Source organism: Bordetella genomosp. 5 (assembly GCF_002261315.1).
Taxonomy (GTDB): domain Bacteria; phylum Pseudomonadota; class Gammaproteobacteria; order Burkholderiales; family Burkholderiaceae_B; genus Bordetella.
Genome location: NZ_NEVP01000004.1, coordinates 1 through 114,453 on the forward strand (window position 1 = coordinate 1; position 114,453 = coordinate 114,453).

General features: G+C 65.3%; 100 protein-coding genes and 2 tRNA genes (1 of these 102 only partly in view). 66 read left to right on the plus strand and 36 right to left on the minus strand.

What is annotated here, in order from left to right; translation table 11 throughout:
* From CAL25_RS05555 to CAL25_RS05580, 6 genes are all read right to left on the minus strand, one after another.
* Positions 1-12,535, minus strand: a 12,535-nt coding sequence (locus CAL25_RS05555) for a VCBS domain-containing protein (RefSeq protein ID WP_094798968.1), incomplete at its 3' end; no start/stop codon positions are given.
* A gap of 91 nt (positions 12,536-12,626) precedes the next feature.
* Positions 12,627-13,271, minus strand: a complete 645-nt coding sequence (locus CAL25_RS05560) for a response regulator transcription factor (protein WP_094798969.1) — start codon at positions 13,269-13,271, stop codon at positions 12,627-12,629.
* A gap of 22 nt (positions 13,272-13,293) precedes the next feature.
* Positions 13,294-14,715 carry an HlyD family type I secretion periplasmic adaptor subunit gene (locus CAL25_RS05565; protein WP_094798970.1) on the minus strand — a complete coding sequence of 474 codons (1,422 nt, stop codon included), beginning with the start codon at positions 14,713-14,715 and terminating at the stop codon, positions 13,294-13,296.
* 7 nt (positions 14,716-14,722) lie between these two features.
* Positions 14,723-16,888, minus strand: coding sequence for a type I secretion system permease/ATPase (locus CAL25_RS05570; protein ID WP_094798971.1), 2,166 nt, complete (start codon positions 16,886-16,888; stop codon positions 14,723-14,725).
* Positions 16,872-17,084: a hypothetical protein gene (locus tag CAL25_RS05575; protein WP_094798972.1), complete on the minus strand. Its 213-nt coding sequence runs from the start codon at positions 17,082-17,084 to the stop codon at positions 16,872-16,874. The genes CAL25_RS05570 and CAL25_RS05575 overlap by 17 nt, the downstream gene beginning before the upstream one ends.
* A gap of 22 nt (positions 17,085-17,106) precedes the next feature.
* Complete coding sequence (locus CAL25_RS05580; RefSeq protein ID WP_094798973.1) at positions 17,107-18,699, minus strand: TolC family outer membrane protein; 1,593 nt, start codon at positions 18,697-18,699, stop codon at positions 17,107-17,109.
* 487 nt (positions 18,700-19,186) lie between these two features.
* Between CAL25_RS05580 and leuC the strand changes: the two genes are divergently transcribed.
* From leuC to CAL25_RS05640, 12 genes are all read left to right on the plus strand, one after another.
* On the plus strand, positions 19,187-20,590 hold the full coding sequence (gene leuC / locus CAL25_RS05585; RefSeq protein WP_094798974.1) for a 3-isopropylmalate dehydratase large subunit: 1,404 nt from the start codon (positions 19,187-19,189) through the stop codon (positions 20,588-20,590).
* Positions 20,591-20,603: 13 nt separating this feature from the next.
* Positions 20,604-21,254: a 3-isopropylmalate dehydratase small subunit gene (leuD, locus tag CAL25_RS05590; protein WP_094798975.1), complete on the plus strand. Its 651-nt coding sequence runs from the start codon at positions 20,604-20,606 to the stop codon at positions 21,252-21,254.
* A 75-nt stretch (positions 21,255-21,329) separates the two neighbouring features.
* A complete protein-coding gene (leuB, locus tag CAL25_RS05595; protein ID WP_094798976.1) occupies positions 21,330-22,406 on the plus strand; it encodes a 3-isopropylmalate dehydrogenase in 1,077 nt (358 codons plus the stop codon).
* Between the two features lie 166 nt (positions 22,407-22,572).
* The gene (gene asd / locus CAL25_RS05600) at positions 22,573-23,703 is read left to right on the plus strand and encodes an aspartate-semialdehyde dehydrogenase (protein ID WP_094798977.1); all 1,131 of its coding nucleotides are present in this window, start codon (positions 22,573-22,575) and stop codon (positions 23,701-23,703) included.
* Between the two features lie 215 nt (positions 23,704-23,918).
* Positions 23,919-25,784, plus strand: a complete 1,866-nt coding sequence (locus CAL25_RS05605) for a type IV pilus assembly protein FimV (protein WP_094798978.1) — start codon at positions 23,919-23,921, stop codon at positions 25,782-25,784.
* A gap of 3 nt (positions 25,785-25,787) precedes the next feature.
* Positions 25,788-26,594: a tRNA pseudouridine(38-40) synthase TruA gene (truA, locus tag CAL25_RS05610; RefSeq protein WP_094798979.1), complete on the plus strand. Its 807-nt coding sequence runs from the start codon at positions 25,788-25,790 to the stop codon at positions 26,592-26,594.
* Positions 26,595-26,747: 153 nt separating this feature from the next.
* Positions 26,748-27,839 carry a TRAP transporter substrate-binding protein gene (locus tag CAL25_RS05615; RefSeq protein WP_094798980.1) on the plus strand — a complete coding sequence of 364 codons (1,092 nt, stop codon included), beginning with the start codon at positions 26,748-26,750 and terminating at the stop codon, positions 27,837-27,839.
* Positions 27,840-28,043: 204 nt separating this feature from the next.
* Positions 28,044-28,667: a TRAP transporter small permease subunit gene (locus CAL25_RS05620; RefSeq protein ID WP_094798981.1), complete on the plus strand. Its 624-nt coding sequence runs from the start codon at positions 28,044-28,046 to the stop codon at positions 28,665-28,667.
* A gap of 2 nt (positions 28,668-28,669) precedes the next feature.
* Complete coding sequence (locus CAL25_RS05625) at positions 28,670-30,337, plus strand: TRAP transporter large permease (protein ID WP_094798982.1); 1,668 nt, start codon at positions 28,670-28,672, stop codon at positions 30,335-30,337.
* 26 nt (positions 30,338-30,363) lie between these two features.
* Positions 30,364-31,014, plus strand: a complete 651-nt coding sequence (locus CAL25_RS05630) for a phosphoribosylanthranilate isomerase (RefSeq protein WP_094798983.1) — start codon at positions 30,364-30,366, stop codon at positions 31,012-31,014.
* Between the two features lie 182 nt (positions 31,015-31,196).
* A tRNA-Val gene (locus CAL25_RS05635) sits at positions 31,197-31,273 on the plus strand.
* A gap of 309 nt (positions 31,274-31,582) precedes the next feature.
* Positions 31,583-32,062, plus strand: a complete 480-nt coding sequence (locus tag CAL25_RS05640; RefSeq protein ID WP_094798984.1) for a carboxymuconolactone decarboxylase family protein — start codon at positions 31,583-31,585, stop codon at positions 32,060-32,062.
* A gap of 57 nt (positions 32,063-32,119) precedes the next feature.
* On the opposite strand, the gene CAL25_RS05645 is transcribed toward CAL25_RS05640, so the two are convergent.
* Positions 32,120-32,413 carry a hypothetical protein gene (locus tag CAL25_RS05645; RefSeq protein ID WP_094798985.1) on the minus strand — a complete coding sequence of 98 codons (294 nt, stop codon included), beginning with the start codon at positions 32,411-32,413 and terminating at the stop codon, positions 32,120-32,122.
* 44 nt (positions 32,414-32,457) lie between these two features.
* The gene (locus CAL25_RS05650) at positions 32,458-33,135 is read right to left on the minus strand and encodes an SOS response-associated peptidase (RefSeq protein WP_094798986.1); all 678 of its coding nucleotides are present in this window, start codon (positions 33,133-33,135) and stop codon (positions 32,458-32,460) included.
* Between the two features lie 175 nt (positions 33,136-33,310).
* Here CAL25_RS05650 and CAL25_RS05655 point away from each other — a divergent pair, with 175 nt between their 5' ends.
* Entirely contained in the window at positions 33,311-33,691 is a 381-nt protein-coding gene (locus CAL25_RS05655) for a YkvA family protein (RefSeq protein WP_094798987.1), read from the plus strand.
* Positions 33,692-33,839: 148 nt separating this feature from the next.
* Positions 33,840-34,931, plus strand: a complete 1,092-nt coding sequence (locus tag CAL25_RS05660) for an L-dopachrome tautomerase-related protein (protein WP_094798988.1) — start codon at positions 33,840-33,842, stop codon at positions 34,929-34,931.
* Positions 34,932-35,093: 162 nt separating this feature from the next.
* Here CAL25_RS05660 and CAL25_RS05665 read toward each other — a convergent pair whose 3' ends face one another.
* Positions 35,094-35,309 (minus strand): hypothetical protein, encoded by a 216-nt coding sequence (locus CAL25_RS05665; protein ID WP_094798989.1) that lies wholly within the window; start codon positions 35,307-35,309, stop codon positions 35,094-35,096.
* Positions 35,310-35,537: 228 nt separating this feature from the next.
* On the opposite strand from CAL25_RS05665, the gene CAL25_RS05670 reads away from it, so the two are divergent.
* A complete protein-coding gene (locus tag CAL25_RS05670; RefSeq protein ID WP_094799443.1) occupies positions 35,538-36,185 on the plus strand; it encodes a DapH/DapD/GlmU-related protein in 648 nt (215 codons plus the stop codon).
* Positions 36,186-36,189: 4 nt separating this feature from the next.
* Here CAL25_RS05670 and CAL25_RS05675 read toward each other — a convergent pair whose 3' ends face one another.
* Entirely contained in the window at positions 36,190-37,668 is a 1,479-nt protein-coding gene (locus tag CAL25_RS05675) for a SulP family inorganic anion transporter (RefSeq protein WP_094798990.1), read from the minus strand.
* Positions 37,669-38,010: 342 nt separating this feature from the next.
* Between CAL25_RS05675 and CAL25_RS05680 the strand changes: the two genes are divergently transcribed.
* From CAL25_RS05680 to CAL25_RS05690, 4 genes are all read left to right on the plus strand, one after another.
* Positions 38,011-38,244 carry a ParD-like family protein gene (locus CAL25_RS05680; RefSeq protein ID WP_094798991.1) on the plus strand — a complete coding sequence of 78 codons (234 nt, stop codon included), beginning with the start codon at positions 38,011-38,013 and terminating at the stop codon, positions 38,242-38,244.
* On the plus strand, positions 38,244-39,035 hold the full coding sequence (map, locus tag CAL25_RS05685) for a type I methionyl aminopeptidase (protein WP_094798992.1): 792 nt from the start codon (positions 38,244-38,246) through the stop codon (positions 39,033-39,035). Before CAL25_RS05680 ends, map begins: the two co-directional genes overlap by 1 nt.
* A 108-nt stretch (positions 39,036-39,143) precedes the next feature.
* Positions 39,144-39,320 carry a hypothetical protein gene (locus CAL25_RS24175; RefSeq protein ID WP_170948398.1) on the plus strand — a complete coding sequence of 59 codons (177 nt, stop codon included), beginning with the start codon at positions 39,144-39,146 and terminating at the stop codon, positions 39,318-39,320.
* 189 nt (positions 39,321-39,509) lie between these two features.
* A complete protein-coding gene (locus CAL25_RS05690) occupies positions 39,510-39,944 on the plus strand; it encodes a M23 family metallopeptidase (RefSeq protein ID WP_212590880.1) in 435 nt (144 codons plus the stop codon).
* Positions 39,945-39,991: 47 nt separating this feature from the next.
* On the opposite strand, the gene CAL25_RS05695 is transcribed toward CAL25_RS05690, so the two are convergent.
* The gene (locus CAL25_RS05695; RefSeq protein ID WP_094798994.1) at positions 39,992-40,711 is read right to left on the minus strand and encodes a GntR family transcriptional regulator; all 720 of its coding nucleotides are present in this window, start codon (positions 40,709-40,711) and stop codon (positions 39,992-39,994) included.
* 203 nt (positions 40,712-40,914) lie between these two features.
* On the opposite strand from CAL25_RS05695, the gene CAL25_RS05700 reads away from it, so the two are divergent.
* The 4 genes from CAL25_RS05700 (at position 40,915) to CAL25_RS05715 (ending at position 44,376) form a co-directional block, all read left to right on the plus strand.
* Positions 40,915-41,718: a maleate cis-trans isomerase family protein gene (locus CAL25_RS05700; protein WP_094798995.1), complete on the plus strand. Its 804-nt coding sequence runs from the start codon at positions 40,915-40,917 to the stop codon at positions 41,716-41,718.
* Between the two features lie 25 nt (positions 41,719-41,743).
* Positions 41,744-42,760 carry a Bug family tripartite tricarboxylate transporter substrate binding protein gene (locus CAL25_RS05705; protein WP_094798996.1) on the plus strand — a complete coding sequence of 339 codons (1,017 nt, stop codon included), beginning with the start codon at positions 41,744-41,746 and terminating at the stop codon, positions 42,758-42,760.
* 9 nt (positions 42,761-42,769) lie between these two features.
* Positions 42,770-43,858, plus strand: coding sequence for a TRAP transporter substrate-binding protein (locus CAL25_RS05710; protein WP_094798997.1), 1,089 nt, complete (start codon positions 42,770-42,772; stop codon positions 43,856-43,858).
* 65 nt (positions 43,859-43,923) lie between these two features.
* Positions 43,924-44,376, plus strand: coding sequence for a DoxX family protein (locus tag CAL25_RS05715; protein WP_094798998.1), 453 nt, complete (start codon positions 43,924-43,926; stop codon positions 44,374-44,376).
* Positions 44,377-44,443: 67 nt separating this feature from the next.
* Here CAL25_RS05715 and CAL25_RS05720 read toward each other — a convergent pair whose 3' ends face one another.
* Positions 44,444-44,710, minus strand: coding sequence for a hypothetical protein (locus CAL25_RS05720; RefSeq protein ID WP_094798999.1), 267 nt, complete (start codon positions 44,708-44,710; stop codon positions 44,444-44,446).
* Between the two features lie 320 nt (positions 44,711-45,030).
* On the opposite strand from CAL25_RS05720, the gene hemN reads away from it, so the two are divergent.
* Positions 45,031-46,407, plus strand: coding sequence for an oxygen-independent coproporphyrinogen III oxidase (hemN, locus tag CAL25_RS05725; RefSeq protein WP_249278989.1), 1,377 nt, complete (start codon positions 45,031-45,033; stop codon positions 46,405-46,407).
* 95 nt (positions 46,408-46,502) lie between these two features.
* Here the strand turns inward: hemN and CAL25_RS05730 are convergent, their stop codons facing one another.
* A complete protein-coding gene (locus CAL25_RS05730; RefSeq protein ID WP_094799001.1) occupies positions 46,503-47,222 on the minus strand; it encodes a response regulator transcription factor in 720 nt (239 codons plus the stop codon).
* A gap of 543 nt (positions 47,223-47,765) precedes the next feature.
* Between CAL25_RS05730 and thrS the strand changes: the two genes are divergently transcribed.
* The 7 genes from thrS (at position 47,766) to CAL25_RS23990 (ending at position 54,510) form a co-directional block, all read left to right on the plus strand.
* The gene (thrS, locus tag CAL25_RS05735) at positions 47,766-49,721 is read left to right on the plus strand and encodes a threonine--tRNA ligase (protein ID WP_094799002.1); all 1,956 of its coding nucleotides are present in this window, start codon (positions 47,766-47,768) and stop codon (positions 49,719-49,721) included.
* Positions 49,722-49,739: 18 nt separating this feature from the next.
* Positions 49,740-50,288 (plus strand): translation initiation factor IF-3, encoded by a 549-nt coding sequence (gene infC, locus CAL25_RS05740; protein ID WP_094799003.1) that lies wholly within the window; start codon positions 49,740-49,742, stop codon positions 50,286-50,288.
* A 286-nt stretch (positions 50,289-50,574) separates the two neighbouring features.
* On the plus strand, positions 50,575-51,531 hold the full coding sequence (gene gshB, locus CAL25_RS05745; RefSeq protein WP_094799004.1) for a glutathione synthase: 957 nt from the start codon (positions 50,575-50,577) through the stop codon (positions 51,529-51,531).
* Between the two features lie 8 nt (positions 51,532-51,539).
* Complete coding sequence (locus tag CAL25_RS05750) at positions 51,540-51,938, plus strand: PTS sugar transporter subunit IIA (protein ID WP_094799005.1); 399 nt, start codon at positions 51,540-51,542, stop codon at positions 51,936-51,938.
* A 93-nt stretch (positions 51,939-52,031) separates the two neighbouring features.
* Positions 52,032-52,301, plus strand: coding sequence for an HPr family phosphocarrier protein (locus tag CAL25_RS05755; RefSeq protein ID WP_094799006.1), 270 nt, complete (start codon positions 52,032-52,034; stop codon positions 52,299-52,301).
* A gap of 118 nt (positions 52,302-52,419) precedes the next feature.
* Positions 52,420-54,114, plus strand: coding sequence for a phosphoenolpyruvate--protein phosphotransferase (gene ptsP / locus CAL25_RS05760; RefSeq protein WP_094799444.1), 1,695 nt, complete (start codon positions 52,420-52,422; stop codon positions 54,112-54,114).
* A 216-nt stretch (positions 54,115-54,330) separates the two neighbouring features.
* Entirely contained in the window at positions 54,331-54,510 is a 180-nt protein-coding gene (locus tag CAL25_RS23990; RefSeq protein WP_141217892.1) for a hypothetical protein, read from the plus strand.
* Positions 54,511-54,629: 119 nt separating this feature from the next.
* Here the strand turns inward: CAL25_RS23990 and CAL25_RS05765 are convergent, their stop codons facing one another.
* Positions 54,630-55,055 carry an OsmC family protein gene (locus CAL25_RS05765; protein WP_094799007.1) on the minus strand — a complete coding sequence of 142 codons (426 nt, stop codon included), beginning with the start codon at positions 55,053-55,055 and terminating at the stop codon, positions 54,630-54,632.
* Positions 55,056-55,287: 232 nt separating this feature from the next.
* Between CAL25_RS05765 and CAL25_RS05770 the strand changes: the two genes are divergently transcribed.
* The 7 genes from CAL25_RS05770 to CAL25_RS05800 all read left to right on the plus strand — a co-directional run bounded on the left by CAL25_RS05770 (position 55,288) and on the right by CAL25_RS05800 (position 61,839).
* Positions 55,288-56,223: an ornithine cyclodeaminase family protein gene (locus tag CAL25_RS05770; protein WP_094799008.1), complete on the plus strand. Its 936-nt coding sequence runs from the start codon at positions 55,288-55,290 to the stop codon at positions 56,221-56,223.
* A gap of 83 nt (positions 56,224-56,306) precedes the next feature.
* A complete protein-coding gene (locus tag CAL25_RS05775; protein ID WP_094799009.1) occupies positions 56,307-57,467 on the plus strand; it encodes an ABC transporter substrate-binding protein in 1,161 nt (386 codons plus the stop codon).
* A gap of 151 nt (positions 57,468-57,618) precedes the next feature.
* The gene (gene ehuB, locus CAL25_RS05780; RefSeq protein WP_432759227.1) at positions 57,619-58,548 is read left to right on the plus strand and encodes an ectoine/hydroxyectoine ABC transporter substrate-binding protein EhuB; all 930 of its coding nucleotides are present in this window, start codon (positions 57,619-57,621) and stop codon (positions 58,546-58,548) included.
* A gap of 13 nt (positions 58,549-58,561) precedes the next feature.
* Entirely contained in the window at positions 58,562-59,200 is a 639-nt protein-coding gene (gene ehuC, locus CAL25_RS05785; RefSeq protein WP_094799010.1) for an ectoine/hydroxyectoine ABC transporter permease subunit EhuC, read from the plus strand.
* The gene (gene ehuD / locus CAL25_RS05790; protein ID WP_094799011.1) at positions 59,197-59,874 is read left to right on the plus strand and encodes an ectoine/hydroxyectoine ABC transporter permease subunit EhuD; all 678 of its coding nucleotides are present in this window, start codon (positions 59,197-59,199) and stop codon (positions 59,872-59,874) included. Before ehuC ends, ehuD begins: the two co-directional genes overlap by 4 nt.
* Complete coding sequence (locus CAL25_RS05795) at positions 59,871-60,641, plus strand: amino acid ABC transporter ATP-binding protein (protein WP_094799012.1); 771 nt, start codon at positions 59,871-59,873, stop codon at positions 60,639-60,641. The genes ehuD and CAL25_RS05795 overlap by 4 nt, the downstream gene beginning before the upstream one ends.
* 88 nt (positions 60,642-60,729) lie before the next feature.
* A complete protein-coding gene (locus CAL25_RS05800; protein ID WP_094799013.1) occupies positions 60,730-61,839 on the plus strand; it encodes an NADH:flavin oxidoreductase/NADH oxidase in 1,110 nt (369 codons plus the stop codon).
* Positions 61,840-61,861: 22 nt separating this feature from the next.
* Here CAL25_RS05800 and CAL25_RS05805 read toward each other — a convergent pair whose 3' ends face one another.
* The 3 genes from CAL25_RS05805 to CAL25_RS05815 all read right to left on the minus strand — a co-directional run bounded on the left by CAL25_RS05805 (position 61,862) and on the right by CAL25_RS05815 (position 63,779).
* Positions 61,862-62,494, minus strand: coding sequence for a dUTPase (locus CAL25_RS05805; protein ID WP_170948432.1), 633 nt, complete (start codon positions 62,492-62,494; stop codon positions 61,862-61,864).
* 127 nt (positions 62,495-62,621) lie between these two features.
* Positions 62,622-63,116 (minus strand): hypothetical protein, encoded by a 495-nt coding sequence (locus CAL25_RS05810; protein WP_094799015.1) that lies wholly within the window; start codon positions 63,114-63,116, stop codon positions 62,622-62,624.
* 12 nt (positions 63,117-63,128) lie between these two features.
* Complete coding sequence (locus CAL25_RS05815; protein WP_094799016.1) at positions 63,129-63,779, minus strand: DedA family protein; 651 nt, start codon at positions 63,777-63,779, stop codon at positions 63,129-63,131.
* A gap of 89 nt (positions 63,780-63,868) precedes the next feature.
* Here CAL25_RS05815 and CAL25_RS05820 point away from each other — a divergent pair, with 89 nt between their 5' ends.
* On the plus strand, positions 63,869-64,906 hold the full coding sequence (locus CAL25_RS05820; RefSeq protein ID WP_094799017.1) for a metal-dependent hydrolase: 1,038 nt from the start codon (positions 63,869-63,871) through the stop codon (positions 64,904-64,906).
* 67 nt (positions 64,907-64,973) lie between these two features.
* Here the strand turns inward: CAL25_RS05820 and CAL25_RS05825 are convergent, their stop codons facing one another.
* On the minus strand, positions 64,974-65,444 hold the full coding sequence (locus tag CAL25_RS05825; RefSeq protein ID WP_094799018.1) for an Lrp/AsnC family transcriptional regulator: 471 nt from the start codon (positions 65,442-65,444) through the stop codon (positions 64,974-64,976).
* A 176-nt stretch (positions 65,445-65,620) separates the two neighbouring features.
* On the opposite strand from CAL25_RS05825, the gene CAL25_RS05830 reads away from it, so the two are divergent.
* On the plus strand, positions 65,621-66,541 hold the full coding sequence (locus CAL25_RS05830; protein ID WP_094799019.1) for a hypothetical protein: 921 nt from the start codon (positions 65,621-65,623) through the stop codon (positions 66,539-66,541).
* Between the two features lie 8 nt (positions 66,542-66,549).
* Here CAL25_RS05830 and coaBC read toward each other — a convergent pair whose 3' ends face one another.
* The 4 genes from coaBC to CAL25_RS05850 all read right to left on the minus strand — a co-directional run bounded on the left by coaBC (position 66,550) and on the right by CAL25_RS05850 (position 72,199).
* Positions 66,550-67,758: a bifunctional phosphopantothenoylcysteine decarboxylase/phosphopantothenate--cysteine ligase CoaBC gene (coaBC, locus tag CAL25_RS05835; protein WP_094799020.1), complete on the minus strand. Its 1,209-nt coding sequence runs from the start codon at positions 67,756-67,758 to the stop codon at positions 66,550-66,552.
* Between the two features lie 82 nt (positions 67,759-67,840).
* The gene (gene lspA / locus CAL25_RS05840) at positions 67,841-68,380 is read right to left on the minus strand and encodes a signal peptidase II (protein ID WP_094799021.1); all 540 of its coding nucleotides are present in this window, start codon (positions 68,378-68,380) and stop codon (positions 67,841-67,843) included.
* A 2-nt stretch (positions 68,381-68,382) separates the two neighbouring features.
* Entirely contained in the window at positions 68,383-71,244 is a 2,862-nt protein-coding gene (gene ileS, locus CAL25_RS05845) for an isoleucine--tRNA ligase (RefSeq protein WP_094799022.1), read from the minus strand.
* A complete protein-coding gene (locus CAL25_RS05850; RefSeq protein ID WP_094799446.1) occupies positions 71,234-72,199 on the minus strand; it encodes a bifunctional riboflavin kinase/FAD synthetase in 966 nt (321 codons plus the stop codon). Before CAL25_RS05850 ends, ileS begins: the two co-directional genes overlap by 11 nt.
* Positions 72,200-72,337: 138 nt before the next feature.
* On the opposite strand from CAL25_RS05850, the gene purN reads away from it, so the two are divergent.
* Positions 72,338-72,967: a phosphoribosylglycinamide formyltransferase gene (gene purN / locus CAL25_RS05855; protein WP_094799023.1), complete on the plus strand. Its 630-nt coding sequence runs from the start codon at positions 72,338-72,340 to the stop codon at positions 72,965-72,967.
* A gap of 835 nt (positions 72,968-73,802) precedes the next feature.
* Positions 73,803-75,233 (plus strand): RsmB/NOP family class I SAM-dependent RNA methyltransferase, encoded by a 1,431-nt coding sequence (locus tag CAL25_RS24540; protein ID WP_094799447.1) that lies wholly within the window; start codon positions 73,803-73,805, stop codon positions 75,231-75,233.
* 129 nt (positions 75,234-75,362) lie between these two features.
* Here the strand turns inward: CAL25_RS24540 and CAL25_RS24305 are convergent, their stop codons facing one another.
* The gene (locus CAL25_RS24305) at positions 75,363-75,767 is read right to left on the minus strand and encodes a hypothetical protein (RefSeq protein WP_212590874.1); all 405 of its coding nucleotides are present in this window, start codon (positions 75,765-75,767) and stop codon (positions 75,363-75,365) included.
* A gap of 274 nt (positions 75,768-76,041) precedes the next feature.
* On the opposite strand from CAL25_RS24305, the gene CAL25_RS05870 reads away from it, so the two are divergent.
* Both CAL25_RS05870 and CAL25_RS05875 read left to right on the plus strand, forming a co-directional pair.
* Complete coding sequence (locus CAL25_RS05870) at positions 76,042-77,253, plus strand: DesA family fatty acid desaturase (RefSeq protein WP_094799024.1); 1,212 nt, start codon at positions 76,042-76,044, stop codon at positions 77,251-77,253.
* Positions 77,250-79,568 carry a UvrD-helicase domain-containing protein gene (locus CAL25_RS05875; protein ID WP_094799025.1) on the plus strand — a complete coding sequence of 773 codons (2,319 nt, stop codon included), beginning with the start codon at positions 77,250-77,252 and terminating at the stop codon, positions 79,566-79,568. The genes CAL25_RS05870 and CAL25_RS05875 overlap by 4 nt, the downstream gene beginning before the upstream one ends.
* A 52-nt stretch (positions 79,569-79,620) precedes the next feature.
* Here the strand turns inward: CAL25_RS05875 and CAL25_RS05880 are convergent, their stop codons facing one another.
* The 9 genes from CAL25_RS05880 to dapC form a co-directional block, all read right to left on the minus strand.
* Positions 79,621-80,763 carry a cytochrome-c peroxidase gene (locus CAL25_RS05880; RefSeq protein WP_249278965.1) on the minus strand — a complete coding sequence of 381 codons (1,143 nt, stop codon included), beginning with the start codon at positions 80,761-80,763 and terminating at the stop codon, positions 79,621-79,623.
* Positions 80,764-80,808: 45 nt separating this feature from the next.
* Positions 80,809-83,436, minus strand: a complete 2,628-nt coding sequence (locus CAL25_RS05885; protein ID WP_094799027.1) for a TonB-dependent receptor — start codon at positions 83,434-83,436, stop codon at positions 80,809-80,811.
* A gap of 117 nt (positions 83,437-83,553) precedes the next feature.
* The gene (locus CAL25_RS05890; RefSeq protein ID WP_094799028.1) at positions 83,554-84,492 is read right to left on the minus strand and encodes a FecR family protein; all 939 of its coding nucleotides are present in this window, start codon (positions 84,490-84,492) and stop codon (positions 83,554-83,556) included.
* The gene (locus CAL25_RS05895) at positions 84,489-84,977 is read right to left on the minus strand and encodes an RNA polymerase sigma factor (protein ID WP_094799029.1); all 489 of its coding nucleotides are present in this window, start codon (positions 84,975-84,977) and stop codon (positions 84,489-84,491) included. Before CAL25_RS05895 ends, CAL25_RS05890 begins: the two co-directional genes overlap by 4 nt.
* Before the next feature lie 175 nt (positions 84,978-85,152).
* On the minus strand, positions 85,153-87,087 hold the full coding sequence (locus tag CAL25_RS05900; protein WP_094799030.1) for an ABC-F family ATP-binding cassette domain-containing protein: 1,935 nt from the start codon (positions 87,085-87,087) through the stop codon (positions 85,153-85,155).
* The gene (gene prmB / locus CAL25_RS05905; RefSeq protein ID WP_094799031.1) at positions 87,084-87,980 is read right to left on the minus strand and encodes a 50S ribosomal protein L3 N(5)-glutamine methyltransferase; all 897 of its coding nucleotides are present in this window, start codon (positions 87,978-87,980) and stop codon (positions 87,084-87,086) included. Before prmB ends, CAL25_RS05900 begins: the two co-directional genes overlap by 4 nt.
* A gap of 7 nt (positions 87,981-87,987) precedes the next feature.
* A complete protein-coding gene (gene dapE, locus CAL25_RS05910; RefSeq protein ID WP_094799032.1) occupies positions 87,988-89,127 on the minus strand; it encodes a succinyl-diaminopimelate desuccinylase in 1,140 nt (379 codons plus the stop codon).
* Positions 89,124-89,945 carry a 2,3,4,5-tetrahydropyridine-2,6-dicarboxylate N-succinyltransferase gene (dapD, locus tag CAL25_RS05915; protein WP_094799033.1) on the minus strand — a complete coding sequence of 274 codons (822 nt, stop codon included), beginning with the start codon at positions 89,943-89,945 and terminating at the stop codon, positions 89,124-89,126. The genes dapE and dapD overlap by 4 nt, the downstream gene beginning before the upstream one ends.
* Positions 89,946-89,978: 33 nt before the next feature.
* The gene (gene dapC / locus CAL25_RS05920; RefSeq protein WP_170948399.1) at positions 89,979-91,175 is read right to left on the minus strand and encodes a succinyldiaminopimelate transaminase; all 1,197 of its coding nucleotides are present in this window, start codon (positions 91,173-91,175) and stop codon (positions 89,979-89,981) included.
* A gap of 47 nt (positions 91,176-91,222) precedes the next feature.
* On the opposite strand from dapC, the gene CAL25_RS05925 reads away from it, so the two are divergent.
* The 3 genes from CAL25_RS05925 (at position 91,223) to CAL25_RS05930 (ending at position 92,031) form a co-directional block, all read left to right on the plus strand.
* Positions 91,223-91,309 (plus strand) — tRNA-Leu (locus CAL25_RS05925).
* 299 nt (positions 91,310-91,608) lie between these two features.
* Positions 91,609-91,776, plus strand: coding sequence for a hypothetical protein (locus tag CAL25_RS24180; RefSeq protein WP_170948400.1), 168 nt, complete (start codon positions 91,609-91,611; stop codon positions 91,774-91,776).
* Between the two features lie 36 nt (positions 91,777-91,812).
* Positions 91,813-92,031: a hypothetical protein gene (locus tag CAL25_RS05930; protein ID WP_094799035.1), complete on the plus strand. Its 219-nt coding sequence runs from the start codon at positions 91,813-91,815 to the stop codon at positions 92,029-92,031.
* Positions 92,032-92,154: 123 nt separating this feature from the next.
* Here the strand turns inward: CAL25_RS05930 and CAL25_RS05935 are convergent, their stop codons facing one another.
* The gene (locus CAL25_RS05935) at positions 92,155-92,820 is read right to left on the minus strand and encodes a hypothetical protein (protein ID WP_094799036.1); all 666 of its coding nucleotides are present in this window, start codon (positions 92,818-92,820) and stop codon (positions 92,155-92,157) included.
* A gap of 421 nt (positions 92,821-93,241) precedes the next feature.
* Here CAL25_RS05935 and CAL25_RS05940 point away from each other — a divergent pair, with 421 nt between their 5' ends.
* The 6 genes from CAL25_RS05940 to CAL25_RS05965 all read left to right on the plus strand — a co-directional run bounded on the left by CAL25_RS05940 (position 93,242) and on the right by CAL25_RS05965 (position 96,738).
* Positions 93,242-94,231 carry an autotransporter outer membrane beta-barrel domain-containing protein gene (locus CAL25_RS05940; protein ID WP_249278966.1) on the plus strand — a complete coding sequence of 330 codons (990 nt, stop codon included), beginning with the start codon at positions 93,242-93,244 and terminating at the stop codon, positions 94,229-94,231.
* A gap of 144 nt (positions 94,232-94,375) precedes the next feature.
* The gene (locus tag CAL25_RS05945) at positions 94,376-94,693 is read left to right on the plus strand and encodes a hypothetical protein (RefSeq protein WP_249278967.1); all 318 of its coding nucleotides are present in this window, start codon (positions 94,376-94,378) and stop codon (positions 94,691-94,693) included.
* Positions 94,694-94,733: 40 nt separating this feature from the next.
* The gene (locus CAL25_RS05950) at positions 94,734-95,051 is read left to right on the plus strand and encodes a hypothetical protein (protein ID WP_094799038.1); all 318 of its coding nucleotides are present in this window, start codon (positions 94,734-94,736) and stop codon (positions 95,049-95,051) included.
* Between the two features lie 318 nt (positions 95,052-95,369).
* The gene (locus CAL25_RS05955; protein ID WP_094799039.1) at positions 95,370-95,573 is read left to right on the plus strand and encodes a cold-shock protein; all 204 of its coding nucleotides are present in this window, start codon (positions 95,370-95,372) and stop codon (positions 95,571-95,573) included.
* 100 nt (positions 95,574-95,673) lie between these two features.
* Positions 95,674-96,240 (plus strand): DUF924 family protein, encoded by a 567-nt coding sequence (locus CAL25_RS05960; protein WP_094799040.1) that lies wholly within the window; start codon positions 95,674-95,676, stop codon positions 96,238-96,240.
* A gap of 291 nt (positions 96,241-96,531) precedes the next feature.
* A complete protein-coding gene (locus CAL25_RS05965; RefSeq protein ID WP_094799041.1) occupies positions 96,532-96,738 on the plus strand; it encodes a cold-shock protein in 207 nt (68 codons plus the stop codon).
* 123 nt (positions 96,739-96,861) lie between these two features.
* Here the strand turns inward: CAL25_RS05965 and CAL25_RS05970 are convergent, their stop codons facing one another.
* On the minus strand, positions 96,862-97,434 hold the full coding sequence (locus CAL25_RS05970) for a TIGR00645 family protein (protein WP_094799042.1): 573 nt from the start codon (positions 97,432-97,434) through the stop codon (positions 96,862-96,864).
* A gap of 244 nt (positions 97,435-97,678) precedes the next feature.
* Here CAL25_RS05970 and tig point away from each other — a divergent pair, with 244 nt between their 5' ends.
* From tig to CAL25_RS06000, 6 genes are all read left to right on the plus strand, one after another.
* Entirely contained in the window at positions 97,679-98,989 is a 1,311-nt protein-coding gene (gene tig, locus CAL25_RS05975) for a trigger factor (protein WP_094799043.1), read from the plus strand.
* Between the two features lie 2 nt (positions 98,990-98,991).
* Positions 98,992-99,645 (plus strand): ATP-dependent Clp endopeptidase proteolytic subunit ClpP, encoded by a 654-nt coding sequence (clpP, locus tag CAL25_RS05980; protein ID WP_094799044.1) that lies wholly within the window; start codon positions 98,992-98,994, stop codon positions 99,643-99,645.
* A 113-nt stretch (positions 99,646-99,758) separates the two neighbouring features.
* A complete protein-coding gene (clpX, locus tag CAL25_RS05985; protein ID WP_094799045.1) occupies positions 99,759-101,060 on the plus strand; it encodes an ATP-dependent Clp protease ATP-binding subunit ClpX in 1,302 nt (433 codons plus the stop codon).
* Between the two features lie 355 nt (positions 101,061-101,415).
* Positions 101,416-103,854 (plus strand): endopeptidase La, encoded by a 2,439-nt coding sequence (gene lon / locus CAL25_RS05990; protein ID WP_094799046.1) that lies wholly within the window; start codon positions 101,416-101,418, stop codon positions 103,852-103,854.
* Between the two features lie 473 nt (positions 103,855-104,327).
* Positions 104,328-105,254, plus strand: a complete 927-nt coding sequence (locus tag CAL25_RS05995; protein ID WP_094799449.1) for a Bug family tripartite tricarboxylate transporter substrate binding protein — start codon at positions 104,328-104,330, stop codon at positions 105,252-105,254.
* A complete protein-coding gene (locus tag CAL25_RS06000; protein WP_094799047.1) occupies positions 105,251-106,252 on the plus strand; it encodes an NAD(P)-dependent oxidoreductase in 1,002 nt (333 codons plus the stop codon). Before CAL25_RS05995 ends, CAL25_RS06000 begins: the two co-directional genes overlap by 4 nt.
* Before the next feature lie 207 nt (positions 106,253-106,459).
* Here the strand turns inward: CAL25_RS06000 and lexA are convergent, their stop codons facing one another.
* Together lexA and CAL25_RS06010 are read right to left on the minus strand one after the other, a co-directional pair.
* Complete coding sequence (gene lexA / locus CAL25_RS06005; protein ID WP_094799048.1) at positions 106,460-107,116, minus strand: transcriptional repressor LexA; 657 nt, start codon at positions 107,114-107,116, stop codon at positions 106,460-106,462.
* A 161-nt stretch (positions 107,117-107,277) separates the two neighbouring features.
* Positions 107,278-108,480, minus strand: coding sequence for an amino acid aminotransferase (locus CAL25_RS06010; RefSeq protein ID WP_094799049.1), 1,203 nt, complete (start codon positions 108,478-108,480; stop codon positions 107,278-107,280).
* A 77-nt stretch (positions 108,481-108,557) separates the two neighbouring features.
* Between CAL25_RS06010 and uvrB the strand changes: the two genes are divergently transcribed.
* The 7 genes from uvrB to hscB all read left to right on the plus strand — a co-directional run.
* Positions 108,558-110,582: an excinuclease ABC subunit UvrB gene (uvrB, locus tag CAL25_RS06015; RefSeq protein ID WP_094799050.1), complete on the plus strand. Its 2,025-nt coding sequence runs from the start codon at positions 108,558-108,560 to the stop codon at positions 110,580-110,582.
* 363 nt (positions 110,583-110,945) lie between these two features.
* Positions 110,946-111,437 (plus strand): low molecular weight protein-tyrosine-phosphatase, encoded by a 492-nt coding sequence (locus CAL25_RS06020; protein ID WP_094799051.1) that lies wholly within the window; start codon positions 110,946-110,948, stop codon positions 111,435-111,437.
* Between the two features lie 336 nt (positions 111,438-111,773).
* Positions 111,774-112,316 (plus strand): Fe-S cluster assembly transcriptional regulator IscR, encoded by a 543-nt coding sequence (gene iscR, locus CAL25_RS06025; protein ID WP_094799052.1) that lies wholly within the window; start codon positions 111,774-111,776, stop codon positions 112,314-112,316.
* A gap of 16 nt (positions 112,317-112,332) precedes the next feature.
* Positions 112,333-113,544: an IscS subfamily cysteine desulfurase gene (locus tag CAL25_RS06030; protein WP_094799053.1), complete on the plus strand. Its 1,212-nt coding sequence runs from the start codon at positions 112,333-112,335 to the stop codon at positions 113,542-113,544.
* Between the two features lie 50 nt (positions 113,545-113,594).
* Positions 113,595-113,999, plus strand: a complete 405-nt coding sequence (gene iscU / locus CAL25_RS06035) for a Fe-S cluster assembly scaffold IscU (RefSeq protein WP_094799054.1) — start codon at positions 113,595-113,597, stop codon at positions 113,997-113,999.
* Between the two features lies 1 nt (position 114,000).
* On the plus strand, positions 114,001-114,324 hold the full coding sequence (gene iscA, locus CAL25_RS06040) for an iron-sulfur cluster assembly protein IscA (protein WP_094799055.1): 324 nt from the start codon (positions 114,001-114,003) through the stop codon (positions 114,322-114,324).
* On the plus strand, positions 114,324-114,453 hold the 5' portion of the coding sequence (hscB, locus tag CAL25_RS06045) for a Fe-S protein assembly co-chaperone HscB (protein ID WP_094799056.1). 383 nt of this gene lie beyond the right edge of the window; only the first 130 of its 513 coding nucleotides appear in the window; its start codon is at positions 114,324-114,326; its stop codon lies off the right edge, out of view. Before iscA ends, hscB begins: the two co-directional genes overlap by 1 nt.

The following is a 114,453-nucleotide window of genomic DNA, read 5'->3' on the forward strand; positions in this document are numbered from 1 at the left end:
TGCCGACGACGGAGTATGTGTGCGTGTCAGTGGTGTCAATGTCGCTGGTCGTCAACTGACCGGTAGCCGTCTTGGTTCCATCCTCGGTCACCGAACCCGTGACTTCACCACTCAGCTTGGGCGCGTCGTTGGTCCCTTGGATCGTGACCGTGATGTCGTGCATGGAACCGTCGGCCGACGTGACCGTGAAGATCTCGGACAGCGACTTATTGGCACCAAGTGCCTGTACAGCCTTGTTCGAATTGTCGAGGTTGTAAGTCCAATTACCGTTCGCATCGACCGTGAAGGTGCCGAACGCACCCTGCGTCGAGGGTTGCGCCTGGAACACAGCTTGGCCGGAATCCGGATCGACGATATCGAGCTTGCCGGTGGCGGCGAGCTGTCCATCCTCTTGCACCCGGCCCTGATCGGCGCCAGGGGCGTGCGGGGTAATGACGGCAGTGTCATCGGTGCCGTTGATCGTGACCGAGATCACCTTCGTGTCGATACCGCCGTGACCGTCGCTGACCTGGACCGTGTAGGTCTCGGTGATTGCCTGGCCCGACTTCAACGTTTGGGCGGCAGCGTTGTCGAGCGTGTAGGTCCACTTGCCATTGGCATCGACGCCGAAGGAACCGTAGGTTCCCTTCGCGTTGCCGACGACGGAGTAGGTGTGCGTGTCGGTCGTGTCGACATCAGTCGTGGTGAGCTGACCGCTGGCGGTCTTGACGCCATCTTCCGTGACGGAGCCGGTGGCCTCACCACTCAGCTTCGGCGCGTCATTGGTCCCTTGGATCGTGACCGTGATGTCGTGAGTAGAACCGTCGGCCGACGTGACCGTGAAAGTCTCCGTCAGCGACTTATCTGCGCCGAGACCCTGGACCGCCTTGTTGGCGTTGTCCAAGTTGTAGGTCCAGTTGCCGTTCGCGTCGACCGTGAAGGTGCCGAACGCACCTTGAGTCGAGGGTTGCGCTTGGAACACAGCTTGGCCGGCATCCGGATCGACGATGTCCAGCTTGCCGTTGGTGACGAGCTGACCGTCTTCTTGAACACGACCTTGATCGGCCCCGGGCGTGTGCGGGGTGATGACGGCAGCGTCATCCGTGCCGTTGATCGTGACCGAGATGACCTTCGTGTCGGTACCGCCGTGACCGTCGCTGACTTGGACCGTGTAGGTCTCGGTAATTGCCTGACCCGATTTCAGCGTCTGAGCGGCAGCATTGTCGAGCGTGTAGGTCCACTTGCCCGTGGCATCGACAGCGAACGATCCATAGGTGCCGGTGGTCTTGCCAACTACGGAGTAGGTGTGCGTGTCAGTTGTGTCAACGTCGCTCGTCGTCAACTGACCGCTGGCGGTCTTGACGCCATCTTCGGTCAAGGAGCCGGTAACCTCGCCACTCAGCTTCGGCGCGTCGTTCGTACCTTGGATCGTGACTGTGATGTCATGCGTGGAGCCATCGGCCGACGTGACCGTGAAGGTCTCCGTCAGACTCTTGTCCGCGCCGAGTGCCTGTACAGCCTTGTTGGCGTTGTCGACGTTGTAGGTCCAGTTGCCGTTCGCGTCGACCGTGAAGGTGCCGAACGCACCCTGCGTCGAAGGCTGCGCTTGGAATACAGCTTGGCCGGCATCCGGATCGACGACATCCAGCTTGCCATTGGCGACGAGTTGGCCGTCCTCCTGGACGCGACCTCGGTCGGCACCCGGGGTGTGCGGGGTGATGACGGCAGCGTCATCCGTGCCGTTGATGGTGACCGAGATAACCTTCGTGTCGGTGCCACCCTGGCCATCGCTGACTTGGACAGTGTACGTTTCGGTGATTGCTTGGCCGGACTTCAGCGTCTGGGCGGCAGCATTGTCGAGCGTGTAGGTCCACTTGCCCGTGGGATCAATGGCGAACGAACCGTAGGTGCCGCTGGCCTTGCCAACCACGGAGTACGTGTGCGTGTCGGTCGTGTCTACATCAGTCGTGGTGAGCTGACCACTAGCCGTCTTGGTGCCGTCCTCGGTCACCGAACCCGTGACTTCACCCGAGAGCTTGGGCGCGTCATTGGTGCCTTGAATCGTGACCGTGATGTCGTGCTTCGACCCGTCGGCCGACGTGACCGTGAAGGTCTCCGTCAGCGATTTGTCGGCACCGAGACCCTGGACAGCCTTGTTGGTATTGTCGAGGTTGTAAGTCCAGGTGCCGTTGGCGTCGACCGCGAACGTGCCGTAGGCGCCTTGCGTCGAGGGTTGCGCTTGGAACACAGCTTGGCCGGCATCCGGATCGACGACATCCAGCTTGCCATTGGCGACGAGTTGGCCGTCCTCCTGGACGCGACCTTGATCGGCGCCCGGCGTGTGCGGGGTGATCACGGCTGCGTCGTCGGTACCGTTGATGGTGACAGAAATGATCTTCGTGTCGGTGCCGCCGTGGCCGTCGCTCACCTGGACCGTGTACGTTTCGGTGATCGCTTGGCCCGACTTCAAAGTTTGGGCGGCAGCGTTGTCGAGTGTATAGGTCCACTTGCCATTGGCATCGACGCCGAACGAGCCATACGTTCCCTTCGCGTTACCGACGACGGAGTACGTGTGCGTGTCGGTGGTATCGATGTCAGTCGTGGTGAGCTGGCCGGAAGCCGTCTTGGTGCCGTCCTCGGTCACCGAACCCGTGACGTCACCGGAAAGCATGGGTGCGTCGTTCGTGCCTTGAATCGTGACCGTGATGTCGTGCGTGGAGCCGTCGGCGGACGTGACCGTGAAGGTCTCCGTCAAGGACTTGTCCGCGCCGAGACCCTGGACAGCCTTGTTGCCGTTGTCGAGGTTGTAAGTCCAGTTACCGTTGGCGTCGACAGCGAACGTGCCGTAGGCGCCGGCCGTTCCGGACTGAGGCTGGAATACAGCCTGCCCAGCGTCCGGATCGGCAATATCCAGTTTGCCAACGGCGACAAGCTGGCCGTCTTCCTGAACACGACCTTGATCGGCCCCGGGCGTGTGCGGGATGATGACGGCAGCGTCATCGGTGCCGTTGATGGTGATCGAGATCACCTTCGTGTCGGTACCGCCGTGGCCGTCGCTGACCTGGACCGTGTAGGTCTCAGTAATCGCCTGCCCCGATTTCAGCGTCTGAGCGGCAGCATTGTCGAGCGTGTAGGTCCACTTGCCCGTGGGATCGATGGCGAACGAACCGTAGGTGCCGCTGGCCTTGCCAACCACGGAGTACGTGTGCGTGTCGGTCGTGTCGACATCAGTCGTGGTGAGCTGACCGGAAGCCGTCTTGGTGCCGTCCTCGGTCACCGAACCTGTGACTTCACCGGAGAGCTTCGGCGCGTCATTCGTGCCTTGAATCGTGACCGTGATGTCGTGCTTCGTCCCGTCGGCTGACGTGACCGTGAAGGTCTCGGACAGCGACTTATCGGCACCAAGTGCCTGTACAGCCTTGTTGGTGTTGTCGAGGTTGTAGGTCCAGTTGCCGTTCGCATCGACCGCGAAGGTGCCGTAGGCGCCAGCCGTCGCCGGTTGAACTTGGAAGACGGCTTGGCCCGCATCTGGGTCAACGACGTCGAGTTTGCCGTTAGTCGTAAGCTGGCCGTCCTCCTGGACGCGACCTTGGTCGGCACCAGGGGCGTGCGGGGTAATGACGGCAGCGTCATCGGTGCCGTTGATGGTGACCGAGATCACCCTCGTGTCGGTGCCGCCGTGGCCGTCGCTCACCTGGACCGTGTACGTTTCGGTGATCGCCTGACCCGACTTCAACGTCTGGGCGGCAGCGTTGTCGAGCGTATAGGTCCACTTGCCATTGGCATCGACACCGAACGAACCATAGGTTCCCTTCGCGTTGCCCACAACGGAGTAGGTGTGTGTGTCGGTCGTATCGACATCAGTTGTCGTCAGCTGACCGCTCGCCGTTTTGACGCCATCTTCCGTGACGGAGCCGGTGACCTCACCACTCAGCTTCGGTGCATCGTTGGTCCCTTGAATCGTGATCGTTATGTCGTGCTTCGAGCCGTCGGCCGACGTGACCGTAAAGGTCTCCGTCAGCGACTTGTCTGAACCGAGTGCCTGTACCGCCTTGTTGGTGTTGTCGAGGTTGTAGGTCCAGTTGCCGTTCGCGTCGACCGCGAACGTGCCGTAGGCGCCGGCCGTTCCGGGCTGGGCCTGGAATACAGCCTGTCCGGCGTCCGGATCGACGATATCGAGCTTGCCGCTAGTGACAAGCTGGCCGTCTTCCTGGACGCGACCTTGGTCGGCACCCGGGGTGTGCGGGGTGATGACCGCTGCGTCATCCGTGCCGTTGATCGTGACCGAGATCACCTTCGTGTCGGTGCCGCGGTGACCGTCGCTGACCTGGACCGTGTAGGTCTCGGTGATTGCCTGGCCCGACTTCAGCGTCTGCGCTGCTGCGTTGTCCAGCGTGTAGGTCCACTTGCCATTGGCATCGACGCCGAAGGAACCATATGTTCCCTTCGCGTTGCCGACGACAGAGTAGGTGTGCGTGTCGGTGGTATCGACGTCCGTCGTGGTGAGCTGACCGCTGGCGGTCTTGGTGCCGTCCTCAGTCACCGAGCCCGTGACTTCACCGGAGAGCTTCGGCGCGTCATTCGAGCCTTGGATCGTGACCGTAATGTCGTGCGTGGAGCCGTCGGCCGACGTGACCGTGAAGGTCTCCGTCAAGGACTTGTCCGCGCCGAGACCCTGGACAGCCTTGTTGCCGTTGTCGAGGTTGTAGGTCCAGTTGCCGTTCGCGTCGACCGTGAAGGTGCCGAATGCACCTTGCGTCGAAGGTTGCGCTTGGAACACAGCCTGCCCAGCATCCGGATCGACGATATCGAGCTTGCCGTTGGTTACGAGCTGGCCGTCTTCCTGGACGCGACCTTGATCGGCCCCCGGAGTGTGCGGGGTAATGACCGCTGCGTCATCCGTGCCATTGATGGTGACCGAGATCACCTTCGTGTCGGTACCGCCGTGGCCGTCATTGACCTGGACGGTGTAGGTCTCGGTGACAGCCTGACCAGACTTCAGGACCTGGGCCGCCGCGTTATCCAGCGTATACGTCCACTTGCCCGAGGCATCGACAGCGAACGAACCATAGGTGCCGGTGGTCTTGCCAACCACGGAGTAGGTGTGCGTGTCAGTGGTGTCAACGTCGCTCGTCGTCAACTGACCGCTGGCGGTCTTGACGCCATCTTCGGTCACGGAGCCGGTAACCTCGCCACTCAGCTTCGGCGCGTCATTCGTGCCTTGGATCGTGACCGTGATGTCGTGCGTGGAACCATCGGCGGACGTGACCGTGAAGGTCTCGGTCAGCGACTTATCGGCACCCAGTGCCTGTACCGCCTTGTTGGTGTTGTCGAGGTTGTAGGTCCAGTTGCCATTGGCGTCGACGGCGAAGGTGCCGTAGGCGCCAGCCGTCGCCGGTTGAACTTGGAAGACGGCTTGGCCCGCATCTGGGTCAACGACGTCGAGTTTGCCGTTAGTCGTAAGCTGGCCGTCCTCCTGGACGCGACCTTGGTCGGCACCAGGGGCGTGCGGGGTAATGATTGCAGCGTCATCAGTGCCGTTGATGGTGACCGAGATGACCTTCGTGTCGGTGCCGCCGTGGCCGTCGCTCACCTGGACCGTGTAGGTCTCGGTGATCGCTTGGCCCGATTTCAGCGTCTGGGCTGCGGCGTTGTCGAGCGTATATGTCCACTTGCCCGTCGCATCGACAGCGAACGAACCAAAGGCACCGGTGGCTTTGCCAACCACGGAGTACGTGTGCGTGTCGGTCGTGTCGACGTCGCTGGCTGTCAACTGACCGCTGGCGGTCTTGACGCCATCTTCGGTCACGGAACCGGTCACTTCGCCACTCAGCTTCGGCGCATCGTTCGTACCTTGAATAGTGACCGTGATGTCGTGCTTCGACCCGTCTGCGGACGTGACCGTGAAGGTCTCGGTCAGCGACTTATCGGCGCCAAGTGCCTGTACCGCCTTGTTGGTGTTGTCGAGGTTGTAGGTCCAGTTGCCATTGGCGTCGACGGCGAACGTGCCGTAGGCGCCCGCCGTCGCCGGCTGAGCTTGGAACATAGCCTGCCCGGCATCAGGGTCGACGATGTCGAGCTTGCCGTTGGTGACGAGCTGTCCATCCTCTTGGACGCGACCCTGGTCGGCCCCCGGCGTGCGCGGGGTGATGACGGCAGCGTCATCAGTCCCGTTGATCGTGACCGAGATCACCTTCGTGTCCGTACCACCCTGGCCGTCGCTGACCTGGACGGTGTAGGTTTCCGTGATTGCTTGGCCCGACTTCAGCGTCTGGGCTGCGGCATTGTCCAGCGTGTACGTCCACTTGCCCGTGGCATCTACGCCGAAGGCGCCGTATGTTCCCTTCGCGTTGCCGACGACGGAGTAGGTGTGAGTGTCGGTCGTATCGACGTCAGTCGTGGTGAGCTGGCCAGTGGCGGTCTTGACGCCATCTTCCGTCACGGAACCCGTGACTTCGCCGGAGAGCTTCGGCGCATCGTTGGTCCCTTGAATCGTGACCGTGATGTCATGCGTGGAACCATCGGCGGACGTGACCGTGAAGGTCTCGGTCAGCGACTTATCGGCACCAAGTGCCTGTACCGCCTTGTTGGTGTTGTCGAGGTTGTAGGTCCAGTTGCCGTTGGCGTCGACCGCGAACGTGCCGTAGGCGCCGGCCGTTCCGGGCTGCGGTTGGAACACAGCCTGGCCGGCATCCGGATCGACGATATCGAGCTTGCCGTTGGTGACGAGCTGTCCATCCTCTTGCACCCGGCCCTGATCGGCGCCAGGGGCGTGCGGGGTAATGATTGCAGCGTCATCGGTGCCGTTGATGGTGACCGAGATCACCCTCGTGTCGGTGCCGCCGTGGCCGTCGCTCACCTGGACCGTGTAGGTTTCCGTGATCGCCTGACCCGATTTCAGCGTCTGCGCTGCTGCGTTGTCGAGCGTATAGGTCCACGTGCCATTGGCATCGACACCGAACGAGCCATACGTTCCCTTCGCGTTGCCGACGACGGAGTAGGTGTGCGTGTCGGTCGCATCGATGTCAGTCGTGGTGAGCTGGCCGGAAGCCGTCTTGGTGCCGTCCTCGGTCACCGAACCCGTGACTTCACCGGAGAGCTTCGGTGCGTCGTTCGTGCCTTGAATGGTGACCGTGATGTCGTGAGTGGAACCGTCGGCTGACGTGACCGTGAACGTCTCCGTCAGCGACTTGTCTGCGCCTAGAGCCTGGACAGCCTTGTTGGCGTTGTCGAGGTTGTAGGTCCAGTTGCCGTTCGCGTCGACCGTGAAGGTGCCGAACGCACCTTGAGTCGAGGGTTGCGCTTGGAACAGAGCTTGGCCGGCATCCGGATCGACGATATCGAGCTTGCCGGTGGCGGCGAGCTGTCCATCCTCTTGGACGCGACCCTGGTCGGCGCCCGGCGTGTGCGGGGTGATGACGGCAGCGTCATCCGTGCCGTTGATCGTGACCGAGATGACCTTCGTGTCGGTACCACCGTGCCCGTCGCTGACCTGGACCGTGTAGGTCTCAGTGATCGCTTGACCCGATTTCAGCGTCTGGGCTGCGGCGTTATCCAGCGTGTACGTCCACTTGCCTGTCGCATCGATGGCAAACGAGCCGTAGGCGCCGGTGGCCTTGCCAACCACGGAGTAGGTGTGCGTGTCGGTGGTATCGACGTCCGTCGTGGTGAGCTGACCGCTGGCGATCTTGGTGCCGTCCTCAGTCACCGAGCCCGTGACTTCACCGGAGAGCTTCGGCGCGTCATTCGTGCCTTGGATCGTGACCGTGATGTCGTGCTTCGTACCGTCGGCCGACGTGACCGTGAAGGTCTCGGTCAGCGACTTATCGGCACCAAGTGCCTGTACCGCCTTGTTGGTGTTGTCGAGGTTGTAGGTCCAGTTGCCGTTGGCGTCGACCGAGAACGTGCCATAGGCACCCTGAGTACCCGGTTGAACTTGGAACACAGCTTGACCAGCATCCGGATCGACGATATCGAGCTTGCCGTTGGTGACGAGCTGTCCATCCTCTTGGACGCGACCTTGGTCGGCCCCCGGCGTGTGCGGGGTGATCACGGCGGCATCGTCGGTACCGTTTATGGTGATCGAGATCACCTTCGTGTCGGTACCACCCTGGCCATCGCTGACTTGGACAGTGTACGTTTCGGTGATTGCTTGCCCGGACTTCAGCGTCTGGGCGGCAGCATTGTCGAGCGTGTAGGTCCACTTGCCCGTGGGATCGATGGCAAACGAACCGTAGGTGCCGCTGGCCTTGCCAACCACGGAGTACGTGTGCGTGTCGGTCGTGTCGACATCAGTCGTGGTGAGCTGGCCGGAAGCCGTCTTGGTGCCATCTTCGGTCACGGAACCGGTCACTTCACCGGAGAGCTTCGGCGCGTCGTTCGTACCTTGGATCGTGACCGTGATGTCGTGCTTGGACCCGTCGGCAGACGTGACCGTGAAGGTCTCCGTCAGAGATTTGTCGGCACCAAGAGCCTGAACCGCCTTGTTGGCATTGTCCAGGTTGTACGTCCAATTACCGTTCGCATCGACAGTAAACGTGCCGAACGCACCCTGCGTCGAAGGCTGCGTCTGAAACACAGCCTGCCCGGCATCCGGATCAACGATGTCGAGCTTGCCGCTGGTCACGACCTGGCCGTCCTCCTGCACACGACCCTGATCGGCCCCCGGCGCATGCGGCGTGATCACAGCTGCATCGTCAGTCCCATAGATCGTGACCGAGATCACCTTCGTGTCAGTACCACCGTGCCCGTCGCTGACCTGAACCGTATAAGTCTCGGTGACAGCCTGACCCGACTTCAGGACCTGGGCCGCCGCATTATCCAGCGTATACGTCCACTTGCCGGTGGCATCGACACCGAACGACCCATACGTTCCCTTCGCGTTACCGACGACGGAGTAGGTGTGCGTATCGGTGGTATCGACGTCCGAAGTCGTCAACTGCCCGCTAGCCGTCTTGACGCCATCTTCGGTCACCGAGCCGGTAACTTCGCCCGAGAGCTTGGGTGCGTCGTTCGTGCCCTGTATCGTGACGGTGATCTGGCTCGTCGTGCCATCGGCTGACTTCACCGAGAACGTCTCGGTCAGCGACTTGCCCAGGCCCAGCGCCTGCACCGCGTTGTTGGCGTTGTCGAGGTTGTACGTCCAGTTGCCGTTCGCATCGATCGCGAAGGTGCCATAAGCCCCTTTGGTCGCGGTCTGGATCTGGAACGTCGATTGACCCGCGTCGGGATCGGCCACGTCGAGCTTGCCCGACGCCAGCAGCGCGCCGTCTTCCTTCACCGTGCCGGAGTCGTCGCCCGGTTTGCTCGGCGTAATGACGGCACCGTCGTCCGTCCCGTTGATCGTGATCGTCACGACCTTGCTGTCCGTGCCGCCCTGGCCGTCGCTGACCTGGACCGTGTAGGTCTCCGTCACGGCCTGGCCGGTCTTCAATACCTGCGCCGCGACGTTGTCGAGCGTGTACGTCCACTTGCCGTTGGCGTCCACGGCGAAGACACCAAAGGTGCCCTTGGCCGCGCCGAGCACCGAGTAGCTCAGTTTGTCGCCGACATCGATGTCGGTGCCGGTCAGTTGACCGGTCGCCGTCTTGACGCCGTCCTCCGTGACCGCGCCGGTCAATGCGCCGGACAGCCTGGGCGCGTCGTTGGTGCCCTGGATCGTTACGGTGACCTGGCTGGTGCTGCCATCGGCCGACCGCACCGTGAAGACTTCCGCGAGCGACTTGCCTGCACCCAGGGCCTGCACCGAGGCGTTGGTGTTGTCGAGGCTGTAGGTCCAGTTGCCGTTCGCGTCGATGGTGAAGTTGCCGTACTGACCCTGCGTCGACGGCTGCGCCTGGAACGTCGACTGACCCGCGTCGGGATCGGCCACGTCGAGCTTGCCCGATGCCAGCAGCGCGCCGTCTTCCTTCACTGTGCCGGCGTCGCCGCCCGGCTTGTTCGGGGTGATCACAGCACCGTCGTCGGTGCCGTTGATCGTCACCGTCACGACCTTGCTGTCCGTGCCGCCCTGGCCATCGCTCACGCGCACGGTGTACGTCTCTTGCACGCTCTCGCCGGCCTTCAGCACCTGCGCTGCGGCGTTATCCAGCGTATACGTCCACTTGCCGTTGGCGTCCACCGCGAACGCGCCATACGTGCCGGTGGCGCTTCCCACCACCGAATACGTATGCGTGTCGCTGGTGTCGACATCCCTGGTCTGGAGTTGACCGGTCGCACTCTGCACGCCGTCTTCCGTCACGGATCCGGTGAGTTGGCCGGAGAGCGTGGGCGCGTCGTTGGTGCCCTGGATCGTCACGGTCACCGCGTGCGTGGCGCCGTCGGCCGCTCGCACGGTGAAGGTTTCGGTGAGGGACTGGGCGGCGCCCAGCGCCTGTACCGAAGCGTTGGCGTTGTCGAGGCTGTACGTCCAATTGCCGTTCGCGTCGATCTTGAACGTGCCGTACTGCCCCTGGGTGCCCGTCTGCGCCTGGAACACGGCCTGTCCGGCATCGGGATCGGTGATGTCGAGATTGCCGCTCGCGGTGAGCTGGCCATCTTCCTGCACCTTGCCTTGATCTCTACCCGGCGTGGCGGGGCGGATGACGGCACCGTCGTCGGTGCCGCTGATCGTGATCGTGATGACCTTGGTATCGACGGCGCCCTGGCCGTCGCTCACGCGGACGGTGTAGGTCTCCTGCACGCTCTGACCCGACCGCAACACTTGCGCGGCAGCGTTGTCGAGCGTGTACGTCCATCGTCCCGTTGCGTCGACCGCGAACGCACCATAGGTGCCGGTGGCGTTGCCGACGACCGCATAGGTATGGGTGTCGCGCACGTCTACGTCGGCGGTCTGCAGCTGGCCGGTGGCGCTCTGCACGCCGTCTTCGGTGACGGCGCCCGTGAGATCGCCCGAGAGGCGAGGGGCGTCGTTGGTGCCGTTGATCGTGATGGTCACGTCACGGGTGGCGATGCCACCATGCCCGTCGTCGACGCTGACCTTGAAGGTCTCGGTCAGCGTCTGGCCCACGCTCAGGGCCTGCACGGCAGGATTGCTGTTGGTCAGGTTGTAGGTCCATTGACCGTCGGCGCCCAGCGTCAGCGTGCCATAGTTGCCTTTGCCGCCATTGACGACGGTCCACGTGTGGGTGTCCGAGGTGTCGCGGTCGCTGACCGACAGTTTGCCCGACACGCTCAGGCTGGTGTCCTCGTTCACCGCGCCCGTGGCCTGGCCACTGAGGGTAGGGACGTCATTGGTCCCGTTGATGGTGATCGTGATCTGCGCGCTCGTGCCGTCGGCGGACGTGACGGTGAACTGATCGGTGACCTTGTCGTTCACCCCGAGGGCCTGCACGCGCGGATCGCTGTTGTTCAGCGCGTAGTGCCAGTTACCGTTGGCGTCGATCGAGAATGTGCCGTACTGCCCGGCGCGCTGCGCCTGCGCCACGAAGTTCGACTGTCCCGCGTCGGGATCGGTGACGCTGAGCTTGCCCTGCGCGGTCAGCGCGGTGTCTTCCTGCGCGGTGGCCGCCGTGTTGCCCGAAATCGTCGCGGCGTCGTTCACGCCGATCACCGTGACCTGCAGCGTTGCCGTCGAGGTTTTGCCGCTAGGGTCGGTCACGGTGTAGACCACCGTGCTGATGGCACTCTGGCCCTGGGCCAGATGCGTAAATTGCGTGCCCGGGTCGAAGGTATAGGTGCCGTCGGGCAACACCGTGAACGTGCCGCCATTGGAGCCCGGCAGCGTCAGGCCGCCCGCGCCCATGGGCCGGCCGTTCACGGCCGACACGCTCAGCGTGTCGCCATCGGCATCCGTGTCATTGCCCAGCACATTGCCGCGCAGCACCGCGCGCTCCGTGCCGGAGATCCTGTCGTCCACCGCCACCGGCGGGCGGCCGCCGTCGTTGACGGGAGTGCCGGGGTCCGTGGCGGGAGGCGTCGTGGCAGGGGGCGTTGTCGCCGGAAGCGTTCCGGCAGGCAGCGTCGCGCCAGGCGCCGTTCCGGCAGGCAGCGTCGTAGCGGGAGACGTCCCGGCGGGAGACGTCCCGGCAGGAAGCGTAACAGCCGCGTCGTCGTCGTCACTCCCCGCGCCGCCGCCGCCCGAGGCGCGGGGCACGTAGTCGTCGCCGCGTACCGGGTTGGGGTAGGCCAGATTCAGCGGCGTCGTGGTTTCAAGGATATGGGCCAGGCGGACGAAGCTGCCACCGCCGTCGCCGCCGCCACCCCCGGTGATGGTCGCGGCGGTCGGGTCGAGTTCATCGAAGGGATCGCCACCCGCCTCCAGGGCCGCGAGCAGGCGTTCGGAATCCGGGCCAGTCGGCGGCGTGATGGCCGCTTCGGACGCGTCGTCCAGCGGCCCCAGCATGTCCCCATTTAACGCTACCTCGCGTTCCGCGCCGATCACCACGGGCATGCCGTTCTCCACCTGGAGCGTGACGGTGGCGCCGGAGGCGGTGACCACCTCGCTGTCGGGCGGGATGCGGCTCCCCTCGTGCAGTTCGGTCAGCGAGCCGTCGCTATGACGAATCCAGGCGCGGCCGGTGATGGCGATGACGATGGCGGGGGAGGAGGTAGCCATAAGGTATCCATATAAAGGATTAGTCCGTATGGCTTGATCCTAGAGGTCATACCGGGGGGGACGGTATTGGCCTCCAGGACAGGTTGAACACCTATTTTGCGTGTTCGGTCTGAGGGGCGGTGATGCCGTGCACCAGCAGGGCCAGCTGCAGCCGGTCGCTCACGCCCAGTTTTTCGAAGGCGGCCGATAAATGGGCCTTGACCGTGCGCTCGGTGATGCCCAGCGCCTCGGCGATCTGGGCGTTGGCCTGTCCGTGGGCGGCGCGATGCGCCACCGAGGTCTCGCGTTCGGTCAGCACCCCTCGTGTCCAGGCCGCCGAGCGCTGGCCACGCTCGCTCACCAGTTGCAGCAGACGCCGCACCAGCGAACGGCCCATCCAGGTGCCGCCCGAACTCACCACGTCGAGCACCTGGGCCAGCGAACGCGTCGGGGCGTAGCCGTGGCAATAGCCGAGCGCGCCCGCGCCGAGCGCCTGCGTGCCCTGCTCGTCGTTGGGGTTGGGGCTGGCGACCACGAGCTGCAGGCCGGCCAGGGTCCCCGCCCATGACGTGTCTGTCCAGGCCGGCAGGCGGGGCAGGTCGGTGTCCAGCACCGCCAGGCTGCGGCCCTGGTCGCGCCAGCGCGACAGCTCGGACAGCGTGCGGCCGCGGGCGGGCGCCCAGCGTGCCGGGTCGAGCTCGCGCCAGTGCTGCCAGAGCAGGTCGTCGTGCGTGATCAACAGGACGGGGGTAGGCATATCGACTCCTTCGGCCCTCCGGTCAGCGTTCGGTAAAGGCGTTTTCCCGGGCGCGCAGGATGGGCTTCAGCAAATACTGCAGCACGGTCCGCTTGCCGGTCAGGATGTGCACCTCCGCGACCATCCCGGGAATGATGGGCAACAGCTTGTCTCCTACGGTGCTGCGATCAGTGCGTACGCGCACGTTGTAGAAGGAATTTCCTTTTTCGTCGGTGACGGTGTCGGCGCCGATCTGCTCGACCTTGCCTTCCAGCCCGCCGTAGATCGCGAAGTCGTACGCCGTGAACTTCACTTCGGCTTTCTGCTGGGGGTGCAGGAAGCCGATATCTCGCGGCTGAATCCGCACCTCGAGCAGCAGCGTGTCGTCCTTGGGCACGATCTCGATGATGTCCTTGCCCGGCTGCACCACGCCGCCCACCGTGTTGTTGAAAAGCGTCTTGACCGTGCCGCGCACCGGCGCCCGCACGTCGGCCAGCCGCACCCGATCCGCCAGCGCCAGCTGGCCTTCGCGCAGCGTCGCCAGCTTGGTGTTGGTTTCCGAGAGCTCGCTGCGCGCCAGGTTGCGGATGTTCAGCTCCGACTCTTCGACCTTGCTCTGCGCTTCCTTGATCGACGACTGAATCCGGTCGATCTGGGCTTCGGCGCCTTTCTGGTCGCCGCAGTAGCGGGCCACGTCGCGTTGCAGACGCAGCAGATCCACCTCCGACACCGCGCCGCTCTTGAGCAGCGGCCGGGTCACCTGCAGCTCGCGCGAGGTGAGGGCGCAGCTCGATTGGGCCTGATCGCGCTTGGCGATGGTCTCGCGCAGCTCCTCCTGGCGTTGCTTGAGCTGTTCGCGGGCCACGTTGACGGTGGCGTTCAGCTCCGTCGTGCGGGCCTGCCAGGCGTTGCGCTCCGCCTCGCCGATGGCCGGCGCTTCTTTGAGGACACGCTCCGGCGTCACAAACGGCTCGCCGGTGGCCAGCGCCTGCAGCCGAGCCGCTTTGGCCAGCAATGACAGATACTCGGCGTTGTTTTCACCCAGCGACGAGGCGAATCGCGTGGAGTCGACGCGCAACAGCACCTCGCCCGCCTCCACCTCCTGCCCGGGGCGCACCAGGATCTCCTGCACGATGCCCCCGTCCAGGCTCTGCACCACCTGCACCTGCCGAGACGGCACGACCTTGCCTTCGCCGCGCACCACTTCATCGATGTAGCCGAAGGCCGCCCAGGCGAGCAGCAGGGCCACGGCGACCAGGCTCACCCACAGCAGCACACGCGAGCCGCGCGCCTGCGACTGATGAATCACCCACTCGGCATTGCCCACGTAGTCCGAGCGCTGCTCGGGCTTGCCTTTCTCGCTGCCCTCCAGAATGCGGTCGAACAGCCGCACGAACGCGTTGCGCGGCGCGCGCCACAGTTTGCCGAGGAACGAGGTGTTGTCTTCGCCAGGATTCTTCTGCATGGCTGTCTCAGCTCCCCCGTCCCACGCGGCCCTGCCGCAGCGCTTCCACGACCTGCTCCTTCGGGCCGTCGGCCACGATATGACCGTTGTCGATCACGATCAGCCGATCCACCAGCTCCAGCAGGGCGGTGCGGTGCGTGACCAGCACGATGGTCTTGTTGGCGGTCGCGTCCACCAGCCGGCGGCGCAGTTGCGCTTCGCTCTGGTTGTCCATGTTGCTGCTGGGCTCGTCCAGCAGCAGGATCGGCGGATCGTTGATCAGCGCGCGGGCCACGGCGACCGACTGGCGCTGGCCGCCCGAGAGCGAATCCCCTCGTTCGCCGATCACCATGTCGAAGCCGTTCGGATGCAGATTGGCGAACTCCGTCACGCCTGCCAGGTCGGCCGCGGCCAGGATGCTCGCATCGTCGGCATACGGCGCGCCCATCGACAGGTTGTGCTTGAGGCTGCCGTAAAAAAGCACGGGATCCTGCGGCACATAGCCGATGGCGCGGCGCAGGTCGGAAGGATCGATCTGGCGGACGTCCACGCCGTCTATCAGCACGGCGCCTTCGGTCGGCTGATACAGCGACAGCGCGAGCTTCTCGAGCGTGGTCTTGCCCGAGCCGATCCGCCCGATGATGGCGACCTTCTCCCCGGGCTTGAGCTTGAACGACACCTTCTTGAGCACGGGCTGTTTGGCGCCTGGGTAGGCGAAGGTCACGTCCCGGAACTCGATCGCGCCATGGAATACCGGGCGGTGCAGAAACTCCGCCTCCGCCGGGCGCTCGATCGGCAGCTTCATATAGTTGTCGATCGAGGCGAGCGAGGTGCGGGCGTTCTGAAACTGCATCAGCAGGCCGGCGATCTGGCCCAGCGGAGCCAGGCAGCGCCCGGCAATCATCGACGCGGCGATGATGCCGCCCATCGAGATGGCCGACTCCTTCGCCTGGTACACGCCGATGATCACCACCGCGATCGACACCAGCTGCTGGGTCGCGGCCACGAAGCCGACGGTGGTGGAAGAAATCAGCTTCAGTTTGCCGCCCGTCTGCGCGATGAACTCGGTCGAACGCTCCCAGTTGCGCTGGATCGCGCCCTGCGCATTGAGCGTCTTCACGGTCTCCATGCCGGCGAGCGCTTCGACCAGGGTGGCGTTGCGTTGCGACGTCGCCTGAAAGCTCGACATCGTCAGCGCTTCCATCCGCGCCTGCGCCGCGAGCGACACCAGCAGGATCAGCACAATGGCCACCACCGGTGGCAACAGCATCCACGGCGAAATCCAGGCCAGCGCCGCCAGAAACAGCACGATGAAGGGCAGGTCGACCAGGGTCGTGATGCTGGCGGAGGCGATGAAGTCGCGGATCGATTCGAACGAGCGCAGGTTGGCGGCAAACGAGCCCACCGACACCGGCTTGCCCTCCATGCGCAGGTCGAGCACGCGCTCCATGATCTGGGCCGAAAGCCGCACGTCCACCCGCTTGCTCGCGCTGTCGACCACATGGGCCCGCGCGGTGCTCAGGATCAGGTTGAACAGAATCACCAGCCCGATGCCGATCGCAAGGACCCATAGCGTTTCGACCGCGTTGTTGGGCACCACCCGGTCATACACGTTCATCGTGAAGAGCGGCATGGCCATGGCAAACACGTTGATCAGCAGCGCGGCGATCAGTGCGTCGCGATACAGCCGGCGGTTCTCCATGATGGCCGCCCAGAACCAATGACGTTCGCGGACCTTGGCCACCTCGGGGGCGCGGGCATCGAAGCGGAACTGCGGCCGCACGAAGCACACCAGGCCGGTGTACTGCTCGGCCAGCGCCGCGCCGTCCATTTCCATGGAGCTGCCGCCCAGTTCGGGATGGCTGACCAGATAAAGATCGCCCTCGCGCTTGAGCAGCAGGCACGCTTTCTCGCCACGCAGCAGCAGAATGGCGGGCAGCAGGTCTTGCGAAATACTGTCGAGCGAGCGCTTTACCACGCGGGCGGCCAGTTGTGCGCGCGCCGCGGCGCGGGGCAGCAGGGCGGGGGTAAGGCGGTGGTCTTCGAGCGGCAGGCCCGCCGAAAGGGCCTGCGGCGTGGTGGTCACGCCGTGCAGTCGCGTGATCTCCACCAGACAGTCCATGAGCGGATCGTCATGGGCCGACTTGGCGTCACCGCGCCATTCGCGCGCCGGTTTTTCAGAGAATTGGTCCATCTTCGTCGTCCAGCAGATCCAGATGTTCGGCAAGGCGCCGGCGCTGCTGCTTGCGCTGGGTCAGCTTGAGCTGGGCCCGCGGCGGCAGATCGGTCAGGCGCAGGGTGCCGTTGGCGATCAAGGCGTCGATCAAATCCTCGAGCACGCGCACGAAGTCCGCGTCGAGCTGCGAAAAGCCTTCTTCCTGGTTGGGCATGCGAGCTCCTTTGCCCGCGCCGTCATGGACGGGACAGGGTGGCATCCTGGCCGCTCGCCGGCGCGCTGCTGGTCAGCGGCGTGAGCGTGGGCGGCAAGGTTCCTTCGTTGTATTTGACCTTCACGGGCTGCAGGCGCGCCGAGTCCGGAACGAGCGAATTGCACAGCTTGATCACGTCGTCCGAAATCGCCAGCTTGCCGTTCTCTTCCGGCATCTCGTCGCGCGCCGGGCGCAGCGACAGCGCCGGCAGCAGGGCATGAGACAAGCCCAGCCAGCGGTACTGCGCGATCTGCAGGTCGTATTCGGCGTTCACGAGCGCGCGGCGCGACTCGAACAGTTCGTTCTCGGTGTTCAACAGGTCGAGCAGCGTGCGCTGCCCGATCTGGAACTGCTCGCGATACGCATCGCGCACCTTCGACGTGGCGATCTCGTGATCGCGCAGGAAGGGCAGCTGCGCCTGCACCCGGCGAATGTTGTTCCACGCCACGGCCAGATCCTGCTGCACATTGCGGCAGGTGTAGTCGCGCAGGTCGCGCGAGGCATAGGATTGGGCCGCCGTCTGCCGCACGCGGGCCGAGTCGGCGCCGCCGCGGTACAGGTTGTAGCTCATCACCACCTGCACGCTGGAGCTCTTCACGTCTTTGTATTGGGCGGTCGGTTCGTTCTGGTCTTGCCCCGTGGTGGCCACGAACTCGAACTTCGGCGCGAAGGCACCGCGCGACGCGTCCACGCCCGCCTGTGCGGCCTGCATGCTGGCCTGCTTCGACAAAAAGCTGGGGTTGCGGCGCAGCGAATCGTTGAAATCCTTGGGCGAATCCGGCAGGCGCGACGAAATGTCGGGCGCCGGCAGCAGCACCTCGGGCGGCACGATGCCCGTAATGCGCTGGAAACGCTGCTGCACGTCGAGCAGGTTGGCGCTCTCGGTCATCAGATTGGTCTGCGCGAGCGCGAGGCGCCCGCCGGCCTGCTCCTGGTCAACCCGGCGGCCCACGCCGGATTCGGTCCGTTCGTCGATCTGGCCCAGCGTGCTCTGATGCAGCGCGTAATTCTGGCGCGCGAGCGACTCCATGGCGCGGTAGCGTTGCAGGTCGATATACGCCTGGACCGCCTCGACCGCGGTGCTGTCGCTGGTGGCGAGCAGGTCATAAAAACGCGCCAGCTTGTCAAAGCCGGCCTGCTTCACGTCGTTGCGCGTGCGAAAGCCATCGAATATCAGCTGTCGCAGTTCGACGTTATATCCGGGGCGGCTCCAATTCTGATTGCCTTCGTCGGGCACACCGCGCCGAAACTCGCGCCCGTAATAACCCTGGGCATTAACTTGCGGAAAATACGCGCCGCGCGCGACGGTCTGGCCTTCGAGTGCCGACTGAAAATCGTGATAGCGCGCCTGGATCTCCGGATTGGTGAGCAGCGTGCGCTCGACCACCTGCTGCAGAGACAGGCCATTGTCGGGCGCGAGGCCCGGGGCGGGCGCCACTTGTTGCGGCGCCGGCGGCGTGGCGGCGGGCTGAGCGTAGACGCTCGGCACGGCCAGGGCCAGGGCCGCCGTACACCATGGCCAGCGGCCGAAAAGTGCGGCGGCGAGGTAGCCGGGAACGCGCGCGGCGAGGGACATCACGCCACGATTCGACGCGCCACCCGACGCCCCCTCGCGCGCATACGCGCCGGCGTGGCTGCGCGAGCTAAGACGAAACAAATACACACATCCGCGCAACATCGTCAGCCGTCTCCTAAGTCGAGCGAGTGTAAGCAGTGTGCCCGACTATCCCGTATTAATGCGTGTTAAGTCGCATTGTTTTTCATTCAATGGGGATAATTCGAAACTAAAAGATATATAAACGGCTGTTTTGTGTCTACAACTTGATTGAGTAACTTTCTGTTTAGAAAACCGTTACGTTTGAGAATATTTTTTAATCACGATGAGACGCCTGTCGACTCAATGGTCGTCACGAAGCGGGTAGTAGCAGTACTAGTATTAGTGGTTGGGTTGTACTAGGTTGGGCGCGTGGGCATAATTCGCGGATGCCGCAGTTGCCCGGCATGGAGCGCCTCCCGGCGTTCGCCGGGGCACGAGGCGGATCGACCCCACTTAGAGCGCTTTCATGGCCCAATCTCTGTACGACAAACTCTGGGACGCCCACGTCGTCCACCAGGAATCCGACGGTACCTGTCTGCTCTATATCGACCGGCACCTGCTGCATGAGGTCACGAGCCCGCAGGCCTTCGAGGGGCTGGCCATCGCCGGCCGCAAGCCGTGGCGCACGAGCGCCAACCTGGCGGTCGCCGACCACAACGTGCCCACCATCAACCGCGCCCGCGGTATCGATGACCCGATTTCCAAGCTGCAGGTCGACACGCTCGACGCCAACTGCGATAAGTACGGCATCACCGAATTCCGCATGAATGACCTGCGTCAGGGCATCGTGCACGTCATCGGCCCGGAGCAGGGCGCGACGCTCCCCGGCATGACCGTGGTTTGCGGCGACTCGCACACCAGCACGCACGGCGCCATGGGCGCGCTGGCTTTCGGCATCGGCACCTCCGAGGTCGAGCACGTGCTCGCCACGCAGACGCTGCTGATGAAGAAGGCCAAGAGCATGCTGATCAACGTCGAAGGCGAACTGCCCTTCGGCTGCACCGCCAAAGACGTGGTCCTGCACATCATCGGCATCATCGGCACCGCGGGCGGTACCGGTCACGCCATCGAGTTCGCCGGTAGCGCCATCCGTGGTCTGTCCATGGAAGGCCGCATGACGGTCTGCAACATGGCCATCGAAGCCGGTGCGCGCTCGGGCATGGTCGCCGTCGACGACAAGACGATCGAATACTTCCGTGGCCGTCCGTTCTCGCCCGTGGGCGTGCTCTGGGACCAGGCCGTCTCCTACTGGCGCACCCTGCACTCCGAGCCGGGCGCCAAGTTCGACCGCGTGATCAACGTCGAAGCGCGCGATATCAAGCCGCAGGTCACCTGGGGCACGTCGCCCGAGATGGTGCTGCCGGTCGATGGCCGCGTGCCCGATCCCGACCGTGAAAAAGACGATGTGCGCCGCAGCGGCATGGAGCGCGCGCTCGACTACATGGGCCTCAAGCCCAACACCCCGCTGGTTGACATCCGCATCGACCGGGTCTTCATCGGATCCTGTACCAATTCCCGCATCGAAGATCTGCGCGCCGCCGCCGCGGTCGCGCGCGGCAAGCGTGTGGCCGCCAACGTGCGCCAGGCGATGGTGGTGCCGGGCTCCGGTCTGGTCAAGCAGCAGGCCGAGCGCGAAGGCCTCGACAAGATTTTCATCGAAGCCGGTTTCGAGTGGCGCGAGCCGGGCTGCTCGATGTGTCTGGCCATGAACGCCGATCGTCTCGAGCCCGGCGAGCGTTGTGCCTCCACCTCGAACCGCAACTTCGAAGGCCGTCAGGGCCAGGGTGGCCGCACGCACCTGGTGAGCCCCGCCATGGCGGCCGCCGCCGCCTGCGCCGGTCATTTTGTCGACGTCCGCACCTATCGTTAAGCGAGAGCCTCACATGCAAGCATTCACCACTCACGAAGGCCTGGTTGCGCCGCTCGATCGCGAAAACGTCGACACCGACCTGATCATTCCGAAGCAGTTTCTCAAGTCGATCAAGCGCACGGGCTTCGGTCCCAATCTGTTCGACGAGCTCCGTTATCTGGACCACGGCGAACCCGGCATGGACAACAGCAAGCGTCCGCTCAACCCGGACTTCGTGCTGAACCAGCCGCGCTACCAGGGCGCCTCGATCCTGCTGGCCCGCAAGAATTTCGGCTGCGGCTCGAGCCGCGAGCACGCCCCGTGGGCGCTTACGCAATACGGCTTTCGCGCGATCATTGCGCCGTCGTATGCCGACATTTTCTTCAACAACAGCTTCAAGAACGGCCTGCTGCCCATCGTGCTGACCGAGCTCGAAGTGGCGCGCCTGTTCGATGAAGTGCGGGCGTTCCCCAACTACAAGCTCAAGGTCGACCTCGATCGTCAGGTCGTGACCACGCCCGGTGGCGACAGCATGGGCTTCGACATCGAACCGTTCCGCAAGTATTGCCTGCTCAACGGTTTCGACGACATCGGCCTGACCCTGCGCCAGTCCGACAAGATCCGTGCCTTCGAGGCCGAACGCCTCGCGCGTCACCCCTGGCTCGAAAGCCGTCCGGTCGCCTGAGGCCGGTGTCGCATTCCGGCCGGCGCCGCGTGTCGCGGCGCCGGTCTTTCATACTGATTTCCAGGAATTGATTCCATGACTCATCAGATCGCAGTGCTCCCCGGCGACGGGATCGGCCCCGAAATCGTCGAACAGGCCGTGCGCGTGCTCAAGGCGCTCGACGTGTCGTTCGACCTGCGCGAGGCCCCCGTGGGCGGCGCCGCCTTCGACAAATTCGAACATCCGCTGCCGCCTGCCACGCTCGATCTCGCCAAGAGCTCCGCCGCCGTGCTGTTCGGCGCCGTGGGCGACTGGAAATACGACACGCTGCCGCGTGAGTTCCGTCCCGAGCAGGCGATTCTGGGTCTGCGCAAGGCGCTGGGCCTGTTCGCGAACCTGCGTCCGGCCATTCTGTACCCCGAGCTCGCCAGCGCATCGTCGCTCAAGCCCGAGATCGTGTCGGGCCTCGATCTGCTGATCATCCGCGAGCTCACCGGCGACATCTATTTCGGCACCCCGCGCGGCGTGCGCAATGCGCCCGACGGCAGCTTTGCCGGCGAACGCGAAGGCTACGACACGATGCGCTACGCCGAAACCGAAGTGCGCCGCATCGCGCGCATCGGCTTCGAATCGGCCCGCAAGCGCAACAAGAAGCTGTGCAGCGTCGACAAGGCCAACGTCCTCGAGACCTCGCAGTTCTGGCGCGACCTGGTCATCGAGGTGAGCCGCGAATACCCGGACGTCGAGCTGTCGCACATGTATGTCGACAATGCCGCCATGCAGCTCGTGCGCAACCCGCGCCAGTTCGACGTGATCGTCACCGGTAATCTGTTCGGCGACATCCTGTCCGACGAAGCCGCCATGCTCACGGGCTCGATCGGCATGCTGCCCTCGGCCTCGCTCAATGCCGCGGGCCAGGGTCTCTACGAACCCAGCCACGGCTCGGCGCCCGACATCGCGGGCAAGGGCATCGCCAATCCGCTGGCCACCATTCTGTCGGCCGCGATGCTGCTGCGTTATTCGCTGGATCTGGCGCCGCAGGCCGATCGCATCGAAGCCGCCGTGCGCAAGGTGCTGGCCGATGGTCTGCGTACCGCCGACATCCACGAAGCCGGTACGACCAAGGTCTCGACCGCCGAAATGGGCGACGCCGTGCTCAAGGCGCTTGCCTGATCTCTCTGCTTTTCCCGCGGCCACCCGTCGTGAGTACGCGACAGGTGGCCGTTTTATGCAAATCGTCCCTCTTTTTTTACGGTGCACCGCAGCAAGGCTGCGCGCATTCTGATAAATTGGACAGGATTATTACTTCACATTCAGACCCTAACTTAAGAGCCCAGAAATGACGCAAGCAGTAGGCCTCGTCGGTTGGCGCGGTATGGTCGGTTCGGTACTCATGCAGCGCATGCGTGACGAAAACGACTTCGCACTCATCGAACCCGTATTCTTCTCCACCAGTAATGCCGGTGGTGCCGCGCCCAAATGGGCCGAAGGCGCTGGCGCGCTGCAAGATGCATACGACATCGAAGCCCTCAAAAAACTGCCGATTATTCTGACTGCGCAGGGCGGCGACTACACCACCGAGGTGTATCCGAAGCTGCGCGCCGCGGGCTGGAAGGGCATCTGGATCGACGCGGCGAGCACGCTGCGCATGGCCGACGACGCCATCATCGTGCTCGACCCGGTCAACCGTCCGGTGATCGATGCCGCGCTCAAGCGCGGCGTGCGCAACTTCATCGGCGGCAACTGCACCGTCAGCTGCATGCTGATGGGCCTGGCCGGCCTGTTCAACAACGACCTGGTCGACTGGATGACCTCCATGACCTACCAGGCCGCCTCGGGCGGCGGCGCGCAGCATATGCGCGAGCTGCTGACCCAGTTCGGCGAGCTCAACGGCGCCGTCAAGGGCTTGCTCGATGATCCGGCCTCCGCCATTCTCGAGATCGACCGTGGCGTGCTGGCCAAGCAAAAAGACGCCAGCCTGCCGCAAGAGCATTTCGGTGTTCCGCTGGGCGGCAACCTGATTCCCTGGATCGACAAGGACCTGGGCAACGGCATGACCCGCGAAGAGTGGAAGGCCGGCGTCGAGACCAACAAGATCCTCGGTCGCGGCGAAGCCTTCGGCACGCCCGCCACCCCGATCGACGGTCTGTGCGTGCGCATCGGCGCGATGCGCTGCCATAGCCAGGCTCTCACGATCAAGCTCAAGCGCGATGTCCCGCTCGACGAGATCGAAGACATCATCGCCAGCGGCACGCAGTGGGCCAAGGTCGTTCCCAACACCAAGGAAGCCACCGTCAACGCCCTGACGCCGGTCGCCGTGACGGGCACGCTCGACATCCCCGTCGGCCGCATGCGCAAGCTGAGCATGGGTCCGGAATATCTGAGCGCCTTTACCGTGGGCGACCAGCTGCTGTGGGGCGCGGCCGAGCCGCTGCGCCGCATGCTGCGCATCGCGCTTGCCGAGGCCTGAGCACGCGGTTTGCATGGCAAAAGAAGGCACCTGCGGGTGCCTTCTTCATATCTGTACGTCTCGCGTGGGGCCATTCCACCGGAGACGGGAGCGTCGCCCATATGAGTTGTTTATGAATCTGGGCCGATCCATTACACTTTTCGCACGCTAAGCAGCCCGGTGACAACCGCGTCCCCGACGCGCTCTCCCGGGCCCAGGACACGGAATAACACGATATGAGTTCGTCTTCGCGCCAGTTGCCCCCTGTCTCCCGCCATCGCGCCCTCGCGTGGGCGGTCGCGCTGGCGATGGGGGCGAGCGCCGTCTCCGGGGCGCACGCCGCTCGTCTCGGGCACGCGCGTGTCGTTTCCGCGCCCGGGGCGCCGCTACAGGTCAACGTGCCGGTGGTCGAGCTCACGCCCGACGAAGAATCCAGCCTGCAGGTCACGCTCGCGCCAGCGACGGCGTGGCAGGCCGCCGGCCTGACGCCGCCCGCTCCGTTGTCCAGCCTGCGTTTGCGTGTCGAGCCCGGCACCGGCGGATCGCGCACGGTCATCGTGGCGGCCGATCAGCCGCCCGCGCGCGACGCGGTCGACGTGCTGCTCAATCTGCGCTCGAGCGCGGGTGAGCGGCTGGTGCAGGTCACCATTCTCGTGCCGGCTCGCACCACACCGGAGATCCAGCGCGCCACCACCGGCCAGGCGCCGGCGTCCGCCAGCAGCGGCAATGTTCGCGTGCGCACGGGCGATACGCTCTACGGCATCGCGCAGCGCAACGCCGTGCCCGACGCCACGATCTATCAGATGTTGGTCGCCCTGTGGCGTGCCAATCCGAATGCGTTCATCGACAACAACATGAATCGCGTGCGCGCGGGGCAGACGCTCGCCGTGCCGGATGCCGCGACCGTGCGCGCCATCGACCCGGCCGAAGCGCGTCGTATCTATATTGAGCAGGTCGAAGCCTATGCCCGCTGGCGCGCCCGTCTGGGCGGCAGCGCGGCCGACGCGCGCGTCGGCGGCGCACCGGCCAGCGCGGGCCGCGTGTCGGGTCCCGAGACGGGCGGCAACGCCCAGGCCACGCCCAGTCAGGACCGCCTGCGTCTGTCGGGCGGCGCCGCGGCCAACCCGGGCGACGCCGCTGCCGATAGCCGCACATCCGAGGGCCGCGCGCTGAGCGACGCTCAACAACGCGTCGACACCTTGCAGTCCAACGTGCAGGCACTCAACGAGGCCAGCGGCAACACGTCGTCTGGCCAGGGCGCGGCAGGCCAGGGCGCAGCGGGCCAAGGCGCAGCAGCTCAGGGCGCGGCAGGTCAGGGCGCAGCAGGCCAGGGCGCAGCAGGCCAGGGCGCAGCGGGCCAGGGCGCAGCGGGCCAGGGCGCAGCAGGCCAGGGCGCAGCAGGCCAGGGCGCAGCAGGCCAAGGCGCAGCAAGCCAGGGCGCAGCAGGCCAGGGCGCAGCAGGCCAGGGCGCGGCAGGCCAAGGCGCGGCAGGCCAAGGCGCGGCAGGCCAAGGCGCGGCAGGCCAGGGCGCAGCAGGTCAAGGCGCAGCAGGCCAGGGCGCAGCAGGCCAGGGCGCAGCAGGCCAGGGCGCTGCAGGCCAAGGCGCTGCAGGCCAAGGCGGGGCAGGCCAGGGTGCAGCAGGCCAAGGCGCAGCAGGCCAAGGCGCAGCAGGCCAGGGCGCAGCAGGCCAGGGCGCAGCAGGCACGGGCGCCGCGGCTGGCGCCAACACGGCGTCGGCGATCGGTGGTGGCTCGGGTTCGAGTGCTTCGGGATCGGGCTCTTCCGCTGGCGCAGGCTCGCCCATCGTGGTGCCCAACGCGCCCGCATCCACCAAGCCCAAGGACTCCGCGAGCGGCATGCCCTCGTGGCTGGCGGATAATCTGCTTGCGATCGTGACCGCCTTCCTGGCCCTCATCGTGTTCATCATCGCCTGGGCATTGCGCCGCGCAGGCACGCGCCGCGGCGATGACGACGAAGAAACACCTTTCACCGAACCGGCGCCGCTGAACGAAGCCGCGCTCAACCGCAGGCTCAACGAGATCAACCTCGACCTCGATCAACCTCCGACGGACGAGCGGCGGCCGGGCAGTACCCGGACCTGATTCATGACCCGTATTGCTTTGGGGCTGTCGTACGACGGCTCCGCCTGGCAAGGGTGGCAGACGCAGCCGCACGGCATCACCGTGCAGGACTGCCTCGAAGCCGCCCTTGGCCAGTTTGCCGGCACCGGCACGCCGATCCCCACCATTTGCGCTGGCCGCACCGACACCGGTGTGCACGCGGCCATGCAGGTCGTGCACCTCGATACCACCCTGAACCGCCGCGACGAATCCTGGGTGCGCGGCGTCAATGCGTTCCTGCCGCCCTCCGTGGCGGTGCTGTGGGCGCAGACCGTGCCCGAGACGTTCCACGCCAGGTTTTCCGCGCGGGCCCGCACCTATCACTACCTGTTGTGGCGCGGCCGCGTGCGCCCGCCGCTGTGGGCGGGCCGCGCCGGCTGGTGCTTCCAGCCGCTGGACCTCGACGCCATGCGCGCCGGAGCCGCCCAGCTGCTGGGCGAGCACGATTTCTCCAGTTTCCGCTCCTCGCAGTGTCAGGCGAAGCATCCCGTGCGCACCATGACGCGCCTGGATATCAGCGAGCACGGTCAATTCGTTGTATTCACGCTGCAGGCCAATGCGTTCTTGCACCACATGGTGCGCAACCTGATCGGCGCCTTGTTGCAGGTGGGGCAGGGGCGCGAGTCCGTTGAGTGGATGGGCCAGTTGCTGGCCGCGCGTGACCGCAGGCGGGGCGCGCCCACCTTCATGGCGGACGGACTCTATTTGAGCGCCGTGGATTATTCGGACGAGTTCGCGTTGCCCGGCTTGGATGGCAGCGACGCCATTCTCGGACACTTCAGCACGCAGTAAGGGTAATCAGCAGCACGCAAGGCTGGCTTGCGCCGATATCATTGCCACGCGGAAAAAAGACCTCTGAAGACGCTACCGCGCCGATCGGAGTATCGCGTCCTCACACGGGGCGCTGGCATGTGTCAGGCCCGTCCAAAACACTGGAGACAAGCAATGCAACGCCGTTCCTTCCTCAAGAAGGCCGCGCTTGGCGCGGCTGCCGGGGGCGCTACCCTCGCGGCCCCCGCCATCGCCCAGGAAGCCCCCACGCTCAACTGGCGCCTCGCTTCAAGCTTTCCCCGCAGTGCCGATGCCATCTATTCCGGCGGCGAAAACTTCGCCAAATACGTCCGCGAAGCCACCGACGGCAAATTCCAGATCCGCGCGTTTCCCGCCGGCGAAATCGTTCCGGCGCTGCAAGTGCTCGATGGCGTGCAAAACGGCACGATCGAATGCGGCCACACCGCCTCCTACTATTACTTCGGCAAGGACCCGGCGCTCTGCTTCGACGCCGCGGTGCCGTTCGGTCTGAACACGCGCCAGATGAACGCCTGGATGCGCCACGGCGATGGGCTCAAGCTCACCCGTGAAATGTTCAAGAAATACAAGATCGTCAACTTCCCTTGCGGCTACACCGGCACCCAGATGGGCGGCTGGTTCCGCAATGAAATCAAGACCGTGGACGACCTCAAGGGCCTGAAGTTCCGCTGCTCGGCATTCGCCGGCGCCGTGCTCTCGCGCCTGGGCGTCGTGCCGCAGCAGATCGCGGGCGGCGACATCTATCCCGCCCTCGAAAAGGGCACCATCGACGGCGCCGAGTGGATCGGCCCCTACGACGACGAAAAGCTCGGCTTTCACAAGGTGGCGCGCAATTACTACTTCCCGGGCTGGTGGGAAGGCACGCTGCAGGTCTCGCTCTACGTCAACGAAGACGCCTATGCCAAGCTGCCCAAGGGCTATCAGGCCGTGCTGGCTCAGGCCTCGGCGGCCGCGACCAACGACATGATCGCCAAGTACGACGCCGAAAACCCGGCCGCCCTGCGGCGTCTGGTGGCCGACGGCGCGGTGCTCAAGGCGTTCCCGAAGGCCGTCATGGACGCGTGCTACGCCGAGTCGCAGAAGCTCTATCAAGAGTACGCGGCCAAGGATCCCATGTTCAAACAGCTGTACGAGAGCATGGTTGCCTTCCGCGACAACGAGATTCCCTGGTTCCGTGTGGCTGAAGGCAGCTACGACGGTTTCATGGGTACCATCGGCCGCAAGTAATCCGGGCGCGTCGGGCCGTTTCAGGCGTCGGGCAGGCTAACAGGCTAAAATCCTGGGCTTTGCCCGGCGCGGACACTGTCAAAAGCGGTGCTGCGGGGCCACCTCCAGCACGCGGGCAGCACCTGGCAACCCCAAAGCGGTCGCGTGTCGAATTCGGTGTGCGCTTACCCCTGGCGCAACACCTAACATTGCCAATCTCCCATCATGAAAGCTTTACTCGCCTTGTCGCGCGTCATCGACGCGCTGAACCAGCGAGTTGGACGCGCCGTGACCTGGGTGACCTTGCTGGTGGTGCTGGTCAGTGCCGGTAACGCTATTGTGCGCAAGGTCTTCCATACGAGCTCCAACGCCTGGCTCGAACTGCAGTGGTACATGTTCGGCGCGATGTTCCTGCTGACCGCCGGCTACACCCTGCTCAAAAACGAACACGTGCGCGTCGACATCCTGTCGTCGCGCCTGCCGCGCAACAAGCAGATCTGGATCGAAATCTTCGGCGTCCTGTTCTTTCTGCTGCCGGCGTGCACGCTGATCATGTATCTGTCGTGGCCGGTTTTCGTCGATTCGTATGTCAGCAACGAGCAGTCGTCCAACACGGGCGGCCTCATCCGCTGGCCGGTCAAGCTCATGATTCCGGTCGGCTTCGGCCTGCTGGTGCTTGCGGGCATTTCGCATCTGATCAAGTGCGTGGGTTATCTGCGAGGCCTGTGCCCGGATCCCATCGCCCGCGAAAACGCCAAGACCGCCGAAGAGCTGCTGGCCGAAGAGATCGCCCGTGAAGCGCTCGAGCGCGAAGCGGCCCTCCAACAACAAAACCAACAAGGCCGCTGATCATGGAGTTTTTCATCGCCAATCTGGCGCCGATCATGTTCGCCACGCTGGTGCTGTTCCTGCTGCTGGGTTTCCCGGTTGCGTTCGCATTGGCCGCCAACGGCATCCTTTACGGCCTGGTGGGTATGGAGTTGGGCCTGCTCAACTCCTCGCTGTTCCAGGCATTGCCACAACGTGTATTCGGCATCATTTCCAACGACACCCTGCTCGCGGTGCCGTTCTTCACGCTCATGGGGCTGGTGCTCGAGCGATCCGGCATGGCCGAAGACCTGCTCGAGACCATCGGTCAGGTGTTCGGTCCGCTGCGCGGCGGCCTCGCCATCGCGGTGGTGTTCGTGGGCGCCATGCTCGCGGCCACGACCGGCGTGGTGTCGGCTTCCGTCATTTCGATGGGCCTGATCTCGCTGCCCATCATGCTGCGCTACGGTTATGACAGAAAACTGGCCAGCGGCGTGATCGCTGCCTCAGGCACGCTGTCGCAGATCATTCCGCCGTCGCTCGTGCTGATCATTCTGGCCGACCAGCTCGGCCGCTCGATCGGCGACATGTACCGCGCGGCCATGATCCCCGGCTTCCTGCTGGCAGGTTCGTACATCGTGTACATCGTGCTGATGTCGTTCATCAAGCCGTCGTCGGCGCCGGCGCTGCCCGAAGAGGCACGCATCTATCGCGAGCCCAATGGTTCGCGGGGCGGTCGCTCGCTGCTCGTGCTGATGATCTTCGCGACCGTGGCTGCGTACTTCCTGGGTCAATGGATCGAGAACGACACGGCGCCCGTCGACGAAAAGGTCGTGGTCAGCCTGCTGCTGTGGGGCGTGGTGGCCTTCGTCGTCGCTTCGGCCGACAAGATCTTCAAGCTCAACCTGCTCTCGCAGCTGGCGCAGCGCGTGGTGTTCGTGATGATCCCGCCGCTGTTCCTGATCTTCCTGGTGCTCGGCACGATCTTCATCGGCGTGGCAACGCCTACCGAAGGCGGCGCCATGGGTGCGGTCGGCGCCATCATCATGGCCCTGATCCGTCGCCGTCTCACGCTCGACCTGATGAAGCAGGCCATGGACACCACGACCAAGCTGTCGTGCTTCGTGGTGTTCATCCTGGTGGGCTCGACCGTGTTCGGTCTGACCTTCCGCGGCGTGAACGGCGACCTCTGGGTCGAGCATCTGCTGATCGGTCTGCCGGGTGGCGAATGGGGCTTCCTCATCGTCGTCAGCGTGATGACCTTCCTGCTCGCGTTCTTCCTCGACTTCTTCGAGCTGGCGTTCATCATCGTGCCGCTGCTCGGCCCGGTGGCCGACAAGATGGGGATCGACCTGATCTGGTTCGGCATCATCCTGGCCGTGAACATGCAGACCTCGTTCATGCATCCGCCATTCGGCTTTGCGCTGTTCTATCTGCGCTCGGTCGCGCCCAAGGATCCCTACAAGGACAAGGTCACGGGCAAGCTGATCCAGCCGGTCACGACGGGCCAGATCTACTGGGGTTCGGTGCCGTTCATCGTGATCCAGCTGATCATGGTCGCCGCGGTCATGATCTTCCCGGGCATGGTGATGCACTACAAGGGTGAACAGTCGAAGATCGACCCGTCGACGATCAAGATCGAAGCCGAGGGCGGTTATGGGACTAACATATATAGCAATGACGACGCCGACCCGAGCGCCGCATTCAAGTAATCCCATTTTTTGCCCTGACTGAAGCCATGCGTACTCGCGTCAAGATTTGTGGTCTCACCCGTGCTGCCGACATCGTTCAGGTGGCCAGCGCGGGTGCCGACGCGATCGGCTTCATCTTCTTTCCGCAGAGCAAACGGCATGTCACGCCGGCACTGGCGGCGCAACTGCGCCGCGAAGTGCCGGCGTTTGTCGACGTGGTGGCCCTGTTCGTCAATCCTCAGCCCGACGAGGTGAGGGTGGTGCTCGACGAGGTCGGTCCCGACCTGCTCCAGTTCCACGGCGACGAGTCGCACGAGTTCTGCGCGAGCTTCGATCACCGCTACATGCGCGCGTTTCGCGCGGGTGCGCCGAGCCTGGACACCGCGGCAGCGGTCGCCGCGCAGAGCGGCACCTTCCGTGACGCGGCCGCCTGGCTCTACGACAGCCATAGCGCGGGTTTCGGGGGCAGTGGCCATGGCTTCGACTACGGGCTGCTCGCTGGCGTGCAGGCCGACCCGCAAGCGCGGCCGCTGGTGCTGGCGGGCGGGCTCACCGCGGACAACGTTGGCGACGCGATCGCGGCCGTGCGGCCCTGGGCTGTCGACGTGAGCAGCGGCGTCGAGTCCGCGCCGGGCCAGAAGTCCGCCGACAAGGTCGAGGCATTCCTGCGCGCCGTGCGCCAGGCCGACGCCAAATAATTTGGGCGTCACGTCAAAAAAAAAGTGCCATTGAGTTGCACGCTTTAAAAAACCTCTATATAATCTTTTTTCTTCGCTGCACGAACGCAAGCACACAGCAAAACAGCTGAGCCAAGCGGATCGACAGCAACCCCAGCAGTAATGCTGAAGGTTGATTCAGGGTGCGCCCTGAAGCGAATTGCAGGCGGTTAGCTCAGATGGTTAGAGCGCCACGTTGACATCGTGGAGGTCGTTGGTTCGATTCCAATACCGCCTACCAAATACCTGCAAGTGCTGCCAAGCACGGCAAAATGAAAAGCCCCTCAGTCATCGACTCAGGGGCTTTTTTGCGTTTGCCGCCCACGTAGTTTGCCGCCCACGTAGTTTGCCCCCCACGTATACAGGCGTTGAGCACTTCAATTCGTCATGGCCCAGCCGAGATGTCCACTTTTGTACCTGGATGCGGGCCGGTGTGAATCCCAGAATAACGATGGCCGTGAATGCCTACGCGCATTCACGCCGAACCGTTGCCGGAGGGCGCACTCGCAGCTCGCCGGTGGATTCGACTCTCAGAAAAGGAATTGAAGTCATGCAGCGCGCAAACTGGTTTGCGGTCTCGCCCGAAGGAGCCAAGGCCGTCGCGGCTCTTCATCACTACGTCACGACAAGCACAGGTCTGCCGGAACGCCTCGTTCACCTGGTCTTTCTGCGTGTGTCGCAAATCAACGGGTGTGCGCATTGCATCGATATCCACACGCGCGATCTGCTCAAAGCCGGGATGAACATCGAGACGATCGTGCTTATTCCGGTGTGGGAGGAGGTCGCTCACTTGTTCTCGGCACAGGAGCTGTCGGCTCTGGCTTGGACAGAAGAGGTGACGCGAGTGTCCGAGACGCATGCTTCCGACGAGGCATATCGGGCTGCCGCCGAGGCCTTCTCTGAAAAGGAGCTGGTGGATCTCACGTTGACCATTGCGGCGATGAATGCGATCAATCGGATGGGCGTCAGCTTTCGAATGAGGCCGCGCGCCCGGCCTGGCCATTCCACGCGCGCGGACTCGCCAGCATAGTCGCCTGTGGCCTGCCTGCGATTCGGTGCCACGTACCCGCGCAACGACGTCGGCACCTTAACGCGGCGCCATTCCTTTCCTGGGCTTGAAGGGCACGTCCAGGAGTTCGGCGGCGAGACGATCGCGTTCGATGATGCACGGCTCGGCCAGCAGCTTCTGGGCGAGCGCGTCGTAGTTGGGTGCGAGCACGCCGCTCGGGCGGCGGAACTCCGGCCAGAGTTGATACGTGGAAAGCACCAGCGAACGCAGGCGCTTGACCTCCCAGAGCAAGGTCATGACGTCTGAGTTCCAGACCTGCCGCTCACGGATGGCGCGCAGTTCGTCGAGGGAAAGTGGGTGGCGAAATGGCATGGTGAAATACTGTATTTATGTACAGTATATCTTGGTCCATCCATCTATTCGCGTTCATTTTTTAGGGCCGGAGTCGCGACCAGGCGGTCCGCGGGGTAGCCGACCAGGAAGTCGCGCGCGTTCTGCGGCCCGGCCGCGAGCCAGTCGCCGTAAGCGCCTTCGGGCAGGATCACCACCATGCGTTTTTCCTTGCCAGGCCTGTGATATTCGCGAAACAGCGGGTGATCGCTCGCGTCGATCGTGAGCATCGTGTAGCTCTCCACCCACTCGCCGGCGGCATTACGGTAGCGGTCCCAGAGCCCGGCGATGCCCAGCGGATGGCCGTCGGCGCGCGTCATGCCGGTGGGCACCGCCTTGCCGCTGCGCCAGTCCGGCTCGTAGATCGCGTCCGCCGGCACGATGCAATGTTGACCACGCCGCCACGCATTGCCGAAGGTGAACGAGGTCGCGGCCGTCTCGCCGCGGGCGTTGAAGGTCGACAGCTTTGCCGCGTTGTCCAGTTTGTCGGCTCTGACAGCCGCCGGGATCAGGCCCCAGCGTCCCATGACCGCCTCACGCGCCGGCACGGCCTCGTCGCCTGAAGACCACTCGTCCGGGCGCCGGATAAAAACTCCTGAATAGCGAGGCCACATGTCCCTTGGCCATTCGACCGGCGGGCGATGTGCGTCGAAATACTTGCGCAGTTGCTCCGCATGCTTGACGGCTTGGTAATGGCTGCACATACGGCGTCTCCGGCGTGAGCATGTTCCCGATGCTACGTCCGATCGAGCGGAAAGCAAACACCGCCTCTCGCATGGCGCCGGTGTCTTGGAGACAACCGGCCTTTGATGCATGATCCGAATGGGGCTCGGCAGGGCACGGCGCCGGGCCGGCCCATCCATCTCAGGACGCGTCGGCATGTGGAAACGAATTCGCCAATGGGCGCGCGAGCTCAAACGAGACGTCGTGGCGCTCTGGCTCGCCTCCCGGGATCCTCGCACGCCGTGGTTCGCCAAAGTGATGGCCCTGATCGTGGCCGGGTATGCGTTATCGCCCATTGATTTGATCCCCGACTTCATTCCGGTGCTGGGGCTCATCGACGATCTGTTGCTGGTGCCGCTCGGCATCTGGTTCGCGATACGTCTGATACCCCCCGCCTTGCTGGCCGATCTGCGCGAGCGCGCGGCGGCGCGCACACGACGGCCACGCAGCCTGGTCGCCGCGATCGCGATTCTGTTGCTGTGGTTATTGGCCGGCTGGTGGTTCGCGGACTGGCTCTGGGCGCGGTACGGGCGCTGAAACAGGGGGGCCACCCCGCCCACTGTCGGCTGTCTCGCCTCGATTTTCGTCCGGGCTTTGAATCTGTTTCCCGGCCGGGGTGCTCAATTTTTGCGCGGGTCCGCTGCAAGATGGCGTCACTTCATGCCACTTCAAAAGGACCGGCTTCATGAACCTTATCTCTTCCTATTCGGCTCGGCTGCAGCGCGTTGTGCTGACCGCGACCGCGGCGCTTATCGTGGGGTCTGCACACGCTGCGTCGGGCCCGGCGCTCGAGGTGCTGGCCGAGCTTCCCATCCGGCCCGGCAATGCCGCCGCCGCCGATGGCAATCGCGTGTTTGCCACCGTGCATCCCTTCGACGGCCCCCGTGGCGTGCAGCTCATCGAGATCACGTCTCGCACGGGCTACAAGCCTTGGCCGAGCGCGGCCCTGCAGAATGATGGCAAGACCTTCGGCGATGACAAGATCGACTCGCCGCTGGGCATTTACGCCGATCGTCGCGGCGCCGTCTGGATCACGGATATGGGTTTCAACGTGGGCAAGACGCGCATCTGGGCGTTCGACGCCAAGACGGGCAAGCAACTGCACCGTATCGTCCTCGACGAGGCCATCGCGCCGAAGGGCAGCTTTCTGCAGGATCTGGTCGTGGACGACAAGAACGGCTGGGTCTATCTGGCCGACATCGCCAATCCCGGCCTCGTCGCCGTGGAGATCGCCACCGGCAAGAGTCGCCGGTTCGGCGGGCATGGGTCGCTCCAGGCCGATCCGAAGGCGGTGATGCGCATCAATGACCAGGACATCAACTTTGGCGGCAAGCCCGCCAGTGTCGCCGTCAATCCGCTGACCTTGTCAGCCGATGGCGAGACGCTCTACTTCGGTGCCATGAATGGTCTGGCGTGGTATTCGGTGCCCGCCAAGCTCTTCCGCGAGGGCGCGAACGACGCCGCGATCGGCCAGGCCATCGCCCGGGTGGGCGCCAAGCCCGTGTCGGATGGCGCGGCCACCGACGCGGCCGGCAATCACTACTTCACCAACGTCAATGACAAGGGTATCGATCGCCTGACGCCGCAGGGTCAGCTCGAACCTTACGTGCGCGACGCGCGCTTGGACTGGCCGGACAGTGTCCACTTCGGGGCCGATAACTGGATTTATATCTCGGTAAATCAGCTCTATCGCACGCAGCCCTTTACCGGCCAGCCGGACGCCGGCAAGCCGCCCTATCTGATCATGCGCGTGCGCGCGGCACCGGCAAAGAAGTAAGTGGTGCGGCGGGCCGGATGGATTCGAGCCCGCCGATGCAGCGGCCACGCGCCGCCTCGCGGCCAAGCTTAGGCCCCAGCCCGAGCCCGATCCAAGCCCAAGCCCAAGCCCAGCCCCAAGCCCAGCCCGAAGCCCAGGCCCGATCCAGGCCCAAGCCCCGGCCTAGCGGCCGATCCGCCGCGTCTGCTGCTTGTTGAGCCGCCGCGCCTCTTCCTCGGCATAGGCTTCTTCGCCGGGCTCATAACTGCCCTCATGCATGCAACTGCTGCGATTCCAGGTGCATTCGCTGAGCAGGCGGTTCGACGTGCCGGAGCAGCCGGATACCACCACGACTAGACATATTGCGGAGGCCCAACGGCCAAGCGCTTGAATCGACATTGGTTCTGATCCCATCAAAGGTGCATGCCCCGTTATAGCAAGTGCGAGGCCCGACGCACCAACCCGCGACGCAATACTGCCCGAGCGGCCCGCCGGATCGCATCTATCGTCTAGACATATACATCTGCAATCAGGCGGTCATGTAGCGTGTCTAAGCTTCGGCGCGGTGCCTCATTCCGAGCGCCGCGCCGGCAAGGCCGGCGTCTTCCCGACCCTGTGGTGCGCACGATGTCCGAGTCCGCTCAATGCCTTCCCAAGATCGATGAAACCCGCATCAGTCCGCTGGCCCGCCTGCGCGAATGCCAGGTCGGGCGGCGCTGCGAGATTCTGCACGACACCGCGGTCGAGTACACCGCGCTGGGTGACTACTCGTATATCGGCGAGCGCTGCATGGTGGCCGACGCCCGTATCGGAAAATTCTGCGCCATCGCCGCGCAGGTTCGTATCGGCGCGCCAAATCATCCGATGGAGCGGCCGTCGCAGCATCGGTTCACCTATTGCCCCGAGTACTACTTCGACGACGCGCAGCGCGACGGTGAGTTCTTCGAGCAGCGGCGTTCGGATCTCGTCGTGATCGGCAACGACGTCTGGATCGGCCATGGGGCGATCGTGCTGCCGGGCGTGACGGTGGGGGACGGCGCGGTCCTGGCGGCGGGCGCGGTGGTGAGCCGCGACGTCGCGCCATACACCGTAGTGGGCGGCATCCCGGCCCGGATGATCCGCGAGCGCTTCGATCGCGCGACGGCCCTGCGCCTGCAGGCCATCGCCTGGTGGGACTGGCCCGACGCGCTGTTGCAGGCGCGTCTGGCCGAGTTCCAGCAGGGCGACGTCATGGCGTTCTGCGACCGCTGGGATACGGCCGCGCTCGTGCGCTAGTGCGCTAGTGCGAAAGAGGATCGGCGGCGACCTGCTTGTCGTGCCGGCCGTACTTTTGCACCAGCGTGGCGCTGGCCTCGTTCAGCCCCAGCACCACGGGCTCGATCCCGTTACGCCGGAATTTTTCCACGATGCGGTCGAGCGCTTCGATGGCCGTGATGTCCCAGAAGTGGGCTTGCGTCAGGTCGAGCTCGACGCGCTGCACCGGCTCCTTGAAATCGAATTCCGCCAGCAGGGCTTCCGACGACGCGAAGAATACCTGGCCGCGAACCTGGTAGCGGCGCGTGCTCTGGGCTTCGTCCCGGACGCTGTCCACGTTCAACACGCGCTGCACCTTGCTGGCGAAGAACACCGCGCTCAGCACCACACCCGCCAGGACGCCCCACGCCAGGTTGTGCGTGACCACGACCACCACGACCGTGGTGAGCATCACGAACGAAGAGCTGCGCGGATGCGTGACCAGCTGTGCCATCGAGCGCCAGTTGAAGGTGCTGATCGACACCATGATCATCACGGCCACCAGCGCCGCCATCGGAATCTGCTTGACCCAGGGGCCGAGGAACACCACGAACACGATGAGGAACAGGCCGGCGACGAGGCTCGACAGACGTCCGCGGCCACCCGACTTCACGTTGATGACGGACTGCCCGATCATCGCGCAGCCGGGCATGCCACCAACCAGGCCCGCCACCATGTTGGCCAGCCCCTGGCCGCGGCACTCGCGATTCTTGTCGCTCGCGGTATCGGTGTAGTCATCGATGATGGATGCGGTCATCAGCGATTCCAGCAGGCCCACGACGGCGATCGCGATCGCGTAGGGCAGGATGATCTGCAACGTTTCCCACGTCAGCGGGACGCCCGGCAAGGCGAGTGTGGGCAATGACTCCGGGAAGGCGCCCATGTCGCCGACCGTGCGCACGCTCAAGCCCATGGCCATCGAGATCGCGGTCAACACCACGATGCACACCAGCGGCGAAGGCACGGCGCGCGTGATACGCGGCAGCAGATAGATGATGGCCAGGCCGGCGGCCACCATGACGTACACCGCCGGGGGCGCGCCGATGAGTTCGGGCATCTGCGCCAGAAAGATCAGGATGGCGAGCGCGTTGACGAAGCCCGTGATCACCGAGCGCGACACGAAGCGCATCAGATTGCCCAGGCGCAGCAGGCCCGCGGCGACCTGCAGCACGCCGGCCAGGATGGCGGCGGCGAAGACATACTGCACGCCGTGATCCTTCACCAGCGTGGTGATCAGCAGGGCGACCGCGCCGGTCGCGGCGGAAATCATGCCGGGGCGGCCGCCGGCGATGGCCGTCACGACGGCGATGCTGAAGGCGGCATAAAGGCCGACCTGCGGGTCCACGCCGGCAATGAGCGAGAACGCCAGCGCTTCAGGAATGAGCGCGAGCGCCACGACGAGTCCGGCAAGCAGATCGGCGCGCACGTTGGGAAACCACTGTTGGCGCAAGGAAGAATGAATCATGTGACGTGAATGAAGTCATCGCGGCGGACCGCCGCGGGGATACGTACGAAGCCGGAAAGACGCTCGCGCTCGCCGGCCTGGGGGCGGCGGCGTGACAGGGGAGGGGAATGCACCCTGGAAAGACGCGCAGCAATGCACTGCGCGCCGTGGCGTCGGCCGACCTCGGAAGAAGGGGTGCCCGGGAGCGGGCAGGGAGGTCGGATCGAACGCTTACATGGGTCGCGGCTGGTGGCTTGAATGGGGCAGGGCGGATTCTACGCCATCGACTTGACGGCCCGCTTGCAGTCTCGCCGGCGGGGATGCGTGCTAATATACGTTTCGTTATAAAACGTATATTGCATCATGGGCATCGTCAAAGTTTCCGAAGAAATGCACAGCGCCTTGCGCGACGCGAGCGACGCGCTGTCGCGGTCCGTCAATGGTCAGGCCGAGCACTGGTTGCGCGTCGGCATGCTCGCCGAGCTCAATCCGCATCTGAGCTATGGCGAGATCTGCAAGCTGCTGCTCAAGGGCCGGCTGCCGCAAGATGCCATCGGCATCGACACGACACAACCCATGCTCGCCAAGGTGTCGTGATGGCGCCCAAGCATATTCCTCTCCTCACCGCGGCTGAGGCCGATCAGGCGCGCGTCGCCGCCAAGCTGGCCGCCGACGTGCTCGCCATGATCGCCGAGCACGTGCGCCCGGGCGTCACCACTGACGAGCTGGATCGCATTTGCCACGATTACATCGTGCAGCACCAGAAGGCGACCCCCGCCAATGTCGGCTATCACGGCTTTCCCAAGACGGTCTGCGCCTCGGTGAATCACGTGATCTGCCACGGGATACCTTCCGACAAGGTGCTCATGCGCGGCGACATCATCAATCTCGACGTCGCGGTCATCAAGGACGGCTGGTACGGCGACTGCAGCCGCATGTACTTCGTGGGCGAGCCCAGCACGCTTGCGCGCCGCCTGGTGCGCACCACTTATGACGCCATGTGCGCCGGCATCCGCGCGGTCAAGCCGGGCGCCACGCTCGGCGATATCGGCAGCGCGATCCAGAACGTCGCCGAGAACGCGGGCTACAGCGTGGTGCGCGAGTACTGCGGCCATGGCATCGGCCAGATCTATCACGGCGACCCGCAGGTGCTGCATTACGGCCGCCCCGGCGCCGGGCTGCGTCTCGAGGCCGGCATGCTGTTCACGATCGAGCCCATGATCAACGCGGGCCGCCGTGAGACGCGCCAACTGGCCGACGGTTGGACCGTCGTGACCAAAGACCGCTCGCTGTCCGCGCAATGGGAGCACATGGTGCTGGTCACGCCCGAGGGCTACGAAGTCCTCACCGGCTGGCCCGACGGCTTCGGCGACTACGCCCCGATCTGAAGCGGTGAGCGCGCGGCCGGCCGCACCTCGCCGGCCGCACCTAGCCGGCCGCACCCGCCTTTCAGGTGCCGGCCGCCCGCGCGCCGGCGTTTCACGTATCCTTGCCCGATGAGACTGCGCCCGATTTTCGGTATCTGCGTGACGCTCGCCCTGTTCGTGGGCGGCTTGCGGGCCATGGGCGCGGCCTGGTCGCTGGTGGTGCTGCTCGTCATCATGGTGGCCGTGCTCACGGCGGTGCTCAACCGCCTCTACCGCGGCATGTACGACGAAGACGACGATTTCTGAGGTCGTGCGCCGTCCCATCCGGTCCGCGGAACCCTCGCGCGTTCTGCCCCTCCAACCTTGATGGACAACATCACCCTGGCAGGATCCCTGCGACGTGCGGTATTGCGAATCGGCGTCTGGAGCCTCATCGTCGCGGGCGCCGTCTGGGCCTGGCCGCGTCTGCCGGATGCGGCGCGGGCGCCCTGGCACATGCTGCGTCTGTCATGGCAGGACGCGCCCACGGCCGTGGCCGTGCCGGTGCAGGGTGTGACGCCCGCCCGCCTCGCCGATACCTGGGGCGCGGCGCGCTCCGGCGGCCGCCGGCACGAGGGCATCGACATATTCGCTCCCCGCGGCACCCCGGTGCTGTCGGCCACCGAAGGCATCGTGAGCCGGATCGGCACCAATAATCTGGGCGGACAGGTGGTCTGGGTGTTGGGGCCGGGCGGCCAGCGGCATTACTACGCCCACCTCGACGACTACGCCGACATCAGTCATGGCCAGCTGGTGCAGACCGGTGATGTGCTGGGCTTCGTCGGCAACACGGGCAACGCCCGCGGCACGCCACCCCATCTGCATTACGGCATCTATGGCAAGGGCGGCGCCATGAACCCCTATCCCTTGCTGAAGGCCGGCGCGCGCTGACGCGGCTTGCCGGCGCCACCCCGGAACGCTCTCACCCCTGACGGAAATCAGCTCGCCCCGCGCGCGTCGGGCAGCGCGGCGTCCTTGCGGCGCCTGTTGCGGCGTCGCGGGGGCGGCACGTCGGCCTGCGCTCTCAGCGCCGCGAGAATGGCTTCGCACTTGTGCTTCAGATGCGTCTTGAGAATGCCGGAAAGCGAGGCGGCGTCGCGGCGGGCCAGCGCGTTGAGCATCCCCTCGTGTTCCGCCATCGCCCGTTGCCAGATGTCTTCGGTCATGGGGGATGAGAAGCGAATGCGCCGGATGCGGGCGTTGACCATGCCGTATTGCGCCACCAGCACGGGATTGCGCGTGGCGTGGATCAGCGCTTCGTGAATGCTTCGATTGGCCTCGTAGTACCGGACGCTGTCCCGGACATCGAAAGCGCGCCGCATCGCCGCGTGCTGCGCTGCGATCTGTTCGTACTCGGCCGTGGTGATGCGCGCTGCCGCCTGCTCGCCGGCGAGTGCTTCCAGCGCGCCCGCCACGGCGAACAGCCCCTCGACATCGTCCGGCGTCACGACCGCGACCCTGGCGCCGCGATTGGGCAGAAGCTCGACATGGCCTTCCGCCGCCAGCACCTTCAGCGATTCACGCAGCGGCGTGCGCGATACGCCAAACCGCGCGCAAAGCGCGGCCTCTGGCACTTTGGTGCCTGGCGCGATTTCCCCTTGCACGAACACCTCACGCAGCTGTGCGAGCAGGGCAGTGTGGACGTATGCCTTGTGCATGCGGCGAGTATGCCGACGGTGAGCGCAAGACTGAATGCATAAACGGTTTAAGACGCGAGTTTCGAACTTGTTCTACGCGTTGAAGCGGCGACTTTGTTGGCCTTTCGATTGTTTGCCTCGGTGGTGAATTCGTAGAGTGAACGCATGCATTTTTCACTCTTTTTGCCCGTTATTTCGGGCCCTTTCACCAACTGAGGACCATTATGAATGCAATCCAACAAGGCATCCTGGAGATCCCAGGGTCGACGCACGATCACCGGCACTACACCAACGCGCTCGGGCCGCGCGGCGTGATCGGCATCATGACGCCCGGGCCCAACGTCAACGTCGAAAACGAGATGATGGACATGCGGCCGCGCGGCGTGATCAACGCGGTCGATCGCTACTACGTGCCGAACCAGAAGATCAATCAGAACGAAGACTGGTCGATCATCATGCGCAACGTCGCCGCCAACCTCGACGACTCCGTCCGGCGTCTCAAGGAGGCGCTGATCGATCATCTCACGCTGGGCATGTCGTCGCAGAGTTACATGGGGGGCGAGAAGGGCAGCTTCGCCTTGCTCGAACACCTCGAGAAGCTCTCCGGGGTGGCGGTCACCATGGGGGCGCAGTCCGCCGAGCAGGCCCTCAAGCTGTGCGGCGCGAAGAAGATAGCGCTGCTCACGCCGTACTACCCCGTCATCGAACAGAACGCCATCAGCTATTTCACGGCGCGTGGCTTCGAGGTCGTGCATGTCGAGGGCCTCAAGTGCGAAAGCATCATTCACGTCGCTTCGCAGACCTATGAGCAGCTGGCTGATGCCACCCTGCGTTGCGAGGCCGCGCGGCCCGACGCGATTCTTCAGCTGGGCACCAATCTGGCCTATGCCCGCGTCGCCAACGACGCCGAGAAGTGGTTGCGCAAGCCCGTCTTCGCCTCCGGGCCGGTGATCTATTGGTCGGCGCTGCGCAAGATGGGGATCAAGGACCAAATGCCCGGCTTCGGCAGCCTGATGGAATTCCACTGACCCGAGCGTCAGGGAGGAGACAACCATGAATACTCAACGACGCAGGATCGTCGGTGCGCTCGCGCTGGCCTTCGCACTCGCGCCCGTCGCCACAGCCGTGGCCGCCACAACGGTGGCCGCCACGACGGTGGCCGCCACGACGTCATATCCGTCCCGTGCGATCACCATCCTGGTGGGCTTCGCGCCGGGCGGTGGCACGGATCTCATCGCGCGGCAGATCGTGGGCCGTATGGCAGAGCTGCTCAAGCAGCCGGTCGTGGTCGAGAACCGTGCGGGGGCTAGCGGCGCGATCGCTGCCGGCGCCGTGGCCAAGGCCAAGCCCGACGGCTACACGCTGCTGTTGGGGCACGTGAGCTCCAACGCCATGTTGCCCGCCGTCAACCCCGACGTCAGTTACGCGCCCGACAAGGATTTCCGCGCCATCACCCTGATCGGCAGCGTTCCTCAGGTCGTGGTGGTGCCCGCGCGCTCTCCGGCACGCACGCTCGCCGAATTCATCGCGCTCGCCAAAAGCCGGCCGGGCCAACTCAACTATGCCTCGTCCGGTCTGGGCACGCAGCAGCACTTTGCCGCCGAGCTGTTCCAGCAGGCAACCGGGACCCGCATGGTTCATGTGCCCTACAAGGGCAGTGGTGCGGCCCTGGCCGACCTGATGGCTGGCCTGGTCGACGTGAACTTCGACACGGTGCCCACGGTGCAGCAGCACATTCGCGCCGGCACGCTCAGGGCGCTTGCCGTCACGACGCGCGAGCGCGTCGCCGGCCTGCCCGATGTGCCCACCGTCATCGAAGCCGGCGTGCCCGACTACGAGATCGGCGCCTGGTACATGCTGATGGGACCGGCGGCGCTGCCGCCCGATATCACCGCGACCCTCGCGAAGGCCGTCAACGAAACCATTCGCACGCCGGAGGTGGCGACCAAGCTGCTCGGGCTGGGCGTCGAAACCGCGGGTGGCACGCCGGAAGCCGCCCAGCGCTATCTCGACAGTGAAATCGCGCGCTGGAAGGCGCTCGCCATCGACAAGGGCCTGCGCGCCCGCTGAGGAACTTCCATGACTATCCAGCATCTTCCAAACCTGTCGCGGCTGCTGCACGGCCTGTTGGCGGGGGCGCTCTTCCTGGGCATGGGTGTCGCCCGCGCGCAGGCGCCCGAGGCGCCCGCGCCGATCTTGTGGCGCATGGCGACCTCCTGGCCCGTCGCCCTGCCGCTGCTGCACGAGACGGCGGCCGACTTCGCCCAGACCGTCGCGGCGGCATCGGGCAACCGGCTGCGTATCGAGCTGATTGATCCGGCCAAACATGGCAAACCCGCGGGCCTGCTTCAGGCCGTGCAAGCGGGCGAATTCGATCTGGCGCACACCACGGCGCAGTACTACGCGGCGCAGGTGCCCGCGATCGACTTCTTCACCGCCGTCCCGTTCGGGCTCACGCCGCTCGAGCAGGAAGGGTGGCTGCACGAGGGCGGGGGCCAGGCCTTGTTCGAATCCATTCTGGCACCGCGCGGCATCCTGCCTTTGACGGCGGGGCACACGGGCATCCAGATGGGCGGCTGGTTTGCCAAGGCCATTCGTTCGCCGCAAGACCTCAAGGGGGTGCGAGTCCGTGTGTCGGGCTTCCCGGGGCGCGTTCTCGCCCGTGTGGGCGCCGTGCCCGTCAACCTCCCGCTGGGCCAGATCATTCCGGCCTTCGCCGCGGGCCAGATCGACGCGGCGGACGTCGTGGGCCCGGCCATCGATGCGACGCTGCCGCTCAAGCAATATGCGCCGCACTACATCGCGCCGTGGCATGAGCCGGACGTCGCCATGCACGTCTTCATCGATCGCGCCAGGTTTCTGGCGCTGCCGCCCGACCTGCAGGTAATCGTGCGGCAGGCGGCGCAGGCGGCGGCACTGCGCTCGGCGGCACGTGCCAATGACCGCAACGCGGTGGCCCTGGGCCAGCTGGAGGCGGCCGGGATCCGCGTGAAGGCCTTCCCGGCGTCCGTGCTGAAGGCGCTGCGCGAGGCCACGCAGACCGAGCTCGACGCGTCCGCTCAGGCCGATCCGGAGGCTCGCCGCGTGATCGAGAGCTGGAAAGCCTACAAGGCCCGCGTCGCGCCCTACAGCCTCCAAGCCGACATGGCGGTTTTCAACGTGCGCTGATCGGCCACACCAAGCGCCGGCGGGCTTCCCGGCCCCCGGCCCACACCCCATTCAGCGAGGTTCTTATGCGTCGCTTATCGTTGGCCCCCTGGGGCATTCTGCTGCTGCGCCTGACCATCGGTGGTCTCTTCATCGCGCATCTCTATTGGAAGTTCTTCCTGTTGCCCGGCGGCGTCTCGCAATGGATCCAGTTGCTGCACAACAACGGCTATGGCCCGCCGGTCGCCTGGTATAGCCTGACCGCGGAGTTCGCGGGCGCGATTCTGATCACGGCCGGTATCGGCACCCGGCTCTTCAGCCTCTACGCCTTGCCTTTCATGATCGGCGCCGCGCACTTCTGGGCGGTGCGCAAAGGCTTCTTCTTCACCAATGCCGGCTCGGAGTTGCCGGTGGTGTGGGCGGTCCTGCTCGCCGCTCAGGCGCTGCTCGGCCCGGGGCGCTGGGCGCTGCAGAACGCCCTGTGGCCCGAAGGCACCCGGCGTGTGCCGGGCGGCGTGCATGAGGGGGGCATGGCCTGAGGCGTGTCCGGCCCGGGCTCCGGGCAGGGTGGGGGCGGCCGCACGCGTAGGTGGGCGGCCGCCGTCGTTATGCGCCGTCGTCGGAGGCGGGAGGCATCCGGCTGAACGCGCGGACCATGTGGGCGATGTGGTCGAACTCTTCGCGGGCAGCGCTGGCCCAGGCCGGGATTTCGAAGGGGCCGTCGGGCGGGGTGTCGTCGACATGCGTGCGCAGGTCTTCGATCAGCTCCAGCGCCATGGTGGTGGCCTGCTCATGGCCGCGGGTGGCCAGCGCGATGGCGACCGCAAGGGTTTGCCGCAAGGCCAGCAGGCGGCCGTCGAGTTCGTCGTTCATCGCAAGCTTCCGTTTCAAAACCCCATTTTACGGTTTCGCCGCGGCCGCGAGCCGTGGCATTGCGCCAGATCAAAACCGGCGGGTCAGTCGCCACCGATAATCGTTGCATGCCGACCTCGACCCTTCGCGTGGCGGCATCTGCCGCCATGACCCACGCACACACGCCACTCGTTCCCCTGTCCATTGCTCCCGTGACCCGCTCGGCCATGCCGCCCGAGCCGCAGGCGCAGCGAGATCAGAACCTTGCCCAGCAAGATCGCCCGGGCCTAGATCAGGCTGCCATCCCGGCGCCGGCCTTCTCTCCGGAATTGCTCGCGCGGATGTCCAAGAACGGGCCGCGCTACACGTCGTATCCCACCGCGGATCGCTATACCCCCGCGTTCGGCCCCGACGACTACCAGGCCGCGCTGCAGGTGCGGGCGCGTACCCCGGGCCAGCCGCTCTCGCTCTACATACACATCCCGTTTTGCGAGTCGGTCTGTTACTACTGTGCCTGCAACAAGATCGTCACGCGTCACCACGACCGAGCGAGCCGATACCTGGCGGCGCTCGAACGCGAGATCGCGCTGCATACCGCGGTGCTCGGCGAGGGCGAGCCGGTCTCGCAACTGCATTTCGGCGGCGGCACGCCCACCTTTCTGTCGGACGACGAGCTAGACCGCCTCATGCAGGTGCTCCGGGCGCGCTTCGCGTTTCAGCCCGATGCCGAGATTTCCATCGAGGTCGACCCGCGCACGGTCAGCGCCGAACGTCTCGCTCATCTTGCCCGGCTGGGCTTCAATCGCCTGAGCCTGGGCGTGCAGGATTTCGACGAGGCCGTGCAGCGCGCCATCCACCGGGTCCAGCCGTTCGAGCAGGTCGAGGCGCTGATGCGCAGCGCGCGCGAGCTGGGTTTCGCGTCGATCAATATGGATCTGATCTACGGCCTGCCACTACAGAGCGCCGCGTCGTTCGCTCGCACCATCGCCCTGGTGGGGGCGTTGCGGCCCGACCGGATCGCGCTGTATGCCTACGCGCATCTGCCCGAGCGCTTCAAGCCACAGCGGCGCATTCTCGATTCCGACCTGCCCGATCCCGCGACCCGGGTCGGCCTGCTGGGCAGCGCCATCGCCGGCTTTCTGGAGCTCGGCTACGTATATATCGGCATGGACCACTTCGCCCTGCCCGAAGACAGCCTGGCGCGCGCGCGTGCCTCGGGCCAGTTGCAGCGCAACTTCCAGGGCTACAGCACCCAGCCCGACTGCGACCTCGTGGCGCTGGGGGTTTCATCCATCGGCCGCGTGGGCTCGGTCTACGCCCAGAACGTCAAGACGCTGGATGCCTACTACGAACGGATCGAGGCAGGCCGGTTCGCCACCGAACGAGGGCTGCAGTGCACGCCCGACGACCTGGTCCGGCGCGACATCATCATGGCGCTCATGTGCCGTGGCGAGGTCGATCTGGCCGATCATGTCTCGCATTGCGGCGGTACCTGCGGAAGTGCCTGTCGCCGCAGCGACACGGACCGCGTGGCCGAGCAATATCCGACCGAGCTCGCCCGCCTGCGCGAACTCGAAGCGCTCGAGTTGTGCTCGCTCGACGGGTCGCGCGTGCGCGTGACGCCGCAGGGCTGGTATTTCGTGCGCGCGATCGCCATGACGTTCGACCGCCGTCTGCGTGACGACGCCGTGGCGGGCCGGTATTCGCGCATCGCGTGACCCCAACGGCGAGGCGACCGGGCCACCGGCGCCTTCGCCAGCGTGAACCGGTACTGCCCCCTTGAAGGCCGGGCAGCATCGGTTCGCGGCAGGGTTCAGATCACTTCGCGCTGGAATTTTTCTCGCAGATATAACGCCAGCGCGAGGTCGTCGGCCAGGCCAAGCTTTTTCATCGCGCGCCGCTTGTGCGTGCTGATGGTTTTTTTGCTGCGCGACAGCCGCGCGCCGACCTGCGTGACGGACAGGCCCTGCGCAATCTGACGCAGGATCTCGAGCTCGGCGCGCGTGAGCCGCTCTTCCGGATGCGAGGGCCGGGCCGCCTGGATCATTCCGCTCTTGCAGCTCCAGAACGTGACCGGATCGACCGAGATCCGCCGGATCAGTTCGGGCAGAAGCTCGACCGGCGCGTGCTTGGGCAAAAAGGCATTGGCGCCGGCCTGAAACGCCGCGAACTCGACTTCGGCCTGGCGGCCCGCCGAGCAGGTGATCACCGCCATGGACGGATCCTGCCGCTTCAATCGGCGGATCAGGTTGCCGCCGTCGGCGGGCTGGCCGGGCAGGAAGAAGTCGACGATCGCCGCGTCGCAGGCGTTCTGACGCAGGAAGTCACTGAGCTGGTCGGCACGGGTCTCGGCCCAGCGCACGTCCATGTCGTGCTGCAGACGCAGATACGCGGCGACGCCCAGCGCGGTGGCGGGGTGGTCGTCGAGAACGGCGATCCGCAACTTGGGGCGTGGGCCCATGGTGTGCCGGCGTACGACGTAAGGAGGGGCAGGGCGGTTGGGGGGATCGTCTTGCATTCTTGCTTGGGACATGAAACACCCTCTGGTAATGGATCGGCCTCCCGGGCGGGGCGGCCTGTCTGTGCATGAGCCAGACGTTACCGGGCGGCGACGCCCTTGGCGCGCCTGTGCGGGAGCTTCAGATTTGTCTGACAGAACTATCGGACGAAGAGAGGGGCCGAATGCTCCTAAGTCCCGCGCCTGCTACGCGCGGGCAGGGAAATCCCGGAGGACTGGTGCGAAAAGTGCTACAATTCTTGATGTATCGGGTACTCCGGTCGTGAAGTCCGTGCTGGCGCGATTCGCCGGCCTGCCATTTCCGACTCGTGCCTCAGTTTGCTAGCAGTCCCGTTTTGTCCGGCCCGGCGCACAGGCGCGGGCCCATTCAGGTGAATCCAGGCACACGCCATGTTTGTCCTTCCGACACGAACTACGACCGGAATTCTTCGCCCCAAGTCGCGTCAGTGATTCGAGCGTTGGGTTTTGGTGTCGGCAGACAACAGACTCTTCAAGCAAGCAGGCAAAGAACGCGGCTCACAGGCCGCGTTTGTCGTTTTTAATCCAGGAAAATCTTCGATGGTACAAATCACATTGCCGGATGGCTCGCAGCGCCAATACCCGGGACCGGTCACGGTCGCCGAGGTCGCGCAGTCCATCGGTACCGGCCTGGCCAAGGCAGCGCTGGGCGGGCGGGTAGCGTTCGAGGGCACGGAGCCCAAGTTGGTCGATACGAGTTATTCGATCACCACCGACGCCAATCTGGCCATCGTGACCGCCAAGGATCCGGACGGCCTGGAGCTGATCCGCCATTCGACGGCGCACTTGCTGGCCTACGCCGTGAAGTCGCTTTTCCCGGATGCGCAGGTCACGATCGGTCCCGTGATCGACAACGGCTTCTACTACGACTTCTCGTACAAGCGCCCGTTCACGCCCGAAGATCTCGAAGCCATCGAAAAGAAGATGACCGAGCTCTCGCGCAAGGACGAAAAGGTCTCGCGCGAGGAATGGACGCGCGACGACGCCGTGGCCTTCTTCAAGAGCATCGGTGAAACGTACAAGGCCGAGATCATTGCCTCGATCCCGTCCAACGAAACGCTCAGCCTGTATCGCGAAGGCGACTTCATCGACCTGTGCCGCGGCCCGCACGTGCCGTCCACGGGTAAGCTGAAGGTCTTCAAGTTGATGAAGGTGGCCGGCGCCTACTGGCGCGGCGACAGCAACAACGAAATGCTGCAGCGGATCTACGGCACGGCCTGGGCCTCGAAAGACGACCAGGACGCCTATCTGCACATGCTCGAAGAGGCCGAGCGCCGCGACCACCGCAAGCTGGGACGCGACCTCGATCTGTTCCACTTCCAGGAAGAAGGCCCCGGCCTGATCTTCTGGCATCCCAAGGGCTGGACGCTCTGGCAGCAGGTCGAGCAGTACATGCGCTCGGTCTACATCGACAACGGCTACCAGGAAGTGAAGGCGCCGCAGATCCTCGATCTGTCGCTCTGGAAAAAGACCGGCCACTGGGACAACTACCGTGAAAACATGTTCACGACGGAGTCCGAGAATCGCGTGTATGGCCTGAAGCCGATGAACTGCCCGGGCCACGTGCAGATCTTCAATGCCGGCCTGCACTCGTACCGCGAGCTGCCGCTGCGCTACGGCGAATTCGGCCAGTGCCATCGCAACGAGCCCTCGGGTTCGCTGCACGGCATGATGCGCGTGCGCGGATTCACGCAGGACGACGGCCACATTTTCTGTACCGAAGACCAGCTCCAGGACGAGTGCGCCGATTTCACGGCGCTGCTCCAGAAGGTCTACCGCGACTTCGGCTTCAACGAAGTGCTGTACAAGGTCGCCACGCGTCCCGAGAAGCGCATCGGCAGCGATGAGGTCTGGGACAAGGCCGAAGAGGCCCTGATGGAAAGCCTGCGCCGCACCGGCTGCGAGTTCGAGGTGTCGCCGGGCGAAGGCGCGTTTTATGGTCCCAAGATCGAGTACACGCTCAAGGACGCCATCGGCCGTCATTGGCAGTGCGGCACGATCCAGGTCGATTTTTCGATGCCGGTTCGCCTGGGCGCCGAGTTCGTCGACCAGAACGACCAGCGTCGCCCGCCCGTGATGCTGCACCGCGCGATCCTCGGTTCGCTCGAGCGTTTCATCGGTATGCTGATCGAAAACCACGCCGGGGCGATGCCGCCCTGGCTGTCCCCGGTGCAGGTCGCGGTGTGCTGCATTTCCGAGCATTCCGCCGACTATGCGGCGCAAATAACACAAAGCCTGAAAAAACAAGGCTTTAGGGCCCAGGCCGATTTGCGCGGGGAAAAAATCACTCGTAAAATCCGAGAGCATAGCCTGCAAAAGATTCCGTACATCCTTGTCGTAGGCGACAAAGAGATGCAAAACGGGACCGTTGCGGTACGCGGCCTGGGTGGCCTCGACCTCGGCGCCATCGCATTCGACGACTTCGTCAGCCGCCTGACCGAAGATGTCGCGACCCGGCGAGCCGTGGTTCAGCCCGACACCAGCGCCTCTAATTAACTACTAGGAGTCTTCAACATCGCCACTGAAAAGCCCAATCGCATCAACGGTGAAATCCGCGTCCCTGAGGTGCGCCTGATAGGTCTGGATGGTGAACAGCTCGGTATTCTCAAGATTGCCGATGCGTTCCGTCTTTCCGAACAAGCAGACGTGGACTTGGTCGAAATCGCGCCCAATGCCGAACCGCCAGTCTGCCGTTTGATGGATTACGGTAAGTTCAAGTACCAGGAACAGAAACGCCAGGCCGAGGCCCGCTCGAAGCAGAAGATCATCCAGGTCAAGGAAGTCAAATTCCGTCCTGCGACTGACGAGGGCGACTACCAGGTCAAACTGCGCAACCTGCGCCGCTTCCTCGAAGAAGGCGACAAGGCCAAGGTCACGCTGCGCTTCCGCGGCCGTGAAATGGCTCACCAGGAACTGGGTATGCGAGTGCTGGAGCGGGTGCGTGACGATCTGACCGAACTGGCTCAGGTCGAAGCGATGCCCAAGCTGGAAGGCCGTCAAATGGTCATGGTGCTGTCCCCGAAGAAGAAAGCGGTGGCAAGCAAGGCCGACGCGTCTGAATGAACCCCGGACCGGCCCGGGCGCCTCGTGGCGTCCGGGCCGGTTTGCGTTTGCGCCGTCTGCACCGCGGACGGCGCATTGTTTTCCCGGTCTCGGGAACGGCTGCTGCCGCTCCGCGGGCCTGTTTCCAACCCGGTCCGCCGACCGGTTTAGCGTTGGGCGGCCCCACCGGCTGCCCAATGTATGTGCGCGGCGCAGTCCGCACGATGGCGCGGTGTGAGCCGCCGCGCTACGATGAATCGAGTGCCCGTCGCCGTTCCGGCCTGACGGGACCGTACCAGGTGTCACGATGCACGTATTGTTTGTGATCGATCCCTTGCCGCTGCTCAAGGCGTACAAGGACAGTTCCGTCGCCATGATGCAGGCGCTGGTGGCACGCGGCCACACGCTGAGCGTGGCGCTCCAGGGTGATCTCTTCATCGACGAAGGCGTCGTGCTCGCGCGCGCCACGCCGATCGAGCTGGTCGCCGATGCGGATCTGCACGAGCATGACTGGTGGCGTGATACCGCCCCGGCGGCCGACGTGGCGCTGAAGTCTTTCGGCGCCGTGGTCATGCGCAAGGACCCGCCGTTCGACATGGAGTACGTGTACTCCACGCACCTGCTCGAGTACGCGCAGGCGCAAGGCGCCAAGGTATTCAACGGTGGCGCCGCGATCCGCAATCACCCCGAAAAGCTCGCGATCACGGAGTTGGCGGAGTACACCGCGCCCACGCTCGTCACGCGCGACATCCCGCGCCTGAAGGCCTTCCATCAGCGCCATGGCGACGTGATCGTCAAGCCGCTCGACGGCATGGGCGGCACCGGCATCTTCCGCCTGCAGGCGGCCGATCCCAACCTGAACGCCATCCTGGAAACGCTCACCGACAATGGCGCGCGCACCATCATGGCCCAGCGCTACATTCCCGAGATCGTCAAGGGTGACAAGCGCGTGCTGATCATCGGTGGCGAGCCGGTACCGTTCTCGCTGGCCCGCATCCCGCTGGCGGGCGAAACGCGCGGCAATCTGGCCGCGGGCGGCCGGGGCGTGGCCCAGCCGCTGTCCGAGCGCGACCTCGAACTGGCGCGCGCCGTGGCGGCCAAAACCGCCGGCCGCGGTCTGCTGCTGATCGGTCTGGACGTAATCGGCGACTACATCACCGAGATCAATGTGACCAGCCCGACCTGCTTTGTCGAGATCACCGAGCAGACCGGCTTCAATGTGGCGGACATGTTCGCTCACGCGCTAGAACGCGCCGCCGGCTGATCGACACCATGACTGGAATCGTGATCGTCGTGCACGCACCCCTGGGCAATGCCATGCGCGAGAGCGTCCGGCATGTGCTGGGTGATACGACCGACGAGCTGGCCGTGCATGACATCCTGACCCAGGACATGCCCGATGACCTGGTGCCGCAAGTGCTCCAGGACATCGCGCACGAAGACCGGGGGCAGGGGGTGTTGGTGCTCACCGATCTGATCGGCGCCACGCCGGCCAACATCGCCAAGCGGGCGGTGGCCGAGGCGCAGGCCCAGGGGATCCAGTGCTGCGTGCTGGCGGGCCTGAACACCCCGATGCTGCTGCGGGCTCTGACATATCGCAACCTGACGCTGGCCGAGACGCGCGAGAAGGCGCTCGCGGGCGGCGTTCAGGGCTGCTTGCGTGTAGACTGACGGGCACGTTGTATGCCCAATGCCGCGCGCCGCTTCCGAGGGCGCCGGCGATGAATCATAAGAACACCGCGGCTTGCTGTGGTCACCAGTACTATGCCTACGAAAGACATCGTCATCAGCAACAAACTCGGTCTGCACGCGCGAGCGGCTGCCAAGCTCACGCAGCTGGCCAGCAAGTTCAGCAGCGAAATTTTCATTTCTCGCGGCGCGCAGCGCGTCAATGCCAAGAGCATCATGGGCGTGATGATGCTGGCTGCGGGCCTGGGGGTCACGGTCAAGCTGGATGCATCGGGCGCCGATGCCGAGCGGGCCCTGGCCGAGATTGAAACCTTGTTCGACAGCAAATTCGGTGAGCAGGAATAGAACCCATCCCCCCGAGACCCCGGCCGGGCAGACCCCGGGCGGCGTTCGCGACTCGACCTTGATATCCCCCGACGGGGCTGGCTGCGCCAGCCCCGTTATTTCTTTGTTCGGCAAAGGCGTGGCCCGAGGCTTCGCCATCGGCCGCGCCGTCGTGATGGGGGCGGCTGCCCTCGAAGTGGCGCACTATCGCATTGCCCCCGAGGACGTCGCCAAGGAAACGCAGCGCTTGTCCCAGGCGCTGCTGCAGGCGCAGGCCGAGCTCATGGAGCTGGCCGACAACCTGCCGGACGACGCGCCGCGCGAGCTGGGCGCCATGCTCAACGTGCACAGCCTGCTGATGGGCGACCCGCTGCTGGCCGAGCAGGCGCAGGCCATGATCGCCGAGCGTCTGTACAACGCCGAATGGGCATTGACCGCGCAGGGCCAGTTGCTCGGCGAGCAGTTCGACGCCATGGAAGACGAATATCTCCGTGAGCGCGGCGGCGACGTGCGGCAGGTGATCGAGCGGGTGCTCCATGTGCTGGCCGGCACGTCGGCCATCCTGCCCGACGGGGCGGATGTCGACGGCGACGACCCGCTGGTGGTCGTGGCGCACGACATTTCGCCGGCCGACATGCTGCGCCTGCGCGGCGGCCGTTTCGCGGCCTTCGTCACGGATCTGGGCGGGCCCACCTCGCACACGGCCATCGTGGCGCGCAGCATGGGCGTGCCCGCCGTGGTCGCCATGGGCAATGTGCGCGAGCTCGTGCACGACGGCGACATGCTGATCGTGGATGGTGCCGCCGGTGTGGTGGTCGTGAATCCATCGCGCCGCATTCTCCAGGAGTACCGCGCGCGGCAGCGCGCCTACGCCGAGGAGCGCGCCACCCTGGCCCTGCTGCGCGACGAGCCCTCCGTCACCCTCGACGGCATCGACGTCGTGCTCCATGCCAACATCGAGCTCCCCGAAGAGGCCAGCCTGGCGCTGGCCTCGGGCGCCGAAGGGATCGGGCTGTTCCGCAGCGAATTTCTCTTCATGGGGCGCCCCGATCTGCCGGGCGAAGAAGAGCAATACGAGGCCTACGCTTCGGTCGTGAAGGTCATGGCCGGCCGTCCGGTCACCATCCGTACGCTCGACATCGGCTCCGACAAGACGCTCGATGGCGAGGCCACCGTTGCCACCAACCCGGCGCTGGGGCAGCGCGCGATCCGCTACTGCCTCGCACGTCCGGAGATGTTCGCCACTCAGCTGCGCGCCATCCTGCGGGCCTCGGCCCACGGTACGGTGCGCTTGCTGGTGCCCATGATCGCGCACATGCACGAGGTCAAGGCCACGTTCGCCGCCATCGAGGCGGCGCGCCGCGAGCTCGACGCGCGCGGGCAGGCCTATGCCGAGCACATCGAAGTGGGCGCGATGGTCGAGATCCCCGCGATCGCGATCGCGATCGAGCCTTTTGCGCAGGCGCTCGACTTCCTCTCCATCGGTACCAACGATCTGATCCAGTACACGCTGGCGATCGACCGCGGCGACCACGACGTATCCGAGCTCTACGATCCGCTGCATCCGGCGGTGTTGCGCCTGATCGCCAACACGATCAACGCCGGCGAGCGCGCGGGCATACCGGTGGCGGTCTGCGGCGAGATGGCGGGAGACGCCCGGCTGACCCGGCTGTTGCTGGGCCTGGGCCTCACCGAATTCTCGATGCACCCGCAGCAGTTGCTCGACGTCAAACGCGAGGTACGGCGCGCGCACTCGAACGCGCTGCGCGTCAAGGTGGCCACGGCGCTCAACCGTGCGCTGCCGGTCGATCTCGACATCCTCGACCAGGCCTGACCGCCGGCGCCCCGGGGGCGGCGGCCATGCGCCGCGGCCCTCGGTCCGCCCCGGTCAGGGGGGATTCGTGCGAGAACACAACGTTTTCCCGGGTTGACACATCTATTTGTGCCATGCCCAATAAAAGTTATTGCAGCGCAACATCGCCAGGCATAGGATGAGCTTGCAGGCAGTTGAAAGCCTCGCAGTCTCCAAGCGCCTTTTCTCAAGGAGAGCATGATGGGCGATGTGACTCGCAGCAAACCGGCGTCGCGCCGGACCCGACTTTCCCCTTCCCAAGGCTGGCAACGCTGGCGCGCTGGCGCCGCCGGGGCATTGGGTTTCGTCGGCGATGTGCTGCACGCCATGGATGCCGGCCGCCGCCAGCATCCCGTCATTTCGGCGTATCGGCGTTGATCGCGGCGCCGCCTCGCGCGGCGTACACGACGATCTGACTCAGGCCAGCCGCGAGGCTGGCCTGATGCATTTTGCGGCCGACGTGGCGCGAGCCAGGCGCCGGCCGCCTTGCCGCTGACTTACTGCTTCAGCGTGGCGTCCATGGTGATCTTGGCGTTCAGCACCTTCGACACCGGGCAGCCGGCCTTGGCCTTGGCCGCCGCGTCCTGGAACGCCTTGTCGTCCGCGTTGGGAATGACGGCCTCGACGGTCAGGTGCACGGCGGTGATCGAGAAACCGTCATCCGACTTGTCGAGGGTGACCACGGCGGAGGTGGAAATGCGGTCCGCCACCAGTCCGGCTTCGCCCAGCACATTGGACAGCGCCATCGAGAAGCAGCCGGCATGGGCCGCGCCGATCAGTTCTTCGGGGTTGGTGCCCGGCGCATCCTCGAAGCGGGTATTGAAGCCGTAAGGCTGCTCCTTCAGCGCGCCGCTCTGCGTCGAGATCGTGCCTTTGCCAGTCTTGAGATCGCCTTTCCAGACGGCGGATGCGGATTTCTTCATGAGTCTTACTCCTGGAGGGATGCGCGCGCGAGGGCGCGGGATAGCGGCGCACCGGCCGGGCCGGCCGCCGCGATGGCTGTTTCATCATATTCGCTCGCGGCTGACTGTCGTGTGTCCAGGCGTGAGCGGCCGCAGGCGGGCTTGCGGTGATAATGCAGGCACGGTCCGAAGGGCACCGCGCGGCCCGTGCGACGACGCACGCATCCGCTGGCCATCACAGGGAGAGTTCCGCATGCAAGTGATCGATACCGCCGCCACGCAGGGCGCCTTGTCTTTCGACGCCGTGATTCCGGCGCTGCGATCGGCTTTCCAGGGCGGCTACGTCGTGCCCGCGCGGTACGTGCATGCCATCGAATCGCAGGGGCGGCAGGGCACGTCGCTCATCATGCCCGCCTGGAACGCCGCAGGCTATTTCGGCGTCAAGGTCATCAATATCTTTCCGGAGAACACGCACGACGGCCTGCCGGGGCTGCATGCCACCTACACGCTTTACAGCGCACGCACGGGCGTGCCGCTGGCCAGCGTTGACGGCGATATCGTCACCGCCTACCGCACCGCTGGCGCCGCGGCGCTGGGGGCCGATTATCTGGCTCGCCCGGATGCCCGCACCTTGCTGATCCTCGGCTCGGGCCGGATCGCCAGCCTGGTGGCGCCGGCCATGCGGGCGGTGCGTCCGATCGAGCGCGTGCTCGTGTGGAACGTCCGGGTGCCCGGCGCCGAGCGGCTGGCTCAGGCGCTGCGAGCGCAGGGCTACGCCGCCGAGGCCGTCACCGACCTCGAGGCGGCGGTCCGGCAGGCCGATATCGTGAGCTGCGCGACCCTGTCCACCGAGCCGCTGGTGCGGGGCGAATGGCTGCGTCCGGGCACGCACCTGGATCTGATCGGCAGCTTCAAACCCGACATGAAGGAAACGGATCCGGACTGCTTCCGCGACAACGCGGTGTACGTCGATACCGACGAGGCGCCGACCAAGTCGGGGGATCTGCTGGCCGCGTTTGACGCCGGCACGCTGGCCCGTGATGCCATCCGCGGCACGCTGTTCGACCTGGCGGCGCAGCGTGTGCCGGGCAGGGAGAGCGACGCGGCCATTACCGTGTTCAAGGCCGTGGGCAGCGCGCTCGAGGATCTTGCGCTGGCCGCGCTGGTCTACGAGCGCGTGAACGCGTAAACGCGACCGCCGGCGCTTAGGGCAAAATACCGCGGTCCGGGCGCCCCGCGCCCACCGCTTTTCTTTCTACTGCAGGTTCCCACATGAAATTCCTGACCCAGCGCGCCGCTGCCCTGATTCTGGCCACCACGATGGCCGGCTCGGCCGCGGCCGAGATCGTGATCGGCGTGGATGTTTCGACCACCGGCCCGGCCGCGGCGATCGGCATCCAGACCAACAATGCCATTCGCCTCTGGCCCGCGACGCTGGGCGGCCAGCCCGCGCGTTATGTCGTGCTCGACGACGGCACCGACGTGAGCCGCGCGGTCAAGAACATCCGCAAGCTGACGGCCGAAGACAAAGTCGACGCGATCGTGGGACCGAACATCACCGCATCGGCACTGGCCGCGCTCGACGTGCTGGCCGAAACCGGCACGCCGATGGTGGCGCTCGCCGCGTCGGCCGTGATCGTGGAGCCGGCCTCCGATCCCAAGCGCGCGTGGGCCTTCAAGATGCCGCAGAACGACTCGCTCATGGCGTCGGCGATCGTCGAAGACATGAAGAAGAAGGGCTATCGCAACGTCGCCTTCATCGGCTTCGCCGATTCCTACGGCGATTCCTGGTGGAAAGAGTTCGACGCTATTGCGGGCAAGGACCTCAAGGTGGTCGCGCAGGAGCGCTTCCAGCGCACCGATGCGTCGGTCATGGGCCAGGTACTCAAGGTGATGGCCGCCAAACCGGACGCCGTGCTGATCGCCGGCTCCGGCACGCCTGCGGCCTTGCCCCAGAAGACGCTGCACGAGCGTGGTTACAAGGGCGCCATCTACCAGACCCACGGCATCGGCACGCTGGAATTCCTTCAGGTGGGTGGCAAGGACGTGGAGGGCACGCTCTTCCCGACCGGCCCGGGCGTCGTCGCGCGGGAGCTGCCTGACAGCAACCCGGTCAAGCCGGTGGCGCTCGCTTTCGCCGACAAATACGAGGCTCAGTATGGCGCCAACACCCTCACGCAGTTCGCGGGGGATGCCTATGGCGCCTGGATGCTGCTGGATTCGGCGGTCACCCGCGCACTGAAAACCGGCGCCAAGCCGGGCACGCCGGAGTTTCGCAAGGCGCTGCGCGACGCGCTCGAGAACACGCGCGATCTGATCGTGCCCAACGGCGTGCTCAACATTTCCGCCCAGAATCACCAGGGCTTCGACGAGCGTGCCCGTGTCATGGGCGTGGTGCGGGACGGCAAATTCGGCTACGCCGGCCAGAATTAAAAAGTTACATTCCCGGCCGTTTTTCCCGATTTCCCCAGGGGCAGGAGCGATCCTGCCCCTTTTTGTTGGAATTTGATTCGTATACGAATGATTTATTCGCGTAAGATTTTGATCGAATCCTTTCTGCAACATACGATTTGGGGAGAAAACAATGATGCTGCGCATGCTTCGGACCGCCACCCTGGGCGCTGCTTTCGTCGGCGCCGGACTGCTGGCCGGCTGCTCGGACTCGGATAAGGGGAGCGGCGCCACGCCCGCGCCCCAGACGGAGAAGCAGACCGGCGCCCAGGATACGCTGGCGGCCGCTAAGGCCGCGGGCAAGATCCGTATCGGCTATGCGAACGAGGCGCCGTATGCGTTCATGGACAGCCAGAAGGCGGCCGTGACGGGCGAATCGGTCGAGGTGGCGCGCGAGGTGCTCAAGCGGATGGGCGTGAACGAAGTCGAGGGTGTGCTCACCGAATTCGGCTCGCTGATTCCCGGCCTGCAGGCCAAACGCTTCGACATCATCGCCGCCGGCATGTACGTGACGCCCGAGCGCTGCCAGCAGGTGGCGTTTTCCAATCCGACCTACGGCGTCGATGCCTCTTTCCTCGTGAAGGAAGGCAATCCCAAGAATCTGCATAGCTACGCCGATGCCGCCAAGCAGGAAGACCTGAAGCTGGGCGTGGTGGTCGGGGCGATCGAGGGTGATTACGCGGCCAAGTCGGGTGTCAAGCCCGGCCAGCTGGTCGTGTTTCCTGACGCCGTGAGCGCCTATGCGGGCGTGCAGGCCGGCCGCGCCGATGCGTATGCGGCCACCTCGCTCACGGTCAATGACCTGCTGCGCAAGGCCGACGGCGGCAGCGGTCTCGAGAAGGCCGAGCCGTTCACCAACCCGGTCATCGACGGCCAGGACGTGCGTGGCTACGGCGCCTACGGCTTCCGCAAGGAAGACCAGGCGTTCGCGGACGCGTTCAATGCCGAGCTGGCGAAGGTCATCGGCACGCCGGAGCACGCCAAGATGGTCGAGCCCTTCGGTTTCACCGAAGCAGAGTTGCCCGGCGACGTGACGGCCGCCAAACTTTGCGGCGCCAACTGACCGGAGGAGGTCCATGGACATCCTCAACCTGATGCCACCCCTCCTCGAGGGGCTGGAGGTCACGCTGCGCATCATGGCCGGCGCGGCGTTGCTGGCGATTCCGATCGCCGTGCTCGCCGGCCTGGGGCGGATGTCCTCGCACCTGTGGGTGCGCGGACTCGCCACCGGCTACGTCGAGCTGTTCCGCGGCACGTCGGCGCTGGTGCAGCTGTTCTGGTTCTTCTACGTGCTGCCCATGTTCGGCGTGAAATTGCCGGCGATGCTGGTGGGCATCGTGGTGCTGGCCGCGAACTCCGGCGCCTACGGCGCTGAAGTGGTGCGCGGCGCCATCCAGGCGGTGGTCCGAGGTCAGCGCGAAGCGGCGGTCGCCCTGAACATGACGCCGGCGCAGACGATGCGCCGCATCATCCTGCCCCAGGCCATTCCCGCAATGCTGCCGCCCACCGGCAACCTGTTGATCGAGCTGCTGAAGAACACGGCGCTCGTTTCGCTCATCACCATCACCGACCTGACTTTCCGGGGGCAGTTGCTGCGCGGTGAAACGCTGCGCACCACCGAGATCTTCCTGGTGATACTGGGCATGTACTTCGCTGTGGCTTTGGTGATCACGGGCGGTATCCGCTTGCTTGAGAGGAGGTTCCGGATCCGATGACCGAGCCCATTTTCGACTGGAGTTATGCGGCCGACATCCTGCCCACGCTCGGTTCGGCGCTGATCGTGACGGTGCAGGCCACCCTGCTCGGCATGGTGGTGGCGGTGACGCTGGGGCTGGTGTTCGCCATGCTGCGCCGATCGCCGCTGGTGTTCGTTTCCTGGCCCACGGCCATCCTGGTGGAGTTCATCCGCAGCACGCCGTTGCTGGTGCAGATGTACTTCCTTTTCTATGTGTTGCCCAACCTGGGCGTGTCGCTGTCGCCGCTGACCACCGGGGTGCTGGCATTGGGTCTGCACTACGCGGCCTATTGTTCGGAGGTCTACCGTGCCGGTCTCGAAGGGGTGCCGCGCGGCCAGCTCGAGGCGGCCACCGCGCTGAACCTCACGCCCTGGCGCACTCTACGTGACGTCGTGCTGCCGCAGGCGATTCCGCCTGTGGTGCCGGCGCTGGGCAATTACCTGGTGGCCATGTTCAAGGACACGCCGCTGCTTTCCGCCATCACGGTGGTGGAGCTGTTGCAGCAGAGCAAGATCCTGGGATCGACGTCGTTCCGCTACATCGAACCGCTGACGATGGTGGGCGTCTTCTTCCTGCTGCTCAGCCTGGTGGCGGCATGGGGTGTGCGCCGGCTCGAGGGCCGGCTGAGAATCGTATTTGGAGGGACGCGATGAGCGCGAGTATCCGCTTGAAGAATCTGCGCAAGAGCTACGGCGAACTGGAGGTGCTGCGCGGCATCGATCTGGAAATCCCGGCGGGCGAGACCGTGTCCGTCATCGGACCCTCGGGCTCCGGCAAGTCCACGTTGCTGCGCATGCTGATGACGCTGGATCAGCCCACCGATGGCGAGATCGAGATCGATGGCGTGCCCATGTGGCACGACGCGCAGGGTCGCCTGCAGAAGCCGCATTCGGCCCACGTACGCCAGGTGCGCGCCAAGATCGGCATGGTCTTTCAGCACTTCAATCTCTTTCCTCACATGACCGTGCTCGGCAACGTGATCGAGGCGCCGATCCACGTGCAGGGGCTGGATCGTGACGAGGCGATCCAGCGGGGCAAGGAGTACCTCGAGATGGTGGGGCTGGGCGACAAGCTCGATGCTCACCCGGCTCAGTTGTCGGGCGGGCAGAAGCAGCGCGTGGGCATTGCCCGAGCGCTGGCGATGCGCCCCGACATCATGCTGTTCGACGAAGTGACCTCCGCGCTCGATCCGGAGCTGGTGGGCGGCATTCTGCAGATCCTGCGTGATCTGTCCGCGAAGCGGACGATGACGATGATCATCGTCACGCACCAGATGAAGTTTGCCGAACGCAGCTCGGATCGCACGCTGTTCTTCGATGCCGGCAACATCGTCGAAGATGCGGAGTCTTCGGCGCTGTTCGCCAATCCGCGCGAGCCGCGCACGCAGCAGTTCCTGCAGAGCGTGATCGAAGCGGAGTAAACCCGGCGGCCGGCGGCGGCGCGGCAGGGCTGCGCGGCACCCGGCCGCGCGCTATGCTCCTTGGATACCTCCCGTCGAAGGACTTCCAATGAGTCAATTGTTCACGCCGCAGGCGCTGGGCTCGATCCAGCTGGCCAACCGCATCGTCATCGCGCCCATGTGCGAGTACTCCGCCGAGAACGGCTGCGCCACCGACTGGCACATGATCCATCTCGGGCATCTCGCGCTTTCCGGCGCCGGCCTGCTCTTCACGGAGGCGACGGCGGTGGAGGAGGGCGGCAGGATCTCGCCGGGAGATCTGGGCCTGTACAACGACGCGACCGAAGCGGCGCTGGGCAAAGTGGTGGCCGCCATCCGGCGCTACGCGCCCATCCGCCTCGGCATCCAGCTCGGCCATGCGGGCCGCAAGTCATCGAGCACGCGTCCCTGGGAGGGCGGTCGCCAACTCCGTCTGGAGGAGGGCGGTTGGGTGGCCGATGCGCCTTCGGCCCTGCCGCACAACGACACGGAGCTGCCCCCGCGCGCGCTCGATGCCGCGGGCCTGGCGCGCGTGCGCGACGCCTTCGTGGCGGCGGCGGTGCGCGCCGACCGTCTGGGTTTCGATGTGATCGAGATCCACGCCGCGCATGGCTATCTGCTGCACCAGTTCCTGTCGCCGCTGGCGAATCAGCGCGACGACGCCTATGGCGGTTCACTGGCCAATCGCATGCGCTTTCCGATCGAGGTGTTCGAGGCGGTGCGGGCCGCGCTCCCGCACGCGGTGCTGGGCGTGCGTGTCTCGGCCACCGACTGGGTCGACGGCGGCTGGGATCCTGCCCAGACGGTGCAGTTTCTGCAGGCGCTGAAGCCGCTCGGGTGTGCCTTCGCGGATGTATCGTCGGGCGGCGTGTCGCCGCGCCAGAAGATCACGTTAGGGGCCGGCTACCAGGTGCCGTTCGCGCGTCAGATCAAGGAAGAGACCGGGCTTCCGACCATGGCCGTCGGGCTGATCACCGAGCCCGCGCAGGCCGAAGCCATCGTCGCCAACGGCGACGCCGATATGGTGGCGCTGGCGCGCGGCATGTTGTACGACCCGCGCTGGCCCTGGCACGCGGCCGCCGAGCTCGGCGGGCAGGTGAGCGCGCCGCCGCAGTATTGGCGCTCGCAGCCGCGCGGGCTGTCGGCGCTGTTCGGCGAGACGCGCCACGCCCAGCGTTGAGCCGGGCGTTGCGCGGCGATCCTCAGGCCGTCGCTTGCGTGTAGGCCTGCGACAGCGACGCGTAGAGGGCGTCGCTGAAGTCGGGCCGGTTGCTGTCGAGCTGGCCGAGCAGGCGGGCGAGGACGACGTTGTCTTCTTCGCCCTGCCACAGCTTCACATACGTGCCTTCCTTGTAGCCGTGGTCCTGGCGGAAAATATTGAGCACGTTCTTCGAGACGTACTGATTGAACGCCTCGGTCCAGCTCAGCTGGCAGGCGGTCATGGTGCACTCGAGCAGCTTGTAGCTGGCGCGCTGGCACACCGCCAGACCGCCGATGAGTTCGAGCAGATCGGGTACCGGCAGCGCGCTCAGGTCGTAGGTGCGGCCGTCCAGCGTGACGCTGGCCGGGCCGGCCAGATCGTCGACCAGCGTACGCGCGGCGGCTTCGGTCGAGCCATTCGCGGCGACGATGGTGTGCGACAGATAGAAGTGCAGGATGTCGATCAATTCCATCTGCACTTGCGGCAGGTCCAGCACCTGCTTTTTCCACCACTTCCAGCCGTGGTGCTCCAGCGCCTCTGCCGATTCCACGAATGCGGCACGCAGGAACCGCGAGCCTCCGTGGATCCAGTCGGGGTTGATCTTGGCGTTGAGTTGATCTTGCAGCTTCAGCATCGTGGCTGCTTGGATGGGCGTCAATCCGGCTTGGGGCTGGCTCACGGGAACTCCGGTCAGGCTAGAAACAATGAGCCCCGCCAGAGGAGGCGGGGCCGGGGCGGGAATGTTAGCACTGCCGCGCGGGTCAGGCCTTGCGCAGCGGCGTGAAGGCCGGTTGCTCGCGCAGCGGCCGGCGAGCGCGCTCGGCGGCCTTGGCGGCACGCCGGAACGCGAACAAGGACACGATGCCCCAGATGGCGGGCACGGCGTAACCGTGCTGCCGGTCGAAGGCACTGGCGAGCCCGACCAGGGCAATCATGGCCGTGACGAAGCCGATCAGGATCTGGACGCGCGCGCTGCGCTGGTTGTCGGCCCGCTGTGCCAGCGTCTGGGTATTCGCGGCGTCGGCGTCGGCCGCGGCGGTGGGATGGCCGACCGCCACGCGCGGGGCGCGCTTGAGCTTGCGCTGGCTCAGCACCACGCCCGGCGCGTCGGCGGGGTCGGGCGGCAGCGTCGGCGTCGTGTCGACCGCACCGGGCGAGGCCGATGCCGAAGCAGGCGCTCGCGCAAGGGCATCGCGCGCACCTTTGCGCGAGAGCTCTTCGATATATTTCGCGAAATCGCCGTTCTTCGGTTCCATCGAATCTCCCTGTCAGTGGCTGCGCACGCGCTTGGCCGGGCGCTCGCCCGCCGCGCGCCGCTTGCGCATCATGTTGAGCAGCAGCCAGACGCCCACGCCGACCGAGGCGACGGTGCCCACCACCATGCCGATCTCCTGGCCGTTCTCGGCGGTGCTGAGGCCGCGCGCGGTCAGGTAGCCGGGCGCCAGCATGACCGGCATCCAGACCAGCGCGGACAGCACATTGGCGACCTGGAAGCGCCAGTGGCTCATGCCCATGATGCCGGCCACGGTCGGGATCGTCGAGCGGATCGGCCCCAGGAAGCGGCCGAAGAACACCGACGCAAAACCATACTTATAGAAGAACAGGCGCGCACGCGCGACGGCGCTGCGTTGCGTGGACAAGGGCCAGCGGCGCAGGAAGCTCGGTCCGAGCCAGCGGCCGATGTAATAGGACAGCGCGTCGCCCACGACAGCCCCGGCCACGCCCCAGGCCAGGATGCTGGTGGCCGACAGCGTGCCGGCGCCGATGAGACCGCCGGTCAGAAGCAGCAGCGCGGTCGCGGGAATGAACAGGCCGAGCACCAGCATCGACTCGCCCATGGTGAGAAAAAAGGTGATGACACCTGCCCAGGCCTGGTTGGCTTCGATGAACACGCCAACTCGATCGATATAAGCGTCCATGCAATGAATCCGCGAGAATCAATCCTGTATCTTAACGCCTGACAATAAGCTGGCCGCCGGGGCTGGACGAACGAAGAGTGTGACCATCGATGGATTCCGTAACACAGGCCGTGCTGGGCGCGGGCATACAGGGCGCGTTGCTCGGTTCGCGGCAGGGCCGCAAGGCGTTGGTATATGGCGCCTTACTGGGCACCTTGCCCGATCTCGACGTCTTGATCCGTTACCCGGACCCGGTGTCGATGATGACGTTTCACCGGGGCTTTTCGCATTCGGTGTTCGTGCTGACGGCCCTGGCCCTCGTCCTGACGGCGCTCATCCGATGGCGATGGCCGAAGGCGCCGTATGGCGCGGGACGCCTGTTCCTCACCTTATGGCTGGTGCTGATCACGCATCCGGTGCTCGATTCATTCACCGTATATGGCACACAGCTTTTCTGGCCGCTGACGCCCACGCCCGAAAGCTGGTCGGCCGTGTTCATCATCGATCCGATCTATACCGTGCCGATGCTGTGCGCGGTGCTGGCGACCGCGATCTTCGGCGCCACGCCGCGGCTGTGCCGCGTGCTCGCCATTACCGTGATCTGGGGCGCGGTCTACCTCGGCACGGGTCTGGTGGGCCGTTGGCATGCCGAGCGGGAAGTCACGCAGGCGCTGCGCGCGCAGGGGCTCACGCCCACGCGCGTGCTGGCAACGCCGATGCCCTTCAACACCATGCTGTGGCGGGTGATTGCGCAGACGGGCCCCGACACCTACTACGAAGGCGTGAGCGGCTGGTTCGACCGGCACGGCCCGCAGTTGCTCGAGCAGCCGATCGGCAAGCCGTTGGGCGATCAGATTTCGGACGATGCGCTGTTGCAGCGCCTCGCGTGGTTCACGAACGGCTGGCTGCGCTTCGACGCGATCGACGACAGGCTCGTGGTGACCGACCTGCGCATGGGCATGCCGGGCTATTACACATTCCGCTTCGTGATGGGCGAGCGCCGCGACGGCCAGTGGCACGCGGTCGTGCCGTCGAGGTGGCCCAGCGAGCGGGGCACGGGCGATCAACTGCGTCAGTTGCTCACGCGGATCGTGGATACCGCCACGCCCCTGCCGCTGGCGGATTGGGCAACGCGCACCGGGCAGTAGCGCCTGGATTGCGCCTGCCCGCGCTGGCGGGCCAAGGCGGCGCGCGGCCGGGCGACGAGCGCGCGGCTCAGGCCTCGCCGGGCAGCAACACGCCCGGTTCGTTCTTGATCGTCTGCAGCACGATGTGCGTGTAGAACGCCTCGACGTTTTCGTCCTGATCGAACAGACGATCGGCGAAGGCCAGGTACTCGTCCATGTCGCGCATGTGCACGATCAGCACGCACGACACCGCGCCGGTGACCAGGTAGCACTGAGTGACCGAAGGCTCGGTCTTGATCTTCTCCATGAAGGAGCGGCGAAACTCCGAGCCGTGCCGTGCGAATTCGAGCGTCACGATCGCGGTCAGGGGCCGGCCGGTCTGAGCCGGATCGAGCAGGGCCACCACGCGCCGGATCACACCCGCCTCCTTCAGACGGGCAACCCGCCGCAGGCAGGCGGAGGCCGAAAGCCCCACGCGCTCCGCCAACGTGATGTTGGGTAGATCGGCGTTCTGCTGCAGAACCTTCAGAATTCGATGATCGATGGGATCAAGGGTCATTTACGCAATATTGTTGTCCGCGCATGAGTCATCATCGCGCGGAGAGCTACTAACTGGCAATAAATTGCCGTCCTATTGTGCCTGATCGGGGCTATGCTTTGTCCCTCTATTTTCGCACCGGGAGCATTTTGCTCGTGTGGGCCTACCTTTGCCAATTATTTCGACGCAGCGGTCGCATGTTCTATGCGCTGCTCAAGATCATGCTGCCTATCATGGCCCTCGTGCAGGTGGCGCAGTGGCTGGGATGGATCGAGGCGCTGGGTCAGGCATTCGGGCCGGTGATGGGCCTGCTGAACCTGCCCGCCGGTGCCGGCATCATCTGGATCACCAGCGTGCTGGTGGGCGTCTATGGCGCGATCGCGGCCCTGATCGGCCTGGCCGGCACGCTCGACATGACGGCGGGCCAGTTCAGCGCGCTCGCCTCGATGATTCTGTTTGCTCACAGCCTTCCGATCGAGCAGGCCATCGTGCGGCGCGCCGGCGCGAGCTTCTGGGCCACCACCGGCCTGCGCCTGGGCGCGGCGGTGCTCTATGGCGGCGCCGTATCGTGGTTTTGCCATTGGGGCGGCTGGCTCTCCGAACCGATGTCGTTCCAATGGCTTCAGGGCTCACAGACCGCGCTGGATCCCGCTGACTACACCCTTTGGCAATGGGTGCACACGACGGCCTTCTCGCTGCTGCTGACCTATGCCGTGATCCTGGGCCTGCTGGTGCTGCTGGATGTGATGGCGCGCACGGGGCTCACGGCGCTCATCACGCGTGCGCTCACGCCGGTGCTCAAGTGGGTCGGGCTCGATGCCAGCGTCGCGCCCGTCACGATGGTGGGGACGCTGCTCGGCCTGTCGTATGGCGGTGCGCTCATCATCGAGGAAGCCGAGCGCCTGCGGCTCTCCGCGCGCACGCGGTTCCTGGCCTTGTCGTGGCTGTCCCTGTCGCACTCGTTGATCGAAGACACGGCCCTGCTGATGGCGCTGGGCGCCGATGGCTGGATCGTGCTGGGCGGACGCCTGGTCCTGACGCTCGTGGTGGTGGGCGCGCTGGCGAGGCTCTGGCGCGATGGCGATGGCGCGGGCCAGCCCGTGGCGCGTCCGGCCTGAAGCGTCGTTCAGGGCCGCGACTGGCGCGGCAGGCGAGCCGCGATCTCGGCGATCAGCCGACGCGCGGCATCGAGCTTGGGCGCCGCCGGCAGGGCATGCACGCCCTGCTCATCGAACAACACGAGCTCGGTCGTGTCGGCGTCCATCACCTTGTGGGCCAGATTGCCGACCAGCAGGGGGATGCCCTTGCGCAGACGCTTGGCCTCGGCATGCTCGGCGAGCTTTTCGGTCTCGGCGGCAAAGCCCACGCACCAGGGGCCGTTCGGCAGGCGCGCGACTTCGGCCAGGATGTCGGGATTGGGTTCGAATTCCATCTGCGGCTGGCCGCCGCCTTCGCTGGTCTTCTTGATCTTGTGATCGCTCACGTTCTTGACGCGCCAGTCGGCCACCGCGGCCACGCCGATGAACACGTCGGCATCCATGGCGCTCGCCATCACCGCGTCATGCATCTGACGCGCCGTCATGACCTGCAAGGCGGTCACGCCGCGCGGCACGGCCAGTGCGGTGGCGCCGCTGATCATCGTGACGCGCGCGCCAGCTTCGCGCGCCGCGCGGGCGATCGCGTAGCCGGTCTTGCCCGACGAGCGGTTGGTGAGCACGCGCACCGGATCCACGGGTTCGGAGGTCGGACCCGCGGTGAGCAGCACGTGCCGGCCGGCGAGCACCTTGGGCTGGAAAAACGCGATCATGTCGGCCAACAGCTCATGCGGTTCGAGCATGCGGCCACTGCCGGTTTCGCCACAGGCCTGTTCGCCCGAGGCCGGTCCCAGCAGAGTGATGCCGTCGGCCACGAGCTGCGCGGCGTTACGTTGCGTGGCGGGGTTGGACCACATTTCGCGATTCATGGCCGGCGCGATCAGGAGCGGGCAGGCACGCGCCACGCAGAGCGTGGACAGCAGATCGTCGGCCAGGCCATGCGCGAGTTTGGCCATGAAATCGGTGCTCGCGGGCGCGATCAGCACGGCGTCGGCGCCTCGGGTGAGGTCGATGTGCGCCATGTTGTTGGGCACGCGCGGATCCCAGGCATCCACGAACACCGGACGCCCCGACAGCGCCTGCATCGTGACCGGCGTGATGAAGTGCGTGGCCGCCTCGGTCATGACGACGTCGATCACCGCGCCTTGCTCGGTCAGGCGTCGCACCAGCTCCGCGATTTTGTAGCAGGCGATGCCGCCGGTCATTCCCAGGACAATGCGTTTGCGGGCCAAATCGAGCATGGTGTGCGGGCGGCACCGCGAGGTGCCGCGTTCGTGTGTGGGTTCAGGGGATTTTATGCGGCAACGCCCGCGTCCGCGAGGCTCAGTTCGAGGCGCGGGCCTGGCGGGCTTTTTCGCGGCTGCGCAGGATCTCGTCGATCACCAGCAGGGCGGCGCCGCAGACGATGGCCACGTCGGCGATATTGAACGCCGGGTAGTACCAGTCTTTCCAGTAGAAAAGCAGAAAGTCGACCACATGGCCGTGCAGCAGGCGGTCGATGACATTGCCGATCGCGCCACCCATGATGAGGGTGAGGGCCGCGCGAAAACGCGGCTGGCCCGGGGTTCGGGCGATCAGCCAGATGATGACCGCCGACGCGCCCACGCCCAGCACCGTGAAGAGCCAGCGCTGCCAGCCTTCTTCGGAAGCAAGGAAGCTGAACGCGGCGCCGCGGTTATAGAGCAGCGTGAAGTCGAAGAACGGCAACAGATTGAGCCGCTCACCGTACCGGAACTGGGTGTTGAAGTAGATCTTCGTCACCTGGTCCAGCAGGATGATCAGGGCGGCCACGGCCAGGCTGATCGCGAGACGCTTGCCGCGTCCGTGAGGGGCGGCAAGCGGGGTGGCGGGAGCATGCGCCATCGTCAGGCCTTTTCGCGCACTTCGCCCGAGCCGAACAGGTTGCTCACGCAACGGCCGCAGATCTCGGGATGATCGGCGTCCTGGCCGACGTCGGAGCGATAGTGCCAGCAGCGCTCGCACTTCTTGTTGCCCGAAGGCGTGATCTCGATCGCCAGCTCACCCTCGCGCTGATGCACGCCCACACGCGACACGATCAGGACGAAGCGCAGGTCTTCGCCCAGCGCCGAGAGCAGCGCGTAATCGTCGCCACTGGCATGAATGTCGACTTCGGCCTGCAGCGAAGACCCGATCGCGCCGGCCGAGCGGACTTCTTCGAGCTTGCGCAGCACGTCGGCGCGGATCGCGCGCACGCGGTTCCAGCGGCCTGACAGGGCTTCGCTGTCGGCGTAGGGCGGCAGCTGATGGAACACTTCGGTGAAGATCGTGATGCGTGCGGCGTCGGCCTGCTTGGCCAGTGCCGTGTCGGTCAGGATCTTCCAGGCCTCTTCGGCCGTGAACGACAGGACCGGCGCCATCAGCTTGAGCAGCGTCTGGGTGATCTCGAGCAGCGCGGTCTGGGCCGAGCGGCGGGCGCGGCTATCGACATTGCTGGTGTAGAGGCGATCCTTCAGGATGTCGAGATAGAAGGCACCGAGGTCTTCGGAGCAGAACGTCTGCAAGCGCGCGACCGCAGGGTGGAAGTCGTAGCGCTCGTAATTGGCGAGCACTTCGGCCTGCATCTGCGCCGTCATGGCGAGAGCGTAGCGGTCGATCTCGAGCAGCTCGCCCGCCGGCACCGCCTGGCTGACCGCATCGAAGTCGGCCACGTTGGCCAACAGGAAGCGCAGCGTGTTGCGGATGCGGCGATAGCTTTCGACCACGCGCTTGAGAATCTCGTCGGAGATCGACAGCTCGCCCGAGTAATCGGTGGAAGCGACCCACAGACGCAGGATTTCGGCGCCCAGCGTGTCGGAAATCTTCTGCGGCGCGAGCGTGTTGCCGACCGACTTGCTCATCTTGCGGCCCTGGCCGTCGACCACGAAGCCGTGGGTCAGCAGGCTCTTGTAGGGCGGCTGGCCATACATCATGCAGCCGGTGAGCAGCGACGAATGGAACCAGCCGCGATGCTGGTCGGAGCCTTCGAGATACAGGTCGGCGGGCCAGGCCAGCTGGGCGCCATGCGAGCCCGCGAGGGCGTGATCCTTGCCGCCCAGCACGGTGGCGTGCGTGGTGCCCGAGTCGAACCACACGTCGAGCGTATCGCGGTTCTTTTCGTATTGATCGGCCTCGTCACCCAGCAGCTCGCGCGGGTCGAGCGATTGCCAGGCCTCGATGCCCGATTTTTCGACGCGTTGCGCGACCTGCTCCAGCAGCTCGGCCGTGCGCGGGTGGAGTTCGCCGGTTTCTTTGTGCACGAAGAAGGCCATCGGCACGCCCCACTGGCGTTGGCGCGACAGCGTCCAGTCGGGACGGTTGGCGATCATGGCGTGCAGGCGTGCACGACCCCAGGCGGGGTAGAACGTGGTGGCGTCGATGCCGGCCAGCGCGCTCTCGCGCAGCGTGGGGCCGCCGTCGCGCGGCTTGACGTCCATCCCGGCGAACCACTGGCTGGTGGCGCGGTAGATGATCGGCGTCTTGTGGCGCCAGCAGTGCATGTAGCTGTGCGGCATCTTCTGCACGTGCATCAGCGAGCCGGCCAGCTTGAGCGCCTCGACGATCTTGGGGTTGGCGTCCCAGATCATCTGGCCGCCGAACAGCGGCAGGCTCGGCACGTATTTGCCATCGCCCATCACGGGGCTGATGATGTCCGCGTCGACCATGCCGTGCGCCTTGCACGACACGAAGTCTTCGATGCCATAGGCCGGGGCCGAGTGCACCACACCGGTACCGGTGTCGGTGGTGACGTAATCGCCCAGATAGATCGGCGCGGTACGGTCGTAACCTTCGGCGGCCTTGGCCAGCGGATGCGTGAAGCGCAGTCCGGACAAGACTTCGCCCGGCGCGGTGGCGATGATCTCGCCTTCGAGGCCCCAGGTCTTGAGGCAGGCTTCGACCCGTTCGCTGGCCAGCAGCAGCAGCGGGCCGTGCGCGGGCGTCGGCGTCACGCGCACCAGCGCGTACTCGACTTCGGGGTGCACATTGAGTGCCTGGTTCGACGGGATGGTCCAGGGCGTGGTGGTCCAGATGACCACCGCGCCGTCGTCGACGCTCTCCATGCCGAACGCACGGGCCAGGCCCGGCTTGTCGGCGAACGGGAAGGCCACGTCGATCGCCGGATCGGTGCGGTCGGCGTATTCGACTTCGGCCTCGGCCAAGGCCGAGCCACAGTCGAAGCACCAGTTCACGGGTTTGAGACCGCGGAACACGTAACCCTTCTCCAGGATGCGGCCGAGCGCACGGATCTCGTCGGCCTCATTGCTGAAGTTCATCGTGAGGTAAGGATTGTCCCAGTCGCCCAGCACGCCGAGGCGCTTGAAATCCTGGCGCTGACGGTCGATCTGCTCGAGCGCGTAGGCGCGGGCCTTGGCCTGCACTTCGGTGACGGGCAGGTTCTTGCCGTATTTCTTCTCGATCTGGATTTCGATCGGCATGCCGTGGCAGTCCCAGCCCGGCACGTAAGGCGCATCGTAGCCGGCCATGTTGCGGCTCTTGACGATGATGTCCTTCAGGATCTTGTTGACCGCGTGCCCGATGTGGATGTCGCCGTTGGCATACGGCGGGCCATCGTGCAGCACGAAGCGCGGGCGGCCAGCGCTCGCTGCCCGGATCGCCTGGTAAATGCGGTTTTCTTCCCATTGAGCGGTCCAGCCCGGCTCGCGGCGGGCAAGGTCGCCCCGCATGGGAAAGGGGGTATCGGGCAGGTTGAGGGTCTTTTTATAGTCCATGAACGGCAAAATAGGCGCGCGCTTGTCGCGCGTCGTCGGCGATGGCGGCTGTCAGGGAAGGGAGATCAGGAAATTTTTCTTCGTCCCGCAGCTTGTGCAGGAACTCGACTCGCACGAGTTTACCGTAAGCGTCCACGGTCTCGTCGAGCAGGTGGACTTCGAGCAGCACCCGGCCTCCGTCCTCGACGGTCGGACGCACGCCCAGGCTGGCCACGGCCGCGAGCGGCTGATCGGCCAGGCCGAGCACGCGCACCACGTAAATCCCGGAACGGGCCGCGCAGCGGGCGGCCACCCGCAGGTTCATCGTCGGATAACCGAGCTGGCGGCCCAGCTTGGCGCCGTGCACCACGTGGCCACTGATATGGAACGGCTGTCCCAGCAGGTGGCGGGCGCGCTCCAGATCGCCCACGGCCAGCGCGGTGCGGACCTCGGAGCTCGAAATGCGATGCCCGTTGCCGTCGGTGACGTCGGCCAGGGTGTGCACCTCGAAGCCATGCATCATGCCGGCCTCGCGCAGAAGGTCGATGTCGCCGCTACGCTTGCGGCCAAAACGGAAGTCTTCGCCAACCAGCAGCCAGCGGGTCTGCAAACCCCGCACCAGCAGGTCTTCGATGAAGGCGTTGGCCGACATCTCGGCCAGCCGCGCATTGAAATGCTCGACCACGACCTGCTCGATACCGGCGCAGGCGAGGGCGGCCATCTTGTCACGCAGTCCCGAGATGCGCGTGGGCGCGAGTTCGGGGCGGCGGTTGAGCGTGGCGAAATACTCGCGCGGGTGCGGCTCGAACGTCATGACCGTGGGCACGAGATCACGCGCCCGGGCCACCTGACGGAGGCGGTCGAGGATGGCCTGATGGCCGAGATGGACACCGTCGAAGTTGCCGATCGTGAGCGCGCAAGGGGTGCGGCGCGAGGTGGGCGGCAGGTGTCGGTAAATACGCAACGGAGGTTTCACGGGCAAGAGTTTACAATTTTGGGTTGGCTCGCCTTGGAATTACCTATCTTGCCCCATTCGTCTTCACCTTCCTCGTCTGTCGCGCCCGCCGGGCGTGAGCGCCGCATTGTCATCCTGATCTCCGGTCGGGGCAGCAATATGCAGGCATTGGTCGAGGCCTGTCAACGCGAGCAGTGGCCCGCGCGGATCGTGGCTGTCATCGCCAGCCGTCCCGATGCGGCAGGGCTGCAGTGGGCCGAGGGCCAGGGCATTGCCACCGGGGCGCTGTATCACAAGGATTTCGCCAGCCGCGAGGCCTTCGACGCCGCGCTGATGGCCGAGGTCGACCGCCACCAGCCCGACTACGTTCTGCTCGCCGGCTTCATGCGTGTGCTGACGCCGGGCTTTGTCGGGCATTATGCGGGCCGCCTCGTCAACATCCATCCTTCGCTGCTGCCCGCGTTTCCGGGCCTGCATACCCATGCGCAGGCTCTGGCGACCGGTGTGCGGGCGCACGGCTGCACCGTGCACTTCGTCACGCCCGTGCTGGATCACGGTCCGATCATCGCGCAGGGCTGCGTGCCCATCCTGCCTGGCGATACCCCGGAGCGCCTGGCAGAGCGTGTTCTCGACGTCGAGCATCGAGCCTTCCCGGCCGCCGCGCGTTGGCTGGCCGAAGGTCGCGTGAAGCTCACGGCCGATCACCGCGTCGAGGTCGAGGGCGACCCCGAACGACTATTTATCTGGACCGGCGCGCAAGCCGGTCCCCACGGAAAGAACCATGAGTAAAGACAACGACAACACCCGCTCCCGCCCCGCGCGTGGCGGCGCCCTGGCTCAGTGGCGCGATCGCGCGTCGAGCCCCGACCGAGGCCGGTCCGAGCGCTCGCCCGACGCCGGCGCACGCGCACAGCAGACCGACCGCGGTCGTGCGGGGCCCTCGTCCCCGGACCGCAGCCGTTCGCCGTCGCAGGATCGCGGCCGCTCCGACTATCAGGACCGTGGGCGCTCGGGCTATTCGTCGCAGGACCGTGGCCGTTCGTCGCCGCAGGACGGCGGCCGGTCCGGCTACCAGGATCGCAGCCGTTCCGACTATTCGTCGCAGGACCGTGGCCGTTCGTCGTCGCAGGACGGCGGCCGGTCCGGCTACCAGGACCGTGGCCGTTCCGACTATTCGTCGCAGGACCGCGGCCGTTCGTCGCCGCAGGACGGCGGCCGGTCGGGTTACCAGGACCGCGGCCGTTCCGACTATTCGTCGCAGGACCGTGGCCGTTCGTCGTCGCAGGACGGCGGCCGGTCGGGTTACCAGGACCGTGGCCGTTCCGACTATTCGTCGCAGGACCGTGGCCGTTCGTCGTCGCAGGACGGCGGCCGGTCGGGTTACCAGGATCGTGGTCGTTCCGACTACGCGTCGCAGGATCGTGGCCGTTCCGACTACGGCGATCGCGGCCGCGCCGACTACGGCTCGCAGGGAAGCGGTCGTTCGTATTCGGATCGGGGCGGCAATCGCCCGCAGGACGGCGGCCGTGGCCGCAGCCCCAATCCGGGCTTCGGTGGCCCGGGTGCGGGCGCACCGCGTCCGCGCATGCCCATCGCGGCCGTTCGGCTCGAACAGGTCCAGCGCGTGTTGTCCGAAGTGCTGCAATGGACCTACCCGGCCGACGGCGTGCTCTCGCATTGGTTCCGGGCCCATCCCAATCTGGGTGGACGTGACCGCGCCGAAGTGGCGGAGGCTGTCTACGACGTGCTGCGCAATCTGCGCCGTTACCGCCAGCTCAGCGAAAGCGGCGTCGGCAACGCCACGCGCCGTCTCGCCATTCTCGGTCTGGCGGGCTTCCGTGGGTCCGAGTGGGTGCAGGAAGGCCTGGACAGCGGCGAATCCGCCTGGCTGGCACGCGTCGACCTCATCGATCCGGCCACCTTGCCGCGATCGGTGCGCCTGAGCATGCCGGACTGGCTCGACGAGCGCTTCGCCGTCATGCCCGAGGGCGAGGCGTTGATGGCGTCGCTCAACGTGGCGGCCAATCTCGACATCCGCGTCAACCCGCTCAAGGGAGATCGCGACGCGCTGCTCGCCACGCTCAATGCCGGTCCGCTCGCGCGCTTTGCGCCTCAGCCGACGGCGCATTCGCCGTGGGGCATCCGCTTCAAGGGTCACCCGCCGATCAACCGCCTGCCTGAGTTCGAAAACGGCACGCTCGAGGTGCAGGACGAAGGCAGCCAGTTGCTGGCACTGCTCGTCGGCCCGCGCCGCGGTGAAATGATCATCGATTTCTGCGCCGGCGCCGGTGGCAAGTCGCTGTTGATCGGCGCCCTGATGCGCTCGACCGGCCGGCTCTACGCCTTCGACGTCTCGGCGGCGCGTCTGGCGCGGGCGAAGCCTCGCTTCGCGCGCAGCGGCCTGTCCAACGTCGTGCCGGTCGCGATCGAAAGCGAAAACGACGCGCGCGTGAAGCGCCTGGCCGGCAAGGCCCAGCGAGTCTTTGTCGACGCGCCTTGCACCGGCATCGGCACGCTGCGTCGCAATCCCGATCTGAAATGGCGGCAGCAGCCGCAGGTGCTGGCCGAGCTGGTCGATCTGCAATACCGAATTCTCAAGAGCGCGGCGCGCTGCGTGGCACCGGGCGGACGCCTGGTCTACGCCACGTGCAGCCTGCTCGAAGAAGAGAACGCGGCCCAGGCAGAGCGCTTCCTGGCCGAGCACCCTGAATTCGAACGCCTCGACGCCGCGCGCATCCTGCAGGATCGCTGCCCGACGCTGGCACTGACCGGCCCGTACGTGCAGTTGCGTCCCGACGAACACGGCACCGATGGCTTTTTTGGCGCCGTATTCGAGCGCAAAAAAGCCGCGCGCAGCACCGCCGCGACCGAAGCCTCGACCGATGCACCCGCTGTCGGGGCCGGATCGGCGTTGCCTGCGAGCAACGAAGAGGCCGCCGAGCGCAAGCCGCGAGGCGCGGAGTCGGATGTGGCCGAGGGCGTGGCCGACACGGGTACGGATACCGGCGCGGGCGCGTCCGACGGCGGCTCCGATGGTGGCGGCGGTACCGACTGAACCCGATAGCGGGCGGTTGGGGAAGCGGGGCGATTCTTGCCCCGATCCCGGCTTGTCCGGGAACTGTCCGTTCAGTACGCTGTCAAAATTCGAATTGGGGCTCGAACCCCGCCCGTCATGCCGCGCCCATCACGGCGCGGTGGTGCCGGAGGGGTTCGCGGCGCCCACCGTGATCTGGGCGCTCACGCGCTCCACCTTGCGGCCGCGGTCCTGGTAGCGCACCTCCCACGTGATGGTTTCGCTACCCGGCCGCTGGGCACGGTACAGCAGTTGCGACACCGGCACCGACGTATAGGCGCAACGGCCTCCACCGCCGGTATTGGCTTCGCCGCGCACGATCGTGAGCGCGCCCAGGGTAGGGCGCGTAATGATACGAACGTGCGGGGGATTCATGGCCTGGCAGTTCGGGCCGCGCAGCTCGTAATAGCTCGCGACCACGACGGTCTGCCCGGCGATGAGCGTGGCGTCCGCCTGAGCGGGCGGTATGCCGCCCAGCAGCAGGGGCAGGGCGAGTAAGGTGCGTGGTCGGAACATCGTGGGGATCACTCTGCGATACGGGTAACACACAATATATTGTGGATCGAGGTTGTAGCAAAATGTAGAAAAGCCTTGGTGCCGGCCCAGTCCGCCACCATTTAAGAGGTAGCGACCGACGTCTCGTGAACGTCCGTCATGGCCCCGATCGGGGTGCTCCAAGCGCGGCTTAGTCCTTGATTTGGCTCAAAAACTATTTTGAAACTGCGCTGTCACGAAAAAAACATGTGGGCTAAAATTTGCCCACTCTTTTGCGAGGCGTAGAAACAGGTTTATGGATTACATCCTTTCGTTTATTTCTGGTGGCTTGACCCAGGCCAGCTGGTGGCAGATCGTTCTGTTCACGCTGGTGGTTACGCACATCACCATCGTGTCGGTCACCGTCTTCCTGCATCGCAGCCAGGCGCACCGGGGCCTGGATCTGCACCCCGCAGTGATGCACTTCTTCCGCTTCTGGCTTTGGCTGACCACCGGTATGGTCACCAAGGAGTGGGTTGCGATTCACCGCAAGCACCACGCCAAATGCGAAAAGGAAGGCGATCCGCACTCCCCGATGCTCTTCGGCATCTGGAAGGTGCTGTTCCGCGGCGCCGAACTCTACCGCGAAGAGTCCAACAACAAGGAAACCATGGCCAAGTTCGGCCACGGTACGCCCGATGATTGGCTCGAGCGCAACGTCTACTCCACGCACAGCCTGCGTGGCGTGCTGACCATGCTCGTGATCGACGTCGCCCTGTTCGGCGCCGCCGGCCTGACCGTGTGGGCAGTGCAGATGGCCTGGATTCCCTTCTGGGCGGCTGGCGTCGTCAACGGCATCGGCCACTACTGGGGCTACCGCAACTACAACAGCCCGGACACCAGCACGAACGTGTTCCCGTGGGGCATCATCATCGGTGGCGAAGAGCTGCACAACAACCACCACGCTCACGGCACGTCGGCCAAGTTCTCGGCCAAGTGGTACGAGTTCGACATCGGTTGGGGCTACATCCGTACGCTCGAGATGGTCGGCCTGGCCAAGGTCAAGAAGGTCGCGCCCAAGCTCAAGCTCGATCCCGACGCCAAGGAAGGCATCGACCTGCGCACCCTGCAGGGCGTGATCACGCACCGCTACGAAGTGATGGCGCGTTACGCCGACGTGATCAAGCAGGCTGCCGCCGAAGAGCTGGCGAAGATGAAGCCCGCGCGCCAGAAGGGCAGCGCCGACTGCAACTTCACGGTCCTGAAGCGTGCCAGCCGCGTGCTGACCCGCAACGAAGACGTGCTGCAGCCCGAGCAGATCGCCGAAGTCGATCAGGCCATCGCACGCAACCAGTCGCTCTCCACTCTGGTCCAGATGCGCCGCGAACTCGGCCGTCTGTGGGAGAGCTCCAGCGCCAGCAGCGAGCAGCTTCTGCATGATCTGCAAGCCTGGTGCCAGCGCGCCCAGCAAAGCGGCATCGCCGGGCTCGAGCAGTTTGCACTGCGTCTGCGCCGCTATGCGGCATGATGCTGGATAAACTCAATCCCGAGCAACGCGCCGCAGTCACTCTCGAACCGCAACACGCCCTGGTACTCGCCGGGGCGGGTAGCGGCAAGACCCGGGTCCTCACGACCCGCATGGCCTGGCTGATTCAAACCAGCCAGGCCAGTCCATTTGCGCTGCTCGCCGTCACATTCACCAACAAGGCCGCCCGCGAGATGCTCACTCGCATGGCGGCCGTGTTTCCTATCGACACGCGCGGCCTCTGGATCGGTACCTTCCATGGCCTGTGCAATCGCATGCTGCGCGCGCATCACCGCGATGCCGGCTTGCCGCAGACCTTCCAGATCCTCGACACCGCCGACCAGCTGGCCGCGATCAAGCGCCTGATGAAGGCGAACGGCGTCGACGACGAGAAGTATCCGCCGCGCGACGTTCAGCGCTTCATCAATGGCGCGAAAGAAGACGGTCAGCGTCCGTCCGAGGTCGAGGCCTGGGATGCCCATCGCCGCCGTCTGATCGAAATCTACGAGCTCTACGAAGCCCAGTGTCAGCGCGAGGGCGTGGTCGACTTCGCCGAATTGCTGCTGCGCGCCTACGAGCTGCTGTCGCGCAACGCGCCGGTGCGTGAGCACTACCAGCGCCGTTTCCGGCACATTCTGGTCGACGAGTTCCAGGACACCAACACGCTGCAGTACAAGTGGCTGCGCCTGCTGGCCGGCGGCGGCGCCGCGATCTTCGCGGTCGGCGACGACGACCAGTCCATTTACGCGTTCCGCGGCGCGAACGTCGGCAACATGGCCGACTTCGAGCGCGACTACGCGCACGGCCGCGTCATCCGCCTCGAGCAGAATTACCGCTCCTACGGCCACATCCTGGACTCGGCCAATGCGCTGATCGGTCACAACACCGGGCGTCTTGGCAAGAATCTCTGGACCGACCAGGGAGAGGGCGAGCTCGTCCGCGTGATCGAGCAGCCCTCGGATGCCATGGAGGCGCAGTGGATCGTCGAAGAGATCCGCGCGCTGATCAACGAAGGCCGGTCGCGCAGCGAGATCGCGGTGCTTTATCGCAGCAACGCGCAGTCGCGCGTGCTGGAGCACGCGCTCTTCTCGGCGGGTGTGCCCTACAAGGTCTATGGCGGTCTGCGCTTTTTCGAGCGCCAGGAGATCAAGCACGCGCTGGCGTATCTGCGCCTGATTTCCAATCCGCACGACGACACCTCGTGGATGCGGGTGGTCAATTTCCCGGCGCGCGGTATCGGCGCGCGTACCCTCGAAACCCTGGCCGATGCCGCCCGTAGCGGCGGGACCAGCCTGTTCGATTCGGTGGCGCGGGTGCCGGGCAAGGGTGGCTCCAACCTCGCCCAGTTCGCACAGCTGATCGGCCGCCTCGCGCACGAAACGCGCGATCTGCCGCTGCCCGAGATGGTCGAGCACGTCATCGAAGAATGCGGCCTGAAGGCGCATTACCAGGCCGAGCGCGAAGGCGCCGAACGCCTCGAGAACCTGAACGAACTCATCACCGCGGCGGCCGTGTTCACGGCCGAAGAAAACTTCGACGGCATGCCGGCCGGGGTGGTGCCGGAGTCGGACGTCAACAGCACGCTGAATCCGGGCGTCGTCGATGCGCCGGCTCCGCCGCCCACCACCGGTCTGTCGCCGTTGGCGGCGTTCCTGTCGCATGCGGCGCTCGAGGCGGGCGACAACCAGGCGCAGCTGGGCCAGGAAGCGGTGCAGCTCATGACCGTCCACGCGGCCAAGGGCCTGGAGTTTGACGCGGTGTTCATCACCGGCCTCGAAGAAGGGCTGTTCCCGCACGAGAACAGCATCCTCGAACAGGCCGGTCTAGAGGAAGAGCGGCGCCTGATGTATGTGGCGATCACGCGAGCTCGTGAGCGCCTGTACATCAGTCTGGCCCAAAGCCGGATGCTGCACGGCCAGACGCGCTATGCGATGCGCTCGCGTTTTCTCGACGAGATCCCCGAGGAACACCTCAAGTGGCTCTCGCCGCGCATGGGCACGCAATACAGCCAGGCCGCGGCGGCAGGTTTTGCCAGCGGTCAGGGCGATTCCTGGAACCGCGGTCATGGCGACGCGTACGGCCGCAAGCACACCAGCTCGGTCGCGCCGCGTGCCGCCCGCAGCGTGGCGACCGGTGTCACCGTGGGCGACCGCCAGTATCGCGTGGGACAAGGCGTGCGCCATGCGCGGTTCGGCGACGGCACCATCATCGGCCTCAGTGGCGCCGGACAGGACGCGCAAGCGCAGATCCAGTTCCGCGACGTCGGCGCCAAGACGCTCGCGCTGGGCATCGCCAAACTGGACATCATCCAGGGTTGAGCGTGCTTGCATTCGCAGGACGAAGCCGGCGCGGTCACGCGCCGGCTTTTTTTTATAGGCTGCCAAGGAAGGCGACTAGAGCGTCGATCTCGTCCGGCGACAGGTTCAGTGGCTGGATCAACGGCGACTTTCGCGCGGTCAGTGTGGTGCCCGCGGGCACGCGCCCCGAGGGCATGCCGGCGTTGTACATCCGCACGACGCCAACCAGCGTGGGGAAGATGCCGTTGTGCATGAAGGGGCCGGCGCGCGACACACCGCGCAGGCTCGGCGTGCGGAATCTGCCGATATCCTCGGGCGCGCGGGTGACCTCGTAGCGGCCCAGGTCCTGATTGCGCCGTCCCACGAACGACAAGCCGATGTTGTGCAATTGGCCGTCGGTGAGTAAGGCGCCCTGGTGGCAGTGCATGCAACGCGCTTCGGTGCGAAACAGATGCAGGCCGATCATTTCCCTGTCGTCGAGCGCGGCCGTGTCGCCCGCCAGGAAACGGTCGAAGCGCGTCTCCGGCGGGCGCAAGGTGGCGACGAACGCCGCGAGCCCCCGGGCGATGCGCGCGTCGCTCACCTGTGCATCGCCATAGGCCGCCTGCAGCAGCGCGCGGTAGTCCGCCAGATCCGCGAGGCGGGCACGCGCGCTCGCCAGATCATGGTTCATCTCACGCGGATCGGCGATCGGGCCCAGCACCTGTTCGTGCAGGCTTGCCGCGCGCCCGTCCCAGAACAGCACCGGCGCGAACGGCGCCGCGAACAGCGGCATCGAACGCCGTCTGCCCATCAGCCCATCCGCGCCGACCGCGAGCGCGCGGCCGTCGCTGAACGCATGTTCCGGCTGATGACAGCTCGCGCAGGCGATCTTGCCGTTGGCCGATAAGCGCGGGTCGGCGAACAGCACCGCGCCCAGCGTGACGATCGCGGGCTGCCGTAAATCCGCGTTGAGCTGCGACTGGCCCGGATTGCTGGCGGTCCAGGTTTCGGGCGGTGCGCTCGCGGAGGGCACGGCCGACCATTCCGACCATCGAACGCCGGGGTCGATCGTCGGTGTGGGCCAGCGCGCGCGCACCTCACGATACTGGGCCCGCAGGCAAGCCGCGTCCCACAGACCCGAGGCATCGCGGCACGACCGGCTCGCGTCGGCCGGTGCCGCTGCCTGCGCCTCGACCGGCGGGGATGCCATCAGCAGGGTCAGCGCGATGGCCACCGCCAGGCCGACGCGGTATCCGATGGATGACGACATAGAGGGGAGTCAGAAGCGGTAGCCGGCCTGCAGCCAGATCTCGCGGCCGGTCCGATAGAGACTCAGATCCTGATTGCGATTGGGCGCCGTCACCGTGAGCTTGGGCTGCTGATTCAGCACGTTCAACACGTCCACCGACAACTCCAGACCGCGCGCGAACCGGGGTTCCCACGTCAGGCGTGTATCCCAGGTCCAGTACGAAGGCAGCTTCACCGACTCGTAGCGTTCGAGATACTCCGGCCGCGGACCGAGACCGAGGTAGCTGATGCCGTTGCGGCCGCTGCGCCAGCGCACGTCGTTGTTCCAGGTGAGGCCCGCGTCCGGCCAGCGGCCCGTGAGGCTGAGCACGACCTGCTGAGGCTGGTTGAAGTCATTCGGCGGCAGGGCACCCGCGAGTATGCGTTCGCCGTTGTAGAGAATGTAGTCGTCGGGCGCATAGGCGCCATCTTCGTAGCCGGTGACGATATCGGTGTTGCGCTTGCTGCGCTGATAGCTCCAGCTGGCGCGCCCGGTCCAGTAGGTCGGGCCCAGTTTCCAGGGTTGCTGGTTCACGACGCTGAGCATCCATGAGTCCGTGCGCGACCAGCCATCGTTCACGTACTCGTATCCCTCGGTGCTGGTGCCGGTTTTGGAAATCTGATCGCGCCCGTTGCGTCGCACGTAGCTGAGCGTGCCTTCCAGGCCGGCGACGCGTTGCCGCAGCGAGAAAGCCCATTCGTCGTCGTACGGCGTGCGCAGGCCGTCATAGCGGGAGAACTCGGTTTTGCTTCCATCGGCCACGGGATTTCCTCGGGCGTCGAGCACCTGGCGGCGCAACTTGCTGACTTCCTCGCGCATCATGATGTCGAGGATGTACGAGCCGTAGTAGCGCGCCCAGCCTGCCGACAGCACGGTGTCACCGGTGCCGAGGGCATCCCAGTCCAGCCGCGTGCGCGGCGACAGGTCGGTGTTGCCGAGCAGCGTGTCGCGATCCATGCGGGTGCTGGCCGTGAGCGCCACGCGGCCCCATTCGATGCGGTCCGAGGCGTACAGCCCCAGCGTGCGATAGCGCTTGTCGACGGTGCCCGCGAGGTAATGCTGCTTGCTGAACTCGCGTGAGCTGCCGTCCAGCTGTTGCACCGCGCGGTAGGAATAGGCGTCGTCGTAACGCTCGAAGTTGAAGTCCACCTGTTCGGCCTGCACGCCGCCGTAGAGGTTGTGCCGCAGGAAGGCGGTGTCGACCGGATCGAGGTCGACGCGCGTCGAGAAGCTCACAGTCTGCTGCGCCTTTTCTTCCTTGCCGAAGCCGCCCCAGGTGTACTGCGGGCGCCGGTCGGAAAACTGCTGGGTGACCAGCTCGGTGGCGTCCGACGAACGGTTGCTCACGAACTTGTCCCAGCCCGCCTGTACCGACACGCGTCCGCCATCGAAGCGATGATCGAGATTCCAACCCACGCCGCGCGCGGCGTGCTGGTTGTCCCAGTTGGTATTGCGGAAGAAGTTGCTCACCAGCGACTCCCGGCGGTCGCTGTACTTGAGCACCAGGTCGGTCACGGTGTCGGACGACAGGCGCGTGGAAAACTTGCCGAGGAAGTTGTCGACGCGATCGTCGTAGCCTTCCTGGAATGCCTGGGCCTGACCGTTCTGTTCGCCCATGCGAAAGCGCTGAATCGTCGATTCACGGCGCGACATCGACAGGATCGCACCGGTGTCGCTGCCCAGGGCGATGTCGCCCACGGCGGTGTAGAAGCGCTTCTTCCATTCGGGTGCGTAGCCGGGCTCGCCCTGGCCCCAGGCTTCCTGATCGCCTTCCGAGACATTTTGCCGCGTCATCTTGGAGGTGTTCCAGCGGTAGTCCACGGCCAGGTGGTTCTCGCCGCTGGGCCGGCGCAGCTTTGCATCGATGACCCCGCCCGTGAAGTGGCCGTATTCGACCGGAATGGTGTTGTCGAGCACGCGCACCGAGTCCACGAGCGCCGTGTCCACGAAGTAGGCCTGCGCGTTGCTGGGGATGTTGCCCACCTGCAGATTCAGGTTCTTGCTCGCGGGATCGATCATGCTGCTCGCCGCCATGCCGTCGATCTGGAACAGGTTCTGATAGGGGCTCGCGCCGTGGATCGAGATGTCCTGCACATTCATCGAGCCACGGTTGCTGGAGGCGTCGGTGTCGCTGCCCAGCCGCACCGCGGGCGCGCTGGCGACGAGGGAGCTCAGGTCGCGGTTGGCCGTGGGGGTGGCCGCGATTTCGGCGCGCGAGTAGACGCGTTCCTCGGGAGACTGCCCCACCACCTCGACGGTTTCAAGGCGCGCGACGGAGAACGCGTTGCGCGCCTCGGCATATATCTGGTAGCGGCCCGGCCCGTCCTGACGCAGTTGCAGGCCGCTGCCGTCGAGCAATCGGTTGAGCGCGTCGAACGGCGTCAGCGTGCCACGCACCGCGGGCGCCGCCTTGCCGGCGACGGCCTGCGGGCTGAAGCTCAGTTCGATGCCGGCTTGCTCGCCCAGGCTCAGCAGTGCGGATCCCAGGGGTTGCGCGGGCAGGTCGAGCGTCACGCCGTTGGCGGGCGTCTGCGCCTGCGCGCCCGGATGGAAGGCTAGGGCGAGGCTCAATGCCAGCACGGCTTGCGCCGCGCCGCGCGCTGAACGGGCGATGGTCATGATGCGTCCTCGAGGCTACGTCGTTGCGGGTAAGACGTTCCTCGCAAGCCAGTACCTCATCGCGCGATCGATGAATAATTTAAATCGTCCTGCCGCTGTCGATTGCCTTGCGCATGCTTACTGGAGCACCAGCAGGCCGGGCAGTGTGTAGGTGGTCACGGACTGGCGTGCCAGCAGAAAGCGCAGCGCGCGCTGCACGTCCGCGATGTTGACGGTGCCCGACACGCGCAGATCGCGCGCCGCGCCCACCACGAGCAGCCGGCGATCGCTGTAGGGCTGCAGGCGTTCCGCAGCCTGCGCGAGGCTGATGTCGTCAAGCCTCAGCAGCCCCTGGCTCCAGGCAGGGGAGGCGGTGGTCGCGCCGGCGTCGCGCTGCCATTTGCCGTCGTGCAGATGCGCGCCTTCGCCGGGTGACAGCGTCATGGCCTCGCGTGGCTCGCACATCGTGCAGAGGATCGCCACGTCGTGCTCGTAGACGTGCACGCGCATGCCGGATGCGGCGCGCGTGACTTCGAAGCGCGTGCCCAACGCGGTGGCGATCCCCTGGTCCGTGCGGACCCGGAACGGGGGCTCGCCGGCTTGGCGCGGCCGCACCTCGAACAACGCGCGGCCTCGCTCCAGGACGACGTCGCGCCGGCCTGCGGCATAGTCGAAGCGCAGCGCGCTGCCTGCGTCGAGCGTGGCGATCGAGCCGTCGGGTAACGCCACCCGTTCGACGCGATGGTCGGCGCGGACGTCCGGTGCGTCGAATGCCGGGCCACCGATCAGACCCGCCAGGAGCGCGAGGCTCAGCAGGCCGCCTGCCAGCGCGCGCGTGGCGCGGCGTGGCCGGGCGTTGAGCTGATCCGGTTGCAGACGTCCCAAGGTACCCCAGACCTTGCTGAGCCTGTCGAAGGCCGCGGCATGCTCGGGCCGGCTGTGATACCAGGCCTCGAACGCGGTGTAGGTCGCGCTGTCGCATTCGGTGTCGCTGAGCTTGACGACCCATTGCGACGCAGCCTGCAGCGCCTGCGGTCGGGTGAGGGCGTGACGCGGTGCGGCGGGGACGGCGCTCATGCCTGCAGGGCGGCGTCGCAGGCCAACAGAACACGCATCATGTGCTTCTCCACCGCGCTGACCGAGACCCTGCAGTGCTCGGCGATGGCGCGATAGGTGAGGCCTTCGTGGCGATGGAGCACGAAGATCTCCAGGCTGCGGGCCGGCTGCGCGAGCAACACCGCCTGCAGGCGCCGCAGTGTCTGCCGCGCCGCGGCCACGTCCAGCGTGTCCGCCTCGGTCTGGCCGGTCAGGCCCGATGCGTAGCGCTCGTTGGCCTGGCGTTCGCGCGCCAGCCGCCGATGCCAGTCCGTCGCAATGTTGGCGGCCACGCGGAACACGTAGGCGCGCTGATTTTCCGGCTGGGCGCGGTCGCCCGATTCACTGAGCTTGATCCACGTGTCCTGCGCGCAGTCCTGCGCCGTATCGCGCGATCCCGTGCGCAATGAGAGAAAACTGAGCAGTTCACGGTAGTGGTGCAGAAAGGCGTCGGTCAGCACGGGCATGGCGGGCGGGCGCAATGGGCGGCAGGCACGGAAGGTCAGAAACCCGCAGAGTATAAATGATAACCATTCCTAAATGGGGGCGGCCAGTGCGGCACGTGCGGCCACCCAAAACAAACGCCACCCGAAGGCGGCGTTCGCAAAGCGAGGGAGCGGGCTGCCGTGCGCGCGACCGCGCTCAGCCCAATCCCTGCTCGATCTCTTCGAGCGACTGCTGCAATTCCAGCCATTGCTCTTCGAGTTCGTTCATGCGTTTGGCCAGTTCGCCGTGCTCGGCCATGATGGTCTGGCGTTCGTTACGCCGCGCATCGGTGTACAGATCGGCGTCGGCGATGAGCGCATCGAGCTCGGCGAGGCGCACCCGGGCACGCTCCATCTGGGTGTCGACCTTGTCCAGCTTTGCCTGCACCGGCTTGCGCAGCGCGGACAAACGCTGGCGCTCCTCGGCTTCCTGGCGCCGCTGCGCCTTGCGGTCGACGCCGCCATCGGGCTGGTCGCCGCGCGCCGACGGTGCGGCGGCGCGCTCCTGGGCGTTGCGGGCCGACAGCCAGTCCCGGTAGTCTTCGAGGTCGCCGTCGAACTCACGCACGGCGCCATCGGCGACGATCCAGAAGCTGTCGACGGTCGTGCGCAGCAGATGCCGATCGTGCGATACGAGCAGCATGCTGCCCGAAAACTCGGCCAGCGCGGCCGCCAGCGCTTCGCGCGTCTCGACGTCCAAATGGTTGCTGGGTTCGTCGAGCAGCAGCAGGTTGGGGCGCTGCCACACGATCAGCGACAGCGCGAGGCGAGCCTTCTCGCCGCCCGACATGGGCCCGACCTTGCTCGTGACGGCATCACCCGAGAAGCCGAAGCCGCCCAGGTAGTTACGCAGTTCCTGCTCGCGGACCTCGGGCGCAAGCCGCGCGAGATGCTGCAGCGGCGTGCCGTCGACATCGAGCATATCGAGCTGATGCTGATGGAAGTAGCCGATGGCCAGGCCTCTGGAGGCCCGGCGTTCGCCCTGCTGCACGGGCAGCTCTTCGGCCAGCGTCTTGATCAGCGTGCTCTTGCCGGCGCCGTTCGCGCCCAGCACGCCCACGCGCGCGCCGGCGCGCACCATGAGGGTGACGTCCCTCAGGATGGGCTTGGCATCGCCCGCGTCGCCGGCATAGCCCGCGGACACGTGTTCGAGCGTGAGCAGCGGATCGGGCGTGTGCTCGGGGGAGGGGATGCGGATGTCGATACCGGATTCGGCATGCAGCGGCGCGAGCGCCTCCATGCGCGCGAGCGCCTTGACCCGGCTCTGCGCCTGCTTGGCCTTGGACGCCTTGGCCTTGAATCGATCGATGAAGCTCTGAAGCCGTGCAGCCTCGCGGTTCTGGCGATCGATGGCGATGGACGCCTGGCGCAGGCGCTCGGCGCGCTGCAACAGGAAGTCCTGGTAGCCGCCCTTGTAGCGGACGAGCTTGCCGTGATCGAAATGCAGAATCGCGCGCGCGACCGCGTCGAGGAACTCCGTATCGTGCGAGATCAGCAGGACGGTGCCCTGATAGGCGGCCAGCCACTTCTCGAGCCACAGCATGGCGTCGAGGTCCAGGTGGTTGGTCGGCTCGTCCAGCAGCAGCAGTTCGGAGGGCGCCATCAGCGCGCGGGCCAGCGCGATGCGCATGCGCCAGCCGCCCGAGAAGCTTTCGACGGGCTTCATCCACTCGTCGGGCTTGAAGCCCAGGCCGGCCAGCAACTGCTCCGCCCGCGAGGCGGCGCTCCAGACGCCCGCCTCGGTCAGGGCCGCCTCGGTCTCGGCGATCTGCGTGCCCTGGTCGTCGGTGAGCGCGGCACGTTGCGCCTGCAGCGCGCGCAGATGCACGTCGCCGTCGATGACGAACTCGCGCGCCGGCCGCTCGGTGCTCGAGATCTCCTGCTCCACGCTGGCGATACGCCAGCCGGCCGGAAGGTCGACGTTGCCGGCGTCCAGGTCGAGCTCGCCGGTCAGCAAGCCGAACAGCGAGGATTTGCCCGCGCCGTTCTTGCCGACGATGCCGACGCGTTCGCCAGGGTGCACCACGAAGTCCGCACCATCGAGCAGCACCTTGGTGCCGCGGCGCAGCGTCAATCCAGAAGCACGTATCACAGCGTCAGTTGCTCGCGCGTAAGCAGCAGGATCTGGTCGCTGGCCTGCGCCGTTTCCAGCCACACGGGATGCAGGTCGGGGAAGGCGGCCTCGAAGTGATCGCGCTCGTGGCCGATCTCGAGCACCAGCACGCCCTGCTCGCTCAGATAGCGCGGTGCGGCTTCGAGGATGCGGCGCACCAGGTCCATGCCGTCGGTGCCGCCGGCCAGCGCCAGCGCCGGCTCGTGCCGGTACTCGGGCGGCAAGGCGTCCATCGATGCGCTGTTGACGTACGGCGGATTGCAGACGATGACGTCATAGGCGCGCTCGGGCAGGCTGTCGAACAGGTTGCTGGCGTGCAGCGTGACCTGATCCTGCAGACCGAAGTCGTCGACGTTGCGGCGCGCCACGTCGAGGGCCTCGGGCGACAGGTCGACCGCGTCGACCTCGGCGTACGGAAAGGCCAGCGCGCTCAGGATGGCCAGGCAACCCGAGCCCGTGCACATGTCGAGCGCGTACTGCACGTCGTTGGCGTCCTGCACCCAGGGCGACAAGCCTTCGTCGAGCAACTCGGCGATGGGCGAGCGCGGCACGATGACACGCGAATCGACATAGAAGCGATGGCCGCGCAGCCACGCTTCGTGCGTGAGGTAGGCGGCCGGCAGACGCTCGCTCACGCGGCGATCGATCAGGTCGAGCACGCGCTCGCGCTCTTTGGCGAGAACGCGGGCATCGAGGAACGGATCCAGCGTGTCGGGCGGCAGATGCAGTCCGTGCAGCACCAGATAGACGGCTTCGTCCCAGGCGTTGTCCGATCCATGCCCCAGCGCCACCTTGGCCGCGTTCAGGCGCGATACGCCATAGCGGATCAGGTCGCGCAGGGTCTGCAGTTCTTGACGGTCAGTAGTGGCCATGTGCAATTCAACGCGCCAGCAGCAGGTTTTCCAGCGTGCGGCGATAGATGTTCTTCAGGGGTTCGAGGCTGGCGAGTTCGACGCGCTCGTTGACCTTGTGGATGGTGGCATTGCCGGGGCCGAACTCGATGACCTGCGGGCAGATCTTGGCGATGAAGCGGCCGTCGGACGTGCCGCCGGTGGTCGAGAGCTCGGCGGTCACGCCGGTTTCGGCGGCGATGGCCTGTACCAGGGCATCGGTCAGCGAGCCGCGCGGCGTCAGGAAGGGCTCGCCACCCAGTTCCCACTCGAGATCGTATTCGAGCCCGTGCTTGTCGAGGACGGCATGCACGCGTTCTTTCAGCGACTCGGGCGTGCTCGCCGTCGAGAAGCGGAAGTTGAATTGCGCCACCGCCTCGCCCGGCACGACGTTGGTCGCGCCGGTGCCGGCGTTCAGGTTCGACACCTGGAACGTAGTGGGCGGGAAGTATTCGTTGCCCTGGTCCCACTCGATGCCGACCAGTTCGGTCAGGGCGGGCGCGAACTGATGCACGGGGTTGCGCGCCAGATGCGGATAAGCCACGTGGCCCTGGATGCCCTTGATGGTCAGTGCACCCGACAGCGAGCCGCGGCGGCCGTTCTTGCAGGTGTCGCCCAGCACGGCGCCCGAGGTGGGCTCGCCGACGATGCAGTAGTCGAGCTGTTCGCCGCGTTCGCGCAGCGCATCGCACACGATCACGGTGCCGTCGATGGCGGGTCCTTCTTCATCGGAGGTGATCAGGAGGGCGATGGAGCCCTCGTGGTCGGGGTGGGCCGCCACGAATTCTTCGGCCGCCACCACGAAGGCGGCGATCGAGCTCTTCATGTCGGCCGCCCCGCGGCCGTACAGGAACCCGTCGCGCTCGGTCGGCACGAACGGATCGCTTTCCCATTTTTCACGCGGGCCCGGCGGCACCACATCGGTGTGGCCGGCGAACACCGTCACGGGACCGCGCGTGCCGCGCCGTGCCCACAGATTGGTGACATCCCCGCGGGCGATGGTTTCGCACGTGAAGCCGACGCGCGTCAACCGATCGGCGAGCAGCTTCTGGCAATCCACGTCGGCCGGCGTGACGGACGGGCGGGCGATCAGGTCCTTGACCAGTTCCAGTACGGCGTTGCTCATCAGGCCCTCAGCAGCTCATTGATGCTGGTCTTGGCGCGGGTCTGTGCGTCCACGCGCTTGACGATGACGGCGCAAGCCAGGCTGTGCGAGCCGTCTTCGGAAGGCAGCGAGCCCGGCACCACGACCGAACCCGAGGGCACGCGGCCATACGTGATCTTGCCGGTGGCGCGATCGTAGATCTTGGTGCTTTGCGACAGGAACACGCCCATGGCCAGGACCGAGTTTTCTTCGACCACCACGCCTTCGACCACTTCGGAGCGCGCGCCGATGAAGCAGTTGTCTTCGATGATGGTGGGGTTGGCCTGCAGCGGCTCGAGCACGCCGCCGATGCCGACGCCGCCCGAGAGGTGGACGTTCTTGCCGATCTGGGCGCACGAGCCCACGGTGGCCCAGGTGTCGACCATCGTGCCTTCGTCGACGTATGCGCCGATGTTGACGTACGAGGGCATCAGCACCACGTTGCGGGCGATGAAGGAGCCACGGCGTGCGACGGCCGGGGGCACCACGCGGTAGCCGCCTGCCTTGAAGGCCGCGTCGCCGAAGCCGGCGAACTTGGTCGGCACCTTGTCGTAGAACGTGAGAGGATCGGCGCCCATGACTTCATTGTCGGACAGGCGGAAGGACAGCAGAACGGCCTTCTTGATCCATTGATGCACGGTCCATTGATCGTTGATCTTCTCGGCCACGCGCAGACGGCCCTGGTCGAGGGCGTCGATAGTGTGTTCGACGGCTTCGCGCACGGCGGCGCTGGCGTCGGAGGGAGACAGGTTGGCCCGGTCGTCCCAGGCTTTTTCAATGGTGGTCTGGAGGTCGAGAGTCATGACGGCTCGGTGTTGAGAGGGTTGGTCAAGGGATCAGACGGAAGTCTGCACAAAATGCACGATGCGTTCGGCGGCCTGGACGCACTGGTCCAGCGGCGCCACCAGCGCGATGCGGATACGGCCGGCGCCGGGATTCACCCCGCGCGTCTCGCGCGCCAGGAAGCTGCCCGGCAGCACGGTAACACCGGTGCGTCCGTAAAGGTCGCGGGCGAAGGCCTGGTCGCAGCCCGGGGTAGGCGCCCACAGGTAAAACGAAGCCTGCGGCATGCGCACGTCGAGCACCCGCGCCAGGATGGGCGTAACGGCTTCGAACTTGGCGCGATAGAGGCGGCGGTTTTCCTGAACGTGGGCCTCGTCGTTCCAGGCGGCGACGCTGGCCGCCGCGAACACGGGGCTCATGGCGCTGCCATGATAGGTGCGATAGAGCAGGAAGCGCGCCATCAGCGCGGCATCGCCCGCCACGAAGCCGGAGCGCATGCCCGGGACGTTCGAGCGCTTGGACAGGCTCGAGAACACGACGAGGTTCTTGTACGTGTCGCGGCCGAGCCGGCGTGCGGCCTGCAAGCCGCCCAGCGGCGCGTCGCCCTCGTCGAAATAGATTTCGGAGTAGCACTCGTCGGACGCGATGACGAAGCCGTAGCGGTCCGACAGCGCGAACAGCGTGCGCCAGTCTTCCAGCGGCATCACGTTGCCCGCGGGGTTGCCGGGCGTGCACACGAACACCAGCCGCGTCTGGCGCCACACGTCTTCCGTGACGGCGTTCCAGTCGGGGTTGAAGTCGCGCGCGGGATCGGCGTTGACGTAGAAGGGGCGGGCGCCCGCGAGCACGGTCGCGCCTTCGTAGATTTGATAGAAGGGGTTCGGGCAGACGACCAGCGAATCCGCCGCCGGATCGATGACGGCCTGGGTGAAGGCGAACAGGGCTTCGCGCGAACCCAGCACGGGCAGCACTTGCGTGTCGGCGTCGGGCGCCGGAATGCTGTAGCGGCGTGCCAGCCATTGCGCGATCGCCTCGCGCAGCGCCGGCGTGCCCTTGGTCGCCGGGTACACGGACAGGCCGTTCAGGTGCGCATTGATCGCCTCGCCCACGAGTGCGGGCGTGGCGTGCTTGGGCTCACCGATCGACAAATTGATGGGTGCGAGGCCATCCGGCGGCGTGCCGCCCGAGGCCAGCAGACCACGCAGTTTTTCAAAGGGATAGGGATGCAGGGCATCGAGACGCGGATTCATAGCGCACGATTTTAACAAGCAAGCTACAATAGCGGGCTTGGCCTTTTGCGAAGGTGGCGAAATTGGTAGACGCACCAGGTTTAGGTCCTGACGCCGTAACAGGTGTGCGGGTTCGAGTCCCGCCCTTCGCACCAACCCCATTCATGTCGTGATGCCGGGCTAGTCGGTCGGCATATTCGGTCGGCACACTCGATCGGCACAATCGGTCGGCCGGACCGGTCAAGCCTAACCGGTCGGCCTGAGTGGTTGGCCTAAGTGGTCGGCCTAAGTGGTCGGCCTGACCCCAGCCCCACGGCCGCCAAGCCTCAAGCTCCAAGCCCCAAGCCTAGCCCCCCCGGCTCGCCCCACCTCGCGCGCGGCGCCAGCTGACGGGTTGCTGTATGCAGGCATGGGGGTTGCTGGCCCTTCTGCATGACGAACTCGGGAGCCAGGCATGCATTTGGTGATCATGGATTCTTCGGTCATCGTGGACCGTGTGCAGTATGTTTTTTCCACGGTGGGCGAGGCTCAGGCGTTCGCGCTTTGCCTGAAATCAAGTCAGTCGGTCGATGCATGTCTGCATGTGCACAAGCCGGTGGCGGTCGTCGAGCCGTCCGCGTAAGATTCAGGGACACAGCCATGCATCTCGGGAGACTCGGTGTCTGCGAAGGTCCATATCAACGTGACACCGCTTGCTTCCGGTAAATACGTCGGCCGCGTCAACATCTCCTTTGAGCTGGATGCCGGCCGGCAGGCCTGCTACTCCTATGCCACGCGTCCCGAACGCAGCGAGCCCGCCGCGCGGCTTCAGGCCGAGGCGCTCGTGCACGACGCAGTCGCACACTTCGATCGCCTGGGGTGGGCTCGCGCTGCCTGACTGACTCGAGATGCGGCGCTGCCCCATCGAAAGCCGCTACATCGAAAACGCCGGCACACGCCGGCATTTTTCTATTCAGGTGGCCCGATCACATTCCGGGCGCGGTGCGCGACCCTGCGCCGCTCACGTGCCCGGGCAGGTCTGGGGCAGCCTGTCCAATTCCTGCGACATCTGAATGAAGGCCGCGGGACCCTTGTTGGCGGGCACGCGCACCACATAGATCGAATCGAAGTCGCTGCCACGCCAGGCGGGCACGGAGGCCGAGGGCCCCTGGTGGCGGTCGAGTATCAGTCTGACCGCCTCGGGGAGGGTTCGATGGTCCCACGCGATGACGACCGTACGGCCTCGCAGATCGGCCGCATCGAGGGCATTCGCCAATCCTTTGGCGTCGTCGTAACCGATCTGCGCCTGCACCGGAAGGCCGTATTGCACGGCGAGCGGCGTGACCGTCGCGAGCGGACGCACGTAGCTGTACGCCTGCCCACTCTCCATCTTTTGCACCGCGGGCGAGGGCGCGAACACGGCCTGCGGCGGACCCACCCGGCGAGGCAGCCGCTGCACCAGCGCGATCGCCCGATTCAGGCCGCGGCAGCTCAACTGGCCCAGCCCCGCCACCGGCACTTCGGCATGCCGTATGAAAACGAAGGTCGTCGCACCGGGCGCGGGCGTCAGCGCCGGCCCTTCATCCTGGAACCACGCCGTCGATCCGCACCCCGCCAAGAGCGCCAGGGCCGCGACGCTGCCCGACAGCGCGCCTCCACGACACACGCGCTGCGAACGGGCATGCAACGGAGGGCGGGACGGGACAAACAAAAACCGCGTGGGCATGGAGGCTGTGTCGATATCGGTAGTCGTGGAGGGCGGGCCGGGTGCCCGGAGGCTGCTTGCAGAACCATTCTGGGGCCCAAATTCGTGACAGGGCAAGCGCGGGGCCGCCCAAGGATGAAAAAGGGCAACCGATCGCGCGGGCCGGACGCCCCGGCGCGGGCCTGGTGGTGCGGGCGGGCGGTACGCAAATGCCCCGTTACATAGGTGTTTTTTCGCAACACTCGGCCATCCCTATGAATTACGCCCGGTTTTGCCTGGTGTCTGAAACATTTGGGGGCGGACACCATCGATAGAATAAATTTTGTATTTTGTATAGAAAATGGCGGTGCAACGCTTGGCACCGACCGGGTTTCATTTTTTCCTCGAGGATGGATCGATGGCAATGGCAAAGGCTCCCGCAAGACTCCCGCTGGCCGTAACGCTTTCCCTGGCAGCCGTGGCAACGAGCGCCTGGGTGGCGCCCGCGGCGCAGGCTCAGTTGGTCACGCCCGCTCAGGTTCGGGCCGAAATCAATCGACGCGGCGCGGAAGGGGTCGCCATGGGTCAGACCGGATCCTTGCTCTTGCTCGAGTCCGAGTTGGGCGTGGCGGGTCAGCGCCAGGGCGAGTTGCGCAACGGCGGCCGGGGCGGCCTGTGGGCACGTGGGGGCGGCAGCCGCTACAAGATCGACGGCGACGATGCCGGCAAGTTCGACAATGACGTCGAAGTGGGCGCCATCGGCGGCGACTACGGCTGGGATCTCTCGACCGGCAAGCTGTTTCTCGGTGCGTACGTGGGGCTGGGGCATGCCGACCAGGACGACAACGACATCATGAAAGGCAAGAGCCGCAGCCGCTATCTCGGCACCTACCTGACGTACGTCGACAACGGCGGCTTCTACGTCGATGCGGTCAGCAAGGTCGGTCGCATCAAGGACGAGGTCGAGTTCGATCTGCCGCTCAACCTCGGCACCTACAAAGATGACGTCAAGCACACCACGTACAGCGGCAGCGTCGAGTTGGGCTATCACTTGCAACTCGAAGATCAATGGTTCGTCGAGCCGCAGTTGCAGGCGATCTACACGCGCAGCAGCCAGACCTCGGTGCAGGGCCGCGCAGGCGTGCGCGCCGGGCGCGACTTCCAGCTCAGTGGCGGCACCACGCTGCGGCCCTATGCCACCGCGTCGTACCTGCATCAGTTCTCCAACGATGACACGATCAAGTTCGGCAGCAGCACTTATGACGTGGAATTGCCCGGCGACCGCTGGCAGCTCGGCGGCGGCATGCAGGTGTCATCCGGCGCCCACCGTGGCTTCGCCGACCTGCGCTACGGCCGCGGCGATATCGTCAAACGTGAGCTGACCTTCAACGTCGGCTACAGCTACCGCTTCTAAGCACGGCGCTACCGCCTGGCGCGGTTCCTGCCGCGTCGCAAGGCTCGCCAGCGCCCTCGGCCGCCGGGCGCGCGGCGGCCTGCCGCAAGTCCTCTATAATGGCCGTCCGATCCCGCTATGGTGCTGGCGCGGCGCGCGCGCCGGGTGGCCAGCCCCTTCTCTCCCGACCCTGATCCCGTGGACTACGAGCTGCTCTATTGGGCCATGGCCTCGATGGTGGCACTGGCGTTGCTGAGCGGTTGGCTCAGTGGCCAGGCGCGTGCCCTGGGCAGTACGCTGTCAGGCGTGCTGGCCTGGGCTGGGGTGGCGGCGGTGGTCGTATGGGTGCTGACGCGCGATGGCGCGTTCGCCGGGCAGGCGCCGTTGCTCGCTATCGCGGCGGCACTGTTCTCGCTGGTAATTGGTGCTGCCTGTGCGTTGCTCGCACGGCGCATCCGGGCGCGGCGTATGCCGCGCTCATGAATTGACGCCGCTCTCGAGCGGCAACGTTAGGAATTTCATCATGGAAATCAGCAGTCGCCAGGTTGGCGAGTTCGAAGGCGGCCTCAGCCTGGACACGACAATCGATGGCGCCGTGCTCGCCACGTACGTCGTGCTTGGCGCTCCCGATCTCGACGCCATCGCGGACTTCGTCCCGCCCGAGCGTGTGGGTGAGGGCGCGGCGATCCACGCAGCCTCGGTCGACAGCGTCGACGAAGCGCAGGCGCAGATCGACGAAGTGCTGGAAAACATCAACCCGGGCGACCTCGCCGTTTTCTTTTGCGCCGATGCGGACAGCTTCGGCGCGGCGCTGGATCTGCTTGGCTTGCCGGTCGACTGACCGGACTCTTCAAAACGCTTATCACAGTTTAAATTCGCCCCATTTGATTATTAGTAAATGGGGCGCGTAGACGCGTCCGCGCAAATAATAAGCAAGCGGTTACCGCAGTTTCTATTTGTTGCACTATTGGTACGTAATTTTGAGGATTATGTTGACTTGGGAGAGGAACCTGACGATAGTGGCGGTACACGAGGTCAAGTGTTGCGAAGTTTGTTCAGTGCCGTGCCTTATCCGGCGACCGTTATTGTTCTGCTGTCCTCTCCTTGATTGAATCGTGGTCCCGGGCTCTCTTGCCCATAAATCTCTAGGAAATACAGTATGGAAACCGGCGTCGTTAAGTGGTTCAACGCAGAAAAAGGCTATGGCTTCATCACCCCGGAAGCGGGTGGCAAGGACCTGTTCGCCCACTTCTCCGAAATTCAAGCCAACGGCTTCAAGTCCCTGGAAGAGAACCAGCGCGTCAGCTTCGTGACGGCGATGGGTCCCAAGGGTCCGCAAGCCACCAAGATTCAGGTCCTGTAATTCACAGGTAACTGAACCGCGAAAAGCCCCGCAAGGGGCTTTTTTCATTTCTGGGCGCCGTGCGCATGCCTGCGCCGCGCCCTCTGCGCCAGGACCCCACATGACCGAGCTTTCCTTCGATCCCCCGTCGGCTCTCACCCCCGAGGAGGTCGTGCGCTTCTGGCGTGCGGCGGGCCCGGCCAGGTGGTTCGCCCGCGACGAGGCGTTCGACCGGGATTTTCGTGCCCGCTTTCTGGGGGCGCACTTCGCCGCGGCGCGCGGCGAGCTGGCGGCATGGGAAGGCACGGTCGACGGCGTGCTGGCGCTGCTGATCCTGCTCGATCAGTTCCCCCGCAATGCGTTCCGGGGCACCGGTCACATGTTCGCCACGGACGGCCTCGCGCTGGCCATCGCGCGCCGCGCGATTCAGGCCGGAAACGACCGTAAGGTCGATATTGAAATGCGGCACTTTATTTATTTGCCGTTTGAACATGCCGAGGATCTCGCGGCCCAAACTGAATCGGTGTCATTAATGTCGGACCTCGACGCCGAGACATTGCGTTGGGCGATTATTCACCGCGATATTATTGTTCGCTTCGGCCGCTTCCCGCATCGTAACGCCAGCCTGGGGCGCGACAGCACCATCGAAGAGCAACGCTTCCTGGCCGAGGGCGGTTTCGCTGGCTGAGAACAGCCCCTGGCGCCGACAGTTCGCGAGAGGGACAGGGCAGTGTGGCGCCGCCGCCACCCCCCGAAAGACAGGGGTCTCACGACATTGAAACAACATGTGTCCAATGTAGTGAATAACAAGTGGTTTCCTGAAAGTTTGACCGTTGTTCCGCCGCACACCTAAACTGGGCTGGCGAGATCTTCAAGTCGTGTGGCGCCGGGCAGTTGGCCGGCAAGTATCGTTGTCACCGTGTTCCCTTGATCATCTGGCGCTCCGCGATTCGTCGCTTTTTAGGCTCAAGGACTCACCATGGCAACCGGTATCGTTAAGTGGTTCAACGCAGAAAAAGGGTATGGCTTCATCATGCCCGATGACGGCAGCAAAGATCTCTTCGCCCATTACTCCGAGATCCGCAGCGAAGGCTACAAGTCGCTGCAGGAGAACCAGCGCGTGACCTTCGAGGTCGGTGAAGGCCCCAAGGGTCCGAGCGCCAAGAACATCAAGGTCGCGACCTGAGCGATCTCAGGGCGAGGTTCCTTCGCCCCATGTAAAAAGCCCCTTGAAAAAGGGGCTTTTTGCTTTGGTGGCGAGGCGCATGCGGACGGGCGGGCAGCTCGTGCCCGCGCCGCGCGGGCCGCGTCAGGCGTGGGGCGCGCGATGCAGATGTGCGTTCGCGCCCGCGCCGTTGTTGGTCAGCTTGTCGACGTACGCGATACCGATCGCCGACAGAATGAAGACGACATGGATGATGGTCTGCCACATCACGCCGGTCTCGGTGAAGCGCGCGTTGGCGCCACCCAGGTTGCCGGCTTCGATGAAGGTGCGCAGCAGGTGGATCGACGAGATGCCGATGATGGCCATCGCGAGCTTCACTTTGAGGACGCTGGCATTCACGTGGCTGAGCCACTCGGGCTGGTCCGGGTGGCCTTCGAGGCGCAGTCGCGAAACGAAGGTTTCGTACCCGCCCACGATCACCATGACGAGCAGGTTCGAGATCATCACCACATCGATGAGGCCGAGCACGATCAGCATGATCTCCATCTCGCCGAAGCTGTTGGTGTGCGACACCAAATGCCACAGCTCTTTGAGGAACAGGAAGACGTAGACGCCCTGCGCCACGATGAGGCCGAGGTAGAGCGGCAGCTGCAGCCAGCGTGAGCTGAAGATGAGGGCGGGCAGGAGGCCCAGGCGGGGTTGGCGGTGTTCGTTCATGAGGTAGGCGAGCTATAAGTTGAATTGTTATGGGTGTAGCGGTGTTCCAGGCGGGCGAAATTCTATCAACGCCAGACGACAACGGGGCTATCAGACCGTGACGATATGAGGCAGTTCCCCCAGGGCGCTTTTGGGGGCCGGGACAGGGCTTGCGGTGCTTCTGCAACTTTCCGGTAAAATGGCCCGTTTAGCTCGTTTCGTTCTCCATTTCTCCCTCGTTACCCCTCGGAAAATAGGTCTTTTAATGCAGCCTGTGGTTGAAACCCTCTCCGGCCTCGAGCGCCGTATTGATCTGGCCGTCTCGGTCGCTGACGTCGAAAAGGAAGTCCAGGCGCAACTCAAGCGCGTGGCCCGCACCGCCAAGGTCCCCGGTTTCCGTCCCGGTAAGGCTCCGATGGCCATGATCGAGCGCACCCAAGGCCCCAGCATCCGCTACGACGTGATCAACAGCCAGGTCGGCCGTGCGTTCGAGCAGGCCGTCGAAGGCGCCAAGCTGCGCGTCGCCGGCATGCCGACCCTCGAGCCCAAGACCGAAGGTGTCGACGAAAGCACGCTGGCGTTCAGCGCCACCTTCGAGGTGTACCCCGAAGTGACCGTGCCCGATCTGTCGTCGCTCGCCGTGACCCGCTACGACACCGAAGTGTCGGACGCTGAAGTCGACAAGACGCTCGACGTGCTGCGCAAGCAACGCGCCACTTTCGAAACCCGCGAAGACCGCGCCTCGCAAGACGGCGACCGCGTCGTCCTCGACTTCGCCGGCAAGATCGACGGCGTCGCCTTCGAAGGCGGCACCGCCGAAAACTTCCCGTTCGTTCTGGGCCAGGGCCGCATGCTGCCCGAGTTCGAAGAAGCGGCTCGTGGCCTGAAGGCTGGCGAGACCAAGGTCTTCCCGCTCAAGTTCCCCGACGACTACCAAGGCAAGGAAGTGGCCGGCAAGACCGCCGAGTTCACGATCACGATCAAGGAAGTTGCCGAGGGCGTGCTGCCCGAAGTCAACGCCGAGTTCGCCAAGTCGCTGGGCCAAGCCGATGCCGACGTCGAAAAGCTCAAGGCCGACATCCGCACCAACATCGAACGTGAAGTCAAGGTTCGCTCGCAAGGCCGCACCAAGACCAGCGTGATGGATGCCCTGGTCGAAGCCGCCAAGTTCGACGTGCCCAAGGCGCTCGTGAGCAACGACGTGCAAGGCCGCATCGCCGAAGCCCGTGAAGAGCTGAAGCAGCGTGGCGTGCCCAACGCCGAAAGCGTTCCGATGCCCGAAGAAATCTTCGCCGGCGAGTCCGAGCGCCGCGTGCGCCTGGGCCTGCTCGTCTCCGAACTGGTCAAGCAGAACCAACTGCAGGCCAAGCCGGAGCAAGTGCGCGCCCGCATCGAAGAGTTCGCCCAGAACTACGAGCAGCCCGCTCAGGTTGTCAGCTACTATCTGTCCGACCGCCAGCGCCGCGCCGAAATCGAAGCGATCGTGCTGGAGGACAACGTGGTGGCCTACGTGCTGGAAAAGGCCAAGGTTACCGACGAGAAGGTGGCCTTCGACCAGTTGATGGGGATGGCATAAATATGCAGCGTTTCACCGATTTCTATGCAGCGATGAACGGCGGCTCGTCCGTCACGCCGACCGGCCTGGGCTACATCCCCATGGTGGTCGAGCAATCGGGCCGCGGCGAGCGGGCCTACGACATCTACTCGCGCCTGCTGCGCGAGCGGCTGATCTTCCTGGTGGGTCCGGTCAACGATGCGACCGCCAACCTCGTGGTCGCTCAGTTGCTGTTCCTGGAATCGGAGAATCCTGACAAGGACGTCTCGTTCTACATCAACTCGCCCGGCGGGTCGGTGTATGCCGGGATGGCCATCTACGACACCATGCAGTTCATCAAGCCCGATGTGTCGACGTTGTGCACGGGCCTGGCGGCGAGCATGGGTGCGTTCCTGCTGGCAGCCGGGAAGAAGGGCAAGCGTTTCTCGCTCCCCAATTCCCGCATCATGATTCACCAGCCGTCGGGCGGTGCCCAGGGTCAGGCCACGGATATTCAAATCCAGGCCCGCGAGATCCTGGACCTGCGCGAGCGGCTGAATCGGATCCTGGCCGACAACACCGGCCAGCCTGTGGAACGCATCGCCGTAGACACCGAGCGTGACAACTTCATGTCGGCTGCAGATGCGGTATCGTATGGTCTGGTAGACAAGGTTCTGGCTTCCCGCGCTGACGTGTAATCACGCCACCGCAGGGCCGCCCAGGCCCCTGTACTGCCGCCAGATTCGATAAGCGTTGAATGTGCACCCGCCGCCTTCGCGGCGGGTGTCCTCACCAGAGATACGAAACACTTATGCCTGACAAAAAGGGATCGGCAGACGCAAAAGTGCTGCATTGCTCTTTCTGCAACAAGAGCCAGCACGAAGTCCGCAAGCTGATCGCGGGTCCGTCCGTATTCATCTGCGATGAATGCATCGACCTGTGCAACGACATCATCCGCGAGGAGGCGCAAGCCACCGCGCGTGCGGCGATTCGTTCCGAGCTGCCCACCCCGGCTGAGATCAAGACCTTCCTCGACCAATACGTCATTGGTCAGACTTCGCCCAAGCGCATGCTGGCGGTAGCGGTGTACAACCACTACAAGCGCATTCGCCATGGCGAAATCAAGGGCGACGAGGTCGAGCTCTCCAAGAGCAACATCATGCTGATCGGGCCGACGGGCTCGGGCAAGACGCTGCTCGCGCAGACGCTGGCGCGCATGCTCAACGTGCCGTTCGTGATGGCCGACGCGACCACCCTGACCGAAGCCGGTTATGTGGGTGAAGACGTCGAAAACATCATCCAGAAGCTGCTGCAGAACTGCAATTACGATGTCGAGAAGGCGCAGCGCGCCATCATCTACATCGATGAGATCGACAAGATTTCGCGCAAGTCCGACAACCCCTCCATCACCCGTGATGTGTCGGGCGAGGGCGTGCAGCAGGCGCTGCTCAAGCTGATCGAAGGCACCGTCGCTTCGGTGCCCCCGCAGGGCGGCCGCAAGCATCCCAACCAGGACTTCGTCCAGGTCGACACCACCAACATCCTGTTCATCGTCGGCGGCGCCTTCGACGGGCTCGAAAAGGTGATTCGCGATCGCACCGAGAAATCGGGCATCGGCTTTTCCGCCTCCGTGCGCGCGAAGTCCGAGCGCGGTGTCGGCGAGCTGTTCAGCGAAGTCGAGCCGGAAGATCTGATCAAGTTCGGTCTCATCCCCGAACTGGTCGGCCGTCTGCCCGTGGTCGCCACGCTCGACGAGCTCGACGAGGCTGCCCTGGTGCAGATCCTGACCGAGCCGAAGAACGCGCTGATCAAGCAGTTCCAGAAGCTGTTCGCCATGGAAGGCGCCGAACTCGACGTGCGTCCGGACGCGCTGAAGGCGATTGCGCGCAAGGCGCTCAAGCGCAAGACCGGCGCCCGGGGTCTGCGCTCGATCCTCGAAGGTTCGCTGCTCGACACGATGTACGACCTGCCCTCGCAGGGCAACGTCAGCCGCGTGGTCCTCGACGACGGCGCGATCGAAGGCAGCGGCAAGCCGCTCTTGATCTACAACGACGAGAACGCGACCGCCGCCAAGCCTGCTGGCGAATCCGAAGTGCGCGACGCCGCGGCCTGATCGCCGCGCGTTGCCGGCAAGACCGAAAACCCGTCCTCGTGACGGGTTTTCTCATTGCGGCACCGGCAAGCGCGCGTTGCGCAACCGTAACCGAGTAGGGGCCGATGCAACGCGCAATGACAGGTGCTCTCGACGCGCGGCGCGCAAGTCAGGTGTGCCGCAGGCTCGCGCGCCTTACGCGGCGGATACGCAAGGAAAGATAAAAAAACCGTTCATTAACGGCTTTTTTGGGAATCGGAAAGGGTCTTGCCGCCTGCCACTTGAATTTTCGGCTATTGTTCCCATATCGGACGTAATCGACGTGAAAAGCCACGGGCTTTCTGTCCCCCAAACGTCGCACACGAGGAACCTATCTATGTCTGCTAGCCAGACCCTGCCTTCCGACCCGATCGATCTGCCGCTCTTGCCGCTGCGTGATGTGGTGGTGTTCCCGCATATGGTCATCCCGCTGTTCGTCGGCCGCCCTCGTTCGATCCGAGCGCTCGAGGTAGCCATGGAAGCGGGCAAGAGCATCATGCTGGTGGCCCAAAAGTCCGCTGGCAAGGATGACCCCACTCCTGAAGACGTCTACGAAATCGGCTGCGTGGCCGGCATTCTGCAGATGCTGAAGCTGCCCGACGGCACCGTTAAGGTGCTGGTCGAAGGCACTCAGCGCGCCCGCATCGATAGCGTCGAAGACGTCGATTCGCACTTCACCTGCCAAGTCACGCCCATCGAACCCGACACCACGCAGGGCTCGGAGACGGAAGCGCTGCGCCGCGCCATCGTGGCGCAGTTCGAGCAGTACGTGAAGCTCAACAAGAAGATCCCGCCGGAGATCCTGACCTCGCTGGCGGGTATCGACGACGCCGGCCGTCTGGCCGATACGATCGCCGCGCATCTGCCGCTCAAGCTCGAGCAGAAGCAGAAGATGCTCGAGGTCGTCGTCACTTCCGAACGCCTCGAAGGCCTGCTCACGCAGCTCGAGACCGAGATCGACATTCTCCAGGTCGAGAAGCGCATTCGCGGCCGCGTGAAGAAGCAGATGGAGAAGAGTCAGCGCGATTACTACCTCAACGAACAGGTCAAGGCGATCCAGAAGGAGCTTGGCGAGGGCGAAGAGGGCGCTGATATCGAAGAGCTCGAGAAGAAAATCCTTGCGGCGCACATGCCCAAGGAAGCGCGCAAGAAGGCCGACGCCGAGCTCAAGAAGCTCAAGCTGATGTCGCCGATGTCCGCCGAAGCCACGGTGGTGCGCAACTACATCGACACGCTCATCAATCTGCCCTGGCGCAAGAAGAGCAAGATCAACAATTCGCTCGCCAACGCCGAGACCGTGCTCGACGACGACCACTATGGTCTCGAGAAGGTCAAGGAACGCATTCTCGAGTACCTCGCGGTGCAACAGCGCGTGGACAAGGTGAAGGCGCCCATCCTGTGCCTGGTCGGCCCTCCGGGCGTGGGCAAGACCTCGCTCGGCCAGTCGATCGCGAAAGCCACGAATCGCAAGTTCGTGCGCATGGCGCTGGGCGGCGTGCGTGACGAGGCCGAGATCCGTGGCCACCGCCGCACGTACATCGGCTCGATGCCCGGCAAGATCCTGCAGAACATGTCGAAGGTTGCCGTGCGCAATCCGCTGTTCCTGCTCGACGAAATCGACAAGCTCGGCATGGACTTCCGTGGCGATCCTTCGTCGGCGCTGCTCGAGGTGCTCGATCCCGAACAGAACCACACGTTCCAGGACCATTACATCGAGGTGGATTTCGATCTGTCCGACGTGATGTTCGTGGCGACCAGCAACACGCTGAACATTCCGCCGGCGCTGCTCGATCGTATGGAAGTGATCCGCCTCTCGGGTTACACCGAAGAGGAAAAGATCCACATCGCCCGCGATCACCTGCTGCCCAAGCTGATGAAGAACAACGGCTTGCGCGAAAACGAGCTGACCGTCGACGAAAGCGCGCTGCAGGACATCGTGCGCTACTACACCCGCGAAGCCGGTGTGCGTGCGCTCGAGCGTGAAGTCGGAAAGATCTGCCGCAAGGTGGTCAAGCAGTTGCTGACCGAGAAGGACAAGGGCGAGGTGCGCGCCGACGGTCCCGTGACCGTCAACGCGGCCAACCTCAATGACTACCTCGGTGTGCGCCGCTATACCTTCGGTATGGCCGAAAAGGAAAATCAGATCGGTCAGGTGACCGGCCTGGCATGGACGGAAGTGGGCGGCGATCTGCTGACCATCGAAGTCGCCGATATGCCGGGTAAGGGCGTCATTCAGCGCACGGGTTCGCTCGGCGATGTGATGAAGGAATCGGTCGAGGCCGCTCGTACGGTGGTGCGTTCGCGCGCTCGCCGTCTGGGCTTCGCGGACAGCGTGTTCGAAAAGCACGACATGCACGTCCACGTGCCCGAGGGTGCCACGCCCAAGGACGGCCCGTCCGCCGGTATCGCGATCACGACGGCCATGGTGTCGGCCCTGTCGCGCATCCCGGTGCGTGCCGATGTCGCCATGACCGGTGAGATCACGCTGCGCGGCGAAGTGCTGCCGATCGGCGGTCTCAAGGAGAAGCTGCTGGCCGCGCACCGTGGCGGTATCAAGACGGTGCTGATTCCCGAAGAAAACGTGAAGGATCTCGCCGAGATTCCCGACAACGTGAAGAACTTCCTCGAGATCGTGCCGGTGCGCTGGATCGACAAGGTGCTCGAGCTCGCGCTCGAACGCCAGCCGGAACCGCTCGCCGAGGAAGAAGCCTCCAAAGAGCCGCTGGTGGCCAAGCCCGTCGAGGCAGGCTCCACCGACCCGGTGATCAAGCACTGACACAGGCTCCGCTTGCCTCGCGGGATCGGAGGCAGCAGAACTGAAGAGAAGCCCGGACCAACGGTCCGGGCTTTTTTTTTGCGGTGTTCGTCGCGGGCTCTCGTGCGCAACCGAGAGGATGTGGCGCTGCGGCGCGGTCCGGAAGTCCCCGCATGGTTACGTTGCGGCGCAGCAGCCTGGCGCTGCCGCGGCCCACCCTCGTCCAAATGGAATAGCGGCGTTTCCATTAATTCAAGCAGGGCAGCCAGCCGTCTCTCTAGTATGGGTCCAGGTCGCCGCACAGACGGACGACCAAAGACCAATAAAGGGAGACAAGCATGGATTCGGTATGGCAGGCTGCCCGTGAGGGCTGCCCGGACGAGGCCGGGCGTGGCAAAGGCGTAGCGGGGCAAACCGCGCGTCGCGAACATGAAGGGCGCGGGGCGCGGCGGCGTGGTGGATGCCTTGGCGCGTTCGGCGTGCTGGCGCTCGCCATGGCGACGGGCGCCTCCGCCGCGCAACCCGCATGGCCGCAAAAGCCGGTATCCGTGGTGGTCGCGTTCTCCGCGGGCGGCACGACGGATATCCTCGCGCGCGAAATCGGTGCGTCGCTCACGCAGCGCTGGGGCCAGTCGGTGGTGGTGGAAAACAAGCCCGGCGCGAGCGGCAACATCGGCACGCAGGCGGTCGTGAATGCGGCACCCGACGGCTACACACTGCTGATCAACTCGATCGGACCGATTGCCGTCAATCCCGCCTTGTATCGCAAGCTGCCATTCGATCCGCAAAAGGATCTCAAGCCGGTGGTGCTCGTCGCCGACGTGCCGAACGTTCTGGTGGTGCACCCGTCGAGCAACGTGAAGACGCTGGCGGAACTGGTGCAGCGCATGAAGGCCAAGCCCAATGGCTACAACTGCGCCTCGACCGGCGTGGGCACCGCGGCGCATCTGTCATGCGCCACGTTCGCGCAACAGGCGGGCGTGGAAGTGACGCACATTCCCTACAAGGGCGCCGATGCGCTGAACGATCTGCTGGGCGGCCGCGTGCAATTCATGTTCGCGACCATCCCTTCGGTCATGGGGCATCTGCGCTCTGGCGCGCTGGTGCCGTTGGCCGTGTCCACGCAACGCCGATCGCCCAGCCTGCCCAACGTACCGACGGTCGCTGAAAGCGGCTATCCGAAGTTCGCGCTGGGCTCCTGGTTCGGCTATTTCGTGCCCAAGCGCACGCCGGACGAGATCGTGGCACGCATCAACGCCGACGTGAACGCCGTGCTGGCCGAGCCCGTCATCAAGCAGAAGCTCCAGAGCGAAGGGGCCGAGGCCGTGGGCGGAACGCCGCAGCAGTTCGCCGACTACGTGCGTTCCGAGACCGACAAGTGGGGCAAGGTCGTCGAGCAACTCGGAGTGGCACTCGATTGAAGGCTCAGCCCTATGTCGTGGTGAGCACGCGTGCGCTGGCGCCGGAGGCGATGACGCGCGCGCGTGCCTTGTTCGATTTCCGGGTGGCGCTGGATCCCGGCGAGGCCAGTCTGCGCGTCGCGCTAAGGGACGCGCACGCCGTGATCGCGCGCGATGATCTGCCCGAGGACCTGTGCACGCTGGCGCCGCGCCTCATCATGGTAGCCCGCCATGGCGTGGGGCTCGACGTGGTGCCGTTGGCCGCCTGCTCCGAACACGGCGTGCTGGTCAGCAACGTGCCGGGCGGCAACGCGCGCAGCGTGGCGGAATTCGCGGTCATGCGCATGTTGATGCTGGCGCGCGAGCAGTCTCGCATCGACGCCGCCATGCACGAGGCGGGCTGGGACGAGACGCGCAGCCGCTATTCTGGCCGGGCGCTGGAGTTGTACGGCCGTCGGGCCGGCATCCTGGGCTATGGCGCGATTGCCGCGGCGCTGGCGCCGATGCTGCATTTTGGCTTCGGCATGGAGGTGTATGTCAGCACCCGGGATCCCGCCCGGCTGCCCGCCTGGGTCAGGCCCGCCTCGCCGGAGGCGTTGGCGCAGGCCTGTCAGTTCGTCCTGCCCTGTGTGGCGCTGAACGCGCAGACCCGGGGCCTCGTCGACGCCGCGTTTCTCGCGGCGATGCGCCGCGATGCCTGGCTGGTGAATGTGTCGCGCGGCGAGGTCATCGATCAGGACGCCTTGGTGGAACGCCTGCGCGGCGGGCATCTGGCCGGGGCTGCGCTCGATGTCGTGCGCGAGCGGCGCCTGGACGCGGATCACCCCTTGTTGAAACTGCCTGGGGTGCTCGTGTCGCCGCACCTCGCCGGCCATACCGCCGACGCAAATCTGCGCAATGGCATGAGCGCGCTCGACAGCCTCGAGTCGGTGCTGTTGCGGGGCGAATCCCCGCCGCTGGCAGTGAATGCGGAGCAGGCCTGGCCGGCGGCGCACGCCAGGTGGCAGGCCGGCCGCTGAAGCACGCAGGCGACGCGGTAGCAAAGGCACGAGCGAGACCACAAGCACAAGGCAAAAGCACAAGGCACAAGCCAAAGGCACGAGCACAAGGCAAGCGCAAGGCACGAGCACACGGCACAAACAAAATGCGCAAGCAAAAGGCCCACGCGGTGCGTGGGCCTTTGCTCATTGGGGCGGAGCGGCTCGGGTGAGCCTGCCGCTGAGCGCCTAGTGCAGCGCTTGCGTGCGGATGAGGCCGACCGCGATGCCTTCGAGGGCGAATTCGTCTTCGCGGCCGACGATGATCGGGCTGAAGTCGGGATTCTCGGGCAGCAGCTCGATGCGGCCATTCTGGCACTGCAGACGCTTGACCGTGACTTCGTCGCCGAGTCGGGCGACGACGATCTGACCGTTGCGGGCCTCGGAGGCGCGCTTGACCGCGAGCAGGTCGCCCTCGAGGATGCCGACATCGCGCATGCTCATGCCGCGCACCTTGAGCAGGTAATCCGGGGTTTGCGCGAACAGGCCCGGGTCGACGCCGACCTCGCGCTCGACGTGCTCGGCCGCCAGGATGGGGCTGCCGGCGGCCACGCGGCCCACCAGCGGCAGCAGCAGCTGCGACAGGCTGGGCATGGGCAGCATCGGCTGACGTGCGCTGGCATCCGGCTCGGCGTCTTTCAGGCGGATGCCGCGCGAGGCGCCGGCGGTGAGCTCGATTGCGCCCTTGCGTGCCAGCGCCTTCAGATGATCCTCGGCGGCGTTGGGCGAGCGGAATCCCAGCGCCTGCGCGATCTCGGCGCGCGTGGGCGGAAAACCGGTACGGGCGACGGTTTGCCGGATGAGGTTGAGGATTTCCTGCTGGCGTTCCGTGAGTTTCGTGGCCATGGCGATGATCCGCCAGATGCGGACTGTATGTATATACAGCGTGATTCTGGGGGACGATACCGAAAAAAGCAAGTCCACGGGACGGACGCCCAAACAAAAGCCCACCGCGAGGGTGGGCTTCGGTTCGTTGGCCCGCTCGCGCGGGCCTCGGAGGCAGCTGCTTACTTCAGCACGGCGGCGATGGCGCGGGCCACGACGTCGATGTTGCGGCTGTTGAGCGCGGCCACGCAGATGCGGCCGCTGGAGACGGCGTACACGCCGTGCTCTTCGCGCAGACGGTCGACCTGGGCCGAGGTCAGGCCCGAGTACGAGAACATGCCACGCTGACGCAGCACGAAGCTGAAGTCCTGGGTGGCGCCGGCCTCGGCGATCTTGGCGACCAGCTGCTTGCGCATTTCGCGGATGCGATCGCGCATACCGGCGAGTTCCTGCTTCCATTCGGCCAGCAGCTCGGGCGTGTTCAGCACGGTCGAGACCACGGTGCCGCCGTGGGTGGGCGGGTTGGAGTAGTTGGTGCGGATGACGCGCTTGAGCTGGCTCAGGACGCGCGTGGCCTCGTCCTTGTTGCCGGCGATCACGGTCAGGGCGCCGACGCGCTCGCCATACAGCGAGAACGACTTCGAGAACGACGAGCTCACGAACATGGTGAGGCCGAGGTCGGCGAACATGCGCACCACGGCGGCGTCCTGCTCGAGGTCTTCGCCGAAGCCCTGGTAGGCGATATCGAGGAAGGGCACGAGGTTGCGCGCCTTCACGACATCGGCGATCTGCTTCCACTGCTCGGCGGTGGGATCCACGCCGGTGGGGTTGTGGCAGCACGCGTGCAGCACCACGACGGTCTTCTCGGGCGCGGCCTGCAGGCCGGCGAGCATGGCGTCGAAGTTCAGGCCGCGGGTGCTGGCGTCGTAATAGGGGTAGGTGCCGACGGTGAACCCGGCGCGCTCAAACAGCGCGCGGTGGTTTTCCCAGCTCGGGTCGCTGATCAACACTTGCGACTGCGGCAGCAGCTGACGCAGGAAGTCGGCGCCGATCTTGAGGGCACCCGTACCGCCCAGTGCCTGGGTCGTCAGCACGCGGCCTTCGGCGGCGAGCTTGGAATCATTGCCCAGCAGCAGCGCCTGCGCGCCCTTGTTGTAGCCGGCGATCCCTTCGATCGGCAGGTAGCCACGTGCGGCGGCGGCTTCGATGCGGGCGATCTCGGCCTTGCGGACGGCGCCCAGCAGGGGGATGCGTCCCTCATCATCGTAGTACACGCCCACGCCCAGGTTGACTTTACCGGGGCGGGTATCGGCGTTGTACTGCTCGTTCAGGCCAAGAATGGGGTCGCGCGGCGCGAGTTCGACGGAATCGAAAAGGGTGCTCATGGGACAAGATTGAGTGGGATGGACGCACACCGAGGTGCTATGGATAATGGGGGGTTTACCCTCAAGGACAGTCTAGCATGACCGCTCCTGGATACGTCGATTTCCCGAACAGCCCCTTCCAGCTCTACCAGCCGTATCCGCCCGCGGGCGATCAGCCGGACGCCATCGCCGGATTGGTGCAGGGAGTCGAAGACGGCCTGATGTACCAGACCTTGCTGGGCGTCACGGGCTCGGGCAAGACCTACACGATGGCCAACGTGATCGCGCGTCTGGGTCGTCCGGCGCTGGTGCTCGCGCCCAACAAAACGCTCGCCGCGCAGCTTTACGCCGAGATGCGCGAGTTCTTTCCGAAAAACGCCGTCGAGTACTTCGTTTCGTACTACGACTACTACCAACCCGAAGCCTACGTGCCCACGCGCGATCTGTTCATCGAGAAGGACTCCTCGATCAACGAACACATCGAACAGATGCGGCTGTCGGCGACCAAGAGCCTGCTCGAGCGCCGCGATACGGTGATCGTGGGCACGGTGTCGTGTATCTACGGTATCGGTAATCCGGGTGATTACCACGCGATGGTGCTGATCCTGCGCGCCGGAGACCGCGTGTCGCGGCGCGAGGTGCTCGCGCGGCTCGTGGCGATGCAATACACGCGCAACGATGCGGACTTCACGCGCGGCGCGTTCCGTGTGCGCGGCGAGACCATCGATATCTTTCCGGCCGAAAGCCCGGAGCTGGCGCTGCGCGTCACGCTGTTCGACGACGAGATCGAAACGCTGGAGCTGTTCGATCCGCTTACCGGCAAGGTGCGCCAGAAGGTGCCGCGCTTCACCGTCTACCCCGGCTCGCATTACGTGACGCCGCGCGAAACGGTGCTGCGTGCCATCGAGACCATCAAGGAAGAGCTGCGCGAACGCCTGGCGTTCTTCACGCGTGAGGGCAAGCTCGTGGAGGCGCAGCGGCTGGAGCAGCGCACGCGCTTCGACCTCGAAATGCTGCAAGAGCTGGGCTTCTGCAAGGGCATCGAAAACTACTCGCGGCATCTGTCGGGCGCGGCGCCTGGTGAACCGCCTCCCACCCTGATCGATTACCTGCCGGCCGACGCGTTGATGTTCATCGACGAGAGCCATGTGACCATCGGCCAGCTGGGCGGCATGTTTCGGGGTGACCGGGCGCGCAAGGATACGCTCGTGCAGTATGGCTTCCGCCTGCCGTCGGCGCTCGACAACCGGCCGCTGCAGCTCGAAGAGTTCGAGGCGCGCATGCGCCAGTGCACGTTCGTCTCTGCCACGCCGGCGGCGTACGAAAAAGAGCATGCCGACAACGTGGTCGAGCAGGTGGTGCGGCCCACCGGCCTGGTCGATCCCATCGTGGAGATTCGGCCGGCGCACAGCCAGGTCGATGACCTGTTGGGCGAGATCCGCATCCGCGTGCAGGCGCAGGAACGCGTGCTGGTCACGACGCTGACCAAGCGCATGGCCGAAGACCTGACCGACTACCTCAGCGAGCATGGCATCAAGGTGCGTTATCTGCACTCCGACATCGATACGGTGGAGCGCGTCGAGATCATCCGCGACCTGCGTCTGGGCACGTTCGATGTGCTGGTGGGCATCAACCTGCTGCGCGAGGGCCTGGATATTCCGGAGGTGTCGCTGGTCGCGATTCTGGACGCCGACAAGGAAGGCTTTCTGCGCTCGGAGCGCAGCCTGATTCAGACCATCGGCCGCGCCGCGCGCAATCTGAACGGCCGCGCGATCCTCTACGCCGACCGCGTGACGGATTCGATGCGCCGCGCCATCGACGAAACCGAGCGCCGCCGGACCAAGCAGATCGAGCACAACACGGCCCATGGCATCACGGCGCGCGGCGTGAGCAAGGCCGTGCGCGAACTGATCGACGGCGTGGTGGCCCCCGCGAACCACGACATGCTCGAGGACGCGGTGCCGGCCGCGTTGCTGACCGACGAGAAGGCGCTGGCGCGTGAAATCAAGCGCCTCGAAAAGCTGATGATCGATCACGCCCGCAACCTCGAATTCGAGCAGGCGGCGGCCGCGCGCGATGCCCTCAACGCGCTGAAGAATCGCGTCCTGCTCGACGGAGCCTGATGCGCTTGCCGCGGGCGCCCGTCCGTCAGGCCGGGCGCCCGTGGCGCCTCGGTTGCGGCGGGGCAGGGCTTGCCCGCACCGCAACGAGATGCCTCCCGGGCGGCCTTGATATGGCGCAATGGCCTCATTTATTGCTTACGCAAAGCTGAAGCGGCAGCCTTTTTGGTCAGATAAATAGGGGTCCGGCCCCGTCAGGAGTGTCTGCACAAAAAGGGGCCGGTTTTCAATCAGCTTTCACCCGAGCGTTGCGTGCTAAGTGTTTGTAAAGTCGAGGGAAAACCATGTTTTCGCACGACCGTCCAATCCTTGGTGGAACGCAAAAAAAGCTTGCTAAATTCCGGGTTTTCCCGCAGACTTTACGCCATGATGACCAAGGTACTTTTCGTTTGCATGGGCAACATCTGCCGCTCGCCGAGCGCAGAGGGTGTGTTCCGCCATCTGGTGAGCGACGCCGGACTGGCCGACGTCGTGCGGATCGACTCCGCCGCCACGCATGCCTTCCACATCGGCGAAGCCCCGGATGCCCGGGCCCAGGCTGCTGCCCGCAAGCGCGGCTACGACATCTCGCAATGCGAAGCGCGTCAGGTGACCGCGGAAGACTTCCGCGACTACGACCTGATCCTCGCAATGGACTGGGACAACCTGTCTGCCCTGCAGCAGCAGTGCCCCAAGGCCTACCAGCACAAGCTGATGCTGCTGATGCGCTTTGCCAATGAGTTCGAAGAAGCCACCGTGCCCGATCCGTACTACGGCGGCCCGGAAGGTTTCGGCAAGGTGCTCGACTATCTCGAGGATGCCTGTCAGGGCGTGCTGGAGATGGTGCGCAAGCGCGCGACCCAATATCAGGCTGCCTGATAGAGGTGCCTGTCGGGGGCGCCGGTGTCGGTCCCCCGGTAGTGGCAGGGCGGTGGTGGCGGGTCGGTATCCGCTATTTCGCAGTGTCTGCTCGGCAGGGGCGATCGGCGCGACTGGTCGGTCGGCCCTCGATAGTGACCCCCCGGTAGCCTCCGGAGCGGGGCCCCGAAAGCATACGAACCGCGCTGTGGGCGCGGTTTTTTTCCGCCGAGATACCTAGCGATTTACTCGGGAATTTGCTATACTTGAGGCAATTACTCAAGTATTCGCTCTCCCGCCGTCCACGCGTCATTGCCGGGTGGCCCGGGTGTTCAACGGATTCACAGGAAACCTACCATGCGGTTAACCACCAAGGGGCGTTTCGCCGTGACTGCCATGATCGATCTGGCTATGCGGCAGCATAGCGGCCCGGTCACTCTCGCGGCGATCAGCCAGCGCCAGAATATTTCCCTCTCCTATCTGGAACAACTGTTCGGCAAGCTGCGCCGCCACGAACTCGTGGACAGCGTGCGCGGCCCGGGCGGTGGCTATTCGCTCGCCCGTCTGGCGCGCAACGTCACCGTGGCCGACATCATCTTCGCTGTCGACGAGCCGCTCGACGCCACCAGCTGTGGTGGCAAGCGTGACTGCACCAGCGGCAATGATGGCAAGCCCGGCAAGTGCATGACGCACGAGCTGTGGGCCACGCTGAATCGCAAGATGGTCGATTACCTGGATTCCGTCTCGCTGCAGGATCTGGTCGACCAGCAACGCGTGCGCCAGCTGCAGGAAGCCAACAATCAAGCACAAGGCTGTTCGGTGCGGGTCAACCGAGTGGGGGCGGGCGCCAATGCTGCCAATGCGCCCAGTACCACCGTCGCCGCCAACGCCACCGTATAAGCAGGAGTAGTACCCCATGAGCAACCGTCCCATCTACCTCGACTATTCCGCGACCACGCCGGTCGATCCGCGCGTCGTCGAAAAAATGATCCCCTGGCTGTACGACAACTTCGGCAACCCGGCATCGCGCAGCCATGCGTTTGGCTGGGACGCCGAAGAAGCGGTCGAGAAGGCGCGCGAAGAAGTGGCGAAGCTGGTCAACGCCGATCCGCGCGAAATCATCTGGACCTCGGGCGCCACGGAATCCGACAACCTTGCGATCAAGGGCGCGGCCAATTTCTACGCCGAGCGCGGCAAGCACATCATCACGCTCAAGACCGAGCACAAGGCGGTGCTGGACACCTGTCGCGAGCTCGAGCGTCAAGGCTTCGAGGTGACCTACCTCGACGTCAAGGACGACGGTCTGCTGGACCTCGAGGTGTTCAAGCAGGCGCTGCGTCCGGACACCATTCTCGTGTCCGTGATGATGGTCAACAATGAGATCGGCGTCATTCAGGACATCGAGACCATCGGCGAAATCTGCCGTGAGAAGGGCATCATTTTCCACGTCGACGCCGCCCAGGCGACCGGCAAGGTCGAGATCGATCTGCAGAAGCTCAAGGTCGACCTGATGGCGTTCTCGGCGCACAAGACCTACGGCCCCAAGGGCATCGGCGCGCTGTACGTCCGCCGCAAGCCGCGCATCCGTATCGAAGCGCAGATGCACGGTGGTGGCCATGAGCGCGGTTTCCGTTCGGGCACGCTCGCCACGCACCAGATCGTGGGCATGGGCGAAGCGTTCCGTATCGCCCGCGAAGAGATGGGCACCGAAAACGAGCGCGTGCGCATGCTGCGCGATCGTCTGCTGGCCGGTCTGTCGCAAGTCGAAGAAACCTACGTGAACGGCGACATGGAACACCGTGTGCCGCACAACCTCAACATCAGCTTCAACTATGTCGAAGGCGAGTCCCTGATCATGGCGATCAAGGAGCTGGCGGTCTCGAGCGGCTCCGCCTGCACGTCGGCCAGCCTGGAGCCTTCGTACGTACTGCGCGCACTTGGCCGTAACGATGAGCTCGCGCACAGCTCGATCCGCTTCACGCTGGGCCGCTTCACGACCCAGGAAGAAGTCGACTTCACCATCGAGCTGCTGAAGAGCCGCGTGGGCAAGCTGCGCGACATGTCGCCGCTGTGGGAGATGGCCCAGGAAGGCATCGACCTCAACAGCGTGCAGTGGGCGGCGCACTGATCGCGGCGTAGTCCGCGACACCGTAGAACGACAGAATTCGGAGAAACATCATGGCATACAGCACCAAGGTCCTGGACCACTACGAAAACCCCCGCAACGTGGGCTCGTTCGACAAGGGCGACGAGTCGATCGGCACCGGCATGGTCGGCGCGCCCGCCTGTGGCGACGTGATGAAGCTGCAGATCAAGGTGAGCGAATCGGGTGTCATCGAAGACGCGCGCTTCAAGACCTACGGCTGCGGTTCGGCGATTGCTTCGAGCTCGCTGGTCACCGAGTGGGTGAAGGGCAAGACGCTCGACGAAGCGCTCAACATCCGCAACACCCAGATCGCCGAAGAGCTGGCGCTGCCGCCCGTGAAGATTCACTGCTCGATCCTCGCCGAAGACGCCATCAAGGCGGCGGTGCAGGATTACAAGACGAAGCACGGCGCCACCGAGGCCGTGGCGGCAGACTGACATGGCCGTTACGCTGACCCAACAGGCGGCCAACCATATCGGCCGCTATCTGCAAAAGCGCGGCAAGGGTATCGGGCTGCGGCTGGGCGTGCGCACGACCGGGTGTTCCGGTATGGCGTACAAGCTCGAGTATGTCGATGAAGTGCAGGCCGAAGACCAGGTCTTCGAAAGTTTCGGCGTGAAGGTGTTCGTCGATCCGAAGAGCATGCCCTACATCGACGGTACCGAGCTGGATTACGCCCGCGAAGGCCTCAACGAGGGCTTCAAGTTCCAGAACCCCAACGAGAAGGCGAGCTGCGGTTGCGGCGAGTCGTTCACGGTGTAATGGCCGCGGACGACCATTTCAGCCTTTTCGGGCTGCCCGCGCGCTATGCACTCGACGACGCCGCGCTGGAGCAAGCGTGGCGCACGGTGGCCGCGCGGGTGCACCCCGATCGCTTTGCGACGGCCAGCG

Coding starts and splice junctions, on each gene's coding strand:
- CAL25_RS05795 (WP_094799012.1), top strand. CDS start 59,871: ATGAGCGCGAGTATCCGCTTGAAGAATCTGCGCAAGAGCTACGGCGAA.
- CAL25_RS05620 (WP_094798981.1), top strand. CDS start 28,044: ATGAAAGCTTTACTCGCCTTGTCGCGCGTCATCGACGCGCTGAACCAG.
- CAL25_RS06020 (WP_094799051.1), top strand. CDS start 110,946: ATGATGACCAAGGTACTTTTCGTTTGCATGGGCAACATCTGCCGCTCG.
- CAL25_RS05940 (WP_249278966.1), top strand. CDS start 93,242: ATGGCAAAGGCTCCCGCAAGACTCCCGCTGGCCGTAACGCTTTCCCTG.
- CAL25_RS05560 (WP_094798969.1), bottom strand. CDS start 13,271: ATGCCTACCCCCGTCCTGTTGATCACGCACGACGACCTGCTCTGGCAG.
- CAL25_RS05665 (WP_094798989.1), bottom strand. CDS start 35,309: ATGTCGATTCAAGCGCTTGGCCGTTGGGCCTCCGCAATATGTCTAGTC.
- ehuD (WP_094799011.1), top strand. CDS start 59,197: ATGACCGAGCCCATTTTCGACTGGAGTTATGCGGCCGACATCCTGCCC.
- CAL25_RS05815 (WP_094799016.1), bottom strand. CDS start 63,779: ATGGACGCTTATATCGATCGAGTTGGCGTGTTCATCGAAGCCAACCAG.
- CAL25_RS24175 (WP_170948398.1), top strand. CDS start 39,144: ATGAGACTGCGCCCGATTTTCGGTATCTGCGTGACGCTCGCCCTGTTC.
- CAL25_RS05720 (WP_094798999.1), bottom strand. CDS start 44,710: ATGAACGACGAACTCGACGGCCGCCTGCTGGCCTTGCGGCAAACCCTT.
- CAL25_RS05690 (WP_212590880.1), top strand. CDS start 39,510: ATGCTGCGTCTGTCATGGCAGGACGCGCCCACGGCCGTGGCCGTGCCG.
- CAL25_RS05675 (WP_094798990.1), bottom strand. CDS start 37,668: ATGATTCATTCTTCCTTGCGCCAACAGTGGTTTCCCAACGTGCGCGCC.
- CAL25_RS05750 (WP_094799005.1), top strand. CDS start 51,540: ATGACTGGAATCGTGATCGTCGTGCACGCACCCCTGGGCAATGCCATG.
- iscA (WP_094799055.1), top strand. CDS start 114,001: ATGGCCGTTACGCTGACCCAACAGGCGGCCAACCATATCGGCCGCTAT.
- CAL25_RS05965 (WP_094799041.1), top strand. CDS start 96,532: ATGGCAACCGGTATCGTTAAGTGGTTCAACGCAGAAAAAGGGTATGGC.
- CAL25_RS05580 (WP_094798973.1), bottom strand. CDS start 18,699: ATGTCCCTCGCCGCGCGCGTTCCCGGCTACCTCGCCGCCGCACTTTTC.
- prmB (WP_094799031.1), bottom strand. CDS start 87,980: ATGGCCACTACTGACCGTCAAGAACTGCAGACCCTGCGCGACCTGATC.
- iscU (WP_094799054.1), top strand. CDS start 113,595: ATGGCATACAGCACCAAGGTCCTGGACCACTACGAAAACCCCCGCAAC.
- CAL25_RS05885 (WP_094799027.1), bottom strand. CDS start 83,436: ATGACCATCGCCCGTTCAGCGCGCGGCGCGGCGCAAGCCGTGCTGGCA.
- ileS (WP_094799022.1), bottom strand. CDS start 71,244: ATGGACTATAAAAAGACCCTCAACCTGCCCGATACCCCCTTTCCCATG.
- coaBC (WP_094799020.1), bottom strand. CDS start 67,758: ATGCTCGATTTGGCCCGCAAACGCATTGTCCTGGGAATGACCGGCGGC.
- CAL25_RS05770 (WP_094799008.1), top strand. CDS start 55,288: ATGCAAGTGATCGATACCGCCGCCACGCAGGGCGCCTTGTCTTTCGAC.
- CAL25_RS05810 (WP_094799015.1), bottom strand. CDS start 63,116: ATGGAACCGAAGAACGGCGATTTCGCGAAATATATCGAAGAGCTCTCG.
- CAL25_RS05870 (WP_094799024.1), top strand. CDS start 76,042: ATGGATTACATCCTTTCGTTTATTTCTGGTGGCTTGACCCAGGCCAGC.
- CAL25_RS05765 (WP_094799007.1), bottom strand. CDS start 55,055: ATGAAGAAATCCGCATCCGCCGTCTGGAAAGGCGATCTCAAGACTGGC.
- truA (WP_094798979.1), top strand. CDS start 25,788: ATGACCCGTATTGCTTTGGGGCTGTCGTACGACGGCTCCGCCTGGCAA.
- CAL25_RS05710 (WP_094798997.1), top strand. CDS start 42,770: ATGACTATCCAGCATCTTCCAAACCTGTCGCGGCTGCTGCACGGCCTG.
- lon (WP_094799046.1), top strand. CDS start 101,416: ATGTCTGCTAGCCAGACCCTGCCTTCCGACCCGATCGATCTGCCGCTC.
- CAL25_RS05890 (WP_094799028.1), bottom strand. CDS start 84,492: ATGAGCGCCGTCCCCGCCGCACCGCGTCACGCCCTCACCCGACCGCAG.
- CAL25_RS05660 (WP_094798988.1), top strand. CDS start 33,840: ATGAACCTTATCTCTTCCTATTCGGCTCGGCTGCAGCGCGTTGTGCTG.
- map (WP_094798992.1), top strand. CDS start 38,244: ATGGCGCCCAAGCATATTCCTCTCCTCACCGCGGCTGAGGCCGATCAG.
- CAL25_RS05995 (WP_094799449.1), top strand. CDS start 104,328: ATGGCGACGGGCGCCTCCGCCGCGCAACCCGCATGGCCGCAAAAGCCG.
- iscR (WP_094799052.1), top strand. CDS start 111,774: ATGCGGTTAACCACCAAGGGGCGTTTCGCCGTGACTGCCATGATCGAT.
- CAL25_RS05730 (WP_094799001.1), bottom strand. CDS start 47,222: ATGTCCCAAGCAAGAATGCAAGACGATCCCCCCAACCGCCCTGCCCCT.
- CAL25_RS05805 (WP_170948432.1), bottom strand. CDS start 62,494: ATGCTGAAGCTGCAAGATCAACTCAACGCCAAGATCAACCCCGACTGG.
- CAL25_RS05680 (WP_094798991.1), top strand. CDS start 38,011: ATGGGCATCGTCAAAGTTTCCGAAGAAATGCACAGCGCCTTGCGCGAC.
- CAL25_RS05640 (WP_094798984.1), top strand. CDS start 31,583: ATGCAGCGCGCAAACTGGTTTGCGGTCTCGCCCGAAGGAGCCAAGGCC.
- CAL25_RS05565 (WP_094798970.1), bottom strand. CDS start 14,715: ATGCAGAAGAATCCTGGCGAAGACAACACCTCGTTCCTCGGCAAACTG.
- hemN (WP_249278989.1), top strand. CDS start 45,031: ATGTCCAAGAACGGGCCGCGCTACACGTCGTATCCCACCGCGGATCGC.
- CAL25_RS05955 (WP_094799039.1), top strand. CDS start 95,370: ATGGAAACCGGCGTCGTTAAGTGGTTCAACGCAGAAAAAGGCTATGGC.
- CAL25_RS05575 (WP_094798972.1), bottom strand. CDS start 17,084: ATGCCCAACCAGGAAGAAGGCTTTTCGCAGCTCGACGCGGACTTCGTG.
- CAL25_RS24305 (WP_212590874.1), bottom strand. CDS start 75,767: ATGTTCCGACCACGCACCTTACTCGCCCTGCCCCTGCTGCTGGGCGGC.
- CAL25_RS05645 (WP_094798985.1), bottom strand. CDS start 32,413: ATGCCATTTCGCCACCCACTTTCCCTCGACGAACTGCGCGCCATCCGT.
- leuB (WP_094798976.1), top strand. CDS start 21,330: ATGACTCATCAGATCGCAGTGCTCCCCGGCGACGGGATCGGCCCCGAA.
- CAL25_RS05895 (WP_094799029.1), bottom strand. CDS start 84,977: ATGCCCGTGCTGACCGACGCCTTTCTGCACCACTACCGTGAACTGCTC.
- CAL25_RS05605 (WP_094798978.1), top strand. CDS start 23,919: ATGAGTTCGTCTTCGCGCCAGTTGCCCCCTGTCTCCCGCCATCGCGCC.
- CAL25_RS06010 (WP_094799049.1), bottom strand. CDS start 108,480: ATGAGCACCCTTTTCGATTCCGTCGAACTCGCGCCGCGCGACCCCATT.
- asd (WP_094798977.1), top strand. CDS start 22,573: ATGACGCAAGCAGTAGGCCTCGTCGGTTGGCGCGGTATGGTCGGTTCG.
- clpP (WP_094799044.1), top strand. CDS start 98,992: ATGCAGCGTTTCACCGATTTCTATGCAGCGATGAACGGCGGCTCGTCC.
- CAL25_RS05695 (WP_094798994.1), bottom strand. CDS start 40,711: ATGCACAAGGCATACGTCCACACTGCCCTGCTCGCACAGCTGCGTGAG.
- CAL25_RS05625 (WP_094798982.1), top strand. CDS start 28,670: ATGGAGTTTTTCATCGCCAATCTGGCGCCGATCATGTTCGCCACGCTG.
- clpX (WP_094799045.1), top strand. CDS start 99,759: ATGCCTGACAAAAAGGGATCGGCAGACGCAAAAGTGCTGCATTGCTCT.
- dapC (WP_170948399.1), bottom strand. CDS start 91,175: ATGAATCCGCGTCTCGATGCCCTGCATCCCTATCCCTTTGAAAAACTG.
- purN (WP_094799023.1), top strand. CDS start 72,338: ATGCAGGCATTGGTCGAGGCCTGTCAACGCGAGCAGTGGCCCGCGCGG.
- CAL25_RS05630 (WP_094798983.1), top strand. CDS start 30,364: ATGCGTACTCGCGTCAAGATTTGTGGTCTCACCCGTGCTGCCGACATC.
- CAL25_RS05615 (WP_094798980.1), top strand. CDS start 26,748: ATGCAACGCCGTTCCTTCCTCAAGAAGGCCGCGCTTGGCGCGGCTGCC.
- leuC (WP_094798974.1), top strand. CDS start 19,187: ATGGCCCAATCTCTGTACGACAAACTCTGGGACGCCCACGTCGTCCAC.
- CAL25_RS23990 (WP_141217892.1), top strand. CDS start 54,331: ATGATGGGCGATGTGACTCGCAGCAAACCGGCGTCGCGCCGGACCCGA.
- CAL25_RS05755 (WP_094799006.1), top strand. CDS start 52,032: ATGCCTACGAAAGACATCGTCATCAGCAACAAACTCGGTCTGCACGCG.
- CAL25_RS05705 (WP_094798996.1), top strand. CDS start 41,744: ATGAATACTCAACGACGCAGGATCGTCGGTGCGCTCGCGCTGGCCTTC.
- CAL25_RS24180 (WP_170948400.1), top strand. CDS start 91,609: ATGCATTTGGTGATCATGGATTCTTCGGTCATCGTGGACCGTGTGCAG.
- CAL25_RS05800 (WP_094799013.1), top strand. CDS start 60,730: ATGAGTCAATTGTTCACGCCGCAGGCGCTGGGCTCGATCCAGCTGGCC.
- lexA (WP_094799048.1), bottom strand. CDS start 107,116: ATGGCCACGAAACTCACGGAACGCCAGCAGGAAATCCTCAACCTCATC.
- thrS (WP_094799002.1), top strand. CDS start 47,766: ATGGTACAAATCACATTGCCGGATGGCTCGCAGCGCCAATACCCGGGA.
- ehuC (WP_094799010.1), top strand. CDS start 58,562: ATGGACATCCTCAACCTGATGCCACCCCTCCTCGAGGGGCTGGAGGTC.
- CAL25_RS05700 (WP_094798995.1), top strand. CDS start 40,915: ATGAATGCAATCCAACAAGGCATCCTGGAGATCCCAGGGTCGACGCAC.
- CAL25_RS05970 (WP_094799042.1), bottom strand. CDS start 97,434: ATGAACGAACACCGCCAACCCCGCCTGGGCCTCCTGCCCGCCCTCATC.
- CAL25_RS05830 (WP_094799019.1), top strand. CDS start 65,621: ATGTTCTATGCGCTGCTCAAGATCATGCTGCCTATCATGGCCCTCGTG.
- leuD (WP_094798975.1), top strand. CDS start 20,604: ATGCAAGCATTCACCACTCACGAAGGCCTGGTTGCGCCGCTCGATCGC.
- CAL25_RS05960 (WP_094799040.1), top strand. CDS start 95,674: ATGACCGAGCTTTCCTTCGATCCCCCGTCGGCTCTCACCCCCGAGGAG.
- CAL25_RS05875 (WP_094799025.1), top strand. CDS start 77,250: ATGATGCTGGATAAACTCAATCCCGAGCAACGCGCCGCAGTCACTCTC.
- CAL25_RS05775 (WP_094799009.1), top strand. CDS start 56,307: ATGAAATTCCTGACCCAGCGCGCCGCTGCCCTGATTCTGGCCACCACG.
- tig (WP_094799043.1), top strand. CDS start 97,679: ATGCAGCCTGTGGTTGAAACCCTCTCCGGCCTCGAGCGCCGTATTGAT.
- CAL25_RS05570 (WP_094798971.1), bottom strand. CDS start 16,888: ATGGACCAATTCTCTGAAAAACCGGCGCGCGAATGGCGCGGTGACGCC.
- CAL25_RS05650 (WP_094798986.1), bottom strand. CDS start 33,135: ATGTGCAGCCATTACCAAGCCGTCAAGCATGCGGAGCAACTGCGCAAG.
- CAL25_RS05820 (WP_094799017.1), top strand. CDS start 63,869: ATGGATTCCGTAACACAGGCCGTGCTGGGCGCGGGCATACAGGGCGCG.
- CAL25_RS05655 (WP_094798987.1), top strand. CDS start 33,311: ATGTGGAAACGAATTCGCCAATGGGCGCGCGAGCTCAAACGAGACGTC.
- lspA (WP_094799021.1), bottom strand. CDS start 68,380: ATGGCGCATGCTCCCGCCACCCCGCTTGCCGCCCCTCACGGACGCGGC.
- gshB (WP_094799004.1), top strand. CDS start 50,575: ATGCACGTATTGTTTGTGATCGATCCCTTGCCGCTGCTCAAGGCGTAC.
- uvrB (WP_094799050.1), top strand. CDS start 108,558: ATGACCGCTCCTGGATACGTCGATTTCCCGAACAGCCCCTTCCAGCTC.
- dapD (WP_094799033.1), bottom strand. CDS start 89,945: ATGACTCTCGACCTCCAGACCACCATTGAAAAAGCCTGGGACGACCGG.
- ehuB (WP_432759227.1), top strand. CDS start 57,619: ATGATGCTGCGCATGCTTCGGACCGCCACCCTGGGCGCTGCTTTCGTC.
- CAL25_RS05715 (WP_094798998.1), top strand. CDS start 43,924: ATGCGTCGCTTATCGTTGGCCCCCTGGGGCATTCTGCTGCTGCGCCTG.
- CAL25_RS06030 (WP_094799053.1), top strand. CDS start 112,333: ATGAGCAACCGTCCCATCTACCTCGACTATTCCGCGACCACGCCGGTC.
- CAL25_RS05950 (WP_094799038.1), top strand. CDS start 94,734: ATGGAAATCAGCAGTCGCCAGGTTGGCGAGTTCGAAGGCGGCCTCAGC.
- CAL25_RS05825 (WP_094799018.1), bottom strand. CDS start 65,444: ATGACCCTTGATCCCATCGATCATCGAATTCTGAAGGTTCTGCAGCAG.
- CAL25_RS05670 (WP_094799443.1), top strand. CDS start 35,538: ATGTCCGAGTCCGCTCAATGCCTTCCCAAGATCGATGAAACCCGCATC.